Annotated in this window: 68 protein-coding genes; 28 read left to right on the forward strand and 40 right to left on the reverse strand. The window is 59.9% G+C overall.

The features are described 5' to 3' along the window. Positions 1-355: 355 nt before the first annotated feature. Genes CE491_RS24430 through ubiE form a run of 9 tightly spaced genes read right to left on the reverse strand, consistent with a single transcriptional unit; the run spans position 356 to position 6,528 of the window. Complete coding sequence (locus CE491_RS24430) at positions 356-1,063, reverse strand: 16S rRNA (uracil(1498)-N(3))-methyltransferase (protein WP_110950905.1); 708 nt, start codon at positions 1,061-1,063, stop codon at positions 356-358. Continuing rightward, positions 1,060-1,854 (reverse strand): twin-arginine translocase subunit TatC, encoded by a 795-nt coding sequence (gene tatC / locus CE491_RS24435; protein ID WP_110950906.1) that lies wholly within the window; start codon positions 1,852-1,854, stop codon positions 1,060-1,062. The genes CE491_RS24430 and tatC overlap by 4 nt, the downstream gene beginning before the upstream one ends. Beyond that, entirely contained in the window at positions 1,851-2,405 is a 555-nt protein-coding gene (tatB, locus tag CE491_RS24440) for a Sec-independent protein translocase protein TatB (RefSeq protein ID WP_110950907.1), read from the reverse strand. Before tatB ends, tatC begins: the two co-directional genes overlap by 4 nt. A 10-nt stretch (positions 2,406-2,415) precedes the next feature. After that, a complete protein-coding gene (locus CE491_RS24445) occupies positions 2,416-2,688 on the reverse strand; it encodes a twin-arginine translocase TatA/TatE family subunit (protein ID WP_110950908.1) in 273 nt (90 codons plus the stop codon). A 43-nt stretch (positions 2,689-2,731) separates the two neighbouring features. Next, a complete protein-coding gene (locus CE491_RS24450) occupies positions 2,732-3,064 on the reverse strand; it encodes a phosphoribosyl-ATP diphosphatase (protein ID WP_110950909.1) in 333 nt (110 codons plus the stop codon). Positions 3,065-3,066: 2 nt separating this feature from the next. Continuing rightward, a complete protein-coding gene (gene hisI / locus CE491_RS24455; protein ID WP_110950910.1) occupies positions 3,067-3,459 on the reverse strand; it encodes a phosphoribosyl-AMP cyclohydrolase in 393 nt (130 codons plus the stop codon). Positions 3,460-3,515: 56 nt separating this feature from the next. Then, on the reverse strand, positions 3,516-5,138 hold the full coding sequence (ubiB, locus tag CE491_RS24460) for a ubiquinone biosynthesis regulatory protein kinase UbiB (protein ID WP_110950911.1): 1,623 nt from the start codon (positions 5,136-5,138) through the stop codon (positions 3,516-3,518). Further along, complete coding sequence (locus CE491_RS24465) at positions 5,135-5,758, reverse strand: ubiquinone biosynthesis accessory factor UbiJ (RefSeq protein ID WP_110950912.1); 624 nt, start codon at positions 5,756-5,758, stop codon at positions 5,135-5,137. The genes ubiB and CE491_RS24465 overlap by 4 nt, the downstream gene beginning before the upstream one ends. Next, complete coding sequence (gene ubiE / locus CE491_RS24470) at positions 5,758-6,528, reverse strand: bifunctional demethylmenaquinone methyltransferase/2-methoxy-6-polyprenyl-1,4-benzoquinol methylase UbiE (protein ID WP_110951120.1); 771 nt, start codon at positions 6,526-6,528, stop codon at positions 5,758-5,760. Before ubiE ends, CE491_RS24465 begins: the two co-directional genes overlap by 1 nt. Positions 6,529-6,669: 141 nt before the next feature. Here ubiE and CE491_RS24475 point away from each other — a divergent pair, with 141 nt between their 5' ends. From CE491_RS24475 to CE491_RS24485, 3 genes are all read left to right on the forward strand, one after another. Continuing rightward, complete coding sequence (locus CE491_RS24475) at positions 6,670-6,948, forward strand: polyhydroxyalkanoic acid system family protein (RefSeq protein WP_110950913.1); 279 nt, start codon at positions 6,670-6,672, stop codon at positions 6,946-6,948. Between the two features lie 243 nt (positions 6,949-7,191). Further along, positions 7,192-7,629, forward strand: a complete 438-nt coding sequence (locus CE491_RS24480) for a phasin family protein (RefSeq protein ID WP_110950914.1) — start codon at positions 7,192-7,194, stop codon at positions 7,627-7,629. Positions 7,630-7,639: 10 nt separating this feature from the next. Then, on the forward strand, positions 7,640-8,563 hold the full coding sequence (locus CE491_RS24485; protein ID WP_110950915.1) for a phasin family protein: 924 nt from the start codon (positions 7,640-7,642) through the stop codon (positions 8,561-8,563). 192 nt (positions 8,564-8,755) lie between these two features. Here CE491_RS24485 and CE491_RS24490 read toward each other — a convergent pair whose 3' ends face one another. The 10 genes from CE491_RS24490 to CE491_RS24535 all read right to left on the reverse strand — a co-directional run bounded on the left by CE491_RS24490 (position 8,756) and on the right by CE491_RS24535 (position 22,159). Beyond that, on the reverse strand, positions 8,756-9,370 hold the full coding sequence (locus tag CE491_RS24490; RefSeq protein ID WP_110950916.1) for a TetR/AcrR family transcriptional regulator: 615 nt from the start codon (positions 9,368-9,370) through the stop codon (positions 8,756-8,758). 188 nt (positions 9,371-9,558) lie between these two features. Then, entirely contained in the window at positions 9,559-11,241 is a 1,683-nt protein-coding gene (gene phaC, locus CE491_RS24495) for a class II poly(R)-hydroxyalkanoic acid synthase (protein ID WP_110950917.1), read from the reverse strand. Positions 11,242-11,391: 150 nt separating this feature from the next. Next, positions 11,392-12,252 (reverse strand): poly(3-hydroxyalkanoate) depolymerase, encoded by an 861-nt coding sequence (phaZ, locus tag CE491_RS24500; protein ID WP_110950918.1) that lies wholly within the window; start codon positions 12,250-12,252, stop codon positions 11,392-11,394. Between the two features lie 203 nt (positions 12,253-12,455). Continuing rightward, positions 12,456-14,135 (reverse strand): class II poly(R)-hydroxyalkanoic acid synthase, encoded by a 1,680-nt coding sequence (gene phaC, locus CE491_RS24505; protein WP_110950919.1) that lies wholly within the window; start codon positions 14,133-14,135, stop codon positions 12,456-12,458. A 353-nt stretch (positions 14,136-14,488) separates the two neighbouring features. Then, the gene (locus CE491_RS24510) at positions 14,489-14,866 is read right to left on the reverse strand and encodes a gamma-butyrobetaine hydroxylase-like domain-containing protein (protein ID WP_110951121.1); all 378 of its coding nucleotides are present in this window, start codon (positions 14,864-14,866) and stop codon (positions 14,489-14,491) included. 194 nt (positions 14,867-15,060) lie between these two features. Next, positions 15,061-16,398, reverse strand: a complete 1,338-nt coding sequence (gene hslU / locus CE491_RS24515; RefSeq protein ID WP_110950920.1) for an ATP-dependent protease ATPase subunit HslU — start codon at positions 16,396-16,398, stop codon at positions 15,061-15,063. A 65-nt stretch (positions 16,399-16,463) separates the two neighbouring features. Then, positions 16,464-16,994: an ATP-dependent protease subunit HslV gene (hslV, locus tag CE491_RS24520; RefSeq protein WP_037016051.1), complete on the reverse strand. Its 531-nt coding sequence runs from the start codon at positions 16,992-16,994 to the stop codon at positions 16,464-16,466. A 263-nt stretch (positions 16,995-17,257) separates the two neighbouring features. After that, positions 17,258-17,950 carry an SPOR domain-containing protein gene (locus CE491_RS24525; RefSeq protein WP_110950921.1) on the reverse strand — a complete coding sequence of 231 codons (693 nt, stop codon included), beginning with the start codon at positions 17,948-17,950 and terminating at the stop codon, positions 17,258-17,260. A gap of 1 nt (position 17,951) precedes the next feature. Further along, on the reverse strand, positions 17,952-19,688 hold the full coding sequence (gene argS, locus CE491_RS24530; RefSeq protein ID WP_110950922.1) for an arginine--tRNA ligase: 1,737 nt from the start codon (positions 19,686-19,688) through the stop codon (positions 17,952-17,954). Positions 19,689-19,939: 251 nt separating this feature from the next. Next, entirely contained in the window at positions 19,940-22,159 is a 2,220-nt protein-coding gene (locus tag CE491_RS24535; RefSeq protein WP_110950923.1) for a primosomal protein N', read from the reverse strand. Between the two features lie 168 nt (positions 22,160-22,327). Here CE491_RS24535 and rpmE point away from each other — a divergent pair, with 168 nt between their 5' ends. The 3 genes from rpmE (at position 22,328) to CE491_RS24550 (ending at position 24,839) form a co-directional block, all read left to right on the forward strand. Next, positions 22,328-22,564, forward strand: coding sequence for a 50S ribosomal protein L31 (gene rpmE, locus CE491_RS24540; protein ID WP_110950924.1), 237 nt, complete (start codon positions 22,328-22,330; stop codon positions 22,562-22,564). A gap of 23 nt (positions 22,565-22,587) precedes the next feature. Beyond that, entirely contained in the window at positions 22,588-23,391 is an 804-nt protein-coding gene (locus tag CE491_RS24545; RefSeq protein WP_110951122.1) for a thermonuclease family protein, read from the forward strand. Positions 23,392-23,570: 179 nt separating this feature from the next. Next, positions 23,571-24,839, forward strand: a complete 1,269-nt coding sequence (locus tag CE491_RS24550; protein ID WP_110950925.1) for a malic enzyme-like NAD(P)-binding protein — start codon at positions 23,571-23,573, stop codon at positions 24,837-24,839. Between the two features lie 153 nt (positions 24,840-24,992). Here CE491_RS24550 and CE491_RS24555 read toward each other — a convergent pair whose 3' ends face one another. Beyond that, positions 24,993-27,467 (reverse strand): penicillin-binding protein 1A, encoded by a 2,475-nt coding sequence (locus CE491_RS24555; RefSeq protein WP_407681370.1) that lies wholly within the window; start codon positions 27,465-27,467, stop codon positions 24,993-24,995. 209 nt (positions 27,468-27,676) lie between these two features. Between CE491_RS24555 and CE491_RS24560 the strand changes: the two genes are divergently transcribed. The 11 genes from CE491_RS24560 to hemE all read left to right on the forward strand — a co-directional run bounded on the left by CE491_RS24560 (position 27,677) and on the right by hemE (position 43,636). Further along, positions 27,677-28,741 carry a pilus assembly protein PilM gene (locus CE491_RS24560; RefSeq protein ID WP_110950927.1) on the forward strand — a complete coding sequence of 355 codons (1,065 nt, stop codon included), beginning with the start codon at positions 27,677-27,679 and terminating at the stop codon, positions 28,739-28,741. Further along, positions 28,741-29,322, forward strand: a complete 582-nt coding sequence (locus tag CE491_RS24565; RefSeq protein ID WP_110950928.1) for a PilN domain-containing protein — start codon at positions 28,741-28,743, stop codon at positions 29,320-29,322. Before CE491_RS24560 ends, CE491_RS24565 begins: the two co-directional genes overlap by 1 nt. After that, entirely contained in the window at positions 29,319-29,966 is a 648-nt protein-coding gene (gene pilO / locus CE491_RS24570; protein ID WP_110950929.1) for a type 4a pilus biogenesis protein PilO, read from the forward strand. The genes CE491_RS24565 and pilO overlap by 4 nt, the downstream gene beginning before the upstream one ends. Beyond that, the gene (locus CE491_RS24575) at positions 29,963-30,490 is read left to right on the forward strand and encodes a pilus assembly protein PilP (RefSeq protein WP_110950930.1); all 528 of its coding nucleotides are present in this window, start codon (positions 29,963-29,965) and stop codon (positions 30,488-30,490) included. Before pilO ends, CE491_RS24575 begins: the two co-directional genes overlap by 4 nt. 53 nt (positions 30,491-30,543) lie before the next feature. Next, a complete protein-coding gene (pilQ, locus tag CE491_RS24580; RefSeq protein ID WP_110950931.1) occupies positions 30,544-32,634 on the forward strand; it encodes a type IV pilus secretin PilQ in 2,091 nt (696 codons plus the stop codon). 4 nt (positions 32,635-32,638) lie between these two features. Beyond that, positions 32,639-33,157, forward strand: coding sequence for a shikimate kinase AroK (gene aroK / locus CE491_RS24585; RefSeq protein ID WP_110950932.1), 519 nt, complete (start codon positions 32,639-32,641; stop codon positions 33,155-33,157). Between the two features lie 129 nt (positions 33,158-33,286). Beyond that, entirely contained in the window at positions 33,287-34,390 is a 1,104-nt protein-coding gene (gene aroB / locus CE491_RS24590) for a 3-dehydroquinate synthase (protein WP_110950933.1), read from the forward strand. A 10-nt stretch (positions 34,391-34,400) separates the two neighbouring features. Further along, positions 34,401-36,026, forward strand: a complete 1,626-nt coding sequence (locus CE491_RS24595; RefSeq protein WP_110950934.1) for an SPOR domain-containing protein — start codon at positions 34,401-34,403, stop codon at positions 36,024-36,026. A gap of 359 nt (positions 36,027-36,385) precedes the next feature. Next, positions 36,386-40,831, forward strand: a complete 4,446-nt coding sequence (gene gltB / locus CE491_RS24605; RefSeq protein WP_110950935.1) for a glutamate synthase large subunit — start codon at positions 36,386-36,388, stop codon at positions 40,829-40,831. Between the two features lie 109 nt (positions 40,832-40,940). Continuing rightward, on the forward strand, positions 40,941-42,359 hold the full coding sequence (locus CE491_RS24610) for an FAD-dependent oxidoreductase (protein WP_110950936.1): 1,419 nt from the start codon (positions 40,941-40,943) through the stop codon (positions 42,357-42,359). Positions 42,360-42,571: 212 nt separating this feature from the next. Further along, the gene (hemE, locus tag CE491_RS24615) at positions 42,572-43,636 is read left to right on the forward strand and encodes a uroporphyrinogen decarboxylase (protein ID WP_110950937.1); all 1,065 of its coding nucleotides are present in this window, start codon (positions 42,572-42,574) and stop codon (positions 43,634-43,636) included. A 140-nt stretch (positions 43,637-43,776) separates the two neighbouring features. On the opposite strand, the gene CE491_RS24620 is transcribed toward hemE, so the two are convergent. After that, positions 43,777-45,042: an MFS transporter gene (locus CE491_RS24620; RefSeq protein ID WP_110950938.1), complete on the reverse strand. Its 1,266-nt coding sequence runs from the start codon at positions 45,040-45,042 to the stop codon at positions 43,777-43,779. Positions 45,043-45,156: 114 nt separating this feature from the next. Here CE491_RS24620 and CE491_RS24625 point away from each other — a divergent pair, with 114 nt between their 5' ends. Beyond that, positions 45,157-46,047, forward strand: a complete 891-nt coding sequence (locus CE491_RS24625) for a LysR family transcriptional regulator (RefSeq protein WP_110950939.1) — start codon at positions 45,157-45,159, stop codon at positions 46,045-46,047. A gap of 35 nt (positions 46,048-46,082) precedes the next feature. Here the strand turns inward: CE491_RS24625 and CE491_RS24630 are convergent, their stop codons facing one another. After that, positions 46,083-46,568 carry a hypothetical protein gene (locus CE491_RS24630; RefSeq protein ID WP_110950940.1) on the reverse strand — a complete coding sequence of 162 codons (486 nt, stop codon included), beginning with the start codon at positions 46,566-46,568 and terminating at the stop codon, positions 46,083-46,085. Between the two features lie 318 nt (positions 46,569-46,886). On the opposite strand from CE491_RS24630, the gene CE491_RS24635 reads away from it, so the two are divergent. Continuing rightward, complete coding sequence (locus tag CE491_RS24635; protein WP_110950941.1) at positions 46,887-47,666, forward strand: ParA family protein; 780 nt, start codon at positions 46,887-46,889, stop codon at positions 47,664-47,666. Positions 47,667-47,672: 6 nt separating this feature from the next. Here CE491_RS24635 and CE491_RS24640 read toward each other — a convergent pair whose 3' ends face one another. After that, positions 47,673-48,044: a PAAR domain-containing protein gene (locus CE491_RS24640; protein ID WP_110950942.1), complete on the reverse strand. Its 372-nt coding sequence runs from the start codon at positions 48,042-48,044 to the stop codon at positions 47,673-47,675. 137 nt (positions 48,045-48,181) lie between these two features. Further along, entirely contained in the window at positions 48,182-48,616 is a 435-nt protein-coding gene (trxC, locus tag CE491_RS24645; protein WP_110950943.1) for a thioredoxin TrxC, read from the reverse strand. A 161-nt stretch (positions 48,617-48,777) separates the two neighbouring features. On the opposite strand from trxC, the gene CE491_RS24650 reads away from it, so the two are divergent. Next, entirely contained in the window at positions 48,778-48,981 is a 204-nt protein-coding gene (locus CE491_RS24650) for a hypothetical protein (protein ID WP_110950944.1), read from the forward strand. Positions 48,982-49,009: 28 nt separating this feature from the next. Here CE491_RS24650 and selO read toward each other — a convergent pair whose 3' ends face one another. Genes selO through CE491_RS24665 form a run of 3 tightly spaced genes read right to left on the reverse strand, consistent with a single transcriptional unit; the run spans position 49,010 to position 55,669 of the window. Beyond that, positions 49,010-50,473: a protein adenylyltransferase SelO gene (gene selO / locus CE491_RS24655; RefSeq protein ID WP_110950945.1), complete on the reverse strand. Its 1,464-nt coding sequence runs from the start codon at positions 50,471-50,473 to the stop codon at positions 49,010-49,012. Positions 50,474-50,521: 48 nt separating this feature from the next. Then, on the reverse strand, positions 50,522-53,890 hold the full coding sequence (gene mscK, locus CE491_RS24660) for a mechanosensitive channel MscK (RefSeq protein ID WP_110950946.1): 3,369 nt from the start codon (positions 53,888-53,890) through the stop codon (positions 50,522-50,524). Positions 53,891-53,926: 36 nt separating this feature from the next. Then, the gene (locus tag CE491_RS24665) at positions 53,927-55,669 is read right to left on the reverse strand and encodes a potassium/proton antiporter (protein WP_110950947.1); all 1,743 of its coding nucleotides are present in this window, start codon (positions 55,667-55,669) and stop codon (positions 53,927-53,929) included. A gap of 257 nt (positions 55,670-55,926) precedes the next feature. On the opposite strand from CE491_RS24665, the gene CE491_RS24670 reads away from it, so the two are divergent. Continuing rightward, positions 55,927-59,310, forward strand: coding sequence for a dermonecrotic toxin domain-containing protein (locus CE491_RS24670; protein WP_110950948.1), 3,384 nt, complete (start codon positions 55,927-55,929; stop codon positions 59,308-59,310). Positions 59,311-59,392: 82 nt separating this feature from the next. On the opposite strand, the gene CE491_RS24675 is transcribed toward CE491_RS24670, so the two are convergent. The 3 genes from CE491_RS24675 to putA all read right to left on the reverse strand — a co-directional run bounded on the left by CE491_RS24675 (position 59,393) and on the right by putA (position 66,090). Beyond that, positions 59,393-61,195, reverse strand: a complete 1,803-nt coding sequence (locus CE491_RS24675; RefSeq protein ID WP_110950949.1) for an acyl-CoA dehydrogenase — start codon at positions 61,193-61,195, stop codon at positions 59,393-59,395. A gap of 222 nt (positions 61,196-61,417) precedes the next feature. Then, on the reverse strand, positions 61,418-61,630 hold the full coding sequence (locus CE491_RS24680; RefSeq protein WP_110950950.1) for a DUF6124 family protein: 213 nt from the start codon (positions 61,628-61,630) through the stop codon (positions 61,418-61,420). A gap of 506 nt (positions 61,631-62,136) precedes the next feature. After that, entirely contained in the window at positions 62,137-66,090 is a 3,954-nt protein-coding gene (gene putA, locus CE491_RS24685; protein WP_110950951.1) for a trifunctional transcriptional regulator/proline dehydrogenase/L-glutamate gamma-semialdehyde dehydrogenase, read from the reverse strand. A gap of 334 nt (positions 66,091-66,424) precedes the next feature. On the opposite strand from putA, the gene putP reads away from it, so the two are divergent. Continuing rightward, positions 66,425-67,909: a sodium/proline symporter PutP gene (gene putP / locus CE491_RS24690; RefSeq protein WP_110950952.1), complete on the forward strand. Its 1,485-nt coding sequence runs from the start codon at positions 66,425-66,427 to the stop codon at positions 67,907-67,909. Positions 67,910-68,000: 91 nt separating this feature from the next. Here putP and CE491_RS24695 read toward each other — a convergent pair whose 3' ends face one another. After that, a complete protein-coding gene (locus CE491_RS24695; RefSeq protein ID WP_110950953.1) occupies positions 68,001-68,672 on the reverse strand; it encodes a polysaccharide lyase family 7 protein in 672 nt (223 codons plus the stop codon). A gap of 316 nt (positions 68,673-68,988) precedes the next feature. On the opposite strand from CE491_RS24695, the gene CE491_RS24700 reads away from it, so the two are divergent. Both CE491_RS24700 and CE491_RS24705 read left to right on the forward strand, forming a co-directional pair. After that, positions 68,989-71,130 (forward strand): putative bifunctional diguanylate cyclase/phosphodiesterase, encoded by a 2,142-nt coding sequence (locus tag CE491_RS24700; RefSeq protein WP_110950954.1) that lies wholly within the window; start codon positions 68,989-68,991, stop codon positions 71,128-71,130. Between the two features lie 39 nt (positions 71,131-71,169). After that, on the forward strand, positions 71,170-71,688 hold the full coding sequence (locus CE491_RS24705) for a YgjP-like metallopeptidase domain-containing protein (RefSeq protein WP_110950955.1): 519 nt from the start codon (positions 71,170-71,172) through the stop codon (positions 71,686-71,688). 22 nt (positions 71,689-71,710) lie between these two features. Here the strand turns inward: CE491_RS24705 and CE491_RS24710 are convergent, their stop codons facing one another. Further along, a complete protein-coding gene (locus CE491_RS24710; protein WP_110950956.1) occupies positions 71,711-72,607 on the reverse strand; it encodes an EamA family transporter in 897 nt (298 codons plus the stop codon). A gap of 75 nt (positions 72,608-72,682) precedes the next feature. After that, positions 72,683-73,936, reverse strand: coding sequence for an MFS transporter (locus CE491_RS24715; RefSeq protein ID WP_110950957.1), 1,254 nt, complete (start codon positions 73,934-73,936; stop codon positions 72,683-72,685). Positions 73,937-74,042: 106 nt separating this feature from the next. On the opposite strand from CE491_RS24715, the gene CE491_RS24720 reads away from it, so the two are divergent. Together CE491_RS24720 and CE491_RS24725 are read left to right on the forward strand one after the other, a co-directional pair. Continuing rightward, positions 74,043-74,534 (forward strand): winged helix-turn-helix transcriptional regulator, encoded by a 492-nt coding sequence (locus CE491_RS24720; protein WP_199885249.1) that lies wholly within the window; start codon positions 74,043-74,045, stop codon positions 74,532-74,534. A gap of 42 nt (positions 74,535-74,576) precedes the next feature. Continuing rightward, the gene (locus CE491_RS24725; RefSeq protein ID WP_110950958.1) at positions 74,577-74,873 is read left to right on the forward strand and encodes a winged helix-turn-helix domain-containing protein; all 297 of its coding nucleotides are present in this window, start codon (positions 74,577-74,579) and stop codon (positions 74,871-74,873) included. A gap of 137 nt (positions 74,874-75,010) precedes the next feature. Here CE491_RS24725 and CE491_RS24730 read toward each other — a convergent pair whose 3' ends face one another. After that, positions 75,011-75,469 carry a GNAT family N-acetyltransferase gene (locus tag CE491_RS24730; RefSeq protein WP_110950959.1) on the reverse strand — a complete coding sequence of 153 codons (459 nt, stop codon included), beginning with the start codon at positions 75,467-75,469 and terminating at the stop codon, positions 75,011-75,013. Between the two features lie 312 nt (positions 75,470-75,781). Here CE491_RS24730 and CE491_RS24735 point away from each other — a divergent pair, with 312 nt between their 5' ends. Continuing rightward, on the forward strand, positions 75,782-76,519 hold the full coding sequence (locus tag CE491_RS24735) for a substrate-binding periplasmic protein (protein ID WP_110950960.1): 738 nt from the start codon (positions 75,782-75,784) through the stop codon (positions 76,517-76,519). On the opposite strand, the gene yccS is transcribed toward CE491_RS24735, so the two are convergent. From yccS to CE491_RS24765, 6 genes are all read right to left on the reverse strand, one after another. Continuing rightward, positions 76,500-78,707: a YccS family putative transporter gene (gene yccS, locus CE491_RS24740; RefSeq protein WP_110950961.1), complete on the reverse strand. Its 2,208-nt coding sequence runs from the start codon at positions 78,705-78,707 to the stop codon at positions 76,500-76,502. The two genes, CE491_RS24735 and yccS, sit on opposite strands and share 20 nt — an antisense overlap. Before the next feature lie 302 nt (positions 78,708-79,009). Next, positions 79,010-80,188: a BaiN/RdsA family NAD(P)/FAD-dependent oxidoreductase gene (locus CE491_RS24745; protein WP_110951124.1), complete on the reverse strand. Its 1,179-nt coding sequence runs from the start codon at positions 80,186-80,188 to the stop codon at positions 79,010-79,012. A gap of 146 nt (positions 80,189-80,334) precedes the next feature. Beyond that, positions 80,335-81,714, reverse strand: coding sequence for an ATP-dependent RNA helicase DbpA (gene dbpA / locus CE491_RS24750; RefSeq protein ID WP_110950962.1), 1,380 nt, complete (start codon positions 81,712-81,714; stop codon positions 80,335-80,337). Between the two features lie 231 nt (positions 81,715-81,945). Then, complete coding sequence (mdtD, locus tag CE491_RS24755; protein ID WP_110950963.1) at positions 81,946-83,388, reverse strand: multidrug transporter subunit MdtD; 1,443 nt, start codon at positions 83,386-83,388, stop codon at positions 81,946-81,948. Between the two features lie 257 nt (positions 83,389-83,645). Then, entirely contained in the window at positions 83,646-84,971 is a 1,326-nt protein-coding gene (locus CE491_RS24760) for a TldD/PmbA family protein (RefSeq protein WP_110950964.1), read from the reverse strand. Next, entirely contained in the window at positions 84,971-86,413 is a 1,443-nt protein-coding gene (locus tag CE491_RS24765) for a TldD/PmbA family protein (protein ID WP_110950965.1), read from the reverse strand. The genes CE491_RS24760 and CE491_RS24765 overlap by 1 nt, the downstream gene beginning before the upstream one ends. A 176-nt stretch (positions 86,414-86,589) precedes the next feature. Between CE491_RS24765 and CE491_RS30875 the strand changes: the two genes are divergently transcribed. Continuing rightward, positions 86,590-86,887 (forward strand): hypothetical protein (locus tag CE491_RS30875; protein WP_234407671.1); only part of this gene is annotated, 298 nt, incomplete at its 3' end.

Below are 86,887 nucleotides of genomic sequence, written 5' to 3' on the forward strand. Positions count from 1 at the left end.
GCAATGGCTGCGATACACCGCATTCGCCACTGTCGCACAGCTCCAGCAGCTCCAACAGGTTAAGCGGCGTTCGCACTTCTTGGGCTTGACGCGATCCTTGTAGGAGACGTCGGAGGTTACGACGGCAGCGAACGCGAGCATTCAGTCAGCTCAACGACGCCTGAAAGACCGCATTCGCCACTGTCGCACAGCTCCAGAAGCTCCCACAGGTTCAGCGGCGTTCGCACTTCTTGGGCTTGACGCGATTCGTGTAGGAGACGTCGGAGGTTACGACGGCAGCGAATGCGGTAGTTCAGAGGTCATCAACGGCTCCGATACGCCGCATTCGCCAGCCAACCCGTGGTGCAGGAGAGTTTCAGAACAATCGGGCCAGGAGGGCGGTAACGGCTGTTTCGACACGCAGGATGCGGTCACCGAGCTGAACGGGGTTCAGGCCAGCCTCACGCAGCAGGTCCACTTCGTAGGGTATCCAGCCGCCTTCCGGGCCAATGGCCAACGTCACCGACTGCTCGACCGCACGCGGGCACAATGGATAATCGCCCGGATGCCCAACCAGCCCGAGTGTCCCCTCAACGAGAGCTGGCAGGCGATCTTCGACGAATGGCTTGAAGCGTTTCTCGATGATGACCTCCGGCAGCACACTGTCCCGCGCCTGCTCCAGTCCCAGAATCAACTGCTCGCGAATAGCGGCGGGCTGCAGAAAAGGTGTCTGCCAGAAGCTTTTTTCGACGCGATAACTGTTGACCAGAATGACCCTGGGCACGCCCATGGTGGCGACGGTCTGAAACACCCGGCGCAGCATCTTCGGGCGGGGCAGGGCCAGGACCAGTGTCAGCGCCAGCTTGGCGGGAGGCTCGCGATCGAAACTTACCGAGAGTTCGGCTTCACGGGGCTCAAGCCGCAGCAACTGCGCTTTGCCGAGCAGCCCGCCCACGCGACCGACGCGCAAGCTGTCGCCGACCTCCGAGCGATGCACCTCTTGCATGTGCTTGAGGCGCCGGTCACGCAGGATCACCCGGTCAGCCGAAATGAAGTCGGCTTCTTCCAGTAGCAGCAGATTCACGGCTGGGTCGCTGGCGGCTGGTCCTGCTCGTCTTCGGCCTTCTCGTCGTCTTCGTGGTCGCCGCGCCTGGTCACCATCGAACTGCACAGCACGCCGATTTCAAACAACAGCCACATTGGTACCGCCAGCAAGGTCTGCGAGAAGATGTCGGGCGGTGTGAGGATCATGCCGACCACGAAGCAGCCAATCACCACATACGGGCGAATCTTCTTCAGGTATTTCACATCGACGATGCCGATCCACACCAGCAGGACGACCGCCACCGGGATTTCAAAGGCGACGCCAAACGCCAGGAACAACGTCATGACGAAATCCAGATAACTGGCAATGTCGGTCATCATCGACACGCCTTCCGGGGTGACGCTGGCGAAGAAGTGGAAAATCAGCGGGAACACGAGGAAGTAGGCGAATGCCATCCCGGCGTAGAACAGAATGATGCTGGAAATCAGCAACGGCACCGCCACGCGCTTCTCGTGCTTGTACAGGCCCGGTGCGATAAAGCCCCAGATCTGATACAGAATCACCGGCATCGCCAGGAACAACGCGACCATCATGGTCAGCTTGAATGGCGTGATGAACGGCGAGGCGACGTCAGTGGCGATCATCGTTGCGCCTTCAGGCAAAAACTTGCGCAGGGGCGCCGAGACGAAGGTGTAGATCTTCTGCGTGAAGTAGAACAACGCGCCGAAGATCACGAAGATCGCCAGCACACAACGCAGCAGACGCGAGCGCAGTTCAGTGAGGTGCGAGACCAGCGGCATTTGCTGGTCGTTTTCCGGAATTTCGCTCATGGGGCTCGTGGGGGCTGTGTCGGATCATTGGCGGAAGGCGCGCTCTGCACCGCAGTGGCAGGCGTGGTCAGCGGGGCCCGCGCTGGCGTCGCGGCAGGCTGGGCGTGCTCGGCGTGAGCAGCTGGCGGCGTGACCGAGGCGCTTTCTGCTGGCGCCGCAGGGCCGATATCCGCGCTTGGGCCTGGCGAGGGCGCAGCGCCCATCACAGGCGTTGTTGGCTCGCTGGTCGCAGACGTTTCAGCGACAGGCTGAACCGTAGGCTGCACCACCGGAGGGGCCGGGGGCTGCGGCGGTTGATGCAGTTGCTGCGGCTGCATGATTTTGCGCGCTTCTTCTTCCAGCGAAAGAATGTGTTCGTTATGCAATTGGCGACGAATTTCATCGGCGCCGATTTCGCGCTCAACTTCCTGTTTGATCGCATTGAAGCTGCGTTTCAGACGCCCGACCCAAAGCCCGGCAGTACGCGCTGCGCCCGGCAGGCGCTCAGGACCCAGCACCAGCAGGGCCACGAGACCGACGAGCAGCAGTTCAGAGAAGCTGATACCAAACATGCGTCACGACCTAGTCTTTGCGGATGGGCTCTTCGACTTTCTGTGCAGTGCCGTCGATGGTGTGCGGCTGATGCAGCGGCTGGGTCGGTGGCGTCGGCTGCGCGGTCGGCTGCGGTTGCACAGGCGGTTGTTCCGGGCCTTTCTCGTCATCGTTCATGGCCTTGCGAAAGCCCTTGATTGACTCGCCCACGTCAGTGCCCAGGTTCTTGAGCTTCTTGGTGCCGAAAATCAGTACGACGACCACAAGAATGACGATCCAGTGTTTCCAGTCAAAAATGCCCATGACACGTTCCTCACAAGAAATTCGGGGCCCTCTGGCCCGGTATTTAGTCCGCCGAGCGAGCAGCTTTTTCGGCGTGGCCGGACAGCCCGAAACGGCGGTCCAGTTCATCGAGTACGGTTTGTGGATGTTGGCCAAGCGCGGCGAGCATCACCAGGCTATGGAACCACAAGTCCGCTGTTTCGTAGATGACATCGCTGCAGTCACCACTGATGGCGGCGTCCTTGGCGGCGATGATGGTTTCGACCGACTCTTCGCCGACCTTCTCCAGAATCTTGTTCAGCCCCTTGTGATAGAGGCTGGCGACGTAGGAGGAGTCGGCAGCCGCGCCTTTGCGCTCTTCGAGCACCTGAGCCAGGCGAGACAAGGTATCAGTCATGTTCAGTGTCCTGCTTGATAAATGGCGTCCGGGTCTTTCAGCACCGGGTCCACGGTTTTCCAGCCCGCGTCGTCGTAGACACGGTAGAAGCAGCTTTCGCGGCCGGTATGGCAGGCGATGCCGCCGATCTGCTCGACCATCAGGATGATGACGTCGGCGTCGCAGTCAAGGCGCAGTTCGTGAAGCTTCTGCACGTGGCCTGATTCTTCGCCTTTACGCCACAGTTTGCCACGCGAACGCGACCAGTAGATGGCACGATTTTCGGCAGCGGTCAGGCTCAGGGCTTCGCGATTCATCCAGGCCATCATCAGGACGCGCCCGGTTTTGTGATCCTGCGCAATCGCCGGGACCAAACTGTCGCTATCCCATTTAATCTCGTCCAGCCAGTCTTTCATCGTCGGCTCCGGCCGATGTGTGGATGGGTTAGTGTGCCAGCGGCAACCGCCGATGGCTATCGGCGAACGACCAGATAGAGCCCCGCGACCAGCATCAGCAGCGCGGGCCAGGCACTGATCGCCATTAGCTCGGCGCCCGACTGAGTATGGGCAGTGGCCAGGATTACCCCGCCGGCCAGCAACCCGGCGCCGATCAGGCGCAAAGCCCAATGATCGCTCTTTTGGTGCGAGTACGGCGGCGGGCGGTCGTAAGTGTGCGGCTGCGATAGACGTTCGAGCAGGTCACGGGTCATGTTGGCCAGATGCGGAATCTGCTCGACCTGGGATTGCAGATTGCCGATCAACGTCTTGGGGCTGACGCGCTCACGCATCCAGCGCTCCAGAAACGGCTGCGCGGTACTCCACAGGTCCAGCTCCGGGTAGAGCTGACGGCCCAGGCCCTCGATGTTGAGCAGAGTTTTCTGCAATAGCACCAGCTGCGGCTGCACTTCCATATTGAAGCGGCGCGCGGTCTGGAACAGGCGCATCAGTACCTGACCGAAGGAAATGTCCTTGAGCGGCTTCTCGAAAATGGGTTCGCACACGGTACGGATCGCGGCTTCGAACTCATTGAGCTTGGTTTCCGCCGGCACCCATCCCGAATCGATGTGCAACTGCGCCACACGGCGGTAATCACGCTTGAAGAAGGCGAACAGGTTGCGCGCCAGATAGTCCTGGTCTTCAGGGGTCAGGCTGCCGACGATGCCGCAGTCGATGGCGATGTATTGCGGATCCCACGGTGCGACCGTGCTGACGAAAATATTGCCGGGGTGCATGTCGGCGTGGAAGAAGCTGTCGCGGAACACCTGGGTAAAGAACAGCTCCACACCGCGTTCGGCGAGTTTTTTCATGTCGGTGCGTTGATCGGCCAGGGTCGCCAGATCCGTGACCTGAACGCCGTAGATGCGCTCCATCACCAACACCTTCGGGCGGCACCAGTCCCAATAGACCTGGGGTACATACAGCATGGACGAGCCTTCGAAGTTGCGGCGCAGCTGGCTGGAGTTGGCCGCTTCGCGCAACAGGTCGAGTTCGTCGTAGATGGTCTTCTCGTAATCGGCGACCACATCCACCGGATGCAGCAGGCGGGCATCGGCTGACAGACGCTCGGCGATTTTCGCGAGGATGAACAGCCAGGCGAGGTCTGAGCCGATGATCGGCTTCAGGCCAGGGCGCACGACTTTGACGACCACTTCTTCACCGGTCTTCAGTTGCGCGGCGTGAACCTGCGCCACCGACGCAGAAGCCAACGGAGCGACGTCGAAGCGGCTGAACACATCGCTGATCTTCGCGCCCAGTTGCGACTCGATCAGCGCGATGGCCTTCTCGGACTCGAACGGCGGAACGCGGTCCTGCAGCATCATCAGCTCGTCGGCGATATCTTCCGGCAAAAGATCCCGCCGGGTTGAAAGCAACTGGCCGAACTTGATGAAGATCGGCCCCAGGTCCTGCAACGCCAGACGCAGACGCGCGCCTCGGGTCAGCTCACTCTTGCGGCGCGGGATCCATCGCCATGGCAGCACGAAGCGCACGGCAAGCAACCACCAGGGCAGGGGCAGGGCGAACAGCAGATCATCGAGGCGGTAACGGATTACGACACGCTGGATGCGAAACAGGCGGCGGACGGCAAGCAGGCTCATGCGTTATCGCTGGATTTGAGGGATTGGGCCAGACGCTCGAAGCGGGCTTCGAGGCGTTCCAGGTCTTGTTTGGTCTGATCCAGTTCGGCGAAGCGGGCTTGTGCCTCGCGTTTGCCGACCAGCGTGCGAGATTCTTCGGCCAGGTATTCGGCCAGGTTGTGGCTGAGGCTGGCGAAACTGTCGCGGGTCCAGCGTGCGCTGTTACGCAGATGGCCACCAATCAGCGGCGTGGCCACCGGGCCGAGCCAGCGTTGCAGCTCGTACTCCCAGTCCAGATCCAGATCCTGCAGCACGCTTACCAGCTCCAGCAACACAGCGCTTTCGCCATCCAGCTCGACGTCCGGGCTGTGCAGCACAGCGTTCTTGTCCTTGCTCAACGCCAGGCGCATCAGGCTCGCGGCCGGCGCGCGCAGCGTCACGTCAGCGCCTGCTTCCCAGCGAGTGGCCAGCATCAAGCCCTCATCGCTGGGCAGGATGTACAGATGAAACGCCGGGCTGGTGCACTCGACCGCAATCACCTTGCCGCTCAGCCGATCAAGGCGTGGCAAGGCGGTGCTGTCCATCCGCAGCACTCGATTGATGCCGTGCTCGGCGCTGGCGAGCAAGCCGCTGATCAGCATCAGGGCTTGATACCGCGGTGCAGGGCGACGATGCCGGAAGTCATGTTGTGATAGGTCACGCGGTCAAAGCCGGCTTCTACCATCATCGACTTCAGGGTTTCCTGATCAGGGTGCATGCGGATCGACTCGGCCAGGTAGCGATAGCTTTCCGAGTCATTGGTGATCAGCTTGCCTGCCAGCGGCATGAACGCGAACGAGTAAGCGTCGTACACCTTGGACATGACCTTGTTGGTCGGCTTGGAGAACTCCAGTACCAGCAGACGGCCGCCGGGCTTGAGAACGCGCAGCATCGAGCGAATGGCGTCCTCCTTGTGAGTCACATTGCGCAGACCGAAAGCGATGGTCACGCAGTCGAAATGGTTGTCCGGGAACGGCAGCTTCTCAGCATCTGCCTGCACGAATTTGATATTGCCAGCCACACCGCGATCGAGCAGGCGGTCGCGACCGACCTTGAGCATCGAAGCGTTGATGTCGGCGAGCACGACTTCACCGGTCGGGCCGACCAGATGAGAAAATTTCTTCGCCAGATCGCCCGTACCGCCGGCGATGTCCAGCACTCGGTTGCCGGTGCGCACACCGGAAAGCTCGATGGTGAAGCGCTTCCAGAGGCGGTGCATGCCACCGGACAGCACGTCGTTCATCAGGTCGTACTTGGCGGCAACGGAATGGAAAACCTCGGCGACTTTCTCGGCCTTCTGGCTTTCCGCAACGGTTTTGTAGCCGAAGTGGGTGGTGGGTTCGGCATCGCTGCCTTTGCGCGGATCGTTCATATCGCTGTCACCGGAATAAAGTGCGGCCATTCTAATCGTCGGGGCTGGCTTTGTCTTGACAAGGCTCACCGCCAACAGTTTCTTCACCGAGCGCCGCTGGTATAGTGGCCCGACGATTTACCTCGATGAAGGAGCCCCTCAATGGCCCGAATTACCGTAGAACGCCCGCACGCATTGGGTAAGGACAAGGCCCGCGAGAAAGCCGAGTTGCTGGCCGAGAAGCTGGGTGACAAATATGGCATCGAGCACAGCTGGGAGGGTGACACTGTGTCACTGGAAGGCAAAGGCGCCAAAGGCACCGTTCAGGTCGAAGATGCGCTGGTGCGAGTGGACATCGAACTGAATTTCTTCCTCTCGGCGATGAGCAGCACCATTCAGTCCGAGGTCGAGCGGCAGCTGGACAAGGCGCTGGCTGCGTAATCAAGACTTTCATCATCCCCTGGGGAGTGAGCTGGCTCACGAATGGGATTTATCAGTTGCCTTAGGTGCTGACTGACCTGGCGCCTTCGTGCGCAAGCTCACTCCCACAGGGATCTGCTCCAGCCTCAATAACCTGCGCGCAGCCACCCAACCTAGGGTGAGCTTTCTAATTTTTCCCTCTACTTTGTGCCATGCCCCATTCCGGGGCGGTTCCTCTTATCCCTTTCGAGCGTGAGGTGCACCATGGCCAAAGTGATTCTCAGGAAAAAAATCGACGCCGAAGAAGCGAAGACCTTTTCGGAAGTTCGCCTCTACGCGCGCAAGATCTGGCTCGCGGGCTTGGGGGCTTACGTGAAGGCCGGGCAGGAAGGGGCCGAATACATCAAAGACCTGATCAAGACAGGCGAGCAGACTGAAAAGAAAGCAAGGAAAGTCATCGACGAAAAAGTCGAGGCGGCCAACAGCGAGATCGATTCGGTCAAGGGCGAGGTCAAGGGCGAAGTGAGCAAGGCCAAGGGGCGCGTTGAGGTACAGATCGACAAAATCGAGACTGCGTTCGACCGTCGCGTGGCCAGCGCCTTGAATCGCATCGGCATTCCGTCTAAACATGATGTTGAAACACTGTCTGCTAAGCTCGATGAGCTGACGGCATTGCTTGAACGTGTCGCGCGTAAACAATAAGGAGAGCGGGATGGCTGGTAAGAAGAAATCCGTAAAAGAAGGCAGCTCCTGGATTGGTGGCGTGGAGAAATACTCCCGCCAGATCTGGCTGGCTGGTTTAGGCGCTTACTCGAAGATCAGCAATGACGGCAGTAAGCTTTTCGAAACGCTGGTGAAGGATGGTGAAAAGGCCGAGAAGGAAACCAAGGCCTCCGTTGGCAAGTCTGTCGATACGGCCAAGACTTCCACCAAGTCCCGCGTCGGTGACGTGAAGGATCTGGCGCTGGGCAAATGGGGCGAACTGGAAGGGGCTTTCGACAAGCGCCTGAACAGCGCGATCTCCCGGCTCGGTGTGCCGAGTCGCAACGAAGTCAAAGCCCTGCATAGCAAGGTCGATCTGCTGACCAAACAAATCGAGAAACTGACAGGCGCCTCGGTCGCGCCGGTGTCGAAAACCGTAGCGGTCAAACCCGCGGCTAAGCCGGTAGCAAAAGCAACCGCCAAGCCACTGGCCAAAGCGGCAGCCAAACCGGTTGCCAAGGCAGCGAGCACTGCAGCCAGCAAAACCGCGGCGGCCAAACCGGCGGTCGCCAAGGCCGCGACCAAACCGGTAGCTGCGGCGTCGAAAGCAGCAGCCTCTACAGCGGCCAAAGCGAAAAGTGTCGCTGCGAAACCTGCTGCCAAACCAGCGCCCAAGGCCGCAGCCAAACCGGCCGCCAAGTCGGCGGCCAAACCCGCAGCAGCGGCCAAACCTGCCACCAAGCCAGCCGCGAAACCCGCTGCAGCGAAGAAGCCAGCGGCAGCCAAAAAGCCTGTTGCAGCGAAGCCCACCACAACCACCAAACCGGCAACGGCCTCTACTTCGGCACCTGCCGCGAGCGCTGCACCGGCACCTGCCGCTCCAACTGGGGCGTCGACCAACTCCAGCGCGCCGGCACCTTCCAGTCAGTCCTGATTTTCGGCTGGCAGGGGCCAAGCCCGATCTGTGAGAGCAGGTCGGGTTTTTTGTTTTTAGAAGAGCCGATACGGCTTGTCTGTAGGAGCCCGCTTGCCCGCGATAAGCGGCGCAGCAGAACATATCGTTGCCTATGGCCAACAAATCGCGGGCAAGCGCGCTCCTACAAAACGAGCGTCAAGCCACTCCGGTTCAGTCCTCAAGATAATGCAAAGCCAACTGCTCAGCCGCGTGCCGCGCACCCGGTTTCAGGTGAGGAGCGACGAGCATCATGATCTGGTAAACCACTACGCGGGTTTCGCCTTCGCGGGCGAGAATGCGTTGGTAATCCAGGGAGAACAGCAAGGTCATGGTGATCTGTTCGACCAATTGCCCCAGCGCCTGAGTGTCACTGGTGACCTGGCCCTCGGCCTTCAGGCGTGCCAGCAATGAGGCGAGGGTGCGTTTGATCGAGTTGAGCAGATGACGAATGCCGCGCGCCAGCCTGGGCAAGCGGCTGGCGAGGTTCGAGAGGTCCTGAAACAGGAAACGATAATAGGACAGGCGTTCGACGATCAGGTGCAGGAACAACCAGTAATCCTCGGCATCCAGACGGGCATCGGCCGGCGGGTCGAGCAGGGGCCCGAGTTCGTTCTGAAAGCGCTCGAACAGCTCCATCACCAACGGCTCCTTGCCGTGGAAGTGGTAGTAGAGATTGCCGGGGCTGATCTCCAGTTCGTTGGCAATTTCCAATGTCGAGACGTTGGGCTCACCTTGCTGATTGAACAGCAGCAAAGCGCATTCGAGTATGCGGTCGCGAGTCTTCATCCGGTTTTCTTGGTGGGTGTGTCAGGTTAATTCAGCGTGAAATGCAGTTGTGTGTAGACGCGCGCTTGCCCGCGATAGCGTCGTGTCAGAACACGTTGTTGCTTCTGGTCAGCCGCGATTGCGGGCAAGGGCAAGCGCTCCTGCAGGTAAATCATGTCCGGTAAGCAGATATCGAGTCAGAGCTGTGCTCACCTCACTCGCACATACGTCCCCGGCGCCGCTTCCATCGGCGGGTAGTTCTGGTTGCCCACTGCTGGCAGGGTTGCGCGTTGGGTGCCCGAGCGTTCCTGAATCCAGCTCAGCCAGCTTGGCCACCAGCTGCCGTCGGTACGTTGCGCGTCGTAGAACCAGGCCCGTGGGTCGCTGCTCAGTTTGCCGTTCTCGACGAAATTGGCTTTCGGGTTGCCCGGCGGGCAGAGAATGCTTTGCACATGGCCGCTGTTGGCCAGCAGAAAGCGCCGGTCGCCGCCCAGCAGCAACGCCGAGCGGTAGACCACGTCCCACGGCGTGATGTGGTCGTTGATGCCGGCCACGCTGAAGCTGTCCACAGTGACCTTCTGCAGATCGATCGGCGTGCCGCACACTTCCAGGCCGCCGGGATGGGTCAGCGGATTGTGTTTGAAGAAATCCAGCAGATCGCCATGCAAAGCTGCGGGCAGGCGCGTGCTGTCGTTGTTCCAGTAAAGAATATCGAATGGCGGCGGCGCCTTGCCCAGCAGGTAGTTGTTGACCCAGTAGGTCCAGATCAGGTCGTTGGGGCGCATCCAGGCGAAGACCTTGGCCAGCTCGCCGCCGTCCAGCACACCGCGCTGATAGGATCGGCGCTTGGCCGACTCCAGCGTCTGTTCGTCAATGAACAGCGTTGCCGGACTTTCTATCTGGCTGTCCAGCAGGCTCACCAGATAGCTCGCGCTGGACACCCGACGCAGTTGCCGCTTGGCCTGCAGGTGGCCCTGCAACGCGGCGATGGTCAGGCCGCCCGCGCAGGCGCCCACCAGGTTGACCTCGCGCGCGCCGGTGATCGCTCGACACACATTCATCGCTTCTTCGGTCGCCTGCACGTAGCTGGAAAGCCCCCATTCCCGATGACGGACATCCGGATTGCGCCAGCTGATGATGAAGGTCTGCAGGCCATTTTTCAGGGCGTACTGGACGAAGCTATTGCTCGGGCTGAGGTCGAAAATGTAGAACTTGTTGATCTGCGGCGGCACGATCAGCAGCGGGCGCGCGTACTGCTTTTCGCTCATCGGCGAGTACTGGATCAGCTCCAGCAGCTCGTTGCGAAACACCACGGCACCGGGCGTTACAGCCAGGGTGCGACCGATCTCGAAGGCATCCTTGGTGGTCTGGCTCGGCAGGCCATTGTTGTGCATGAAGTCATCTAGCATGTGGCTCAGACCCTTCACCACGCTGCTGCCACCGGTGTTGAACAGCTCTTTGACGGCCAGCGGGTTGAACAGGGTGTTGGTCGGGGCCAGCGCGTCGTTGAGCAGGGAGAAGATGAATTGTGCGCGGGAGCGGTCGTCTTCGGGCAGGTCGCTGTGGTCGATCCAGTCGCGCACCTGATGCTGCCAACTCAGGTAAGCCTGCAAGCCGCGACGGTACAGCGGATTGTGGCTCCAGGTCGGGTCGCTGAAGCGCGAATCATGGGGATGCGGCTGATGGGGCGTCTCGCCCAGCATCACTCGACCCAATTGGCCGCCAAGGGCAAGCGCATGACGAGCCGTGTAGACCGGATGTTTGAGACCTTGCAGGGCCACTGTGCGCAAGGTCGACAACAGATCACGACTGCGCAGGCCGGTAATCGCACTTTGCGCGTTGATGTAGGTCGCTGGCGTCGGATAGATATGCTTCGCCGGTTTGTCTCGCATGGATCAACACTCCTTCGTCAGGCCATCAGCAAATAAACCTGCGCACCCCCTCATTACCTGTCGTGGTGCGCCGTTCTACGTCTTGGCATCCCGCCGATAACGCAGTCGGTGAAGCGACTTCTCGATTGCAGCGAAACCCCAGCCAGTCCTTCAGAGTTTTCGCACGATCGGTGCAGGTTGAGGATGCATGACGGCGCGCTGCCGTTCTTGTGCAAGGAACTTCATGATGATGGGCGCGACGGCCTCGGCCCGGGTGATCAAAAACAAGTGACCATCGTCGATTATGTGTAGCTGGGCATTGGGGATACGCCAGGCCAGTAGTCGCATATTGATCAGCGGGATCAATGGGTCGTCATCACCGGCCAGCACCAGAGTTGGCTGGCGGATCTTGTGCAGCCAGTGGATGCTGGTCCAGCCCAGGCCTGCGAACAGCTGCCAGTAGTAGCCCAGTTTGCCGGACGATCGGACTTTGGCGGCGTGATTGGCCGCCAGATGTGGATCACGCCGGAACGCGCCGCCGTAGATCTCCGGGGCGATACGAATCACGTGGGAAGGCTGAATGTAGCGTCGGGGGCTTGCCATCATCCACAGCACTTTGGGTTTGCCGGGCACCATCACTGCGCCCGCCGCCGTGGCCGCGAGGACGAGTTTTTTGCAGCGCTCGGGATAGTCGTAAGCGAATTGCTGAGCCAGCGCGCCGCCCCATGACACGCCGATTGCGTTGACCTGGCCATAATCCAGATAGTCGAGCATCCGCGCTGCCAGCTTGGCCAAGCCGGGGAAGCGATACGGGCGGCTCGGGGTCGACGAGCCACCGACGCCGGGTACGTCGAAGGCGATGACTTCAAGGTCCGGGTCCAGCGCGTCGACGAAGGGAAACACCAGCTCCAGGTTGGCGCCGATGCCGTTGAAGATCAGCAGCGGCGTGAGATGACTCTTGCCGGGGCGCACTGCGGTGCGGATGTTGTGACCATCCAGATCGATGGTGCGAAATACGAACGGTTGCGGCATGCGCGAAGCCCTGTTGGTTATACGCCGGTGACTGCATCCTGGGCGGCGCGATATCAGGTGGGGGCGGTCCCCTGAAAATACGGTTCCCTGTGGGGGTGAGCATGCTCACGAAGATCGAGTTCAGTCACACCGGATACAGGGTCTGAAAGTCCGCTTTCGTGAGCAAGCTCACTCCCACATGGGGTCAATCTCTTCACGCGCAATCAACGCTCATGCACATACGTCCCCGGCGAAGCCTCACCCGCCGGATACGCCTTGTTACCCAGTGTAGCGGGGGATTTTTTCAGTTTGCCCGAACGCTCGCCCTGCCAGGCATGCCAGTGCAACCACCAGGAATCGGTGTGCTTGGTCGCGTCTTCCTGCCATCTGCTGGCGTCATCCGGCATGTCCGGGTTGGTCATGTAGCGCGCCTTTGGGTTGCCCGGCGGGTTGAGGATGCTCTGGATATGCCCGCTGTTGGACAGCACGAATTCGGTCTTGCCGCCGAACAGCCGTGCTGACTTGTAGCACGACACCCATGGCGTGATGTGATCGTTGCTGCCGGCAAGACAGAAGATGTCACTTTTGACCTGCTTGAGATCGATCGGCGTACCGCTGACCTCCAGTGCATTGGGGCGAACCAGCGGGTTGTTCTTGAACATCTCGATCAAGTCACCGTGAAACGCCGCAGGCAGACGGGTGGTGTCGTTGTTCCAGAACAGGATGTCGAACACAGGCGGCTCGTTGCCCAGCAGATAATTGTTGACCCAGTAATTCCAGATCAGATCGTTGGGGCGCATCCAGGCGAAGACCTTGGCCATGTCCTTGCCTTCGAGCACGCCCGCCTGATACGAGTGGCGCTTGGCCGACTCCAGGGTCTGTTCATCGACGAACAGCGCGATCTGGGTATCGAGCGTGGTATCGAGCACGCTCACCAGCAGGGTAAGGGCATTGACCTTCTGCTCGCCCAAGGCGGCATAGTGCCCCATCAGTGCGGTGCAGGTGATGCCTCCGGAGCAGGCGCCGAGCATGTTCACGTCTTTGCTGCCGGTGATCGTGCAGACCACATTCACGGCTTCCTTCACCGCATCGATATAGGTCGACAGGCCCCACTCACGCTGGGCCTTGGTCGGGTTGCGCCAACTGATGATGAATGTCTGCACGTTGTTGCGCAGACAGAAGCGCGCCAGGCTTTTCTCCTGACTGAGATCGAAAACGTAGAACTTGTTGATCTGCGGTGGCACCACCAACAACGGCCGCTCGAAAACCTGCTCGGTGATCGGCTTGTACTGGATCAGCTCCAGCAAGTCGTTGCGAAACACCACGGCGCCTTCGGTGGTGCCCAGGTTCTTGCCGACTTCGAAGGCGTCCATGTTGACCTGGCTCGGCAGCCCGCCGTTGTTCACCAGATCCTTTGCCAGATGCGACAGGCCGTCGAGAATGCTTTTGCCGCCTGTTTCGAAGAAGCGTTTGACCGCCGCCGGGTTTGCCGCGCCATTGGTGGGCGACATGGCTTCGGTCATGAGATTGATCACGAAATGCCCGCGGCTGATGTCCTGATCGGAGAGGTTGCTGTCGTCGATCCAGCTGTGCAGCTCCTTGCGCCAGGCCAGGTAAGTCTGCAGGTAACGACGGTAGAGCGGGTTCTGGCTCCAGGCCGGATCGACGAAACGGCGGTCGTCGTTATCGGGGACCAGTGTGGATTTGCCGAGCAGGACGTTTTTCAGTTCCAGCCCGAAATGAGCCACGTGTTTGGCGCTGTGAAAGGGTTGTTTGATGGCCTGGGTCAATACCGTGCGTGCCGTGGTGAGCAAATCCTTGCGCCGCAAGCCAACGACAGGGTTCAACCCCAAGGTGTGTTCAGAGGCTTGACGCGGCAGATCATCATTACTCTTGTTACTCATCTACGACGCTCCGTTGTCTTGAGACGAGCACTGGCATCGCTGTGAAAACACACCACGGACGAACGCCAGTACTGCTCTCGGGTGACCAATGACTAACACAACGGGTGTGAGCGCTCCTTTTACATGGCACCAAAATTCATGGCGCGACATGCGACTGCTGCGTTCACACCGACAGGCTTGTGCAACAACTCCGATGCAGATGGCTTGCCAGAATCATTGGTTACGCGAGATTTAAAAAAAATCGCAAGCAGGGCCAGTCATTGACCGCTGCACGGGACATTGAAGCAGATGGAATTAGAAAGCGCGTCCTAAAAACGCTAGCCGGTAACCAAGGCGCCAGCTAGAGCGGCGGCTTAAAGCATGAGTCGAACGACTTGCTCGGAAGGGTCGCGGGATTTGCCGGCGGCTTTGAGTTCAGCAAGGTAGTCGTCCCACAGTTGCTCCTGGCGCTGTGCCAGTTGCTCGAGGTACTCCCACGTGAACAATCCGCTGTCATGACCATCGTCGAAGGTCAGTTTCAGTGCGTACTGACCGGCCGGTTCTATCTTGGTCAAGCCGACGCCCAGCTTGCCGAATTGCAGGATCGGCTTGCCGTGGCCCTGAACCTCGGCGGACGGCGAATGCACGCGAAGAAATTCGGCGGGCAGGTGATATTCCTCACCAGGGCCGTATTTCAGCGTAAGGATTTTCGAGGCTTTGTGAAGCTGGATGGCAGAAGGGATTCGACTCATCAGATAGGCCTTGCGCTGAACATTGTAGGAGCCGGCTTGCTGCGGGCCGCGATCGGACGAATGCGGTGTGTCAGTCAATGAATAACCTGTGGGAGTGAGCTTGCTCACGAAGAGGCTAATACAGTCGCTGCATCTCTAGCGGCTGGACATCAGCATTCGTGAACACCTCACCCCCACATAGAATCACCTACAGGTCAGAGAATGTAACGAGACAAATCTTCGTCTTCCGCCAACTCGCCCAAGTGGCTGTTGACGTACGCCGCGTCGATCTGGATCGTGCCGCCGTCCTGTGCACCGGCCAGGTCGCCTGCGCTGAAAGACACTTCTTCCAGCAAGCGTTCCAGCAGCGTATGCAGACGACGGGCACCGATGTTCTCGGTTTTTTCGTTGACCTGCCACGCGATCTCGGCCAAGCGCTTGATGCCTTCGGGCAAGAACTCGATGTTCAGGCCTTCGGTTTTCAGCAGCTCGCGATATTGCTCGGTCAGCGACGCATGGGGCTCGCTGAGGATGCGTTCGAAATCCTGAGGGCTCAGGGCTTTGAGCTCGACGCGAATCGGCAGGCGACCTTGCAGTTCAGGCACCAGATCGCTCGGCTTGCTCAAATGGAACGCGCCGGAAGCGATGAACAGGATGTGGTCGGTCTTGACCATGCCCAGCTTGGTATTCACCGTGCAGCCTTCGATCAGCGGCAGCAGGTCGCGCTGGACGCCCTCGCGAGAAACATCGGCGCCGCCGACGTTGCCACGTTTAGCGACTTTGTCGATCTCGTCGATGAACACGATGCCGTGCTGCTCGACCGCTTCGAGCGCCTTGGCTTTAAGCTCTTCGTCATTGACCAGACGGCTCGCCTCTTCGTCGCGGACCATCTTCAGCGCGTCCTTGACCTTGAGCTTGCGGCTCTTCTTCTTGCCCTTGCCCATGTTGGCGAAAAGGCTCTGCAGCTGGTTGGTCATCTCTTCCATGCCAGGCGGCGCGGAGATATCGACACCGCCCATCTCCGCCACTTCGATCTCGATTTCCTTGTCGTCCAGTTGACCTTCGCGCAGGCGCTTGCGGAACAGCTGACGGGTGTTGGAGTCGTTGCTCGACGCGGCATCTTCGTTGAAGCCGACACGCGCCGGTGGCAGCAGCGCATCGAGAATGCGGTCTTCGGCAGCGTCTTCGGCGCGATGGCGCACCTTGGTCATTTCCTGTTCGCGCAGCAGCTTCATCGCCGCGTCGGCCAGGTCACGAATGATCGACTCGACGTCGCGGCCCACATAACCGACTTCGGTAAATTTGGTGGCTTCGACCTTTATGAACGGCGCATTGGCGAGTTTGGCCAGACGACGGGCGATCTCGGTTTTACCGACACCGGTCGGTCCGATCATCAGAATGTTTTTCGGGGTGACTTCGACGCGCAGCTCTTCAGGCAGCTGCATCCGGCGCCAGCGGTTACGTAGCGCGATGGCGACGGCGCGTTTGGCATCGTCCTGGCCGATGATATGGCGATTGAGTTCGTGGACGATTTCACGGGGAGTCATGGACATGGTTTTCAACGGTCCTCGGGCTTGAGTGAGTACAGGTCGCGATGAATTGCGGCCTGTGGCAGGACTCATTCGGCGAGGTCCTGCTCCTCAATGGTGATGTTGTGGTTGGTGAATACGCAGATGTCGCCAGCGATATGCAGTGCCGTCTCGGCGATTTCCCGTGCCGACAATTCCGTTTTCAGCAGCAGGGCGCGAGCTGCGGCCTGGGCGAATGCGCCACCGGAACCCATGGCAATCAGGCCGTCTTCGGGCTCAACGACGTCGCCATTGCCGGTGATGATCAGGGAGGCGTCTTTGTTGGCGACTGCCAGCATGGCCTCCAGGCGGCTCAGGGAGCGATCGGTACGCCAGTCCTTCGCCAGCTCGACCGCCGCGCGAACCAAGTGCCCCTGGTGTTTTTCCAGCTGGGCTTCAAAACGTTCGAACAGGGTAAAGGCGTCAGCGGTGGCACCTGCGAAACCAGCTATCACCTGGCCGTGATAAAGACGGCGGACTTTCTTGGCGTTACCTTTCATGACGGTATTGCCCAGGGAAACCTGGCCGTCACCCGCCATGACGACTTTGCCTTGGCGGCGTACTGAAACGATGGTGGTCAAGGGGAGAGTCTCCACGCTATGGGCGAAAATGCCCTGATGGAAACTCATATGGGGGTGGGGGCGGCTATTTCAACTGCCGGATGGGTTGGGGGATGAATGGCGGGGCTTCACTGCGCCCGGCACATGTTGGCGACTGAAACAAAAAAACTGTGGGAGTGAGCTTGCTCACGAAGGCTGATTTCCAGACGCTGCAGGTGTAGCGACTGTACTGGCCTCCTGGTGAGCACGCTCACTCCCACATGTCCTCCGTCGGCTGCCCGACCCTAGCGAGCCTGACGCTGTTGCAACAAAAGGTTACTGAAACCACCGCCCGCCAGTTGCTTCTGCGCCGTCGTCAGCTGCTCGCGGTTGCTGAACGGGCCAACCAGCACGCGGTACCAGGTTTCGTCCTTCACGGTGCCGGATTCAACCGTCGCCGCTTGCCCCAGCAGAATGATCTGCGCACGCACCTTGTCCGCGTCGGTCTGCTTGCGGAACGAACCCGCCTGCAGGAAGAACGTCGTCACCGGTGCGGGTTTGGCAACCGGCGGCGGTGGCGGAGGCGTCAGGCCGCTGAGGGCTGCCTGGGCGCGGGCCGTGTCGATCTTCGCCGCCTGCTCGGGGCTGACGGGCGTCGTTGGCGCAGCCACTGACGGCGGCGTCTTCTCCGGCACGGCTTCGTTCGGCACGATCACTTCCGACTCAGGCAGCAGTGTGTAGAAATCGTACTTTGGTTTCACCGGAGCGGTCGGGCTCGGCGGCGTCTTGTTCGCCTCGGCGATTTTTGCCGCCTTGGCATCGGCCTTGACCCTCTTGATGTCATCGCCACTGCCGGGTTCGAGCTTCATCAGGAAAACGACGAAAGCGCCGACGGACAGGCCGATTGCCAGCCATACCCATCCCGGAATCGGCTTCTTCGCGGGTGCCTGGTACCGGCTGGCGCCGCGCTTGGGAGCAGGTTTCTTTTTGACTGCCAACTTACATACGCTCCAGAGTTTCCAGACCCAGCAGTTGCAGGCCTTGCTTGAGGGTGCGACCAGTCAAATGCGCGAGGCGCAGACGACTTTGTTGTTGCTCGGGGTTTTCCGCGCTCAGGATCGGGCAGTTTTCGTAAAAGCTGGAAAACAGCCCGGCCAGATCGTACAGATAGGCGCAAAGCACATGTGGTGTGCCCTTTTCGGCGACGTTGTTCACCGTTTCGCCGAACTGCGCCAGACGCGCTGCCAGATCCTGTTCCTGTGGTGCTTCGAGGATGATCTGACCCTTGGTCTCATCGAACGCCTCGCCCAGCTTGCGGAATATGCCGGCCACGCGGGTGTAGGCATAAAGCAGATAGGGCGCTGTATTGCCTTCGAAACTCAGCATCTGATCGAAGTTGAAGCTGTAGTCGCTGGCGCGGTGCTTGGACAGGTCGGCGTACTTCACCGCGCTGATGCCCACGGCCTTGGCGATGCTGCGCAGTTCGTCTTCAGCGACTTCCGGGTTCTTCTCCTTGACCAGCACGTAGGCGCGCTCTTCGGCTTCGTCCAGCAGATCGACCAGCTTGACGGTGCCGCCATCGCGAGTCTTGAACGGGCGGCCATCGGCGCCGTTCATGGTGCCGAAGCCCATGTGCTCCATTTGCATGTTGTTGGTGACGAAACCAGCGCGACGGGCGACTTCGAACACCTGCTGGAAGTGCAGGGCCTGACGTTGATCGACGAAATACAGCGCGCGGTCGGCTTTTAATACATTGCTGCGATAACGCACGGCCGCCAGGTCAGTGGTGGCGTAGAGGTAGCCGCCACCGGCTTTTTGTACGATGACCGGCAGAGGCGTGCCTTCGGCGGTCTTGAACTCATCGAGGAACACGCACTGTGCGCCGTTGCTCTCTACCAGCAGACCGGCTTTCTTCAGGTCGGCCACGACATTGGCGAGGTCATCGTTGTAGGCGCTTTCACCCATGACGTCTTTCGGCGTCAGCTTGACGTTCAGGCGCTCGTACACTTGCTGACAGTGCGACAGGGAAATGTCCTTGAAGCGGGTCCACAACTTCAGACATTCAGGGTCGCCCGCCTGCAGCTTGACCACCAGACCGCGAGCGCGCTCGGCGAACTCTTCGGACTCGTCGAAGCGGCCTTTGGCGGCGCGGTAGAAGTTTTCCAGGTCTGACAGTTCGTCGCTGGTCGCCGGGGTTTCCTGCAGATAGGCCAGCAGCATACCGAACTGAGTGCCCCAGTCTCCGACGTGGTTCTGACGAATCACGGTATCGCCGAGGAACTCCAGAACGCTGGCAACGCCATCCCCGATGATGGTCGAGCGCAGGTGGCCGACGTGCATTTCTTTGGCCAGGTTCGGCGCGGACAGGTCGACCACCACGCGCTGGGCGGGACCATTCTTGCGCACCGACAGCGTGGCGTCGGCCAGGGCAGCGTCAAGGCGCGACGCCAGGGCTTGGGTATTCTGGAAGAAGTTGAGGAAGCCTGGACCGGCGATGTCGACCTTGCTGATCTGCTCATCGGCAGGCAGGGCAGCGACGATTTTCTCGGCCAGATCGCGGGGTTTCATGCCTGCGGGCTTGGCCAGCATCATGGCGATATTGCTGGCGAAGTCGCCGTTTTTCTTGTCCTTGGCGTTTTCCACCTGAATCGCCGGCGTCAGCCCTTCCGGCAAGACGCCTTCGGTGACGAGTTGGCTCAGAGCTTGTTGGATCAGCTGGCGGATGGTGTCTTTCATGGTGCTCTCTTTCGACCGCAAGCGCGGCAGCGCTTCGATGCGCGGGTGGAAAAACTGGGCATTATCCGTTGCCGGAGCCACCTTGCCAACCGCGCTGGATGCGCGGTTGTGAAACGGGGCGTGAATCTGGACGCGCGGACGCCCTTCTTTGTAGGAGCGCGCTTGCCCGAGGTTGCGTCCGCACCTTGGGCATCTCTGGTCACTGACGCACCGCCATCGCGGGCGGGTGCGCTCCTACAGGTTCGGCAGCATCAATACAAATCCACCGGGTCCACATCCAGCGACCACCTTACCTGGCGCCCGCTGGGCATGTTCTCCAGTGCCAGCATCCAGGTCGCCAGTAGCTTGTGCAACGGCGCGCGAGCGTTGGCCTGTACCAAAAGCTGAGCGCGATAGCGCCCCGCTCGACGCTCCATCGGAGCCGGAACCGGGCCTAACAGTTCAATCCCGCCCAGTGCCATTTCCTTCAATAGATGCTCCGCCTCCCTACAGGCATCGTCGAGAAAACCTTCAGCTTGCCCCGGCTTATGCGCCTCGGCACGCAACAGCGCCAAATGTGAAAACGGCGGAAGACCTGCAGCGCGACGTTCGCTCAGGGCCTGCTCGGCAAAGGCGAAGTAACCCTGTTCAGTGAGCTGGATCAGCAGCGGATGATCGGCCAGGTGCGTCTGAATGATCACCTTACCCGGCTCTTCCGCCCGCCCGGCACGCCCTGCGACTTGCACGATCAATTGCGCCATGCGCTCGCTGGCGCGGAAGTCTCCGGAAAACAGCCCGCCGTCCGCATCCAGAATCGACACCAGGGTCACCCGTGGAAAGTGATGCCCTTTGGCGAGCATCTGCGTGCCCACCAGAATGCACGGATGGCCCTTCTGAATCGTGGCGAACAGCTGATTCATCGCGTCCTTGCGCGACGTGCTGTCGCGGTCGACGCGCAACACGGGGTAGTCCGGAAACAGAATCGCCAGACGCTCTTCGGCGCGCTCGGTTCCTGCACCGACAGGGCGCAGGTCGACCTTGCCGCAGGCCGGACAGTTACGCGGTACGCGCTCGACATGCCCGCAGTGATGACAGCGCAGCTCGCCGGAGCGTTGATGGACCGTCATGCGCGCATCGCAGCGGTTGCATTCCGATAGCCAGCCACAGTCGTGACAGAGCAGGGTTGGGGCGAACCCACGCCTATTGAGAAACACCAGCACCTGCTGCCCGGCCGCCAGTGTCTGTCCGATGGCTTGCTGCATGGGGCCGGAAATGCCGCTGTCCAGTGGACGACTTTTCACATCCAGGCGCAGGAATCGGGGTTGCTGCGCGCCACCGGCGCGCTGGCTCAGACGCAGGAGAGCGTAGCGGCCGGTGTAGGCGTTGTGCAGGCTTTCCAGTGAAGGTGTGGCCGAACCCAGCACGATCGGGATGTCTTCCTGACGCGCGCGGACCAGGGCCAGATCCCTGGCGTGATAACGCAGGCCTTCCTGCTGTTTATAGGAGCCATCGTGCTCTTCGTCGATGATGATCAGGCCAGGGTTCTTCATGGGCGTGAACAGCGCCGAGCGTGTGCCGATGATGATGTCCGCCTCGCCATCGCGCGCCGCCAGCCAGGCATCCAGGCGATCACGGTCGTTGACCGCCGAGTGCAGCAAGGCGATGCGCGCGTTGAAGCGTTGTTCGAACCGGGCCAGCGTCTGCGGGCCGAGATTGATCTCCGGGATCAGCACCAGCGCCTGCTTGCCGGCTTCAAGCGTCTCCCGGATCAATTGCAGATAGACCTCGGTCTTGCCGCTGCCCGTCACTCCCGCCAACAACGAAGCATGAAAACTGCCGAAACCGGAACGTATGGCTTCAAAGGCGGCGCGCTGCTCGGTATTGAGGGGCAACTCAGGCTGGGCGAGCCAGTGTTCATGTCGCGCCACGGGTGCATGGCCGCGCACTTCTACCGTGACCAGCTCTTTGGCCAGCAGCAGGTTCAGGCTGTCCCGGTTCAGCATCAGCTTGCTCAGCAGCTGATGAGCAACACCATGGGGATGCTGCGCCAATGTTTTCAGCGCTTCTTTCTGTTTCGGGGCGCGGGCGATGCGCGGATCATCGACGCTGGCCCCGTTCGCAATCTGCCAGAAGCGCTCCTGACGCGCCTCGGCCGGCTCGCCCTGGCGCAGCAACACCGGCAATGCCCAGCTCAAGGTGTCGCCCAGGCTGTGCTGGTAATACTGCGCCGTCCACAGGCACAGCTTGAAGAGGGCTGGAGGCAACGGGGCTTCGCTGTCCAGCACGGCGATGGCCGGTTTCAGTTTGTCGGCAGGGACTTCGCTGTGATCAGTGATCTCCACCAGAATGCCGATCATCTCCCGGCGACCGAACGGCACCCGAAGACGCATGCCTGGCTGCAAGGCACTGCGCGCAACGCCGGCGGGAGCACGGTAGTCGAACAGGCGACGCAGAGGCGAGGGCAAGGCGAGGCGCAGAATGGCGTCGGGCACGCGGGGGATTTCCTGTTACGGAGTATGACCAAGGCCGCGATCTTAGCAGACGACCGGCATCAGCGTTCGCTTGCGTGATTTGCATTGTCTGTTAATATGCGCGGCCTAATTCCGTGCGGTATTCAACAATAGTGTTGGGTGGCGGCACGCTAGCCTGAGGAAATACCGATGAAAGCTGATATCCATCCAGTTTACGAAGACGTCGTTGCGACCTGCAGCTGCGGCAACGTCATCCACACCCGTTCCAACCTGGCCAAGCCATTGAGCCTAGACGTTTGCAACGAGTGCCACCCGTTCTACACCGGTAAGCAAAAGACTCTGGACGTTGGCGGTCGCGTCGACAAGTTCAAGTCGCGTTTCGGTGCGTTCGGCGCCACCAAAACTCCAGCTCCGGCTGCAGAGTAAGGGTGGTTGCTCTGGGGGTTCCGGTGGAATTCTCCAGACTGCTAAAGAAGGCGTCCCTCGTGGGCGCCTTTTTTATGTCTGCGATTTGGCTCTCCGCCGCCAATGCCTTGTGCCCGGCGCCCTCGAACTTGCCTGCCGCGCAGGTGCAGCGCGTGGTCGATGGCGACACGCTGCGTCTGAAGGATGGGCGCAGCGTGCGCATGATCGGTCTGAATGCGCCGGAAACCGGCAAAAAAGGTCAGTCCGCCCAACCATTTGCCGAGGCCGCCAAGCGACGACTGCAAACCCTGGTGGATGACAGCGACGGTCAGGTGGGTTTGCGAATCGGTGAGCAGGCGACCGATCGTTACGGTCGCACGCTTGCCAATGTGTATGACCGCAATGGCGCCAACCTCGAAGCCCAGTTGCTGGCCGAAGGGCTGGGCTATCTGGTAGCTGTTTCGCCTAACGTGGCGCTAGTCGATTGCCAGCAGGCTGCAGAACGGACCGCGCGGCAAGCGGGGCTGGGGTTGTGGCGCAATTCGCCAGTCCAATCATCCGATCAGATAAACAGTGGCGGATTCGCCGTGGTATCGGGCCGGGTCAGCAGCGTTGAACGCAACGGCGGTGGCATCTGGATTGAACTCGGCGACGCGTTGGTGCTGCGCATTGCGCCAGATCTCGTAGGACAGTTCGACAGCGAAAGACTCCAGCGTCTGAAAGGTCAGCAGGTCGAAGCGCGTGGCTGGATCGTGGACCGCTCCCGTCGCGGCGGTCTGAAGCCTGGGCAACCACGCTGGATGATGCCCATCACTCATTCAGTCATGTTGAATACAAATTCAAACTGAAATTGTGAACATTTTTCGTGAGCGATTGTTCTCAGCGCAAGCCTTGTATTCCGCGGCTCTACGCTGAAAGTCGTAGATGCGGCCTCTTGACACAGGTGACCTGGCAGTCTTGTTAGGACTTTGTGACTTGCGTATGCTCGTTCGTCCGTCTGTCCAACAGCAAAAAAGCGGAATCCCCCATGTCAGATTTGAAAACTGCCGCGCTCGAATATCACGCCAACCCTCGCCCTGGGAAACTGAGCGTCGAACTCACCAAAGCCACCGCCACCGCCCGCGATCTGTCCCTGGCCTACAGCCCAGGCGTTGCTGAGCCTGTGCGTGAAATTGGCCGCGATCCTGAACTGGCGTACAAGTACACCGGTAAAGGCAACCTGGTGGCGGTCATCTCCGATGGCACCGCGATCCTGGGCCTGGGTAATCTCGGTCCGCTGGCTTCCAAACCGGTAATGGAAGGCAAGGGTGTTCTGTTCAAGCGCTTCGCAGGTATTGATGTGTTCGACATCGAAGTCGATTCGGAAAGCCCGCAAGCGTTCATCGACACCGTGAAACGTATTTCCATCACGTTCGGCGGCATCAACCTGGAAGACATCAAGGCACCTGAGTGCTTCGAGATCGAAAAGGCGCTGATCGAGCAGTGCGACATCCCGGTTTTCCACGATGACCAGCACGGCACTGCGATCGTAACCGCAGCCGGCATGATCAACGCCTTGGAAATCGCCGGCAAAACGCTGGAAACGGCGAAGGTCGTCTGCCTGGGCGCTGGCGCTGCGGCCATCTCCTGCATGAAGTTGCTGGTGAGCATGGGCGCGAAGATCGAAAACATCTTCATGATCGACCGTAACGGCGTGGTTCACTCCGAGCGTTCCGATCTGAACCAGTACAAGGCGCAGTTCGCTCACGCAACCGAGAAACGCACGCTGGCTGACGCTCTGGACGGTGCTGACGTGTTCGTCGGTCTGTCCGGCCCGAACCTGCTGAGCGCCGAAGGCCTGAAATCCATGGCGGCCAACCCGATCGTGTTCGCCTGCTCGAACCCTGATCCGGAAATCTCGCCAGAGCTGGCGCACGCCACACGCAACGACGTGATCATGGCGACCGGCCGTTCGGACTATCCGAACCAGGTCAACAACGTACTGGGCTTTCCGTTCATCTTCCGTGGTGCTCTGGACGTCCGCGCCAAGCGCATCAACGAGGAGATGAAGATCGCGGCGGCCAACGCCCTGCGTGAACTGGCCAAGCTGCCAGTGCCAGAGGAAATCAGCGACGCTTACGGCGGCATCAAGCTCGAGTTCGGCCGAGAGTACATCATCCCGAAACCGCTGGACGTGCGTCTGCTGACAGTCGTTTCCGATGCCGTTGCCAAGGCAGCCATCGAAAGTGGCGTGGCAACCCTGCCGTATCCGAAGCACTATCCGCTGACGAATGTGGATCAAGTGTTCAACGGGTAAAAGCATTTGCAGCTCCCCAAAAAAAACCGGCTGAGGCCGGTTTTTTTGTGGGGTAATTTCAAGTCACAAGTCACAAGTCACAAGCCACAAGCCTCAAGTTGAACGTGCACCTGGTTTTTTCTTGAGGCTTGCAGCTTAGGGTTGCCGCTGCTGTTAGAAGAGATCGATCGGCGCCGATTCATCCGCTGGCAACGGGCTGCCAGGTGCTGGGCTGCCGTTGAGTTCGTTCACGCTTGGCGGGGTGTCTTCGCTTTTGAACAGCTCGAAGAACGCGCCGGCCGTGCTTGGCGTGGCAGAACGACCGCTGACTGGGTCGATCCGCAGGCTGAGGATGCCATCCGGCTCGGCCTGGACGTGAGGCGGCTTGTCCTTCAGCGCCGCACCCATGTAGCTCATCCAGATCGGCAGCGCGACGGTGCCGCCGAACTCGTGACGTCCCAGGCTTTCCGGCTGGTCGAAACCGGTCCAGACCGTGGTCACGTAATCCCCGTTATAGCCGGAGAACCACGCATCTTTCGAGTCGTTGGTGGTACCGGTCTTGCCCGCGATATCCGGACGGTTCATCGACAGCGCCCGACGCCCGGTACCGCGCTTGATCACGTCCTGCAGCATGCTGTTGAGGATGTACGTGGTACGGCCGTCGACGATGCGCGGCGCAACAGCAGGGGCGGGCGGTGCGCCATTGGTGTCCAGTGCATTGGGAACGGTGTTCGCCGTCAGTGCAGGGGTTTCGGGGGCAGCATACGTCGTAGCATTGCTCACCATCGCTTCGTCGACTGCTTTGGGGTTTGGGTCGTTGGCCGGAACGGTTGGCGGATTGGCGACGAACAGCGTCTTGCCTTCGCGGTCTTCGATCTTGTCAATAAGGTATGGACTGACCTTGTAGCCGCCGTTGGCGAACGTACTCCAGCCGCTGACGATTTCCATCGGCGTCAGTGTCGCGGTACCCAGCGCCAACGACAGATTCGGCGGCAGGTCCTGCTTGTTGAAGCCGAAGCGGGTGATGTAGTTGATCGCCGTGTTGACCCCCAGGCTTTGCAGCAGGCGGATCGATACCAGGTTGCGCGACTTGTACAACGCTTCGCGCAGGCGAATCGGACCCAGGAACGTGCCCGTGTCGTTCTTCGGACGCCAGACCTTGTCAATGGCTTCGTCGACGAACACGATCGGCGCGTCGTTCACCAGGCTGGCAGCGGTGTAGCCGTTATCCAGTGCCGCCGAATAAAGGAAGGGCTTGAAGCTGGAACCTGGCTGACGCTTGGCCTGCATGGCGCGGTTGTAATTGCTTTGCTCGAAGGCAAAACCACCGACCAGCGCCCGAATTGCACCGTTTTTAGGGTCCAGCGATACCAGTGCGCTCTGCGCCTGCGGGACCTGGCTGAATTTGAGCGAATTGTCAGCCTGGCGCTGCACACGTACCAGATCGCCGACGTGCGCCACATCGGAAGGCTGCTTCGGATTGGCGCCAACGCTGTTGGTATTCAGGAACGCCTTGGCCCACTTCATGCTGTCCCAGGCGACCGTATCTTCTTCATCGCCGTTGCGGGTCAGAACGTGGATGCCGTTCTTGTCCACCTGACTGACGATTGCCGGCTCCAGACCACTGATCGGGCGCTGTTTGGTCAGCTCCTGCGCCCAGCCGTCGCGAGTCAGGCCCGGGAAGCGGCTTTCAGGCCCGCGATAGCCGTGGCGCTGGTCGTATTCGATCAAGCCTTCCTGAACCGCCTGATTGGCGTCTTCCTGAAGATTGCTCGGAACAGTAGTGGTGACGCGGAAGCCTTCTGTGTACGCTTCGCTGCCGTAGCGACCGACCATTTCGGCGCGGGCCATTTCGGCGATGTACGGCGCGTTCACTTCAGGGCTCTGAACGTGATAGCTGGCGTTGATTGGCTCGGCCAACGCGGTCTGATAGGTGTTCTGGTCGATCTTGCCCAGCTTGAACATGCGGCCCAGAATCCAGTCGCGACGCTCCTTGGCGCGCACGGGGTTGGCCAGTGGGTTGAATCGTGACGGTGCCTTGGGCAGACCGGCGATCATCGCCATCTGCGCAACGCTCAGATCGCGAATGGATTTGCCGTAGTAAACCTGTGCCGCGGCCTCGATTCCGTAAGCCCGGTTGCCCAGATAAATCTTGTTGACGTATAGCTCGAGAATCTCGTCTTTAGTAAGTTGGCGCTCGATTTGCAAGGCCAGAAGAATCTCGGTGGTTTTGCGGGAAAAGCTGCGCTCGCTGGTCAGGAAATAGTTCTTGGCGACCTGCATGGTGATGGTCGAACCGCCGGACTGAATGTGGCCGCTCTTGACCAGTTGGCTGGCGGCGCGCATCAGGCTGCTGGGGTCCACGCCGTAGTGGTTGGCGAAGTTATCGTCTTCGGCGGACAGCAGCGCGTGAATGAAATTAGGCGGGATATCGGCGAAACGGATCGGAGAACGGCGCATTTCGCCGAATTCTGCGATGAGTTTGCCGTCGCTGCTGAACACTCGCAGCGGAATTTGCAGCTGGATATTGCGCAGCGCGTCGACCGAAGGCAGATTCGGCGACAGGTAGAGAAAGGCACCGCTCAAGCCGAGCAGCAGCCCGCAGACGATAGCGACAATGGACCACCAGAAAAACTTCAGCAGGCGTATCAAGGCTTTTGGATTTCCAGAAAAAAGAATGGGTTAAGCGCAGGCATTTACAAATGAACACGCCTTGAAGCTTTGCTACACGAAAAAAACGCTGGGCATTATAAGCATTTTTCGTCGCCGAGCGTTATTTGCGCTACTGTCAAGACTGCCGGCAGTGGCGTTGGACAAAAAAATCTCCGTAAGTGACGGAAACGCATAGGGAATCGGTTGTGTTCGAACTCTTCAGTAAGAAGGCCAATACCCTTCTAGGGATCGATATAAGCTCCACCTCGGTAAAGCTTCTTGAACTGAGTCGTTCCGGCACCCGCTACAAGGTCGAGTCATACGCAGTCGAGCCGTTGCCCGCCAATGCAGTGGTGGAAAAAAACATCGCCGAACTCGAAGGGGTCGGCAATGCTTTGACGCGTGTACTGGCAAAAGCCAAGACAAACGTCAAAATCGCGGCGGTTGCCGTGGCGGGGTCGGCGGTCATTACCAAGACCATCGAGATGGATGCCGGGCTCTCCGACGACGAAATGGAAAACCAGCTCAAGATCGAAGCTGACCAGTACATTCCCTATCCGCTGGAAGAAGTCGCTATCGATTTCGAAGTGCAGGGCTATTCGGCGCGCAACCCCGAGCGGGTCGAAGTGCTGCTCGCCGCCTGTCGCAAGGAAAACGTCGAAGTCCGCGAAGCTGCCCTGGCGCTGGCCAATCTCACGGCGCGGGTGGTCGACGTCGAGGCCTATGCGCTGGAGCGTTCGTTCGGTCTGCTGTCCGCCCAACTGGGGCAGGATCACGAGCAACTGACCGTGGCAGTCATCGACATTGGCGCCACCATGACCACCCTTAGCGTGCTGCACAACGGCCGCATCATCTATACCCGCGAGCAGCTGTTCGGCGGACGACAGCTGACTGAGGAAATTCAACGCCGCTACGGCCTGTCCGTGGGCGAGGCGGGCCTTGCGAAGAAGCAGGGTGGGTTGCCGGACGACTACACCCTGGAAGTCCTGCAACCGTTCAAGGACGCCGTCGTTCAGCAGGTCTCTCGTTCATTGCAGTTCTTCTTCGCCGCCGGTCAGTACAACCGCGTCGACTACATCATGCTTGCGGGCGGGACGGCCTCCATTGCCGGACTGGACCGCTTGATCCAGGAGCGCCTGGGCACCCCGACCATGGTCGCCAACCCCTTTGCCGACATGGCGCTCAGCGCCAAGGTCAACGCCGGTGCGCTGGCCAGTGATGCCCCTGCATTGATGATCGCCTGCGGTCTGGCGTTGAGGAGCTTCGACTAATGGCAAGGATCAACCTACTTCCCTGGCGCGAACAACAGCGGGAGGAGCGCAAGAAGCGCTTCCTGCTTTCTCTGGTCGGCGTATTGATCGCGGGCATCGGTGCCATCTTGCTGGCTGATCAATATTTGAGCAGTGCTATCAGTCACCAGAATGCCCGCAATCAGTACATCAAAGCTGAAATTGTCCAACTCGATTCGCGGATCAAGGAGATCAGCGAACTCAAGACTCGGCGCAAACAATTGCTTGAACGCATGAAAATCATTCAGGACCTGCAAGGCAACCGGCCGATCATCGGCCGCATCTTCGATCAACTGGCCCGCACCCTGCCGGACGGGGTGTATTTCAACGAAGTGAAGATGACCGACAAGCTGATCAGCATTTCCGGCGCCGCCGAGTCGAACAATCGCGTATCGGATCTGCTGCGTAACCTTGAAGCATCCGACTGGATGGAGGCGCCGAGCCTTACCGAGGTCAAGGCCAACAGCGCCGCCGGTTCTGCCGACCAGTCCAACTCCTTTCAACTGACGGTGCGTCAGACTCAGCCTGCGGTAGACCCTGTCGTTCAAGGTGCCAAGCCATGAATATGAGTGAATGGCTGGACAGCCTGCGCAAGATCGACATCAACGATCTTGACTTCAATAACCTCGGTTCCTGGCCCGCTGCGGTCAAAACCATCGCTGCCGCCTTGCTGCTGGTGCTGGTCCTGGCCGGCGGATACTTCTTCTACATTCAGGACATGCAGACCCAGCTGGATCAGGCACGCAATGACGAAATGTCGTTGAGAGAGCAGTTCTCCAACAAGGCTTTTCAAGCGGCCAACCTGCCGGCCTACAAGACCCAGATGGTGGAAATGGAGAACACCTTCGGCGCCTTGCTGCGGCAGTTGCCAAGCGATACCGAAGTGCCCGGCCTGCTCGAAGACATTACCCGGACCGGCCTGGGCAGCGGGCTTGAGTTCGAGGAGATCAAGCTTCTGCCGGAAGCCGCTCAACAGTTCTATATCGAATTGCCAATCCAGATCACCGTCACCGGCGCTTATCACGACCTGGCGACCTTCGTCAGTGGCGTGGCCAGCCTGCCGCGCATCGTCACCCTGCACGATTTCGAAATCAAACCGGTGGACCCCAAGTCCCCCGGAAAACTGCGCATGAGCATCCTCGCCAAGACCTATCGCTACAACGACAAAGGGCTTCAGAACATTAACAACAAGGGGCCTGCGAAATGAGGGCCGTGCATTGGTTGTGGATCGGCGCCGCGCTGATGGGGTTGGCAGGTTGCGACAGTTCCAATGAGTTCGATGACTTGAAGCAGTTCACGGCCCAGGTGCGCGCCCGCCCTGTGGGCAATATCGAGCCGATGCCGAAATTTCGGCCGTATGAGGCTTTTACCTACGCGGCAGCGAATTTGCGCAGCCCGTTCCAACCGCCGATCAAGGTCGATCTGGTTGCCCGCCAGAAAGGTTCGCATCTGGTCCAGCCGGATCCGACCCGGGTCAAGCAGTTCCTGGAAGGCTTCAATATCGACGGCTTTGAGATGGTCGGTACGCTGAGCAATGAAACCGGTATGTTCGCTTTGCTGCGCGGCGCCGGTGGGGTTCATCGGGTCAAGGTGGGGGATTATCTGGGTCGCAACGACGGCCGGATCGTCTCCATCACCGAGTCCGAGGTGCAGGTGATTGAAATCGTTCCTGATGGAGAGGGAGCGTGGCTGGAGCGGCCGCGCAGCATTCCCCTTAAAGAACGCTCATGAAGACGACAAGCAAGCGATACACCTTCGGATCTGCACAGTGGTGGAATGTGAACATGACTAGGATTCTTTCGATTATCGGCGTGTCGCTATGGATGGCGATGCTTTCACCGATTCTCCAGGCGGCCAACCTCAAGGCGCTGGATGTCGCCGCATTGCCGGGGGATCGGGTCGAGTTGAAACTGTCCTTCGACGGGCCGGTGGCAGCCCCGCGCGGCTATACCACCGAGCAGCCGGCGCGGATCGCTCTGGACCTGCCCGGCGTCACCAGCCAGCTGGCGATCAAGAGCCGAGACCTGGGCTCGGGTAACGCCCACAGTGTCGTGGTGGTCGAAGCCAAGGATCGCACCCGCGTGATCATCAACCTGACCACGTTGGCCCCTTACAGCTCGCGTGTCGATGGCAACAACCTGTTCGTGGTCGTCGGTCAGGGCGCCGCAGCTGCGCAAGGCTCGCAACCGAGCACTGCCCAAGGTGCGCCGCGCGTGAGCGTGCCGCCAGCAGCGGTCAGTTCCGCAGCCACCAAGCCTGCTGCGCGGTCTTATGCGCCAGGTCCGCGTGCAGTCAAGAACGTCGACTTCCAGCGCGGCGAGCTGGGTGAAGGTAATGTCGTCATCGAGCTGAGCGATGCCGGTATCGCCCCGGACATCCAGGAGCAGGGCGGCAAGATCCGTGTCGATTTCGCCAAGACCCAATTGCCTGACCCGCTGCGCGTGCGCCTCGATGTGAAGGACTTCGCGACCCCGGTGCAGTTCGTCAATTCCAGTGTCAGCGGCGACAAGGCGAGTATTTCCATCGAGCCTTCGGGCGCCTTCGATTACTCGGCCTATCAGACTGACAACAAGCTGACCATCAGCGTGCGCCCTTTGACCAATGAAGACGTGGCGCGTCGTAACGCGGACAAGCTGGTGTACACCGGCGAGAAGCTGTCGCTGAACTTCCAGGACATTGACGTGCGTTCGGTGCTGCAACTGATCGCCGATTTCACCAATCTCAACCTGGTGGCCAGTGACACCGTTCAGGGTGGCATCACCCTGCGCCTGCAAAACGTGCCGTGGGATCAGGCTCTGGATCTGGTGCTCAAGACCAAGGGCCTGGACAAGCGCAAGATCGGCAACGTGTTGCTGGTCGCGCCCGCCGACGAGATCGCGGCGCGCGAGCGTCAGGAGCTGGAATCGCTCAAGCAGATTTCCGAACTGGCGCCGCTGCGTCGCGAATTGCTGCAAGTGAACTACGCCAAGGCCGCAGACATCGCCAAGCTGTTCCAGTCCGTGACCAGCGCTGAGTCGAAATCCGACGAGCGCGGTTCGATCACTGTCGATGAGCGCACCAACAACATCATTGCCTACCAGACTCAGGATCGTCTGGACGAGCTGCGTCGCATTGTCTCGCAGCTGGACATTCCGGTGCGTCAGGTGATGATCGAAGCACGCATCGTCGAAGCCAACGTCGATTATGACAAGTCACTGGGCGTGCGTTGGGGCGGCTCCTCCACGGGCGGTAAATACACCACTGGCGGCAGCGGTACCGTAACCGGGGATGCCGCCACCAACGGTCCTTATGTGGATATGGGTGTCAGCGATGCGACGTCGTCGATCGGGCTGGGTTTCCTGACCAACAACACGATTCTCGATCTTGAACTGACGGCCATGGAAAAAACCGGCAACGGCGAAGTGGTCTCTCAGCCCAAGGTCGTCACCTCGGACAAGGAAACAGCGAAAATCCTGAAAGGTACGGAAGTGCCGTATCAGGAGGCCAGCTCCAGTGGCGCAACTTCGGTGTCGTTCAAGGAGGCATCGCTGTCCCTGGAAGTTACCCCACAGATCACCCCGGACAACCGCATCATCATGGAGGTCAAGGTCACCAAGGACGAGCCTGACTACGTGAATACCGTGCTGGGCGTGCCGCCTATCAAGAAGAACGAAGTCAACGCCAAGGTACTGGTATCCGACGGAGAGACCATCGTGATCGGCGGTGTGTTCTCAAATACGCAGAATAAAGTCGTCGACAAGGTGCCATTTCTGGGCGATGTGCCGTATGTTGGCCGCCTTTTCCGGCGGGATGTGATCACCGAGTCAAAATCCGAGCTGTTGGTATTTCTCACTCCGCGTATCATGAACAACCAGGCGATTGCTGTGAGTCGTTGATTCTGTGCGAAATTTAATACTTGTGGGGCCGATGGGGGCTGGCAAAAGCACCATCGGTCGTCTGCTGGCCAAAGAGCTTCGATTGCCGTTCAAGGATTCCGACAAGGAAATCGAACTGCGAACGGGCGCCAATATCCCATGGATCTTCGACAAGGAAGGTGAAGCGGGCTTTCGTGATCGGGAACAAGCCATGATCGCTGAGCTGTGCGCCTTTGATGGCGTCGTGCTCGCGACCGGTGGCGGTGCGGTGATGCGTGAGGAAAACCGGCGGGCCCTGCACGCGGGCGGACGTGTGGTATATCTGCATGCCTCCGTGGAGCAGCAGGTCGGCCGCACCTCCCGTGATCGCAACCGGCCTCTCTTGCGTACCGCAGATCCGGCCCGCGTACTGCGTGAGCTGTTGGCTATCCGTGATCCGTTCTATCGGGAAATCGCCGATGTCATCATCGAAACCGATGAACGGCCGCCGCGAATGGTGGTTCTTGACATCCTCGCCCTGTTGGCCGAGCTTCCTCCCCGTTAAAGCGCAGGCGAAAATGCGCTATCCTCGGCGTCCATAAAAAGCAGGGTCGCCTAGTGGCCTTGCGCCGTGGTCCGTATCGTCGCGTTGGCGTCGAACAGGCATCCAATTGTTATAAGAGTGTGGGGACACATGCAGACACTTAAGGTCGAGCTTGGCGAGCGGAGCTACCCGATTCATATTGGCGAAGGCTTGCTTGATCGGCCCGAGTTGCTCACGCCGTACATCGCCGGCAAACAGGTCGCGATCGTTTCCAACAGCACCGTCGCACCGCTCTACATCGAGCGCCTGACCAAGGCGCTGGCCGGGTACAACGTCCTGCCGATCGTGCTTCCTGATGGCGAAGCCTTCAAGAACTGGGAAACCCTGCAGCTTATCTTCGACGCCCTGCTGACTGCGCGCCATGATCGACGCACGACCGTGATCGCGCTCGGTGGCGGTGTGATCGGTGACATGGCCGGTTTCGCAGCCGCCTGTTATCAGCGCGGGGTGGACTTCATTCAGGTGCCGACCACGCTGCTGTCTCAGGTCGACTCCTCCGTTGGCGGCAAGACCGGCATCAACCACCCGCTGGGCAAGAACATGGTCGGCGCGTTCTATCAGCCGAACGCCGTGCTGATCGACACCACCTCGCTGAACAGCCTGCCTGAACGCGAGCTGTCTGCCGGGCTTGCCGAGGTCATCAAATACGGTCTGATATGTGACGAGCCGTTCCTGACATGGCTCGAAGAGAATATGGACAAGCTGCGCGGCCTGGATCAGGCCACGCTGACCACCGCCATCGAGCGCTCCTGCGCGGCCAAGGCTGCAGTGGTCGGTGCCGATGAGCGTGAATCGGGCGTGCGCGCAACGTTGAATCTGGGGCACACCTTCGGTCACGCCATCGAAACCCACATGGGTTATGGGGTCTGGCTGCATGGTGAAGCCGTCGCGGCCGGTACGGTCATGGCGCTGGAGATGTCGACGCGCCTGGGCTGGATCAGTGAGCAGGAACGCAATCGTGGCATTCGTCTGTTTCAGCGTGCCGGTCTACCGATGGTGCCGCCTGAAGACATGACGCCTGAGCATTTTCTCGAGCACATGGCGGTGGACAAGAAGGTGATCGATGGGCGTTTGCGGTTGGTGCTGCTGAGCCGCATGGGCGAAGCAGTGGTGACCGACGAATATCCAAGAGACGTACTACAGGCCACACTGGTCGCGGATTACCGCGCCTTGGTGGATCAGCTTAGAGGTTAATGAGAAATCCATGACTAGTTTGCACGCCGATGAGGCCTTTCTCGGTCACTACCAATTGAGTCATGACCCCTTTGCCACGCGGGTCCCCGGCTTCAAGTTCTTCCCTGCCCAGCGCAAGCCGGTGCTGGGACAGTTGCATCATCTGGCCCGCTACAGTCAGTTGCTCCTGCTGGTCACGGGCCCTCACGGCAGCGGCAAGACCCTTCTGCGTCAGGCGCTGGTCGCGAGCACCAACAAGCAATCGGTGCAAAGCGTGGTGGTTTCCGCCCGTGGCGCGAGCGACGCTTCCGGTGTGTTGCGTCAGGTGGCTCAAGCGTTGAACGTTGCGCAGCCGGAAATGCGCGCGATCCTTTCGCAGGTCGTGCAACTGGCGCTCACCGGCCAGGAAGTCTACGTGCTGGTAGACGATGCCGAACAACTGGGCGAATCCGCACTCGAAGCGTTGTTGGGATTGGCGGCGGGCACCCCGGAAGGTCGTCCGCACGTCTTCCTGTTCGGCGAGGCTTCGATCATCGACCGTTTGGACCAACTGTGTGCCGAGAGCGGCTCGGAAGAGGAACGCTTCCACGTTATCGAGCTTGCACCGTATTCCGAAGAAGAAACCCGTGAGTATCTGGCTCAACGCCTGGAGGGCGCCGGACAAGGCATTGAAGTCTTAAGCGCCGAGCAGATCACCGATATTCACGAGCAGTCCAATGGATGGCCGGGCGCGATCAACCAGGTCGCGCGCGACTCGATGATCGAAGCCATGATCGCCAGCCGCTCTGCGGTAAAGCGTCCAAGTATGGGGTTCAAAATGCCTAAGAAACACGTGTTGGCTTTGGGTGGGGTTGTTGTGGCAGCGGTGCTCGCTGCGTGGTTGATTCCAGGGCGCAACAGCGCGCCGACGGCTCCGGCCAACTCCCAGGCACAACTGCCGCTGGGTCAAGGCACGGCGCCTGCTCAGCAATCGAATAACGGTGGCCCGGCCATCGAGTTCGCCGGTAATTCACAGCCGGTGCCGCTACCGTTGGGCGGTAACTCGCAACCGGTGATGCGCGGTCCTCTGGCTGAAGCTGCGGGTTCCGGCGAAGGAGATGGAGAAGACGGCGGCCCGGCTGCCAACCAGCCGTTGCAGCCTCCGACCGTGACCACCACCGCGCCACCTGCAGGCGCTGCGGCGGGTCCTGCTCCGGCGATGGCACAAACGCCAACGCCGACGCCACGTCCTGCACCGGCCCCGGCGGCCAAGCCGACGCCTGCCCCGGCCCCTGCTGCCAAACCCGCGCCGGCGCCGACTCAGGTCGCGACCGCCAAGCCTGCGCCTAAACCCGCCGAAAAATCTGCTCCTGCTGCTCCCACGTCTGCCGGTGGCACCTGGTACGCCGGCCAGGCTCCGACTCACTATGTGGTGCAGATCCTCGGCACCAGCTCCGAAGCCACCGCTCAGAGCTACGTGAAAGAGCAGGGCGCCGAGTACCGCTACTTCAAGAAAACCCTACAGGGCAAGCCTCTGTACGTCGTGACTTACGGCAGTTTTGCCGACCGTAATGCGGCGCTCGCCGCGATCAAGGTCTTGCCAGCGAAGGTTCAGGCTGGTAAACCTTGGCCTCGCACTGTCGGCAGTATCCAACAGGAACTGGCCGCAGCTCGCTAAGAACGCAGCGACCCTACCCGGGTCGCTCGATTAGCTCTCCTGAATTTCACGCATGAGCGTGCTGACAATGAGCAGCGCGCCTTGCGGTGTCTGCGTCTCAGGCACACATTGAACTTTGGGCTCTCTTTGGTCAGACTCGCAACAAAGCTCTGGCTAGCACGAGAATCGTTTTAAAACCTTTCATCAATGCGACATAAATTTGCGACGTTTCGTCGCTAAATTTGTGAGGCTTTGTGTCGGTGTGTACAATGACCTCCCTTTTGCTCCCGCAAAGCTGGCGTACGTTCAGCGTGGATGGTAAATGGTTGAATTGAAAAGAAATTTGCCTCGATAAGGGGCAGCCTGGTGAGAATGTGTCTATGAAAGCAGGTCTGTACCATCCAGAAGAATTCAAGGATAACTGTGGTTTCGGCCTGATCGCCCATATGCAAGGCGAGCCCAGTCATCACCTGTTGCAGACGGCTATCGAAGCCCTGACCTGCATGACCCACCGTGGTGGGATCAACGCCGACGGCAAGACCGGTGACGGTTGCGGGCTGTTGATTCAAAAACCCGACATGTTCCTGCGTGCCGTGGCTCAGGAGCACTTTGGTGTCGAGCTGCCGCGCCAGTATTGTGTGGGCATGGTGTTCCTCAACCAAGACGATACCAAGGCCCAAGCCGCCCGCGAAAACATGAACCGCGAAATCCTTGCGGCCGGCCTGACGCTGATTGGCTGGCGTCAGGTGCCTGTCGACACCAGCGTTCTCGGCCGCCTGGCGCTGGAGCGTCTGCCGAAAATCGAGCAGGTGTTCATCGGCGGTGAAGGCCTGAGCGATCAGGAATTCGCGATCAAGCTGTTCAGTGCTCGTCGCCGTTCGTCAGTATCCAACGCCGCTGACGCCGACCACTACATCTGCAGCTTTTCGCACAAGACCATCATCTATAAAGGCCTGATGATGCCGCGTGACCTCACGGCATTCTATCCAGACCTCAACGACGAGCGCCTGCAGACCGCAATCTGCGTGTTCCACCAGCGCTTCTCGACCAACACCCTGCCGAAATGGCCGCTGGCTCAGCCGTTCCGCTTTCTCGCCCACAACGGCGAGATCAACACCATCACCGGTAATCGCAACTGGGCGCAGGCCCGTCGCACCAAGTTCACCAACGATCTGATGGACCTGGAAGAACTCGGTCCGCTGGTCAACCGCGTGGGCTCCGACTCCTCAAGCATGGACAACATGTTGGAGCTGATGGTCACCGGCGGCATCGACCTGTTCCGTGGCGTGCGCATGCTCGTGCCGCCCGCATGGCAGAACGTTGAAACCATGGACCCGGATCTACGCGCGTTCTATGAATTCAACTCCATGCACATGGAGCCGTGGGATGGCCCGGCCGGTATCGTGATGACCGAAGGTCGCCACGCGGTCTGCCTGCTCGACCGTAACGGTCTGCGTCCGGCGCGCTGGGTCACCACCAAGAACGGCTATATCACCCTGGCGTCGGAAATCGGCGTGTGGAACTACACGCCAGAAGACGTCATCGCCAAGGGCCGAGTCGGGCCGGGCCAGATCTTCGCCGTGGACACCGAAACCGGCCAGATTCTCGATACCGACGCCATCGACAGTCGTCTTAAGTCGCGCCATCCGTACAAGCAATGGCTGCGCAAGAATGCGCTGCGCATTCAGGCGACCCTGGAAGATCACGACCACGGTTCGGCGTTTTACAACCCGGATCAGCTCAAACAGTACATGAAGATGTTCCAGGTCACGTTCGAAGAGCGCGACCAGGTGCTGCGTCCGCTGGGTGAGCAGGGTCAGGAAGCCGTGGGCTCGATGGGCGACGATACGCCAATGGCCGTGTTGTCGCGCCGCGTGCGCACGCCGTACGACTATTTCCGTCAGCAGTTCGCGCAGGTGACCAACCCGCCGATCGACCCGTTGCGCGAAGCCATCGTCATGTCGCTGGAAGTCTGCCTCGGTGCCGAGCGCAACATCTTCCAGGAATCGCCAGAACACGCATCGCGCGTGATCCTCAGCTCGCCGGTTGTTTCCCCGGCCAAGTGGCGCTCGCTGATGACCCTGGAACGTCCGGGCTTCGACCGCGCCATCATCGACCTGAACTACGACGAAAGCACCGGCCTTGAAGCCGCTGTGCGCAACGTCGCCGATCAGGCCGAAGAAGCCGTGCGTTCCGGTTGCACCCAGATCGTGTTGAGCGACCGTCACATCGCACCGGGCAAACTGCCGATCCACGCTTCGCTGGCGACCGGCGCGGTTCACCACCGCCTGACCGAAAAAGGCCTGCGCTGCGACAGCAACATTCTGGTCGAGACCGCCACCGCTCGCGATCCACACCACTTTGCCGTGCTGATCGGCTTCGGTGCGTCGGCGGTCTATCCGTTCTTGGCCTACGAAGTGCTGGGCGATCTGATCCGTACCGGCGAAGTGCTGGGCGATCTGTATGAAGTGTTCAAGAACTACCGCAAAGGCATCACCAAAGGCCTGCTCAAGATCCTGTCGAAAATGGGCATCTCGACCATCGCCTCGTATCGCGGTGCGCAGCTGTTCGAGGCTATCGGCCTGTCCGAAGAAGTCTGCGACCTGAGCTTTCGTGGCGTGCCGAGCCGCATCAAGGGTGCGCGCTTCGTCGACATCGAAGACGAGCAGAAGGCCCTGGCCGGCGAAGCCTGGAGCCCGCGCAAGCCGATCCAGCAAGGCGGCCTGCTGAAGTTCGTCTACGGCGGCGAATACCATGCTTATAACCCTGACGTGGTGGCGACGTTGCAAGCCGCCGTGCAGCACGGCGACTACAGTAAATTCAAGGAATACACCGCGCTGGTGGACAATCGTCCGGTGTCGATGATCCGCGATCTGTTCAAGGTCAAGGAACTCGATACGCCGCTGTCGATTGACGACATCGAGCCGCTGGAAGCGATCCTCAAGCGTTTCGACTCGGCGGGTATCTCGCTGGGCGCACTGTCGCCGGAAGCTCACGAAGCGCTGGCCGAGGCGATGAACCGTCTGGGCGCGCGCTCCAACTCCGGTGAGGGCGGCGAAGATCCTGCGCGCTACGGCACCATCCGCAGCTCCAAGATCAAGCAGATCGCCACCGGCCGTTTTGGGGTGACGCCTGAGTATCTGGTCAACGCCGACGTGCTGCAGATCAAGGTCGCCCAAGGTGCCAAACCGGGCGAGGGCGGTCAACTGCCCGGCGGCAAGGTCAACGGTCTGATCGCCAAACTGCGTTATGCGGTGCCGGGTGTGACCCTGATTTCGCCTCCGCCGCATCACGACATTTACTCGATCGAAGATTTGTCGCAGCTGATTTTCGACCTCAAGCAGGTCAACCCGGCGGCGCTGGTCTCGGTCAAGCTGGTGGCAGAAGCGGGCGTAGGCACCATCGCCGCCGGTGTGGCCAAGGCCTACGCAGACCTGATTACCATTTCCGGTTACGACGGTGGCACCGGCGCATCGCCGTTGTCGTCGATCAAATATGCGGGCGCCCCGTGGGAAATCGGTCTGGCCGAAACCCACCAGACCCTGCGCGGCAACGACCTGCGCGGCAAGGTTCGGGTGCAGACCGACGGTGGTCTGAAAACCGGTCTGGACGTGATCAAGGCCGCGATCCTCGGCGCCGAGAGCTTCGGTTTCGGCACCGCGCCGATGATCGCGCTGGGCTGCAAATACCTGCGTATCTGTCATCTGAACAACTGCGCCACCGGCGTCGCGACTCAGAACGACAAGCTGCGCAAGGACCACTACATCGGCACCGTCGACATGGTGATCAACTTCTTCACCTATGTAGCTGAAGAAACCCGTGAGTGGCTGGCCAAGCTGGGCGTGCGTTCGCTGGAAGATCTGATCGGCCGTACCGACCTGCTGGACATCCTGCCGGGCGAAACCGCCAAGCAGCAGAATCTGGACCTGACGCCTCTGCTGGGCAGCGACCACATCCCGGCAGACAAGCCTCAGTTCAGCCTGGTGGACCGCAACCCGCCGTTCGACAAGGGTCTGCTGGCCGAGAAAATGGTCGAGATGGCCAAATCGTCGATCGAGTCCAAGGCGGGCGGCGAATACGAACTGGATATCTGCAACTGCGACCGCTCCATCGGTGCGCGTATTTCCGGCGAAATTGCCAAGCTGCACGGCAACCAGGGCATGAACGACGCCCCGGTGACCTTCCGCTTCAAGGGCACTGCCGGCCAGAGTTTCGGTGTATGGAACGCCGGCGGCCTGAACATGTACCTGGAAGGCGACGCCAACGACTACGTCGGTAAAGGCATGACCGCGGGCAAGCTGGTGATCGTGCCGCCAAAAGGCAGCCCGTTCAAAACTCAGGACAGCGCTATCATCGGTAACACCTGCCTGTACGGCGCAACCGGCGGCAAGCTGTTTGCCGCGGGTACCGCAGGGGAGCGCTTCGCTGTGCGTAACTCGGGTGCCCACACCGTTGTGGAAGGCACCGGCGATCACTGCTGCGAATACATGACCGGCGGTTTCGTCTGCGTCCTGGGCAAGACCGGTTATAACTTCGGCTCCGGCATGACCGGCGGTTTCGCTTACGTGCTCGACCAGGACAACACTTTCGTTGACCGGGTCAACCACGAACTGGTCGAAATCCAGCGCATCAGCGGCGAAGCGATGGAAGCGTATCGCAGCCACCTGGAGCGCGTGCTCGCCGAATACGTTGCAGAAACCGATAGCGAGTGGGGCCGTAATCTCTGGGAAAACCTGGACGACTACCTGCGCCGCTTCTGGCTGGTGAAGCCAAAAGCCGCGAGCCTGAAGTCGCTGTTGTCCAGCATCCTCGCGAACCCGCAATAAAGCAGCCACGAGCTGCAAGCTCAAAGCTTTCAGCTCCGTGGGTCGAACAGAATTTGATTTTCTTGCAGCTTCAAGCGTGTCGCTTGAAGCTGCCGCGAAGAGGCTCCAAATGGCTGAACGTCTGAGTAACGACTTCCAGTTCATCGATGTCGGGCGCAAAGATCCGAAGAAGAAACTGTTGCGTCAACGCAAGAAAGAGTTCGTGGAAATCTACGAGCCCTTCAAACCCCAGCAATCGGCCGATCAGGCCCACCGCTGCCTGGGTTGCGGCAACCCTTACTGTGAATGGAAATGCCCTGTGCATAACTTCATTCCCAACTGGCTCAAGTTGGTGTCCGAGGGCAACATCCTCGCTGCCGCCGAGCTGTCGCATCAGACCAACACCCTGCCGGAAGTCTGCGGCCGGGTATGCCCTCAGGATCGTCTGTGCGAAGGTGCCTGCACCCTCAACGACGGTTTCGGCGCGGTCACAATCGGTTCGGTGGAGAAGTACATCACCGACACCGCCTTCGCCATGGGTTGGCGTCCGGACATGTCGCGTGTAGTGCCGACCGGCAAGCGCGTGGCGATCATCGGCGCGGGCCCGGCGGGTCTGGGTTGCGCCGACGTGCTGGTGCGCGGTGGCGTGACGCCAGTGGTGTTCGACAAGAACCCGGAAATCGGCGGCCTGCTGACCTTCGGTATCCCGGAGTTCAAGCTTGAAAAGAGCGTGCTCAGCCACCGTCGCGAAGTCTTTAGCGGCATGGGCATCGAATTCCGCCTCAATACCGAAATCGGCAAGGACATCACCGTCGAGCAGTTGCTGCAGGAGTACGATGCCGTGTTCATGGGCATGGGTACCTACACCTACATGAAGGGCGGCTTCCCCGGTGAAGACCTGCCGGGCGTGCACGATGCGCTGGACTTCCTGATCGCCAACGTCAACCGCAACCTGGGTTTCGAAAAGTCGCCGGAAGACTTCGTCGACATGAAAGGCAAGAAGGTCGTGGTACTCGGTGGCGGCGACACGGCGATGGACTGCAACCGCACCTCGATTCGCCAGGGCGCCAAAGCCGTGACCTGTGCCTATCGTCGCGACGAGGAAAACATGCCGGGCTCGCGCAAGGAAGTGAAGAACGCGAAAGAAGAAGGCGTGAAGTTCCTCTACAACCGTCAACCGATCGCCATCGTTGGCGAAGACAAGGTAGAAGGCGTGAAGGTGGTCGAGACCCGTCTTGGCGAGCCTGACGCCCGCGGGCGTCGCAGCCCTGAGCCGATTCCGGGTTCCGAAGAAATCATCCCGGCCGACGCCGTGGTCATCGCTTTCGGCTTCCGCCCAAGTCCGGCGCCGTGGTTCGAACAGCACAGCATCGAGACCGACAGCCAGGGTCGTGTGGTCGCGCCGGAGCAAGGCAAGTTCAAGCACCAGACCAGCAACCCGAAAATCTTCGCCGGTGGCGACATGGTCCGTGGTTCCGACCTGGTCGTGACTGCCATCTTCGAAGGCCGTAACGCGGCTGAGGGGATTCTGGATTACCTGGGCGTGTAAACGCCGATTCTGTAGGAGCGCGCTTGCCCGCGATGACGATGTATCAGTCACCGTTCCAGTGTCTGGAATCTCGCATCGCGGGCAAGCGCACGCCTACACACCCAATCGTTCTGCTGCGACAAATCGCCCTCATAAATAAAAGGCACGGCACCGACCGTGCCTTTTGCGTTGGTGTCTGAGAAAATGCCCGCACTTTTTTTCCGGATGCCGACATGACTGCCCTGAAGAACGACCGTTTCCTTCGCGCCCTGCTCAAGCAACCTGTAGACGTCACGCCGGTATGGATGATGCGTCAGGCCGGTCGCTACCTCCCGGAATACCGCGCCAGCCGCGCCAAGGCCGGGGATTTCATGAGCCTGTGCATGAACCCGGCTTTCGCCTGTGAAGTCACGCTGCAGCCGCTTGAGCGTTACCCGCTGGACGCCGCGATCCTCTTCTCCGACATCCTCACCGTGCCCGACGCGATGGGCCTTGGCCTGTATTTCGAAACCGGCGAAGGCCCGCGTTTCAAGAAAACCGTCAGCACCCTGGCCGACATCGAGGCCTTACCGATACCCGATCCGCAGAAGGACCTGGGCTACGTCATGGACGCCGTCAGCACCATTCGCCGCGAGCTGAATGGCCGTGTGCCGCTGATCGGTTTCTCCGGCAGCCCCTGGACCCTGGCGACTTACATGGTCGAGGGCGGCTCGTCCAAGGATTTCCGCAAATCCAAGGCCATGCTCTATGACAACCCGCAAGCCATGCACCTGCTGCTGGACAAGCTGGCACAGTCGGTCACGGCCTACCTCAATGGCCAGATCCTCGCAGGCGCACAAGCCGTGCAGATCTTCGACAGTTGGGGCGGCAGCCTTTCGGCGGCGGCCTATCAAGAGTTTTCCCTGGCCTACATGCGCAAAATCGTCAGCGGCCTGATTCGTGAGCACGATGGTCGTAAAGTGCCTGTGATCCTGTTCACCAAGGGCGGTGGCCTGTGGCTGGAAAGCATCGCCGACGTGGGTGCCGACGCGTTGGGCCTGGACTGGACCTGCGACATCGGCGAAGCCCGCCGCCGCGTCGGCAGCAAAGTCGCCCTGCAAGGCAACATGGACCCGACCGTGCTCTACGCGAACCCGCAAGCCATCCGCCAGGAAGTCGCCAACATCCTCAAAAGCTATGGCAGCGGCACCGGCCACGTCTTCAACCTCGGCCACGGCATCACGCCAGAAGTCGACCCGGCCAATGCGGGTGCATTCATCAATGCCGTGCATGAGCTGTCGGCGCAATATCACCCGTAATCGCTGATACGCAGACATGAAAGCGCCCGGTCAATGCCGGGCGTTTTCGTATGCGGTTTCATGCTGCGGTGATGGCTTGGGGGAGGTGATGGGAAAGATGTGAAACGAACCCGTGTTTTGTACGAAAACGCCGGAGACGATTAAACCTTCACGTTCACCGCCAACGGCGGCACTCGCGCCAGTTTCAGCGCAGCGCCCAGCGCCAGGAGCAACAACACGCCAATGAACACGCCGATGCCGTTCCAGCCGGCGTAATGCCAGAACATCCCGCCGCCGGTACCGGCGACACTCGAGCCGACGTAGTAGCTGAACAGGTACAGCGAAGAGGCCTGGCCCTTGGCTTTGATCGCGCGGCGGCCGATCCAGCTGCTGGATACGGAATGGGCGCCGAAGAAGCCGAAGGTGAAAATGACGACGCCAATGATCACAACGGCCAGAGGCCTGAACATGGTGAGTGCCAGCCCCGCGATCATTAGCACGATCACCGCCCATAGCACGTTGCGCCTACCCAGTTTGTCCGCCAGTGCTCCAACCTTGGCCGAGCTGTAGATGCCAGAAAGGTATACCACCGAGAACAGCCCCACGACAGCCTGACTCAGGTTGTAAGGATCGGCCAACAGTCGGTAGCCAATGTAGTTGAACAACGTCACGAAGGCCCCCATCAGCAGGAAGCCTTCCAGAAATAGCCACGGCAGACCGGCATCGCGAAACTGTAGGACGAACCCGTCCAACAGGCTGCGGGCGTTGAGCGGGCGGGCAGCGAAGTTGCGCGAGGGCGGCAGAATTTTCCAGAACACACAGGCGCCAGCCAGGGAAATGACGCCCATGATCGACAGAGCGATGTGCCAGCTGACGTAGTCACTGAGCACGCCCGTGATGAGACGACCGCTCATCCCGCCGATGGCGTTACCACCGATGTACAGGCCCATCGCCAGGCCGATGTGCTGCGGATGAATCTCTTCGCTCAGGTAGGTCATGGCAACCGCTGCCAGCCCGCTCAGGGACAAGCCGACGAACGCCCGCGCCAGCAGCACGCCCTCCCAGCTCGGCATCAGCGCGCTGGCGATGGTGAACAGCGCGGCCGAGAACAGCGAAAATACCATCACCGATTTGCGCCCCAGGCGATCGGATATCGGTCCGGTGATCAGCAGCCCGATGGCAAGCATGGCAGTGGCAACGGAAAGAATCAGGCTGCTCTCGGCCGCATTGATCGAGAACTCGCGAGACAGCACTGGCAGCATCGGCTGTACGCAATAGAGCAGTGAAAAGGTGGAGAAGCCGCCGCAAAACAGCGCAAGCACGGTACGAATGAAAGCGGGGGTGTCTTTCTCGATATAGGTGTCACCCAGCGGAATGGCGGCGTCGATCTCAGTCGCAGACGTGGCGGGGGATGCAGCAGTATTCACGGGTAACCTCAAGGGAAGCGAAGCGATGATTGAAAAATCATATAGCTACCTAACGATTTCCTCCAATATATTGTTCGACCTGTTTGATAGGTTTTACGACCTAATGGTGAGTTCATGGAATTACGTCATCTGCGCTACTTCATCGCAGTCGCCGAAGAGCTGCATTTTGGCCGCGCCGCGGAGTCTCTCGGCATCTCCCAACCGCCGTTAAGTCAGCAAATCCAGGCTTTGGAAATCGAACTGGGTGCGCGTTTGTTCGAGCGGACCAACCGACGAGTGGCGCTAAGCGAGGCGGGCCGGCTGTTTCTCGACGAGGCGCGATTGGTGCTGGCTCAGGTCGAAAAGGCCTCCGATGTCGCCCGCCGCGCACAACTCGGCGAACTAGGCGAATTGAAGATCGGTTTCACCGCGTCGGCGCCGTTCACCTCGACCATTCCGCAAGCGCTCTTTGCCTTCCGTCAGCGTCGCCCCGATGTACATCTGGCGCTGCAGGAAATGAGCAGCAAGGAAGTCGCCGAGCGGCTGGAGGAAGAATCGATGCAGGTCGGCATCATGCGTCCGCTGCCCTTGCCGGATTCCCTGGTCGCGGTTGAACTGCTGCGCGAGCCGTTGGTGGCGATTCTGCGTTCCGATCATCCGTTGGCTGAAGGCAACGAGCGGGGAATTTACCTCAAGGAACTGGCCGGCGAGCCGTTCGTGTTTTTCCCGCGAAACTATGGCAGCGGCCTGTATGCGCAGTTGTTGAACCTGGCTCGGGAGGCGGGATTCAGCCCGTTGTTCGCGCAGGAAGCTGGCGAGGCGATGACCATTATAGGTCTGGTGGCAGCTGGACTGGGGGTGACGGTACTGCCCGCTTCGTATCAACGCATGCGCATCGATGGCGTTGTCTATCGCACGGTACTTGATCCGGAGGCGACTTCAGCGGTGTGGCTGGTGCAACGCAAGGACCAGAAATCACCCATGGCCAAGGCGTTCGTCGAGCTGGTGACGCGCAAAGCGGGGTGATCGTACGGCCTGCCTGCGCGCCCCATTCCAGAAGATCAGTGGCTCGCTTTGCCTTTGATCGGACTGATGAGATAACTCAGGCCATCGGGCAGGGTGATGCGCAAAACCCCCTCCGAGGCGTAGCTGACCTGCCAACGGTCCTCGATGGTTCTTCCATGGGGCTGAAGTTGTACGCCAGGGTAGTCGAAGCGTACTTCTTTCTCGGACGTGAACGCGAACAGCACGGCGCCGAACAGCTCGCGGGCTTCGAAGTCAGCATCGGAGACTGCGCGGTCCTTCCAGCCGTCATTGGTGAGATCCTGCACCGCCAGCACCTCCCCCGTAGCATTGGTGAGAGTCCAGCGAACGCCGCGATCCCGTTTCCTGGCCTCGACTCGCCATTGCTGATGCTCACCGGCCTGTTCACGCTGCGCATTCACCTGGATCGGGAATTTCAGATGAGGAATCTGCGCCGGCAGCTGATCCTGGCTGGCACACGCACTGAGCAGCAACACGCAGGCCAATAGCAAAGCTCGAATCATCAGGTTACCTATAAATGGGGGAAGCGCCTTAAGCATCGCCGCGTTCGGAGAGCCACACGCTGTCGCGCAATGCCGGACATTATCGAGGTGTAACCGGATACTGGCAAATCCTCGACCTGATGTGCGTGACGTCGCACAGTTCGGGTTTTCGAGTAATCGTTGAATGCCCTGCGGCGACCTTCCGTGTAGTTCGCTTGCATTTCAGCCATCAGATTTTTCCGGGACGCTCGCCCTTGTCATGTGGATTGCCTAGACTCGATCCATTCATCGGGTCGCGCAACGATCCTTCAATGCAAGACAGCGACAGGGAGTTTTCAAATGCGGCGTGTGGTGTTCAATCAGAAGGGCGGGGTCGGCAAATCGAGTATCGCCTGTAACCTGGCAGCCGTCAGTGCCCATGAGGGTTACCGGACGCTCTTGATCGACCTCGACACTCAGGCCAACTCCACGCAGTACCTCACGGGGCTGACCGGCGAGGATATCCCGATGGGCATTGCCGATTTCTTCAAGCAGACCCTATCTTCCGGGCCGTTTTCCAAAAAGACTCAGGTCGATATTTACGAAACCCCGTTCGACAATCTCCATGTCGTCACAGCAACCGCCGAGTTGGCCGATCTGCAGCCCAAGCTCGAGGCCAAGCACAAGATCAACAAGCTGCGTAAGTTGCTGGACGAGCTGGATGACGATTACGAGCGTATCTACCTGGATACGCCGCCCGCGTTGAATTTCTATGCGGTATCGGCATTGATCGCGGCGGACAGGGTGTTGATTCCCTTCGATTGCGACAGCTTTTCCCGGCAGGCGCTGTATGGCCTGCTCAAGGAAATCGAGGAACTGAAGGAGGACCACAACGAAGATCTGGAAGTGGAAGGCATCATCGTCAACCAGTTCCAGTCGCGCGCCAGCCTGCCGCAGCAGATTCTCGACGAGCTGATCGCCGAGGGCCTTCCCGTGCTGCCGATTTACCTCACTAGCTCGGTGAAAATGCGTGAATCGCATCAGGCCAACATGCCGCTGATTCACCTGGATCCGCGTCACAAGCTGAGCCAGCAGTTCGTCGAATTGCACCATTTGCTGGAAAACAATGCGACGCGGTGAACGCTGCTACGACGCGCCTTCTTCGCGCATGGCTCTGCTGAGGCGTTTCGCGCGTTTGCGAGCTACTTCAGCCTGATCCTTGGGGATGTCGATGGTGGCTTCCATGTCGGCCCTCAACTCATCCTGGCTGGCGATCAGGCGGTGGTCCCCAACTGGGCAGTCGCAACGCACGATCTGCCCATGCGTCGCGACAGCGTGGAGCTGATCGATATACGTCGGATTGCCTTGAGCGATGTATCCCACCTGCTCACAGGCCGCACACCACACCGGGTCACCCATGCGCGCAAGCCGGCGTTCGCCCCAGCTCTGGGTCCCTGATGTCTGCAGAACCACGCCTGCGGTGGTGGTCGAGTCGCCTTCCCTGATTACCGATGTCATCGTTCGCCGCCTCTGATTTACCTGTAAGTACGGCTAAATCCTAGGCATTGAAAACGACATCGTGAGTCCGAACAGCGCATTCAGACGTGTCCTACCACCAAAGCAGGCAAGCGCCTCAAGCTCTGAAGAATAGGCCGTCAAATCCCTTGGCTCGCCAGCCAGGCAATCAATTGCTGTAGCGGCAGGGCACCACTCTGACGCGCCACTTCCCGGCCGTTCTTGAACAGAATCAGGCTCGGAATCGAACGGATGCCCAACTGCGCCGACAGCTGCTGATTGGCTTCGCTGTCCAGTTTCGCCAACCGCGCCCGCCCACTGAGCTGAGCCGCCGCCTGCTCGAAGGTCGGCGCAAAGGATTTGCACGGCCCACACCATTCAGCCCAGACATCCACCAGCAGCGGCAGATCGCCCTTGATCTGACTGGCGTAGTCGCCCTGAGTCAGATTGAACGGCTTGCTCAACAACACCGGCTGCTTGCAGCGCCCGCACTTGGGCTGATCGGCCAGTCGATCGGCAGGGATGCGGTTCAGCCCATTGCAATGCGGGCAGGGAATATGAAGAGATTCGGACATGACAGCTACCTGAATAAGGCTGATGAGGGGTAAGTGGAGCCTGATTGTTGATTTATCAAGCTAAGCCTTGTCAGGCTGCTGCCACTTCATCGTTTGAGCGGGGACCTTGATGGGATCAAATCGCTTGGTTTTACCGAAAGGACTCCCTCGTTTGCCCGACTATGACTGATGCAGGTCCGATTGAGCGGGCACAGTACCCCGACAACTATGAAGCCAGGTTAATTGCGCAGATCAATGGCAAGGATGAGCAGATGATGATAGATCCTGGAAAACTGCCTACCCTTTTTGAAGTGCTTGCGCGTATGTGGCAATCAGACCGATTGGGTGGCGCCAAAGAAGACGAGGCCGAAGACGATCATAAGTAACCCCTGCCTGGCGCGGCCCCGTTTTCCCTCACGAAGAACAACTAATCTCCAAGTGTTTGCCCCAATCCGGCGGCCGCTGTGCATAGCTCTCCATCCCGGCCTGTTCCTCGAACGGCTTGCACAGCACTTGGTGCAGGCGGCGGACTTCGCTGTAGTCGCCCTGTTCGGCGGCTTCGATGGCGCGTTGGGCCAGATAGTTGCGCAGGATGTACAGCGGGTTGACTGCGTGCATGCGGGTGCGACGGTCGTCCTGACTGGTTTCGGGTTCGCGGGCGACCCGTGCTGTGTAGGCATCACCCCAGGCGTCGAAGCCCAGCATGTCAACAAAGTCATCACGTAAACGGCCTACGACAATTTCAGGCGCTTCATCCCCGAGGCGGCGGAAGAACAGGCTGTAGTCGACGCCGCTGTTCTGCATCAATTGCAGCAGGCGGGCGATCAGCTCGGCGTCGTCGTCTTCGGCGGTGGTCAGTCCTAGTCGACGTCGCATCAGGTCCAGATAGTGGGCCTGATACAACGGAAGAAACATTCCCAATGCCTCGCGCAGTGCCTCAACGCCAATGAAGGGCGTGAGCGCCTGGGCCAGCGCGCTAAGGTTCCACTGGCCGATCGGTACCTGATTGCTGAAGGAGTAGCGGCCTTCATGGTCGGAGTGGTTACAGACGAAATGCTGGTCGAAATCGTCGAGAAAGGCGAACGGGCCGAAGTCGAAGGTAATGCCCAGAATCGACATGTTGTCGGTGTTCATCACGCCATGACAGAAGCCATAAGCCTGCCATTTGGCGATCAGCTCGGCCTGGCGTTCGACGATCACGCGGAACATCGCCAGATACGGCTCGGGCTGCTCCAGGCATTCGGCGTAATGCAAAGAGAGCACGTGATCGGCCAGTTCTTTGAGTTGTTCGTTCTGTTGGGTGTAGAAAAAATATTCCAGGCTGCCGAAGCGCACATGGCTTTGCGCCAGACGCAGCACCATCGCCGCGCGTTCTTGCGTTTCTCGCCAGACCGGCGTGGTCGAGCCGATCACACAGCCCGCACGGCTGGTCGGAATGCCCAAGGCATGCAGCGCTTCAGAGGCGAGAAACTCGCGAATTGACGAGCGCAATACGGCGCGGCCATCGCCCATGCGCGAATACGGCGTCTGCCCGGCGCCCTTGAGGTGCAAATCCCAGTGCTCACCGGCGTCGTTATAGACCTCGCCCAGCAGCAGGCCACGACCATCACCCAGACGCGGGTTATAGGCGCCGAACTGATGACCGGAATAAACCATCGCCCTCGGATCCGCTTCAGCCCAGAGCTTGTGGCCGCTGAACAACTCAGCGAAAACCGGCTCTTCGGCTTGCGCGGGGTCCAGATCCAACAAAGCCAGCGCCGCATCGCTTGCGACCACCAATCGGGGTTCGGCGATGGGCTCAGGTAATACGGACGTGGAAAACGCGTCACCCAGGCGGGCGAAGCGGTTATCGAAGGTCAACTCGTCGAGGGCTTTCAAGGGATGCCTCCAGCAGAATGTCCGAGCATTCTGCTGGGTTTATGGCTGTCAGTCGAGTTTGACGTCGGGAGGCTCAGGCACATCCTTCGGCGCCGCGGGCACGGAAGTGGGAGTAGCGATGTCCTTCTGCTCCGGCTCGATGGGCACCATCTTGTACTCCTGCCCCTGCATGTTTTTGAGGTAAACCTCCATCTGCCGGAACGAGATGTTGATGTGCTGCTTCTTGAATTCCTTGTTGATGAAGCGGTTGATTTCATCGAGCACCGGGTTGCGGTCGCCCAGGTCACGCACATGCATGCGCAGCTCGTGATCCAGCGTGCTTTCGCCGAAATTCAGGAAGTACACATGGGGCGCTGGTTCCTTGAGCACACGCGGGTTGTCCTGCGCTGCCTTGATGAGCAGGGTGCGCACCAGATCCAGATCGGAGCCGTAATCGACGCCGAGCTTGAGCGTGACGCGGGTAATGGTGTCGGTCAGCGACCAGTTGATCAGTTGTCCGGTAATGAACGTCTTGTTCGGGACAATGATGTCCTTGCGGTCGAAATCGGTGATCGTGGTCGCACGAATGCGAATCTTGCTGACCGTGCCTGACAGGTTGCCGATGGTAATGGTGTCGCCGATCCGTACCGGGCGCTCGAACAGGATCATGATGCCGGAGATGAAGTTGGCGAAGATCTCCTGCATGCCGAAACCCAGGCCGACCGACAGCGCAGCCACCAGCCATTGCAGCTTGTCCCAACTTACGCCCAGTGCGGACAGCGTCGCGACGAAGCCGACACCGGCAATGATGTAGGACAACAGCGTGGTGGTTGCGTAGGAACTGCCTTGTTTGAGGTTCAGCTTCGACAGCACCAGTACCTCCAGCAGGCCGGGCAGGTTACCCGCCAGCACGAAGGTGATGCCGATGATCACCAATGCGCCGATGAGGTCACCGAGGCTGATCGGTACCATGCTCATCGTCGCGCCGGTGCCACTGGTGTATTCGTACAGGGTGATGTTGTCCAGGTATGAGAACACAGTGATCAGATCGGCCCAGACCAGATACAGAGCGCCGATGAACCCGCCGACCAGCGCCAGGCGAATCAGCCGCAACGACTGTTGGTTGACCTGCTCGATGTCCAGCGTAGGCTCTTCGATCAGCGTCTCACCTTCGCCCGCTTCCTTGGCCGCCTGACGTTTGCTCAGCGCACGTTGATAGGCAAGACGGCGCGCCGCGACGCTCAGGCCCCGCACGAAGGCAGCTTCGATCACCAGCCACACCATCAGCAGGTAAAGCGTGTCGATCAAGCGGTCGCTGAGCTTGAGCGCGGTGTAGTAGTAGCCGAAGCACACCGCGAGGAACAGCGCGACCGGCAGGGCAGTAAACGCCAGACCTACCGCACGACGGAACAACGAGGCGTTCTGGTGCGTCGGGCTGGTCAGCAACAGACGCCCCAGTAGCCAGGTCATCATCGCGTAACAGGTCAGGACTACGGCGATACCGATCACGTCGTCGGCCAGCGCAGACGGCTCGTGTTCGGCGACCGCCACCACGGTCACCAGCGCCAGCACCACCAGCCCAAGACGGCGGATCCAGCCGCGCAGGAATTCAACCTGCACCTTCTCCCAGCGAAAGTGCAACTGCGCTACGCCACCCGGCGCAAGGATGCGGTAGGCCGTGTAGAACACCAGCCAGGCCAGGGAGATCTGCATCAGCGCCGCGCCCAGATTGACGTTCTGCTCGCGGGCGTCGATCTGCAATGCCAGTGCGCACAACGCCAGCGCCAGCGAAAGCGGCATTGCCAGCAAGATGTTGATGAAGATGGCCAGCGGCGTCTGCCACTGCCGGTCCCGCTTGAAGTGGCCAATGTCGCCGTGCAGCCGGTTGAGCTTGTCGTACAGCGCCTTGCGCTTCCACATCAGGGTGCCGATCACCAGCAGCAGCGGCAGGAAGATCAGCGGGCGTTGGGTCAGCCCGTCAGTCAACTCGCTGACGGTAGAGGTCCAGGGCAGGGTGGTGAGTTGTTTGGTCAGGCGTGGTTTGACCCGCTCGAACCATTCCAGATCCAGCGGCTTGTTGCTGGGAATCCAGAACATCTGCTCGTCCAGGGTTTGACGCAGGCTGATGGCCGTGCTCACCAGTTGTTTCTGGTTGAGTTGCAGCGTGATGGATTCATTGAGCAGCGAGCTCAACTCTCTGTTGAGTCGTTCCAGCAGGTCGGTGCGGGTGGTGGCCAGGTCGAGCAGAGTCTTGCGCAGCGCCGGGGTGACGTCTTCGGGTTTCTGGGTTGCGAGCAGGGTGTCGACATAATTGGCCGGATTGCTCATCTGCTCGCGCTGTTGGTTGACCTCGAATTGGTACAGACGAATGTCGGCGATCTCGTCCGCCAGGCCGCTGTCGAGTTTCAGCTTGGGCAGCGATTGCTTCTGCTTATAGAGAATCTTGGACAGCAACAGGCTGCCGCTCAGCACGTTGATCTGCTCGTCCAACGCCTGATCGGTCTGGGTGATCGCGTCAAGCTGGGTTTTGGTCTTGAGGTTCTGTTGGGTCAGTTCGTTGAGGCGGTCGGTGCCACGTAACAGGTAGTCGGAGAGCTTGAGGTTGGCGGCGCTTTCGGTCGCCAGCAGGCTGCTGCCCCCGGCCTTCTGTGCCTCGATCGACAGTTGCGTCACGGTTTGCTGAGACTGTGCGCGCCGCTTGTCATTGATCAGCGTCTGCAGGTCCTGGATTTCCTGGTCCTGACGGGCGACCTTCTCGGTGAGCAGGTCATGCTGACTGCCGCCCAGGTCCTGCAGCTGGCTGTTGCCGGCCAGTTCCTGGCGACGCAAGGCGATCAGCGCGTTGATCGATGCCAGTTCGGCATTCAGTTGCGCACGCTGGTCGCCATTGATGGCCTTGCCGCCATCTTTGCCGGACTTGAGGATGCCATTGATGGCCTGGATGCGCGTCTGGCTATTGCTGATCTCCGCCTGAGCGCGTTCCGGCCGAGTCTGCGCGGTGATCGCCAGGCTGTTGGCGTCGTTCAGGGCCTTCTGCAGATCGGCCTGCTGGGTGCTGCGCTGGCTGAGCATCTGTTCGAGTTGCGGCACGTCCATATTGGCGTAGCGCTGGGCGACGGGGATCACCTTGCTGGCTTTGAGCTTTGCCAGGTCGCGCTGGTTTTCGCTGGTCTGCCTGGGCGCGTCCGCCAGTTGCTTCTTCAGGTCCTCCAGCTTTTGCTGGTTGTCCTTCTGGCTGCCGAGGAACCCGAGCGTCTGTTCGAGCACTTGCTGCAAGGCTTTCTGTTCATCGGCAGACAGTTTGCGGTCGGCGATCCTGTCCAGGCTCTGCTGAACCGCGTCGCTGGAAGGTGGAGGCGTGTCGGCGGCGAAAACCGGGACGTTGGAAAGGCAAAGCCCCAGCAAGGCTGAGGCGAAAAAGGTACGCAGCGTGAACATAGACACCGGGTCGAACAATCAGGAAAGGTGAGCAGTCTAGAGGAACAACCCGGGACCCGGGCGGCTTCCTTCGGGGAATCTGACGCCCACTTTGAGGATCTTGTTCCCTTCCATAACTGCAACGGTCCAAATAGTTCCGTTCCATTCGATCTGGTCGCCGACGATTGGCGCGCCGCGATTTTTCTGAATGATGAACTGACTCAGCGGCATATTCGAATCCAGGCCGTCGAGCTTCAGACCGTACAACGCCGCGACAGCCCCGAGTTGAGCGTCTCCCTCGAGGACGAAGTCGCCGAAGAACCGCAAATCCTGACCTCGCTGCGGTGCCTGGCTGAACAGCTTGCCGAGGGCCGGGAGGTCGTGTTCGTGGCCGATGACGCAGAGCAGATCGTCGGTTTCAAGCACTGTACTACCCGACGGATGGAGCAGTTGCTGGCCCCGAAACAGCGCCGCAATCCGCGTGCCTTCTGGCATTTTCAGCTCGCGAAGCGCCGCGCCAATGCACCATTTTTCTGCGCCGAGACGGTAAATGAACAGCTCCCACTCGCTGGTGACGTGAACTTCCAGCGCCGCACGGGAGATCGGCGCGGGATCAGGCGGAACCGTCACCTTCAGCCACTTGGCCATCCACGGCAGGCTCGTGCCTTGAACCAGTAGCGAGACCAGCACGATGAAGAACGCCAGATTGAAGAACAGTTGAGCCTGTGGCAGACCCGCCATCAGCGGGAATACCGCGAGAATAATCGGCACTGCCCCGCGCAGACCGACCCAGGCGATGAAGGCTTTTTCCCGGCCGTGGAACACCCGGAACGGCAACAGGCCGGCCAGAACCGAAAGCGGGCGCGCCACAAGAATCATCCACAGCGCCAGCCCCAGTGCAGGCAGCGCGATCGGCAGCAGGTCGTGAGGTGTAACCAGCAGGCCGAGCACCAGGAACATGCCGATCTGAGCCAACCAGGCCATACCGTCGAGCATGTGCAGGATGCCATGGCGACTGCGAATCGGCTTGTTGCCCAACACCAGCCCGCATAGGTAAACCGCGAGGAAGCCGCTGCCGTGAATGGCGTTGGTCAGGGCGAACACCGCCAGCCCGCCGGCGATGACCAGAATCGGATAAAGACCGTTGGCCAGATTGATACGGTTGACCAGTTGCAGCATCAGCCAGCCGCCACCCAGGCCGACGATGGCGCCGATGCCGAACTCCTGAACCAGATGCCCCAACAGGCTCCAGTGCAGCCCCGTTTGGCCGCTGGAGATCATGTCGATCAGGGTCACGGTGAGGAACACCGCCATTGGATCGTTACTGCCGGATTCGATTTCCAGGCTGGCTGTCACCCGTTCGTTCAGGCCCTTGCCGCCCAGCAACGAGAACACCGCCGCGGCGTCCGTGGAGCCGACGATGGCGCCAATCAGCAAGCCCTGAATGATGTTCAGATCGAAAAGCCAGGCAGCGACCATGCCGGTCAGCCCGGTGGTGATCAACACGCCGACCGTTGCCAGCGAAAGGGCAGGCCAGAGCGCTACGCGGAAACTCGCCACCCGCGTTCGCAAGCCGCCGTCGAGCAGGATGACCGCCAGCGCGAGGTTGCCGACCAGATAGGCCGTCGGGTAGTTGTCGAAGATGATACCGCCGCCATCGACGCCTGCGGCCATGCCGACCGCAAGGATGATCACCAGAATCGGGATGCCGAGACGTGACGACAGCGAACTGACCAGAATACTTGCGCCCACCAGCAACGCGCCGATCAGGAACAGGCTGTTGATGGTCGTGGCATCCAAGGGCGGTACTCCAGACAAAACGAAAATGAAAAGTATCCGAAGACTAGCCATGCAGTCCGCGTGCCAACGGATTTAACCCATTGAATTGGTTAGCTGTCAAAGCTTAATACCCACTCGTCTCAACGCATTCTTACAATCTAGACGTCAGGAACGCGGCTGTTTACCGCAAAAATCGCCTTGCATGAAGTACATATGTATCGCATTCGCAGGATGGAATGCCTTTACCCTAAAGCTTCGAACCACTGACAGGATGTCAAATGATGCGTAATGGACAGGATAAGGAGTTTCATACGATCGCCTCACAAAATCGGGAGAGAAATGCACGTGCCAGGGAGGGATATAACGTGTGTACCGAATCGCGAGTGCGTTCTCACTATGGGCCTGGGGGCTCGCAATGGGCGGTGGGCCCGGATATACAGGTTTGGGTAGATGAAGACGGGAACATTGTCGACCCTACCCCCCCTTTCCTGCTCAAAGATTTTATTTCGCAAAAGCATATACAGTTTGAATCACCGCGTTATTACGCCCATGAAGCCGCCAAAAATTACGTTTTGGAGCATCTGGAATTAGATATCGATCCTGACCAGCTCTTGATCACAACCCTGTACATAGATGCCTATGACCACGGAGACCGACGGGCCAATATCGCCTCTTCAATGACCCTGACCGAGGCGATGATGCGCAACTGGCAGCAGAACGGCGATGGTCATTTTTACGATCATTTGGGCGTTCTGGAGGAGTACAGGCAGGGGGGATATCCCGCCAGAATCTCTGAGAAACCGCTGCCGCTTGGCGAATGTTTTGCCTACGAGGCGATTTACCGCAAAAGCAACCCCCAGCGTTTCGACGAAGGGACCCACGTAGCCATGGATCCGAAGAAGTTCAAGCGCTTCATTTGGGACGCGGATCTGCAGACACGTTACGAGAAATCGCTGACGCGCTTTTGGGACCAGCACGGCGAAGACTACAACTTGCTCATCAAGGCGGCGCTTCTGAAGTCAGCCTACGTGCAGCACGAGGAAGGGTCGCTAACTGAAGACGATAAAGCCCTGGTGCTGAATGCGATGGGCCTGAACGCCCAGCAACCGTGGGATACGTTGACGTTCGAAACGTTCAGGGATGCTCCCTTGGTCCCGAGCCGGTTCACGTTTCGCGAACTGATGGTATATCGGTACGTCGCCTCCGGAATCATTGTGGTGAAGGATGAGTATGCAGAGAGGCTCGTGGTGTACATCCCTGGCAACTCTTCCCCTCTACATGCTTTCAAGGACATGACGGCGCTAAGCAACTGGTTTGCCTTACAGTGTAGACATCCGCTGCAAAGGAAGGCGCTGGAAGGGCAATTCCGGGCCGAAGACACCCCTGACGGGACTTTCCTTACCGGGATCCACACTGCCCTGGCATGCCTGGCGGCCTATCCGCACAGGCTGACCGTCAACTCGTCTTTCTGGGATCCCGCCCACGAAATCCATCTCGGCCCTGCGCTTTCTCCATGGCCGTTTACCCATTTCAAGCGTAACTTGCGCAGCCGTCTCGAATCCGACGGAAAAAGACTTATCCGAAGCCGCAGAGATTACAACGAGGAAGTGGCGGCTGAGATATTGACTAGCGCGATCACCGTTACCGGCACTATTGCCGTCGCTGTACCCTTCCTTTGGATTCCCTTGGTAGCTATGTCCTCGGCTCTGATCGGAATCGGCGCTGATGAAGCGGCAGAGGGAACGGTCGAAGAACGGAAGGAGGGCGTTGGTCGGATCGTTTTTGGTGTACTCAACGCGGTGCCAGCCCTGGCTGAAGGGGCAGTGGGTGCCGTCGAGTTTGCAGGCGCCGCGGCACGTGCTGGCGACGAGGTGAGCGCCGGTGCCGCAGATGAAATCGGGCAGAAAATCGCCGGCCAAAGTGAAGAGGAACGAGCGGCGGGCCTCGCTGAGCAGCAACGAGCGCAAGCGCAAGCCGTTGAAGAAAGCCAGGAACGCGCCAGTGAATCGCCAGGTGAACGCCAGACTCGACTGGATCAGGAAGAGCAAGACCGGCGGGCTCTGAAAGCCCACTATGCAACGACGTTTGATAGTGTGAAAGCGTTTGGTATAGAGCCTGATGGGCTTCGCTCACTGACGCCTGAACTAAGGAAGGATCTGGCTAAACTTGAGTACGACATGCCGCTTGACGCCTCTGGTGCCTGGACTACGGACGATTTCGGTGCTGTCTACCGGGTCCCTCGTGCTGAGACAGGCCACACCCGTTATTTTGCTCGGGTGCATTCGAAAATCTACCAGGTAGAGCGAGTTGAAGAGGCGAAGCAATACCGAATCTTCTCTGAACATCCAGCTCTGAAAGGGCCCTACATCAAACAATCCAAGGGTTTCTACTCCGATATTGACTTGAGGCCTGGGCTTCGTGGCGGCGATAGCTATGTGGAAGTGGTGCCAGAGCCGATGCCAGAGCTGGCACCGGACGCTCTCAAGCCTCCTCACGCACAGCCTGCCGTGCGAATCGAAATACCGATGGATGGGATCGAAACAAGGGACGCGATTAATAGTGCCGGTGAGTCGGTCCAGGAGTTTTACGCCGACGGCACCCGTGTGACCTTCGACGCGGACATCGCAGCTTGGCGCAAGAATGCGCAAAAGGTGTTCTGGCGGAATAAAAAAAGTCGCTGGGTTTCCGGCACCGAGACCAAATACCTCAAGCTCACGGACAGGTACGGGTCGTGGATCACCACCGAGGTTTACGAGTTTCCGCGCATACCTGGACTCCCATCGCAGGCCCGTGCTGTGGACCGAACCGTTCATCAGATATGGCTGGGTGACAGACTTCCCCGTGAGCAACTGATCGACACAATCAAAGGAAACATGAACACCAGTCCGGACCTCAAGTTCACGTTGCACGTTGATATTGAGGACAACGAGGCTCTCAGCGATTTGACGCTGGTAGAGCAGTTGCAGGCCAAATTTGCTGACTATCCCAACATGAAAATTTCAAATCTTCACAATGAGCCGTTTTACGAGGGGTTTCTCAGTGAGCCGGAAACAGCCGAGCCGTACGAGTACTTCAGAAGTGGTACGGGTGACAATTTTGCTGCCGCGTCCGATGTTCTGAGGTATCGACTGGTTCGAGAATATGGCGGGATTTACATGGACTGCGATGACGTCATTCCTCGCTCGTTCGCGGGAGCTGAGTTGCTGTCTGGGCCAGGTGATCTGTTGGTGGGCGAGCCAGTAACCAGCGCCAGAATGTCGTACTACGGCCCAGGCAACAGCCATTTCGCGAGCCAGCCCGGCAACCCGGTTCTGAGGGAAATGCAGAAGGAACTCTATGCGCGTTTCACAAGCGAGCGCGAGACCCTCGACGTCCTGTCGGGCAAGAAGTTGGAGGAGGAGAACGGCATCAATCCATACATGACGACCATATCCCACGTTACCGGGCCTCGGCTTTTCATGGATACGATCCGGAGTACTCGTCCTGACTATGCGGATCTGTTAGACGGGCAGATCAAACCGAGGTCGGGCGTCAGTTCTCTGTTTTATGCGCTGCAGCTCAAAGACGCATATGACTTCTATGCGCCATTTGCCGGTCGACTGAAAATCCTGGCCGGTCGGGAGAACTCCTGGATTGCACCGCGCCGATGGTTTGATAGTTGAGTAACGTTAGCAGGGTGGCTCTCTGCCCTCCTGCTAATGCTCATATCAACCCAACGTGGAGCGCTTGCTGATCTACAGCCTCTTAGAACCAGCTGTCCTGCATCGATAAACAGACGTCATCACGTGCCTGAAGAATCGCTAGGTCGTGGTGGCAGCAAGGTACTTCCCATGTCAGGAAGTACCTTGCTGCTTGCAGCTTGCCTCTGTAGAAATCGTGGTCGGCTCTGACGCCTTTGTTCATCCCCTCTTCCGCGCGAATCGCCTGTTCCAGCCAGCGCCAGCCAATGACCGTGTGGCCGAACGCCTTGAGGTACAGCGCCGAGTTGGCCAGCGTCGCGGTGACCTTGCCCTGGGCCAGATCCGTCAGCAGTTCCAGTGTCACGACCTGCAAGCTTGCTACCAGTTTTTCCAGTGGCTGGCGCAGTGTGCTCAATGATCCGTGCTCCTGAGAGCGCTGACAGGTATCGGCGATCAGTCGAATCAATTGTTTGAGTCCTGCGCCCCCATTTTGCGCCAGCTTGCGTCCCAGCAAATCCAGCGACTGAATGCCGTGAGTGCCCTCGTGAATCGGATTCAAACGGTTGTCGCGGTAATACTGCTCGACCGGGTATTCGCGGGTGTAGCCATGGCCGCCGAGGATCTGGATCGCCAGCTCGTTGGCCTTCAGGCAAAACTCCGAGGGCCAGGATTTGACGACGGGGGTTAGCAGGTCCAACAACTCATGGGCGAGCTTGCGTTGCTCTTCGTTTTCGCCGGTCTGGGTGTCGTCGAACAGTCGGGCTGCATACAGACCCAGATCGAATGAGCCCTCGACGTAGGCTTTCTGCGTCAAAAGCATGCGTTTCACGTCGGCGTGCTGAATGATCGAGACCGGCGCGCTCCCTGGGTTCTTGCTGTCGGGCAGACGGCCTTGCGGGCGCGCGCGGGCGTATTCCAGCGAGTACAGGTAGCCGGCGTAGCCCAGCATCACGGCGCCCATGCCGACACCGATCCGCGCCTCGTTCATCATCTGAAACATGTAGCTCAGGCCCTGATGTGGCTTGCCGACCAGATAACCCACGCAGTTACCGTTATCGCCGAAATTCAGCGCGGTCGACGTGGTGCCGCGCCAGCCCATTTTGTGAAACAGCCCGGCGAGCAACACATCGTTACGCGGCCCCAGGCTGCCGTCATCGTTGACCATGAATTTCGGCACGATGAACAACGAAATACCTTTGACGCCAGGCGGTGCATCGGGAAGTTTTGCCAGCACCAGATGGATGATGTTTTCCGACAGCGGGTGATCGCCGCCAGAGATGAAAATCTTGTTGCCGCGCAGGCGATAGCTGCCATCCGCTGCAGGTTCCGCGCGGGTGCGGATGTCCGACAGCGACGAGCCGGCGTGGGGTTCGGTCAACGCCATGGTGCCGAAGAAGCGCCCCTCGATCATGGGCTGCAGAAAGCGCCGCTTTTGTTCATCGCTGCCGAAATTCTCGATCAGATTCGCCGCGCCCATGGTCAGGAACGGGTACGACGTCGAAGCCGCGTTCGCGGCCTGAAAATGGGCAAAACAAGCTTGCGATAACAATGTCGGCAGTTGCATCCCGCCTGCCTCGAAACTGCGTGCCGCGTTGAGGAAACCTGCTTCGAGAAACGCATCCACCGCTGGTTTCACTTCAGGAATCAGCACCGCCTCGCCGTTCTCATAGCGCGGCTCGTTTTCGTCATTTTTGCGGTTGTGCGGGGCGAAAAACTTCTCGGCAATGGTTCGCGCGGTGGTAATCGCCGCATCGAAGGTCTCCCGGCTGTGATCGGCGAAACGCTCGCGCTGAGTCAACGCCTCGGCGTCCAACACTTCATACAACTCGAAAGCCAGATTGCGCGAACTGAGCAGCGTCTCGGACATGGCGGCATTACCTTGCGTTGAATTGCCGTCGAGTCTAGGTGGGCGGGGAAGGGGTGAACAGGAAGATTGATTTGGGTGATGGAGGGGTAGAACAGGGGGTGAATACGGCGCCACGAATTGTAGGAGTGCGCTTGCCCGCGATGGCGTTGGGTCAGACGGACCTTCGTTACAGAAACGGCGTATCGCGGGCAAGTGCGCTTTACAGGGGGGCAGCGCAGTAGCTCAGCGAATTTCGACTTGATCCAGCGATCGATCAACCACGGCTTTGGCCATATCGATCAGGTGCACGACCGAAAAAGCCAGATCGCGTTTTACGCCGCTGAGGTTTTCTGCGCTTTCACAGGCTGATGCCAAGGCGCAACGCAGCAAGCCTGATGCATGGGCAAGGGATTCTTCAAGGGATTTGTCGGGTGGATCTGGAGTGATTTTGACCATTTCGTAGACCTTTGAGTGGATAGGGCCACGCAAGCTTCGCTGCTAAACGAAATGAGGGTGGCAGCTTTGACACGGGTTAGCAGACTGGTCCCAAAGGCCAAAAACCAGCGCACGCGAAGGTGCCCCGCGCAAAGCCGCCATAACGCGGTTTTGCTGGCTATTGGAGACAATTCAGGCTGCTAAACCCGGACGCTGATTTTCAGCGACCGACGCAGCCTAAAGATCGAAACTCCAAGGCACAAGCGGGTAAGAGTTTCTAGGAAATGTCCTTCGCAAGAAAGAGAGAGGGCTGTAAGAAAGAGGCTACAAATCGGGAATTTTGTTGCAGGAAATGGCGATTTTTAGACGAGGCATGGGGAGCCGAACAGGAATTTCCAGCAGATGAAAAAATTGTGGGAGTGAGCTTGCTCACGAAACGGTCTGTACCTCCACAGCGACTTTGGCGCGTGTCAGTCAGTCCTCGTGAGCGAGCTCACTCCCACTGGGGAGGGCGACTTGCCCGTAAATTACCCGATCGTCATCAAGCTCGCATTACCACCCGCTGCCGCAGTGTTCACGCTCAATGCGCGCTCGATCACCAGACGCTCCAGCGCGATGCTGGTTTCGCCTTTGGACAGGCCGTGGACGCCGATAATGGCGCCGCTGCGTTGTGCCACCTGCTCGCAGATCGCGCGCAACTGATCGGAGTCGCCGTGGTGCAGGACGGCTTCGACAACGGTGTCGTCCTTGCTCCAGTCAGCGACCAACTTGATGCGCGCCTGAACCTCTTTGGGCAGACGTTTGTAGAGCGGTTTGCTCAGCTCGCTGTCCGGGACGATCGCTGTGCTGCCAACCGCCAGAACAGCCGCCAGCTGCGTCAGCAAGTCGGTTTCGTCTTCGGCCAGACACAGCACATGCTCGCGCGGCAGGATGGTGTAGCTGTTGCGCTCGCCGGTCGGGCCGGCCAGCAGGCGAGTGATCCCGCTTTGGGACTGCTCGGCGAATTGCGCGCACACTCCTTCAAGTTCCGCTTGTTGCTGGCTTGCGGCCCAGGCTTTCAACGCCATCAGCGGCTTGATCAGGTTGTCGCGCAGGCGGGTATCCGGTGTCGTGACGCCATCGCGCTGGGCGAAGGATTTCTGCACCGCGTCGGCCGGACGGGTCGAGAGCAGGCGATACAGGTACAGCGGACCACCGGCTTTCGGACCGGTCCCCGACAAACCTTCACCACCGAACGGCTGGACGCCGACCACTGCACCCACGATGTTGCGGTTGACGTACATGTTGCCGGCGTTGACCGAGTCGATCACCTTGGCGATGGTTTCGTCGATGCGCGTGTGCACGCCCAGCGTCAGGCCATAGCCCGATGCGTTGATCTGGCCGATCAGTTGGTCCAGCTCTTTGCGCTTGTAGCGCACGACGTGCAGGACCGGACCAAAGATTTCGCGTTGCAGCTCATCGAAGCTTTCCAGCTCGATCAGGGTTGGCATCACGTAGGTGCCGCGCTTGATTTCTTCGCTGTCGGCGATGGCCACCTGATACACGTTGCGGCCTTTGTCGCGCATGGCCTGGATGTGTTTCTCGATGCCGGCCTTGGCTTCAGCGTCGATCACTGGGCCAATATCCACCGACAGACGTTCCGGGTTACCCAGACGGTTTTCAGCCATGGCGCCCTTGAGCATCTCGATGACGCGGTCGGCAGAGTCTTCCTGCAGGCACAGCACGCGCAATGCCGAGCAACGCTGACCGGCGCTGTCGAACGCCGAGGACACCACGTCGATGACGACCTGTTCGGTCAGGGCCGAGGAGTCAACGATCATCGCGTTCTGGCCGCCGGTTTCGGCGATCAGTGGAATCGGACGACCCTGGGAGTCGAGGCGTCCGGCGATGTTGCGTTGCAGCAGGCGAGCGACTTCGGTGGAACCGGTGAACATCACGCCTTTGACCCGGTCATCACCGACCAGACGCGCACCCACGGTTTCACCACGGCCCGGCAGTAGTTGCACCACACCTTCAGGGATGCCGGCTTCCAGCAGGATGCGCACGGCTTGAGCGGCGATCAGTGGGGTCTGCTCGGCGGGCTTGGCCAGTACGGGGTTGCCGGCAGCCAGCGCGGCGGCGACCTGACCGCTGAAAATCGCCAGTGGGAAGTTCCACGGGCTGATGCACACCACAGGGCCCAGCGGGCGATGGGCGTCGTTGCTGAAATCATTGCGTGCCTGCACCGCGTAGTAGCGCAGAAAATCCACCGCTTCACGCACTTCGGCGATGGCATTGGCGTAGGTCTTGCCCGCTTCACGAGCCAAGAGGCCCATCAGCGGCTGGATCTCGGCTTCCATCAGGTCTGCAGCGCGCTCGAGAATGGTCGCCCGTTCCGCAGGAGGCGTGGCTTGCCAGATCGGGCCTGCGCCCAGGGCGCTGAGCAAGGCGTTGTCGACATCTTCCAGACTGGCCTCCTGAACGTGGCCCACTACGTCACGCAGGTCGGATGGGTTGAGCACCGGTGTTGCAGCGCCTGAACTGACCGGGGCGCCGAGCATGGGAAGCGCTTTCCAATCATTGTGCGCGGTGGCCAACAGCGCCGAGGACAGCGACCCCAGACGATGCTCGTTGGCCATGTCGATGCCCGCCGAGTTGGCGCGCTCGCTGCCATAAAGGTCACGCGGCAGGGGAATGCGCGGGTGTGGCAGGCCGAAACCCCCTTCCTGCGTAGCCATGCGTTCGATGCTGGAAACGGGATCGGCGACCAGTTCCTGAATCGAAATCGCCTGGTCGGCAATGCGGTTGACGAACGAGGTGTTGGCGCCGTTTTCCAGCAGACGACGGACCAGATACGCCAGCAATGTTTCGTGGGTCCCGACAGGGGCGTACACGCGGCACGGTCGGTTCAGCTTGCCGTCGGCGACCTTGCCTACGACCTGCTCATACAACGGCTCACCCATCCCGTGAAGGCACTGGAATTCGTACTGACCGGGGTAATAGTTCTGACCGGCGATGTGGTAGATCGCTGACAGCGTATGAGCGTTGTGTGTCGCGAACTGCGGGTAGATGACTTCCGGCACCGATAGCAATTTGCGGGCGCACGCGATGTAGGAAACGTCGGTGTACACCTTGCGCGTGTAGACCGGGTAGCCTTCCAGCCCCTCGACTTGAGCGCGTTTGATTTCGCTGTCCCAGTAGGCGCCTTTCACCAGACGGATCATCAGGCGGTGACGACTGCGACGGGCCAGATCGATCACGTAGTCGATCACGTAGGGGCAACGCTTTTGATAGGCCTGAATCACGAAGCCAATGCCGTTCCAGCCAGTCAACTGCGTTTCAAAGCACAGGCGCTCGAGCAGATCCAGCGACAGCTCCAGACGATCCGCCTCTTCGGCGTCGATGTTCAGGCCGATGTCGTATTGCTTGGCCAGCAGCGTCAGCGACAGCAGGCGCGGGTACAGCTCTTCCATCACGCGCTCGTACTGAGCGCGGCTGTAACGCGGGTGCAGGGCGGAAAGCTTGATGGAAATGCCCGGACCTTCATAAATGCCGCGACCGTGGGAAGCCTTGCCGATGGAATGGATCGCCTGCTCGTAGGACACCAGGTATTTCTGTGCGTCGTGCTCGGTCAGGGCAGCTTCACCAAGCATGTCGTAGGAGTAGCGGAAACCTTTGGACTCGAAACGGCTGGCGTTGGCCAGGGCTTCGGCAATGGTTTCACCGGTGACGAACTGCTCGCCCATCAGCCGCATGGCCATGTCGACACCCTTGCGGATCATCGGCTCGCCGGACTTGCCGATGATGCGGCTTAACGAGGATGTCAGGCCTGCTTCGTTATGGGTGCTGACCAGTTTGCCGGTCAGTAGCAGGCCCCAGGTCGCGGCATTGACGAATAGCGAAGGGCTGTTCCCCAGGTGCGGGTGCCAATTGCCGGTACTGATCTTGTCGCGGATCAGTGCGTCGCGGGTGCCTTTGTCCGGGATGCGCAGCAGGGCTTCGGCCAGGCACATCAGCGCTACGCCTTCCTGCGACGACAGCGAGAACTCCTGAAGCAGGCCCTGAACGATGCCCGCACGGCCGCCGGCGTTCTTCTGGTTGCGCAGCTTTTCGGCAATCGAGGCGGCGAGCTTGTGTGTGGCTTCGGCCATCGGTGCCGGCAGGCGAGCCTGCTCCAGCAACATTGGCACGACCTCAGGTTCGGGACGGCGATACGCCGAGGTGATTGCGGCGCGCAATACCGACTGCGGCAGGATGCTTTCGGCGAATTCGAGGAACGGCTGATGAGCGGTTTCCGTCGGCAGCTCGCCGTGATCGTCTGCGTCTTTGCTGCTCAAACCGTTGAGATCGTTAAGGGTTGCACCACCCTCGAGCTTTTCCAGGTAATTGAAAATTGCCTGTTTGATCAGCCAGTGCGGGGTCCGGTCAATGGACTGCGCAGCTGCTTTCAATCGCTCGCGCGTCGGGTCGTCGAGTTTGACACCGAGGGTGGTGGTCGCCATGTCTTGTCCTCATAAGAGCCACGTTGGGTGTGGCTATAGCTGTCGCCAAGATTAGCCGTGCGCAACGCTGGGTGCAACCGGGTGCAACCCGTTTATTTGAGATATTTCCCATTGTGGCGGTAGCGCTGTTGCACCCTCGAATGGTGGATGCCAAATGGGGCGATTGCCCCTCGTTTGAACAAAAAAAGTGCGTGCAAAGCAAATCGTTACATTTTGACGAAGAAAAGGTGCAACTCGACGGGCTATCAGGGTTGCGCCTGCGCCGAGGCGTTACTTAGGATGCGCCCCTTTGGTGCAGCCAGTTGCGCCGCCATAAGAAGAGTGTGGATAGAGAATGAGCGTCAGCAACCCCACCTTGATCACTTTCGTGATCTATATCGCCGCGATGGTCCTGATCGGGCTTATGGCCTATCGCTCCACCAACAACCTGTCGGATTACATTCTCGGTGGCCGCAGCCTGGGCAGTGTCGTCACCGCGTTGTCCGCGGGCGCCTCGGACATGAGCGGCTGGCTGCTGATGGGGCTGCCGGGTGCCATCTACATGTCCGGTCTGTCGGAAAGCTGGATCGCCATCGGCCTGATCGTCGGCGCATACCTGAACTGGCTCTTCGTGGCGGGTCGCCTGCGCGTACAGACCGAACACAACGGCGACGCCCTGACCCTCCCGGATTATTTTTCCAGCCGATTCGAAGACACCAGCGGCTTGCTGCGGGTGATTTCGGCGATCGTGATTCTGGTGTTCTTCACCATCTATTGCGCCTCAGGCATCGTCGCGGGCGCTCGGCTGTTCGAAAGCACTTTCGGCATGTCCTATGAAACCGCGCTGTGGGCAGGTGCCGCAGCGACCATCGCCTATACCTTCATCGGCGGTTTCCTGGCCGTGAGCTGGACCGATACCGTGCAGGCCACACTGATGATCTTCGCGCTGATTCTTACGCCGGTCATCGTTCTGCTGGCCACCGGTGGCGTCGATACTACGTTCCTTGCCATCGAAGCGAAGGACCCTGCCAATTTCGACATGCTCAAGAACACCACCTTCGTCGGCATCGTTTCGTTGATGGGCTGGGGGCTTGGTTACTTTGGCCAACCGCATATCCTGGCGCGCTTCATGGCCGCCGACTCAGTGAAATCCATCGCCAAGGCGCGTCGTATATCGATGGCCTGGATGATCCTGTGCCTGGGCGGCACGGTGGCGGTAGGCTTCTTTGGCATTGCCTATTTCTCGGCGCATCCTGATGTTGCCGGCGCTGTGAGCGAGAACCCCGAACGTGTATTCATCGAACTGGCGAAGATCCTCTTCAACCCGTGGGTTGCCGGCGTGCTGTTGTCGGCGATTCTCGCTGCGGTCATGAGCACCCTGAGCTGTCAGTTGCTGGTGTGCTCCAGTGCGCTGACTGAAGACTTCTACAAAGCGTTCCTGCGCAAAGGGGCTTCGCAGCGGGAACTGGTGTGGGTCGGTCGCGCGATGGTGCTGCTGGTGGCCTTGATCGCCATCGCCCTCGCTGCCAATCCTGAGAACCGCGTGTTGGGTCTGGTGAGTTACGCGTGGGCAGGTTTCGGTGCCGCATTCGGGCCGGTGGTGCTGATTTCCGTGGTCTGGAAGGGCATGACTCGCAACGGCGCGCTGGCCGGGATTCTAGTGGGGGCTGTCACTGTGGTGGTCTGGAAGCATTTCGAACTGCTGGGCTTGTACGAAATCATTCCTGGATTCGTTTTCGCCAGTGTTGCGGTCGTGCTGTTCAGCCTTCAGGGCAAAGGCCCGACGCAAGGGATGCTTGCGCGCTTCGAGGCGGCCGAGAAGGCTTACAGAGCCGCCTGAGGAGAGGCGATCTGTAGGCGCTTGCCCGCGATGCTGGTCAGCAGGCTGACGCTATCGCGGGCAAGGGCGCTCCTGCATCAATCCGAGACGCTCAACCCTTGTTGTGATCCGCATCCAGATTGAAAAACATCACCTTGCCACCTTCGCTTGTGTCGCCGGTGTTGTCCTGGGTATAGACCCCGGCTTTGAAGTACAGCTGCTGCTTGCTCCAGGTAGCGCTGATGCGATCGTTCCAGAACATGTCGTTGGCCTGGACGCTGAGCAGGCCGGCTTTGTTCAGGTGAATGACGTACTTGAACGTCTCGTTGAGCGGTATGCCCTCGGCCACGGTGAAGATGCGGGCTTTCTTGTCGTCTGGATGGAACCGCACCTTGGCGACGACGATGCCGTCCTTGGTAGCGTCCTTGTACTGGTATTCGACTTTGAGCAGCGGTTGCGTACTTTCGTAGACGTGGATCTGGCCGATGACGACGCGCCCGGAAGAGGGGACCTGAACCACCTTGAGCTTGGCGCTCAGGAAATTATCGGCGTCAGGGTAGAACCAATTATGCAGCGTGCCGTTGGACCAGGTTTCGCGCAATTCGGAACGAGGGTATTTGGCGTTCGCCGTCTTGGTACCGGTCACGGGTGCCCAGAAAGTGACATTTGACGCGCCAGAGGTGAAGTATTTGCCATCGTAGCCTTGAAGCAGTTGCTGCGTTTCTATGGTTGCAGGGGGCGTGCCCACCGGAATGCTCAGATTCCAGGTTCCCAAATCAATCATTCTATTCTTCGTCCGATATGCCTCGTTGCCAGCAGAACGCGTCTGGCTCAAGGGGTTGAGAGGTTTGCTTTTTATACGTCTCAAGTAGTTGTTTGTTAACGTGAACCCGTCGAACGGCTGGCGTCAATGTGCCTGCATTTTTCCGGCAGGACAGCGTGCTGTTGGCTCTCAGCGCAGTGACCGTTAGTCGGGTCGGTTAAACTTTTGAGATGGCATAACGGTGGCCCTCTTCACTTTTCCCCATACAAGACTAGAGTAATGCCATTAGATCAAGGGCGGAGCCCTCTCAGCGGGCAGTGAAGTAATGAGTAGCAGCATGGAATGCGTGCAATCCCAGCCACCGGCGGGTAAGTCGGTTCTTTTGGTAGTCGATGACTATCCAGAGAATCTCGTCACCATGCGTGCGGTCCTGCAGCGACAGGACTGGGAAATCGTTACGGCCAGTTCGGGTATGGAAGCGTTGGGTCTGCTTCTGGATGTCGATGTCGATATTGTCTTGCTTGATGTGCAGATGCCGGGAATGGACGGTTTCGAAGTCGCGCGCCTGATGCGCGGCAGCCAACGGACGCGTCTGACCCCGATCATTTTTCTGACGGCCAACGAGCAGTCTCGCGATGCTGTGCATAAAGGCTATGCCAGTGGCGCGGTCGACTATCTGTTCAAGCCCTTCGACCCCAACGTCCTCAAGCCCAAGGTGCAGGCGCTGCTGGAGCAACAGCACAATCGCCGAGCCTTGCAGAAACTCAGTCGCGAACTCGAATCGGCGCGGGCTTTCAATGCATCGGTGCTGGCTAACGTGGCCGAGGGGATTCTGGTCGTCGACGAGGATGGTCTCATCAGCTTCGCCAACCCGGCCATCTGCCGACTGCTGGGCATGACCGACGGCGAGCTGCGCGGGACCGGGCTGTGCTGCTATCTGCAGGAACCGGTTGTCGGCGAATGGACCGACTCGGGTTTCTATCGTCACTATCGTCGCGCCGAAACCTATCGTGTTCATGACGCCATCCTGCGCACGCCAGAGGGGCGTCAGGTGCCCGTCGCGCTGTCCTGTGCGCCGCTGCCCGAAGAGCAGAAGGCCATGGTGCTGAGCGTGCTCGACATGTCGGTAGTGCGTGACTTGTATCGTCAGCTCGAGCACCAGGCCGTCACCGATTCACTGACCGGTCTGCTCAACCGTCGTGGCTTTTACCAGACGGTCGAAGGCATGTTGCTGCGCAATGAACACGCCGGGAAATACCTGGTGGTGCTCTATCTGGATCTGGACGGCTTCAAGCACGTCAATGACTCACTGGGGCATGACGCCGGGGATCGGGTGCTGATCTGGGTCGCCGAGCAACTGACGGACTGTTTGCGCCCCTATGACGTGCTGGCGCGGATGGGTGGCGACGAATTCGTCGTGGTCATCGACGGGCTGGACTTCCCCGAGCACGCCGCCAAAGTCGCAGAGAAGCTGATCGACCGCGTTTCGGTACGACGCCACGTCGATGGCATCGAGGCTACGCTGGTCGTCAGTATCGGCATCGCGATTTACCCGGACTGCGGGACGAACCTGGACGCTCTGCTGCGCGCCGCGGATATCGCGATGTACGAAGCCAAGCGCGCGGGTCGTCATCAGTACCGTTTCTATGACCAGTACATGAACGGACGCGCGCGCTCGCGCCTGATGCTTGAAGAAAGCGTGCGTACCGCCATCGAGGGCAAGGACTTCTCCATCGCCTATCAGCCGCAGATCAACGTGCTGACCGGCCGTACGCGTGGTTTCGAGGCGTTGCTGCGCTGGAATCATCCAGACGCCGGCGACGTGCCGTCGAGCCTGTTCATGCCGATGCTGGAAGAGACGCGCCTGATCAACAAGCTCGGGAACTGGATCTATGAGCAGGGCGCGGCCCAGCGTCAGCGTTGGGACGGCGTATTTGCAGATGATCTGGTGGTCAGCGTCAGCGTCAGTCCCGCTCAGTTCAGCATGCCCAACCTGGCTGCCGAGCTGCAGCGCGCCATCCTTCTTCATGGGCTCAAGCCCCGGCAACTGGAGGTTGAGATCACCGAGCCGTCGCTGGTGCATAACCTCGTCCACAGCCGCACACAGTTGCAGAGCCTGCACGACATCGGCGTTCGAGTGTCGCTGGATGACTTCGGCGCAGGCGACAGCTCGCTGGCGCACTTGCGAAATCTCGATCTGGACACGCTCAAGATCGATCGCCATTTCATCGGCGGCATGATGAACTCGCCCCGGGACCTGGCTGTGGCGCGCAGCATCATCGACCTGTGTCGGATGTTGAATATCGAGGTGATCGCCGAAGGCGTCGAAACCCTGGAGCAGTATCAATGGCTGGTCGCCAATGGCTGCGAAATCATTCAAGGGTTTCTGCTGGCTCATCCGCTGACGCCGGACGAGGCATTGAGTTTCGCCGAGCCGGTCACGCTGCCGACCAAGCACCCGCTGCTCGATCAGGACTGACGGAGTAGACTGGCGCGTTTCGAGCCACTTGATCTGACCATGACTTCCAACGCCACAACGCCGCTCAAGTACCTGCAGGCTTATCCGCCTTCGTTGCAGGATCAGGTTCGACAATTGATTGTTCAGGACAAACTGGGCGCCTACCTGGAGCAGCGCTATCCGGGGCGTCATGACGTGCAGAGTGACAAAGCGCTTTACGCCTACGCGTTGGCCCTAAAGCAGGAACATTTGCGCAACGCCCCGAATATCGACAAGGTGCTGTTCGACAACCGGCTCGACCTCACGCATCACGCGCTCGGTTTGCACACCACCGTTTCACGGGTGCAGGGCCGCAAACTCAAAGCCAAGAAGGAAATCCGCGTAGCCTCGCTGTTCAAGGACGCCGCCCCGCAATTCCTGAAGATGATCGTCGTGCACGAACTGGCGCACTTCAAGGAAACCGAGCACAACAAAGCTTTCTACAAACTGTGCGAACACATGCAACCGGGCTATCACCAGCTTGAATTCGACCTGCGCGTCTACCTGACGTGGCGCGATATGCAGGCAGAGGCGCGTTGACCTATCAACAAAGGCTGTTCTCTCAGGTCTGCGATGTCACACCGCGCGCGAACAGCGCATGGATAATCCTTTGCCCATAAAGGCCCACCGCCAGCCCGGAAACAATGAGGATGACGGCGAGGATTTTGATCAGCGACAGGCGCTCATCGAAGATTACCATCGAGCCCAGCATGCCGAAGATGGGGACCAGCAACGATAAAGGCGCGACCGTCGACACCGGGTATTGCTTGAGCAGGGAGTTCCAGATCCAGTAGCCGAATAACGTGTTCGGATACACCTGGAACAGGATCGACACCACGGCGCGGTAGTCGAGTTGACTCACCAGCGCCGAATAGCCGCTGCTGCCGTTGACCGCGTAGTCGAGCGCGAACAGCGGGATGGGCGAAAACGCACTCGACCAGACCAGAAAGGCGAACACCTGGCGGGTCTTGGCTTTCTTGTTGATCACGTTGGCGATGCTCCAGGCCACCGCGCCGAACAGCACCATCGCAAGCCCTGCCAGGGTCACCGAACCGTCCGCGATGAAAATGATGCTCAGCAAACCAGCGAGCGCGATGGCAATGCCCGCCAGTTGGTAACGCGTGATCTTTTCCTTGAATACCCAGGCCCCCAGCACGATGGTGAAGAAGGCGCTGGATTGCAGCACCAGTGAGGCGATCCCGGCGGACAGGCCGGTCTTGATGCCCAGATTGACGACGCCCCACAGGCCGATGCCGAATATCAGCCCGTAGCCGATGATGTAGCGCCACTGAACGTCGGGCTTGGCAATGAAGAAGATCGCCGGTACCGCGCAGAGCGCGAAGCGGATGGCTGCCAGGATGAACGGGTCGACGGAAGTCAGTCCCAGTTTGATCACCGAGAAGTTAAGGCCCCAGATGGCCGTGACGAGGATAGCGAGGAGCAGATGACGGGCTTTCATCGAGGCGTTCTTCCAATGAGTCGATTCGAGTGTTTATGGGGAGCGGCAGTCGGCAGTTTTATTTGGCAGTCGGCTTCAGGGGCTTCTGGATTGTGACGCCAGCCAGAGTAGCCACGCCGCCAGACTGATTGCCGCGCCGAGCCAGCACACGGCTGCCCATCCCCAATAGGCGTAAACCTGGGTGGCGGCTACTGCGCCCAATGCGCTGCCGACCGAGTAAAAGCACATGTACGCGCCTACCAGACGGCTTTGCACATCGGGGCGGGCGGCGAATATCAGGCTCTGGTTGGTGACGTGCACGGCCTGGACGGCGAAGTCGAGCATCACCACGCCGACGATCAGCGCCAGCAGCGAGGTCTGGGCCTGCGCAGTGGGGAACCAGGAAAGTGTCAGCAGCGCCAGCGAGATCCCGGTGGTGCGCTGCCCCAGGCCTTGATCCGCCCAGCGGCCAGCGCGGGACGCGCCGAGGGCACCGGCGATGCCCGCCAGGCCGAAAAGTCCGATCTGGGTATGGGAAAGCGACAGCGGCGCAGCGCTGAGGGGCAGCACCATCGAGGTCCACAGCGTGCTGAAGGACGCGAAGATAAGCAGCGCGAACATCCCCCGAATCTGCAAGGTGCGTTCAGTGATAAACAGTTTGACGACTGACAACAGCAGTGCCCGATACGAGCTTTTGACGCGAGGTGCGCGAGTCGACGACGTCGCCTTCCAGAAGATCGCGGCCATGACCAGCATCAGCCCTGCCGACGCAAGATAGACCGTACGCCAACCCGCCAGATCGGCGATCAGGCCCGAGGCGAGTCGCGCCAGCAGAATCCCAAGCACCACGCCGCTGGTGACAGTGCCCACCACTTGGCCGCGTTGAGACGCAGCCGCCAGCGCAGCAGCGTAGGCCACCACAATTTGAACCACCACTGCGAACAGCCCGACGAAGATCATCGCGCCCAGCAAAATCCCCCAATGTTGCGCAGTGCCCGCAATCACCAGCGCGACGGCCGACATCAGGATTTGCACCAATATCAGCGCCTTGCGATTGAGCAGATCACCCAGGGGCACGATGAAAATCAGCCCGAGGGCATAGCCGATCTGGGTTGCGGTAACCACCACGCCGATCAGGCCGACGTCTACGCTCAGGGCTGTGGCCATCGACTCCAGCAGTGGCTGAGCGAAGTAGACGTTGGCGACGGCCATGGCGCAGGTCACGGAAAACAGCAGCGTGAGTGCGCGCGACAGGGGTGGGACGGTTTGAGGAGCGACAGGATCGCTCGCATCGGTTGTTGCCTGATCGAGAGTGCCAGTCGAAAGCGTCGCATCGTGCTGTGAGGTCATGGCGCTTCCTTGGCAAGAATCTGGTTTCGATTTGAAACTCGGTGTTTGCGTTTTATCAAGTGAGGTTTTAATCTGCAACCAGTTTTTTGGCATGTGCTTATGCCCCATGTATCAAGATGTCGCGTCGAACAAGGTGGACCCATTGGCCAGACGAGCCTCTCTTCAAAGCAGCGAATGCCCGGTCGCCAGGACGTTGGAAGCTATCGGCGATCGCTGGTCGTTGATGATCGTTCGGGATGCGTTCGACGACCTTCGCCGTTTCAGTGAATTTCAGAAAAGCCTGGGGCTGGCGAAAAACATCCTCGCATCACGCCTCAAGGCGCTGGTCGAGTTGGGGATATTCGAGATCAGGCCAGCTTCCGATGGCAGCGCCTACAAGGAGTACGTCCTGACTGAACGAGGCCGGTCGGTTTTCCCGGTGGTGGTTGCGATGCGCCAGTGGGGCGAGCAGCATTTGTTCGAGAAAGGAGAAACGCACTCGGTATTACTGGACAATGAACACGATCAACCCGTGACGCTGCTCGAAGTTCGCGCCGCCAACGGCAAGCGGCTAGGCCCGCAGGACTGCCACAGGCAACGCGTGACCAAGCCTGCCTGAGCGTCATCGCAGCCGCTGCGCACCACTCACAAGGATTTGACGATGGACGTCAGCAAGACCAAGAGCAGTTTTTACCGCCGTCTGTACGTGGCGTATCTGATCGACAGTGAAATCGCCGGCAACGTCCCGGCCCTGACCGAGGTCACCGGCATGCCGCGCAGAACGGCCCAGGACACCATCGCGGCGCTGGCCGATCTGGATATCGTCTGTGAATTCGAGCAGCTGGATGGCGCACGCAATCACGCCGGTGGTTATCGGATTCGCGACTGGGGGGCGATCGACCGGCAGTGGATTGTCGAGCATCTGGCGCAGATCAAGGCGGTGTTGGGGTATCCGTGAATCCAGGCGCCCTGACTGATCTTCATCGCGCCGCGAACCCCTGGCAGTCCGGCAGCCGGCGGCGAACTCAAGACCGCCACTGCCGGCAAGCCGTGCTGCCACAGATCGGGGCTATCGGGTCTCGAGAGTCTGAAGGATCAATCCAGATCCCGACGCATCCCAATGTGCGGAATACCATCCTCGACGTAGATTTCACCCGCCGGATGAAATCCATAGCGGCTGTAATAGCCCTGCAGATGCGCCTGGGCCGACAGGTAGATCGGTTGATCGGGCCAGTTGCGTTCCGCGTGTTCCAGAGCTTGCACCATTAATTCATGGCCCATGCCCTTGTTGCGCATTGATGGGGCGGTGACCACGCGTCCGATGGTGACATCGCCATCTTGCTGGATAGGGTCCAGCAGCCGCAGGTACGCCACCAGTTCGTTGCTTTGCCACGCCATCAAATGACGCGTGTCGCCCAGCAAATCCTGGCCGTCGACGTCCTGATACCAGCACTTCTGTTCCACTACGAACACCTGCGCGCGCAGTTGCAAAATGGCGTACAACTGTTCCTTGCTGAGGGCGGTATGGTGTTTGCAAATCCAGTTGATAGACATGAAGCCGGCTCATGAGAAGAAGTCGATCCCGGATACTAAACGCATAATGCTCCAAGCCCAAAATCGGTACGTGGTAATAGCCGTGACGGCGATCAGGACATTGCGTGATTTCTTGAACTGCGGCACAAACATTGGCCGCTTATGAGTTGTAGAAAACCTGTAACGGGTCTTCAATGAAGGCCAGTTGCTATCGCCGAATATCGCCCCAATCCGGGCCGCTCATGCTGCCCTCGCTCGAACCAGGGATGTCACAGTGTTGCTTGATTGCCACTGAAAAATTGCAGGCTATCCACCTGCCTAAGGATCTTGAGCATGCCGCGTTTGCTTCAAGCCATGGCTTTGCTGGGAATGCTGCTGGCGGCGCAAGCCGTGTCGGCGCAGACGCTGCGCATCGCCGGTGATGCATGGGCGCCCTATTCTGATGTGTCGTTGCTCAACGGCGGGCTTTCTACCGATCTGATCCGCACCGCACTGGGCCGCGCCGGCTACACCGCCGAATATGAGCAAGTCCCCTGGGCGCGCGCGATTCATGGCGTGAGTGAAGGGCGTTATGACGTGTTGATAAACGCCTGGCACAGCGAGGATCGCACGCGTATTGGTCAGTTTTCAGGGCCATACCTGCTCAACCGACTGTGCTTTCTCAAGCGAAAATCCACGGATATCGAGTACCAGAGTCTTGCTCAGTTGCATCCCTATTCGATCGCCGTGGTACGCAGCTATGCATACTCGCCGGCATTCGACAACGATGCAGAGTTGAAGAAAGTGCCCGTGGCGAGCTTTTCGACCGCTGTGCGCATGCTGGCGGCCGGGAGAGTGGATCTGGCGGTAGAGGATGAGTATGCCGCGCGTTTCGCCCTCAGCCGCGAGCCTGATGAGGTGCGCAAGAATGTCGAATTCGTGCACAACTCATTGAGCGAGAACAGCCTGCATATCCTGGTCAGCCTGAAGAATCCTGATCACGAAAAGATCGTCGCTGACTTCGATAACGCCATTGCTGCAATGAAAGCCGATGGTAGCTACGACAAGCTATTCAAGCTGCACGGTCTGTGACTTCCGCCTCTTTGGAAGGCTCCTTGATCAGGTGCGCAGCCAGGGTGCGCAACGGCCCGAGCTGACGGCAAATCAGCGCCAGCTGGGTCTGCACCAGACGCTGGCCCTCGTCGATCTCTTCGGGCATCTGTTCAAGCTCCGCTGCCAGCGCTTCCTCGGCATCGCTTTGCACGGCAACCGGCTGACGGGTGGCCAGACTCTGGGCGATCTCATCGATGCTCGACGACAGGCTGGCCCCAGCGCCTTCAATCAGATGCTCGCGAACCTCGCTTGGCAGCGGCGTTTCCCGATGCGCCCCCAGGCCAGACAAGTAGCTCAGCAGCGTGTGCGACAGCACCAGGAAGCGGAAGCCTACATCCGCCTCTTTGCGGAAATGACCAGGCTCCATGAGCATGTTCGCCAGCGTGGTCGACAGCGCGGCGTCGGCGTTGTGCGCGTTGCGTCGGGCCAGGCGATAAGCCAGGTCATCGCTCTTGCCCTGCGCGTATTGCTGCATGATCTGGCGCAGATAGATGCTGTTGCAGGACAGCGTATTGGCCAGCACCTTGTTCAGGCGACGGCCTTGCCAGTCCGGCAGGAACAGGAATACCGCAAGTCCTGCGATCAGGCTGCCCAGCAGGGTGTCCATCAGCCGTGGCAGGAACAGCCCGTAACCGTTGCCGACCTGATTGAAGCAGAACAGGATCATCACCGTGATCGCCGCCGTGGACAGCGTGTAGCGCGTGGTGCGGTTGACGAAGAACACGACCCCGGCCAGGACCGCGCACATCGATTGCAGCACCGGCGTGGTGATCAAATCGAACAGAATCCAGCCCGCTGTCAGCCCGATGGCCGTACCGATGATCCGCTGCCCCAGCTTGCGTCGCGTTGCGCCGTAGCTTGGCTGGCAGACGAAAACGGTGGTCAGGATGATCCAGTAACCCTGCGACGGGTGAATCAGGTGAACCATGAGATAGCCGATCGCCAACGCCAGCGGCAGCCGCAGCGCGTGACGGAACAGCAGCGAGGTCGGGGTCAGTTGAAGGCGCAGGCGGGTCCAGACGTCCTTGAGGTTGCGTGGCGAACGGTCCAGCAGGCTGCTGTCGGAGGCGTCGGCCAGGGCATCGGGGTTGCTGGCATCGCGGAGCAGTCGGTCGAGGGTGCCAAGGTTATTGGCCAGCGCGCGCAAGGAACGCAATAGCCCGCGCCAGGCCGGATTGCTCTGGATGCGCAAATGTTCGAGGGAGGCACGCAGGTCGTCCAGCGCATGGGCGAAGCTGTCGTCGTAAATGAACGGCTGACGCAACTGGATCGACACCGACAAGTCGCGACAGGCATTGCCCTGTTGGCGCAGCAGACGCTGGCAGCGGAACAGCACGTCACTGTGAAAAAACGCTTCGGCCAGCGAGTTGTACGGATAATGCGATGAGCTGGCGCGCTCGTGAATGTCTTGCGCCAGGAAATACAGCTTGAGGTAGCGACTGACCTTCGAGCCAGGTCGACCACTGCCTACGCGGTTGAGGATGATTTCCTTGGTCACATTGAGCGCGGCGACCACCTTGCCGTTCTGTTTCGCCAGTTCCAGACGTTTGGCTTCAACGTCCAGCGTGCGAATCGGCTCGAACAGATCGGATTTGAGTTTCAGGTACAGGCCCAGTTCGCGAAACAGCCGCGCCAAGGCCTGCTGCACCGGTTGGTTGGAGAACAGCATCTGCCACAGCACCGAGAGCAAGCCGTACCATGCGGCACCGGCCACCAGTAGCATGGGTTCGTGCCAGAAATCCGTGACCGCACCGCCGCGCTGGTCCACGCCGATCATGGTGTAGACCGAGAGAATCAGCGTCGCATAAGCGATCGCGCCATAACGTTCGCCCAAGGCGCCGAGCATCGTCAGGCAAAACGCGGCAAGGGCGAAGGCGCAGATGAACAGAATCGGATAGGGGAACAGCAGCTCCACGGACAATGCCGCGATGCTGAAACACACCAGCGTCACGGCCAGCGCGTTGAGGCGGCCTTGCCAGCTGTCGTCGGTTTCGGAAAGGGCGCTGGCGATAATCCCCAGAAACAACGGGATCAGCTGCGACATCTCGTTTTGATACCAGCACAGCGCCATGCTGCCGGTCAGCGCGATGAAAACCCGCACGCTGTAGGAAAACTTGTCCAGCGCCCACAGGCGGCGGAAGGTATTGCGCAACGATTTCGATGCCATGAACGCTGACGGCCTTGTTCGCGATTGATTCTGCTGACAGAACAGATATGTACAGCGCCGGATGCGCGCTGTACATCCGGTTAGCAAAATTTATTCCGGGGTGCGGTCGGCTCCGATCCCTGTGGGAGCTTGCGCACGTTACGACGTTGGCGAAGCGGTGTGTCAGAAAGACCACTCGCCGCATGCTGCCCTCGATCATCGGTAGGAGCGCGCTTGCTCGCGATGGCGTCAGCACATCCAACATCATTGGCGTCTGATACGCCGCGATCGCGCGCAAGCGCGCCTACAGAGGGGGGCGCAGATCAGACGTACTGCGCCGCCGCATACGCCGAGGCCCAGGCCCACTGGAAATTGAATCCTCCCAGATGCCCGCTGACGTCCAGCACTTCGCCAACGAAATACAGGCCAGGCGATTTCAGCGATTCCATGGTTTTCGATGACACTTCGCGGGTATCGATGCCTCCCAGCGTCACTTCCGCCGTGCGATAGCCTTCGGTGCCTGCGGGAACCACCTGCCAGCTCGTCAGTTTTCCGGCGATGTCGGCCAGTTCCGCATGGGTGTATTGCTTCATCGGTTTGGAAGCGAACCACTGTTCGGCGATCAGGTTGGCCATCTTCTTGGTGAAGATTTCGCCGAGCAGAGTCTTGAGTTCGCTGTTAGGGCGTTCGGCCTGTTGCTCGGTCAGCCAGCTGTGGGCGTCGTGATCGGGCAGCAGGTTGATTTCAACCGTGTCGCCAGGTTGCCAGAACGAGGAAATCTGCAGGATCGCCGGACCGCTCAAACCACGGTGGGTGAACAAAATGTTCTCGCGAAAAGAGGTGTCGTTGCAGCTGACCAGACAATCCACCGACGTTCCGGAGAGCTCCGTGCACAGGTCCTTGAGCTGATCGGTAATGGTAAACGGCACAAGCCCCGCGCGGGTTGGCAGCAAAGTGTGACCGAACTGCTTGCCAACCTGATAGCCGAAACCGGTCGCGCCCAGCGTCGGAATAGACAGGCCACCCGTGGCGATCACCAGCGAATGGCAGGTGATGTTGCCCAGCGTGGTTTGCAGGGCGTAGCCGCTTTCGGTTTTCTCGATGGTCTGCACCGAGGTGTCCATGTGCAGGCTGACACCGGCGTCATCGCACTCGTTGAGCAGCAGGCCAAGGATGTCGCTGGATTTGTTGTCGCAGAACAGCTGACCGAGTTTCTTTTCGTGGTACGGCACGCCGTGCTTGCCCACCAACGCGATGAAATCCCACTGGGTGTAGCGTGCCAATGCGGATTTGCAGAAGTGCGGGTTCTGCGAGAGGAAGTTCGCGGGCTCGGTGTACATGTTGGTGAAGTTGCAGCGCCCGCCACCCGACATGAGGATTTTCTTGCCTGGCTTGTTCGCATGATCGATCAACATTACCTTGCGGCCACGGTTGGCGGCGGTGAATGCACACATCAAACCTGCGGCGCCGGCGCCGATGATCACAACGTCAGTAACGGGCAAAGCGGTGTCCTCGGGGGTGTAAACAGAATTGGGGTTGAATCCTGTAGGAGCGCGCTTGCCCGCGATGGCGGTCTGTCTGTTGCATTCATGCTGGTTGACCGAACGCCATCGCGGGCAAGCGCTCATATAAAGGTATTGCGGGGTGCCTAGAGAATCCGTACGCGCAACGACTTGCCCTTGATCTTGCCGTTGTTCAGACGCTCCAGCGCCTGTTTGGCGATGCTGCGCTCCACCGCCACATAGGCCTGGAAATCGAAGATCGCGATCTTGCCGACCTGAGTGCCGGGAATGCCCGCTTCACCGGTCAGTGCGCCAAGGATATCGCCCGGACGCAGTTTGTCCTTGCGGCCCGAACCGATGCACAGCGTCGTCATCGGTGGCAGCAGCTTGCCGCCCTCCTTGCGCGTGAGGTTGTCGTATTGTTGCCAGTTCAGCGGCGCTTTCTGCAGCTCTTCGACGGCGCGGGCACGTTGGCTTTCCGAGGGAGCGACGAGGCTCACGGCGATTCCGGTTTCCCCGGCGCGGCCGGTACGACCGACGCGGTGAATGTGGATTTCCGAATCCCGCGCCAGCTCGACGTTGATGACCATGTCCAGTGCGTCGATGTCCAGACCGCGCGCGGCCACATCGGTCGCGACCAGTACCGAGGTGCTGCGGTTGGCGAACATCGCCAGCACCTGATCGCGATCACGCTGTTCCAGATCGCCATGCAGGCCGACCGCCGACATGCCTTTGGCCGTCAGGTGATCGACCACGTCCTGCACCTGTTGCTTGGTAAAACAGAACGCGACGCAGGACTGCGGACGGAAATGGTCGAGGACTTTTACCACCGCTTCCAGGCGCTGTTCGGGGGCGATTTCGTAGAAGATCTGCTCGATCTGGCTGTCGGCGTGTAGCGCTTCGACCTTCACAGTCTGCGGGTCGCGCATGAACTTGGAGGCCAGTTGCTTGATGCCGACCGGGTAGGTGGCGGAGAACAATAGGGTCTGACGACGCTCAGGGGTTTGCTCGATGATGTCGGCGATAGCGTCGTAGAAGCCCATGTCGAGCATACGGTCAGCTTCGTCGAGGACCAGCGTGTTCAGGCCGTCGAGGACCAGCGAGCCCTTGCGCAAGTGCTGCTGGATGCGCCCCGGTGTGCCGACGATGATGTGCGCGCCATGTTCCAGCGAACCGATCTGCGGGCCGAACGAGACGCCGCCACACAGGGTCAGCACCTTGATGTTGTCTTCGGCGCGGGCCAGGCGACGGATTTCCTTTGCCACCTGGTCAGCCAACTCGCGGGTCGGGCAAAGCACCAGCGCCTGGCAGCCGAAGTAGCGCGGGTTGATCGGGTTGAGCAGGCCGATGCCGAACGCAGCAGTCTTGCCGGAGCCGGTCTTGGCCTGGGCGATCAGGTCCATGCCCTTGAGCATCACCGGCAGGCTCTGCGCCTGAATCGGCGTCATCTGGGCATAACCAAGGGACTCCAGGTTAGCCAGCATGGCGGCGGAAAGGGGCAGCGAGTTGAAAGCGGTGTTAGTCACGGGACAGGCCTGCAAAACAAAATGTCGCGCAGTGTATCAGGTCGCGGCCCCTGCCTTGGGGGTGGGGGCGATAAATGGTGGGGGTAGTGTTCATCGATACCAGGTGGGGTCCGCGAACCCTGTGGGAGTGAGCTTGCTCAGGAATAATCAACCCCAGCCGCCGAAACTGCAGCGGATGTACCGGCCTCTTCGTGCGCAAGCTCACTCTCACAGTTGATCCTCTTCAGTCCGTTATGCCTCGATCTCCGGCTCGGTCTGTGGCTTGCGCGGCGGGTTTTCCGGCGGCATGCGCGGTGACAGTTGCAGGAAGATCGACGCGGCGAGCATCGCCAGCACGCCGACGCATAGGAACGTCAGCTGGAACGCGCCCAGCACGCTGCTGACTTCACCGGTCGGCACCTCATCGGTAAACCCTCCCAGCAAAGCCGCCGCGCAGGCCACTCCAAGGCTCAGGGACAACTGCGCGACCACCGACAGCAAACTGTTGCCGCTCGCCGCACTGGCGTCGTCCAGATCGATCAAGGTCACGGCGTTCATCGCCGAGAACTGCAGCGAGTTCACGCCGCCGAGGAACGCCAGGTGAATCAGCAGAATCCAGTAAGGCGTGTCGGCATCCACCAGCGCCATGCTCGCCAGCAGCGCGCCGAGCAGCAGCGTGTTGCCCGTCAGTACGATGCGGTACCCCAGACGCTCGATGGCGCGGGTGGCCAGCGGTTTGGCGAACATTGCCGCCAGCGCCAGCGGGATCATGCTCATCCCGGCGTGGGACGGCGAATAACCCAGCGCCACTTGCAACATCAGGGGCACCAGAAACGGCAACGCGCCGCTGCCCAGACGGGCAAACAGGTTGCCCATGATGCCGACCGCAAAACTGCGGGTGCGGAACAGCGAAGCCGAGAACAGCGGCGCTTCCACATGCCCGGCGCGCAGCCAATAGGCGGCCAGACAGGCCATGCCGCCGAACAGCAGCATCACCACGCGCAGGTGCGGCAGATGCAGCTCGCCGAGACCTTCCAGCGCGATGGTGATCAGCACCATCGAAGCGCCGAACAGAGCAAAACCCACCAGATCGAAGCGCGTGCGACCGCCACCTTGCAGATCGGGGATGAACTTGCGCACGGCGAAACAGCCGAGGATCCCGACCGGGATGTTGATCAGGAAGATCCAGTGCCAGCTCAGGTACTCCACCAGCCAGCCGCCGACGGTAGGCCCCATCAGCGGACCGAGCAGGGCTGGCATGGTGATGAAACTGAGGATGCGCACCAGTTCGGTTCGCGGATACGCCCGCAGCACGATGAGCCTGCCCACCGGCATCATCAGCGCGCCACCCAGGCCTTGAATCACACGAGCCGCGACCAGCATGCCGAGGGTATTTGCCGCCGCGCAGAGCAATGAACCGAAGCTGAACAGCAAGATGGCGCTGAAGAAGATTCGCTTGATGCCAAAGCGGTCGGAAATCCAGCCAGACGCCGGGATAAGCAGAGCAATGGTCAGCATGTAGGCGATGATCACCGACTGCATGCGCAGCGGATCTTCCGACAACGAGCCGGCCATGGACGGCAAAGCGGTATTGAGGATGGTGCCGTCCAGGCTCTGCATGAAAAAGGCAATGGCAATGACCCAGGGCATCCAGCGCAGGGTCCGGGCGTCCAGTATTGGCGTCGAGGTGGGCATGTGAATCCTGGGTCCTTTTGGTTTTGTGTTTATCGGGCGTGGATGCTGCGGTCTGCGGTCTGCTTCTAGTCGAAGGCCGTGGGAGTCCAGCTTGCCGAGGATCTGACGCGAAGCGGTAGTAACCCCAGAGAACGCTATATACCTGACACATCGCGTCTACAGGCTTTACTGCCGCTTCGCACCAGATCGCGGGCACGCCACGCTCCTACGCCCTTACGGGCAGAAGCAGATCGCGGAAGGCTGCAGCATTTGCGTCGTTACAACGTCAACGTCAACCTGCTCAGCAACGCCCCCGGCAGCAGATTCGATGCTGTCTGACGTTGACTGTAGGTACTCGCCGACAGGATGAGTTCCCTTTCTGTGGTCAATTGTTCCAGCGCCCCACCCAGCAGACTGAAAATGCTGTCATCGAACCGCATGGTGCTGACCGGTGCCTCGATCTTGCCATCCTCGACCCAGAACGTTGCAAAACGGGTCATCCCGGTGATGCGTCCGGCTGCACGGTCAGAGAAATTGAGGTACCACAGGTTGCTGATATACAGACCGGTACCCAACTCCTTGAGCACATCGTCCAGCGCCAGCGAGCCGCCATGCATATTCAGTGCGCTCGGAGATTCACCCCAACCGGCACCATTGGCGGTCAGGTCGTACTCCGCCGCGCTGCGCGAGTCGATCAGTCGATCCTTTGCCGCGCCTGCGACCACCAACGACAAATCCGAGCGCGGGTAACCCTCGCTGGAAAACGCCGGGGACAACGAACCGCTCACCTGTTCATCCAGGCTCACCAATGGATTCAGCGATGCCTGACCGTCGTAAAGTCGCTGCAACGGGCTGGTCTTGTCGGCCAGCGACTGCGCCGAAAAACCGCCCCAGCACAACATGCCCAACACTTCCTCCAGCGCCGCCGGTGCCAGATAGGCGCGGTATTGGCCGGGGGCGAGGGTGTGCGAGGGCTGACCCAGGAACGCCAGTTGTTCACGCGCCAGGGCGAAACGTTTCGAGAACACTTCGTCGTTCCACTCATGCCCCGCATAGTTGGCCTTCACTGCCTGGCCATTCTGGTGAAACAGGCTCCAGTCGAAATTGAAGCTGTTCGCCTGATGCCAGCCCCGCGCGCCATTGGAGCTGGCGAATCCACGGTAGATTGGCCCTGCAGCGTAGATGCCGACCAGATCCAGCCCCTCGCTCAATTGCGCGATCTGCTCGACTACATGGGCACTGTCGGGCAGCGGCACATCCAGAACATTGCTGCTCTGCCAGGCCTCATCGTTGAGCAGCAGATAGGGATCGACCGGCAGCAGCGTGAGGGTTTCGCGCAGTTGATGCAGGGCTTCGCCCAGACGCTGACGATCCACGGCTTCATCGCCCGACAACGTCAGGTTGAGATCGGCATGGCGTGCGTCTTCGATCAGCTTGAAGTACACACTGGCCTGCTGCACATGGCCGGCCTGACGCACCTTGCCGTGGTTGAAGCGAATGAAATCCGAGGCCTCGGCGTTATAGCTGAGGGTGAAACGTTCCTGCCGACCGATCGCGCCTTGCAGCCAGTCGACCAACGCTGTGAATTGCGTTTGATGGGACATCAGGCGTCACCTCCGAAAACATCGACGTTGGCAAATACACAGGCGGGCGAAGCGTGCCCCACGCGTATGACCTGATTGGGTTCGCCCTTGCCGCAGTTGGGCGTGCCCAGCACCTTGAATGTGCTGGCGTCGCCCACCGCGCTGAGGTTGCGCCAGAATTGCGCGGAGATCGCCCGATAGTTTGGATTCTTGACCACGCCTTTGAGCTCGCCGTTTTCGATCAGTTGTCCCCACTCACAGCCGAACTGGAATTTGTTGCGTGCGTCGTCGATCGACCACGAGCGGTTGGTACTCATCAGAATGCCGTGCTCGATGCCACCGATCAGCTGCTGCATCGTCTGGTCGCCCGGCTCGATGTTGAGGTTGGCCATGCGATCGATCGGCGCGCGGTTCCAACTGCTCGCGCGACTATTGGCGACGCCTTCCATGCCGCTGCGGTATTGCGACAACGCACCTCCCAAGGGCCGCTCCAGCACGCCGTCCCTGATCAGAAACTGCTTGCTGGCCTGTGTGCCATCGTCATCGTAGCCATAGCTCGCCAGCTGCTCCGGGATCTCCGGGTCGAAGGTTACGTTGAGCAGCTTCGAGCCGTATTGCAGGCTGCCGAAATCGCTGGTTTTGACAAAACTGGTGCCGGCGTAATTGCGCTCGTCGCCGAGGATGCGGTCGAGTTCCAGGGGGTGACCGATGGACTCGTGGATCTGCAACGTCATCTGATCGGGCGTCAACAGCAGGTCGCGCGGGCCGGTGGGCGTGTTGGGCGCCATGATCAGTTGTAATGCCTGATCGGCGACGTTGGCCGCGGCGCCGATGATGCCGCACGACGCGATGACTTCCGCGCTGCCTTGCTGTCCGAAATTCTCGCGGCCCAGGCTGCGGGTCTGACTGTCTTGACCGTCATAGGCGGTCACGCTCAGCCCTGGGAAGACAAAGCGTTGGGCCTGACGAATCTCAGCGCCGGCGCTGTTGAGGTAAATCTGCTCGACGTTCTCAAGGCCCAGGCTGACTTGCCAGTTGACCAGGCGTTCGTCCCTGGGCACAGAGGCCGACTCACTGCCGAGCAAGGCGTAACACTCGCCAAGCGAAGGAAAGGCATTGCTCAGGTTCGGTGAAAGATAGTCCGCGCGACTGGTGGCGACGACGTGTTCGCGCAGATCGAGCAGCGAGTGCGGGGCGAGTTGTCGCGCCTGGATTTCCGCCTGCTCCAGGGCCGCTTGCAGGCCACGCTGGGATATGTCGTTGGTCGCGGCATAGGCTTCGACGCCGTTGATGCGCACGGTCAGCATCGCGCCTTCGTCGATGCTCAGTTGCGGCGGCTCGGGAACATTCTTGCGCACCGAGAGGTGCTGGCTGGTCTGTTTAACGTAGCGCAGGGAGAAAAACTGGGCACTGCTCTGCAGGGCGGCGAACCGCTGCTTGAGTTGAGCGGAGAAGTCGAACATGCAGGATGTCTCCTTGGCGATCGGACGGGCAACGGTCCGAATCATAGCGCGGAGCGCTCTGCGGCGGGGGAGTGTTAAAGAAATGCATCGCCTGCCCCGGCCCCTTCGCGACCGTCGTAACCTCCGGTTGCTCCCACAGAGACCGCGCGCTGGTGCTAATTTACCGGCGAGCAAAAATGCTGTGGGAGCTTCCGCAAGTTACGACGGTGGCGAATGCTGCGGGTGAGACGCTGAAGATGCATCGCCTGACCTGGCCCTTTCGCGACCGTCGTCCCTCCGGTTGCTCCCACAGGTACCGCGTGCTGGCGCTGATTTACCGGCGAGCAAAAATGCTGTGGGAGCTTCCGCAGGTTACGACGGTGGCGAATGCTGCGGGTGAGACGCTGAGAATGCCTCGCCTGGCGTGGCCCTTTCGCTACCGTCGTCCCTCCGGTTGCTCCCACAGGTACCGCGTGCTGGCGCTGATTTACCGGC

The sequence above is a fragment of the Pseudomonas bohemica genome (genome assembly GCF_002934685.1).
In the GTDB taxonomy this organism is placed as follows: domain Bacteria; phylum Pseudomonadota; class Gammaproteobacteria; order Pseudomonadales; family Pseudomonadaceae; genus Aquipseudomonas; species Aquipseudomonas bohemica.

Excerpts from the sequence above, each read along its gene's own strand:
- CE491_RS24475 (WP_110950913.1), top strand. The coding sequence starts at position 6,670 with ATGGCCCGAATTACCGTAGAACGCCCGCACGCATTGGGTAAGGACAAG.
- CE491_RS24705 (WP_110950955.1), top strand. The coding sequence starts at position 71,170 with ATGACTTCCAACGCCACAACGCCGCTCAAGTACCTGCAGGCTTATCCG.
- CE491_RS24450 (WP_110950909.1), bottom strand. The coding sequence starts at position 3,064 with ATGACTGATACCTTGTCTCGCCTGGCTCAGGTGCTCGAAGAGCGCAAA.
- CE491_RS24565 (WP_110950928.1), top strand. The coding sequence starts at position 28,741 with ATGGCAAGGATCAACCTACTTCCCTGGCGCGAACAACAGCGGGAGGAG.
- phaC (WP_110950919.1), bottom strand. The coding sequence starts at position 14,135 with ATGAGTAACAAGAGTAATGATGATCTGCCGCGTCAAGCCTCTGAACAC.
- mdtD (WP_110950963.1), bottom strand. The coding sequence starts at position 83,388 with ATGCCCACCTCGACGCCAATACTGGACGCCCGGACCCTGCGCTGGATG.
- gltB (WP_110950935.1), top strand. The coding sequence starts at position 36,386 with ATGAAAGCAGGTCTGTACCATCCAGAAGAATTCAAGGATAACTGTGGT.
- putP (WP_110950952.1), top strand. The coding sequence starts at position 66,425 with ATGAGCGTCAGCAACCCCACCTTGATCACTTTCGTGATCTATATCGCC.
- rpmE (WP_110950924.1), top strand. The coding sequence starts at position 22,328 with ATGAAAGCTGATATCCATCCAGTTTACGAAGACGTCGTTGCGACCTGC.
- CE491_RS24675 (WP_110950949.1), bottom strand. The coding sequence starts at position 61,195 with ATGTCCGAGACGCTGCTCAGTTCGCGCAATCTGGCTTTCGAGTTGTAT.
- trxC (WP_110950943.1), bottom strand. The coding sequence starts at position 48,616 with ATGTCCGAATCTCTTCATATTCCCTGCCCGCATTGCAATGGGCTGAAC.
- CE491_RS24680 (WP_110950950.1), bottom strand. The coding sequence starts at position 61,630 with ATGGTCAAAATCACTCCAGATCCACCCGACAAATCCCTTGAAGAATCC.
- phaZ (WP_110950918.1), bottom strand. The coding sequence starts at position 12,252 with ATGCCGCAACCGTTCGTATTTCGCACCATCGATCTGGATGGTCACAAC.
- ubiE (WP_110951120.1), bottom strand. The coding sequence starts at position 6,528 with ATGAACGATCCGCGCAAAGGCAGCGATGCCGAACCCACCACCCACTTC.
- tatC (WP_110950906.1), bottom strand. The coding sequence starts at position 1,854 with ATGAGCGAAATTCCGGAAAACGACCAGCAAATGCCGCTGGTCTCGCAC.
- CE491_RS24640 (WP_110950942.1), bottom strand. The coding sequence starts at position 48,044 with ATGACATCGGTAATCAGGGAAGGCGACTCGACCACCACCGCAGGCGTG.
- pilQ (WP_110950931.1), top strand. The coding sequence starts at position 30,544 with ATGACTAGGATTCTTTCGATTATCGGCGTGTCGCTATGGATGGCGATG.
- CE491_RS24700 (WP_110950954.1), top strand. The coding sequence starts at position 68,989 with ATGGAATGCGTGCAATCCCAGCCACCGGCGGGTAAGTCGGTTCTTTTG.
- CE491_RS24445 (WP_110950908.1), bottom strand. The coding sequence starts at position 2,688 with ATGGGCATTTTTGACTGGAAACACTGGATCGTCATTCTTGTGGTCGTC.
- hslU (WP_110950920.1), bottom strand. The coding sequence starts at position 16,398 with ATGTCCATGACTCCCCGTGAAATCGTCCACGAACTCAATCGCCATATC.
- pilO (WP_110950929.1), top strand. The coding sequence starts at position 29,319 with ATGAATATGAGTGAATGGCTGGACAGCCTGCGCAAGATCGACATCAAC.
- CE491_RS24550 (WP_110950925.1), top strand. The coding sequence starts at position 23,571 with ATGTCAGATTTGAAAACTGCCGCGCTCGAATATCACGCCAACCCTCGC.
- CE491_RS24730 (WP_110950959.1), bottom strand. The coding sequence starts at position 75,469 with ATGTCTATCAACTGGATTTGCAAACACCATACCGCCCTCAGCAAGGAA.
- hisI (WP_110950910.1), bottom strand. The coding sequence starts at position 3,459 with ATGAAAGACTGGCTGGACGAGATTAAATGGGATAGCGACAGTTTGGTC.
- CE491_RS24625 (WP_110950939.1), top strand. The coding sequence starts at position 45,157 with ATGGAATTACGTCATCTGCGCTACTTCATCGCAGTCGCCGAAGAGCTG.
- CE491_RS24735 (WP_110950960.1), top strand. The coding sequence starts at position 75,782 with ATGCCGCGTTTGCTTCAAGCCATGGCTTTGCTGGGAATGCTGCTGGCG.
- aroB (WP_110950933.1), top strand. The coding sequence starts at position 33,287 with ATGCAGACACTTAAGGTCGAGCTTGGCGAGCGGAGCTACCCGATTCAT.
- CE491_RS24465 (WP_110950912.1), bottom strand. The coding sequence starts at position 5,758 with ATGCTGATCAGCGGCTTGCTCGCCAGCGCCGAGCACGGCATCAATCGA.
- CE491_RS24490 (WP_110950916.1), bottom strand. The coding sequence starts at position 9,370 with ATGAAGACTCGCGACCGCATACTCGAATGCGCTTTGCTGCTGTTCAAT.
- CE491_RS24480 (WP_110950914.1), top strand. The coding sequence starts at position 7,192 with ATGGCCAAAGTGATTCTCAGGAAAAAAATCGACGCCGAAGAAGCGAAG.
- phaC (WP_110950917.1), bottom strand. The coding sequence starts at position 11,241 with ATGCGAGACAAACCGGCGAAGCATATCTATCCGACGCCAGCGACCTAC.
- putA (WP_110950951.1), bottom strand. The coding sequence starts at position 66,090 with ATGGCGACCACCACCCTCGGTGTCAAACTCGACGACCCGACGCGCGAG.
- CE491_RS24695 (WP_110950953.1), bottom strand. The coding sequence starts at position 68,672 with ATGATTGATTTGGGAACCTGGAATCTGAGCATTCCGGTGGGCACGCCC.
- CE491_RS24595 (WP_110950934.1), top strand. The coding sequence starts at position 34,401 with ATGACTAGTTTGCACGCCGATGAGGCCTTTCTCGGTCACTACCAATTG.
- CE491_RS24630 (WP_110950940.1), bottom strand. The coding sequence starts at position 46,568 with ATGATTCGAGCTTTGCTATTGGCCTGCGTGTTGCTGCTCAGTGCGTGT.
- CE491_RS24635 (WP_110950941.1), top strand. The coding sequence starts at position 46,887 with ATGCGGCGTGTGGTGTTCAATCAGAAGGGCGGGGTCGGCAAATCGAGT.
- CE491_RS24610 (WP_110950936.1), top strand. The coding sequence starts at position 40,941 with ATGGCTGAACGTCTGAGTAACGACTTCCAGTTCATCGATGTCGGGCGC.
- mscK (WP_110950946.1), bottom strand. The coding sequence starts at position 53,890 with ATGTTCACGCTGCGTACCTTTTTCGCCTCAGCCTTGCTGGGGCTTTGC.
- ubiB (WP_110950911.1), bottom strand. The coding sequence starts at position 5,138 with ATGAGCCTGCTTGCCGTCCGCCGCCTGTTTCGCATCCAGCGTGTCGTA.
- CE491_RS24670 (WP_110950948.1), top strand. The coding sequence starts at position 55,927 with ATGATGCGTAATGGACAGGATAAGGAGTTTCATACGATCGCCTCACAA.
- CE491_RS24765 (WP_110950965.1), bottom strand. The coding sequence starts at position 86,413 with ATGTTCGACTTCTCCGCTCAACTCAAGCAGCGGTTCGCCGCCCTGCAG.
- hemE (WP_110950937.1), top strand. The coding sequence starts at position 42,572 with ATGACTGCCCTGAAGAACGACCGTTTCCTTCGCGCCCTGCTCAAGCAA.
- argS (WP_110950922.1), bottom strand. The coding sequence starts at position 19,688 with ATGAAAGACACCATCCGCCAGCTGATCCAACAAGCTCTGAGCCAACTC.
- CE491_RS24760 (WP_110950964.1), bottom strand. The coding sequence starts at position 84,971 with ATGTCCCATCAAACGCAATTCACAGCGTTGGTCGACTGGCTGCAAGGC.
- CE491_RS24720 (WP_199885249.1), top strand. The coding sequence starts at position 74,043 with ATGTATCAAGATGTCGCGTCGAACAAGGTGGACCCATTGGCCAGACGA.
- CE491_RS24710 (WP_110950956.1), bottom strand. The coding sequence starts at position 72,607 with ATGAAAGCCCGTCATCTGCTCCTCGCTATCCTCGTCACGGCCATCTGG.
- tatB (WP_110950907.1), bottom strand. The coding sequence starts at position 2,405 with ATGTTTGGTATCAGCTTCTCTGAACTGCTGCTCGTCGGTCTCGTGGCC.
- yccS (WP_110950961.1), bottom strand. The coding sequence starts at position 78,707 with ATGGCATCGAAATCGTTGCGCAATACCTTCCGCCGCCTGTGGGCGCTG.
- CE491_RS24510 (WP_110951121.1), bottom strand. The coding sequence starts at position 14,866 with ATGAGTCGAATCCCTTCTGCCATCCAGCTTCACAAAGCCTCGAAAATC.
- CE491_RS24485 (WP_110950915.1), top strand. The coding sequence starts at position 7,640 with ATGGCTGGTAAGAAGAAATCCGTAAAAGAAGGCAGCTCCTGGATTGGT.
- CE491_RS24715 (WP_110950957.1), bottom strand. The coding sequence starts at position 73,936 with ATGACCTCACAGCACGATGCGACGCTTTCGACTGGCACTCTCGATCAG.
- CE491_RS24650 (WP_110950944.1), top strand. The coding sequence starts at position 48,778 with ATGACTGATGCAGGTCCGATTGAGCGGGCACAGTACCCCGACAACTAT.
- CE491_RS24575 (WP_110950930.1), top strand. The coding sequence starts at position 29,963 with ATGAGGGCCGTGCATTGGTTGTGGATCGGCGCCGCGCTGATGGGGTTG.
- CE491_RS24725 (WP_110950958.1), top strand. The coding sequence starts at position 74,577 with ATGGACGTCAGCAAGACCAAGAGCAGTTTTTACCGCCGTCTGTACGTG.